This is a genomic window from Wolbachia endosymbiont (group A) of Cydia splendana, assembly GCF_947179475.1.
GTDB classification, from domain to species: domain Bacteria; phylum Pseudomonadota; class Alphaproteobacteria; order Rickettsiales; family Anaplasmataceae; genus Wolbachia; species Wolbachia pipientis.
In genome coordinates, this window is the sequence record NZ_CAMXBP010000001.1 from 230,687 (window position 1) to 346,029 (window position 115,343).

Here is a 115,343-nt window from a genome sequence, read left to right on the forward strand (position 1 = left end):
TTAACACTATTAAATTGCTGTAAGATTTTGCAATCAACTTGCAAGATATTTTTAAAGAGAATCACAGATTCATTATACATCCTTTTCATAAATTCCACTGCTTCTTCAGTAAATCTAAAATCCAAACCTTGTTTTGTTATATCTATCGAGTCCTCGTTTAGTAATTGACACATTGTTTCTACGCTACAATTATCAACTCCTATATTACCCAAGACCATGGCTTTTACGAATGATGAACCTTTTAGCTTTCTCTTTCTTTTTATAAACCTTGTTGTAATTGAGATTTTCTCTGCTTTTTCATTAAAAAATTCTTTGAGCTTTTTTGATAAGCAAGTTATTTTATTCATTGGTTCTCTCACTAAAAGTATATCTGGGAGAACTTATACCTTATTATTCTATCTCTTTCATACCTTTATTTCCTTAACTTGACGCGTATGGTGGTGATGATAATGTTGGTCATTATGATACAGATTGTGGTGAACGCTACAGTCATCTAAGTTTTCATGATGAAAACACAAACATAATAAGAAAAAAAGATTCTTTTTTTTTAGCCCAAATAGAACTGAATAAAGCAGAAAGGGAGAAGTATGAAAATATTTGGCAAGAAATGGACAAAATCCTTAGTAGTTCACATGAAGTTGGTCTATGTGAAGATGATATTGAGGAGTTGAAAGGCTTACTATTACCCACAAATATAAATGTTTGTTGCATAGCTCTTAATGGCATAACTTTTGCTTGAAATAACTGTTTATATGGTGCAATTTACAGCTTTTAGTTGCTAAAATTATAACTCTTAGTTTAATAATTTTAATCTAATAAGCTTTCAGGTTAATAAAATTAAATTATTTGAGTAAATACAATACTATGTTTTTATTTGTGGGTAATAGTAAGGTTGAAAGGGAGACTTGATGAAGTTATAAGCCAAGCACTGGAACAAAGAATTATGTTCACTTTTCCATATAGAGACGGCGAGTCCTTTGTAGACTGTATAATTAATACAACACAAGAACTATATTGGGTCGATTCTACTGAGAATTCTAGACTTCTAGAGGAGAAAAAGATATTACAAGTAATATCGGAGGGTGCAACTTTAAATAAATTTACTAAAGAAAGGTACGATGATTATGTAAATTGTATTTACAGAGAAAAAGAGATTTTAAGTCAAAGGAATAAAAATATTTTAGGACTTAATAATTTAGCATATGAAAGTATTGTAAACAAAAGCAAGCAGACTCAAAATGTATTAGGACTAGACAAGGATAATGGATATTTTTGTATAGAATATTCGCAAGATAGTATTGTTGAAGTTGCAGAAATCCTAAACAATGAAAAAGCCAAAGACTTAAATTTAAGAGTTGGCATACTCAAAATTGGAGAAAGTATAGTAAGAGTTGAAAATGTAGAAGAAATAGGGGGAAAAAGAAATTACATGGATGTCTCAAAAGGTGGTATTGAAATGTCTTTTACTACTGAGGTAGGAGAGATAAGTATTTATCTAAGTCCTAGTGAGAAAGGCAGCAATAAAATAAAAGTGGAGATTGATGGGGAAAACAGAGCAAGGCTTAATGAGTTAAAAAATAGGGGAAAAAGTTTAGGGGAAAACTGTCTTTTAGGAGGAAAAAGTGTTGAGGAAGCTATAGAGCATGAAAGTTTTGAAAGATATGGCAGTGTACCTAACACTGCTATGAAGGAACCTAGCTTAGGTTGCGTTGCTAACATAGCAAGGGGGGGATAAGCTTGCAGAGATAAAATGATGGGCCAAATTGGCAGTATTTCGCTTTTGTAATGTACTTCAAAATGGTAGTATGCAAGCTAGATAGAACTTAATTGACAGACAAGAATTAACTGATGGAAAAATTGACATAATCAAACAATCACAGAATAAACTAGTGAATTTTTTGAAAAGTATATAAAATTCAAGTTTAAGTAAATAGCATGGCACTTAGACTCATTCCAGATAACCTCAATATCAAGTTTAGTAAATATAGAAATTTGACAGCACTCGTTAGCATTATTCTTATCATCTTTTCAATGCTCATTGTTGTACTGCGTGGAGTGAACTTAGGCATAGACTTTGCAGGCGGAATTTTGATAGAGATAAAATCTTCAGATGAGAATCACTCTATTCTCGATGCATTAAAAGAAAATGGTTTTACAGTGCAGAGTTCAAAAGCGGGTGATAATTTAGTCATGCGTTTTAAAGATGAAGGAGATGAAGATAAAATCAAAAAGATAAAAAGCATACTAGAAGAAAAGCTAGGTAGCTCAATAAGCTATCGTAAAATAGACTATGTTGGCCCACAAATAAGCTCAACACAAATATTTGAAGGAATGTTATCCATGTTGATCGCGATTGTTGGAATATTTTTTTACGTTTGGTTTAGATTTAATTGGCAATGTGGATTCAGTGGAATAACAGCACTGATTCATGACGTGATTTTAACTGTTGGTTTTATTAGCCTAACTGGCATTGAGTTTAATATTTCATCAGTTGCAGCTCTCCTCACTGTCATTGGTTATTCAATCAATAACTCAGTAATTATATATGATCGGATTCGAGAGTATCGCAGGAGTGGTAAAAGTGGGCGGATGAGTGAGGTAGTAGATGCAAGTATCAACGCTACATTATTTCGCACTATATTAACTTCTGGTACAACCCTTCTTGCTGCTCTTCCTTTGGTATTAATCTGCACAGATGCAGTGAGAGACTTCAGCTTGATCATTTTTTTTGGTATTTTGATTGGCACTTGTTCTGCAATATTTATTTCTGCTCCTATATTGACCTACAGAGCTTTGATAAGTAGATTGTAGAAGTGTTTAGTCGCGGTATAATATCAACTTATTATCTCTTATAGTGAAATGAAAATACCTTAAAAAGCTCATTCCAAGTAGTGAATGAGACATAGAATGAGTGTTAACGCTTGCCTGTACATCATTAATCAAAAAATTTCCTATTTTAACTTGAGGTATTTGAACCACTCCAGCTTTTATTTGACCTTTCGCAGTTTCATATATTTTAAAATCCTGAACATTTTGTAAGTTAATACCAACATGTAATGCGTCTTTTTGTGATAGAACAATATCGGTTGCTCCAGTATCAAGCAAAAACGTTATATTGCGATCATTGACTTGAGCCTGAATATAAAAGTGTCCATCATATGACTTCGTAAATTCAATACTTCCACTATTCTGACCGCTATTTTGAATTCTTCCTTTATATGGTAAAAAAGTACTGAGAAATCTGTCGCTTAGTTTCTCCCTTTGTGAATCAATAAGCATTGCAGTAGTGGCTATTATTAGCAACCAAATAACTAGATTTTTCACCGCGTTCATATTGTTAAAATTTGAAGCTATTAAAATAAATTTTAAAGATCAGCGTTAAAAGTTATTATTAAAAATAAGTAAATTTCATTGTTTTAGTACAATATTTAGTATACACTTTAAGAAGATATGTTTGATTTAATTTCATGTCAGAAGCAAAAAGTTTAATTTTGGCAGCTATCCTTTCCATGTTAATCATGGTGTCTTGGCGTATTATTTATGATAATTTTTTTAGTACAAACCAAAATCAGCCATTGATTGAAAATATTGAACATATCGAATCTTTTAACGACCTTGCTCCTATAATACACCAAAATCGTTCTGAAATTATTAATTCTACTCGAGAACAGAGGGTTAGTTTAACCAATAACATGATTAAAGGATCAATTTCTCTGAAAGGTGCAAGGTTTGATGACTTAATTTTAACTAATTACCACTTAGAACCGAGTTCTTCTTCTCCACAAGTGGTGTTACTGTCACCTGCAGAATCAAAAGATGTATATTTTGCAGAATTTGGGTGGCTCGATCCGAGTAACAAGATTAAAGTTCCAGATTCTAAAGCAGTCTGGCGAGCAGATAAACTTAATCAAAAAGAGGTCAATTTATCTTGGGACAATGAGAATGGCATTTTATTTAGAATGAAAATTAACCTCGACGATAATTACATGTTTAAAGTTGAGCAAGTTGTTGAAAATAATACAAAGGATAATGTAGTTTTGGTTCCTTATGGTAAAATTAACCGTAAACGTGACAATATCAACGAATCTTATTGGATATCCCATGAAGGAGTACTGGGTGCATTTGATAATAAACTAGAGGAGTGGACATATAAGGATATTTCCAAAAAACATTTAATAAAAGCAAGCACGAGTGAAAAAAATTGGTTTGGTTTTGCTGATAAATACTGGCTCACAGCCATCATACCTGAAAAATCTGATAAAATAAATGTAAGCATTAAACACACAAACGTTAATAATACTGATAAATTCCAAGTAGATTTTGTCAAACCTTACAAGAGCATACTTCCTGGTGCAAGCGTTTCTAATGTGAATTATTTTTTTGCTGGAGCAAAAAAGTTGAATTTACTGGATTCTTATAAGGACACTCTCAATATACCCCTGTTTGATAAAGCTGTAGATTTTGGTGTTCTTTACTTTATAACTAAACCAGTGTTTTTACTGCTTGAATATTTTAACTTCGCTTTAAAAAATTTTGGCTTAGCAATATTATTGCTGACTTTAGTAATCAAACTTTTGATGCTTTCCTTATCTAATAGATCATATATTTCGATGTTTAAGGTAAAAAGCCTGCATCCTGAATTAACTCGTATAAAAGAGTTGTATAAAAATGACAGCTTAAAGCAGCATAAAGAGACAATTGCATTGTTTAAGAGAAACAACGTAAATCCAATGTCGAGCATTTTTCCCATGCTAATACAAATACCGGTATTTTTTGCTCTATATAAAGTATTATTTGTTACTATAGAGATGAGGCATGCTCCTTTTTTTTTATGGATTAAGGATCTTTCAGCTCCTGACCCAACGAACATCTTTACATTATTTGGGTTGTTTAATTATAACTTTCCTATTTCTATAGGCATTTTACCTATAATTTTCGGTGCCACCATGATAATTCAGCAGAAGCTAAGTGAGAAAGATCAAACCAGTAAAGATGATATTCAAGTAAATGTTATGAAGTTTTTACCTTACATTTCTGTCTTTATTTTTTCTTCTTTTCCTGCCGGCCTGGTAATATATTGGATATTTAGTAATATTATAACTCTAATTCAACAGTCATTAATAAAGTTGTTTTTAACAAAAAAAGTGGTAGTAAATGTCGAGAATACTAATAGTTAATTCGATTTATTATACTGAAATAGCGAACCTTTTGCTTGAAGGTGCAATTGATAAATTAAAAGGCAGTAATGCCAGTTACGATGTAGTCGAGGTTCCTGGTACATTTGAGATACCAGCTACAATTCTTTTTGCAGTCAAGAGTGGGCATACTAATTATGATGGTTATTTAGCTCTTGGGTGCGTAATTCGCGGTGAAACCGATCATTATCAATATGTTTGTAAAGGAGTAATTGAAGGCTTAAATGAGGTTGTTATGCATTATGCAATACCCCTTGGTATGGGTGTAATTACCGCTGACAGCAAAGATAAAGCACTAGTTAGAGCTGATAAAAACAAAAAGAACGTTGGTGGCCATGCAGCCTCAACTGTTTTGCGTATGATAGATTTACACAATAAATTAAAATAATGGAGGAAAAACCAGTAGATAAAAAGTGGCGCATAAAAAGAAGCACGGCAAGATTTCTTGCTGTACAAATTGCTTATTCAAATATTTTCGTAGGTTACAACAAAAGCACTTTTAAACTGGAAAATTGTGAGCTTAAGGACTACATAAATAAGTTGAAAGATATATTTGAATGTGAAGAATTTGAACATCAGTTCTTAGAAAACTTGTTATATAAGGTTATAAAAAGCAGTGAAGAATATGATAAAATAATAGAGTCTTATTTACACCCAAGTTGGTCCCTTTCACGGTTAAATCTTATAAGCTTATCTATTTTGCGTGTTGCAATATGTGAGTTAGCTAATTGTGATACGCCAGTTCCAGTTGTCATTAATGAATATACTAACATTGCATCTGATTTACTTGATAAACCAAGCGAAATAGGTTTTATTAATGGGTTATTGGATAAGGCAAAAGATGCAGTTAAATTAAATAAAAATCCTTAGCAATTATAGCCAGCAAGCACAAGGTGTCATCCGAGTAGCTGCTGTATGAACATTGTCTACCAGATCCCAGTGCTTGACACTGGAATGGCTTTGTTGCATAGCAACTGAAAAAATCTGGTGGCTACTGACAAAATTCATTATAAAATAGCCATTTAACCTTGAAAGAAAAAATATGCCACAAAAAATGAGGGTCAGTAACCATAGCGAATATAACAAATTTCTAGAAAAAAGAGGAAATATTTTTCATTATATCAACGAAGCCATAGAAAAGTGGTACGAGAATGGTCCAAAAATACCAGGTGGCAACAATATTTATAGCGATAAAGTTGTAATTTTGGTGCACATAATAACTTGTTTATTTAGAATAGGCCTGAGGCAAACAGTTGGGTTTATAGCAGGATACCTTGAGCAAATTGGGAAAAATTTGCAAGTTATCAGCTATTCACAATCATCAAGAAGGTTTAAGAAACTCAATATTAAGATCAATGATTGCAGAAAATAATATGGAAGATATCGAAATTGCTATAGACAGTACAGGAATTAGTATATACAACAACACTCCTGGTCATAGCAAAGAAAATAGCGAAGATAGAAAGTATCGCAGCTATGAACAGACAAGAAAATTGCATGTAATGTTGAATACAAACAGCAAAAAAGCCATAGCTGTAAAATACAGTAACGGCTGATCACTATGGAGCTTGTGATTTGCTAAAAGAAGTCGATTTTCAGTATGTCATAAAAGTACTATATGCAGATAGGGCATATGACAGAGAAAAGCTCTATAAGCTGTGTAATCAATATGGTATAAAAACGAAAATTCCTCCGAAAAACAACGCAGCAGAGCATCCAAAGTTAGACTATATGGCTGAGAGAAATGCTGCAATTAGACTAATAAAATCATGCAGCGAAGATGGAATGAAGAGGTGGAAAAGGCAAACAAACTACGGAAAAAGATCTTATATAGAAAGTTTTTTCTCGCGACTGAAACAAACATTCGGGTTTAGTTTTAGGAATAAATCTGAGACAAATAGAGAGAAGGAACTACTTGTTAAATGCTATTTGCTCAATAAGTTCACTGATATTGGTATGGCTAAATTTGAGATAGCTTCATAAATTTATTGTGCGTTACCTACTATCCGAAGAGCGATGCAACAAAGCCCACTGGAATCCAGAAAAATTGATTGTGCACTATACAACATTTTCGATCAAAAGCTGGATCCCAGTGGGCTTTGTTGCATCGCTCAAGTGAAAAGAACTGGCAGTTACTGACAAAATTCATTATAAATAGCCATTTAACTGTTGAAGAAAAAATATGCCACAAAAAATGAGAGTCAGTAACTGCCATGAATATAACAAATTTCTCCAAGAAAGAGGAAGCATTTTTTGTTATATCAATGACGCCATAGAAAATTGGTACGAGAATTGTCCAAAAATGCAGGGCGGCAACTATATTTATAGTGATAAAGTTGTGATTTTGGTGCATATAATCGTCAGTTTCTTTAGAATTGGTTTAAGACAAACAGTCGGGTTTATAAAAGGGTATTTGTAACAAATAGGAAGAGATTTGGCAGTTATCAGCTATTCACAAGCATCAAGAAGGTTTAAGAAACTTAATATTAAGATAAATGATTGCAGAAAATAATATGGAAGATATCGAAATTGCTATAGACAGTACAGGAATTAGTATATACAACAACACACAGCAAGGAAAATAGCACTGACAGAAAATATCGTGGCTATGAGCAAACGAGAAAATTGCACGTAATGTTGAATATAAACAACAAAAAAGCCATAGCTGTAAAATACAGTAACGGTGTCTACTCTGATCACTATGGAGCTTGTGATTTGCTAAAAGAAGTTGATTTTCAGCATGCCATAAAAGCACTATATGCAGATAGAGCATGTGATAGGCACAAGTTTTATAAGTTGTGTAACGAATATGATATAAAGACAAAAATTCCACCAATAAACAATGCGGCAGAACATCCAGAAATAGATTATATGTCTGACAGGAATGCTGCTATTAGGTTAATAAAATTATACGGTGAAGATGGCATGAAAGAATGGAAAAAAGAAGTAAATTATGGGAAAAGATCTTATATTGAAGGGTTTTTCTCAAGATTAAAGCAAATATTCGGATTTAGTTTTAGGAATAAATCTGAGATAAATCGAGAAAAAGAACTAAATGCTATTTGCTTAATAAATTCACTGATATTGGTATGGCTAAATTTGAGATAGTTACATGAATTTACCATAAATCACCATCTCATAAAGTGTGATGCAACAAAGCCATCCCAGTGTCAGCTACTTGGATGACAAGAAAGGGAACACTGGAATTTTTGTTTCAGCATTAGCCATGCATCTAAACAGATACGTTGCCTTGAGAATCGCAACATCCATGCAGTTATGCGCGTAACACTGAAAATCAAAAAAACAAAGAGGCAGACTTAATCTACCTCTTTTATACTTAGCTGTCTAGTCTGGTACTTTTCCTTTAGCAGCTTGTTCAACAATAGGTGAGCCTAAATAAGTGTTAACCTCTTTAGCACCATCTTTGTCTAAACCTAATGTTTTATTCCACTTTGTTTCATTTACTGCCTCGAACTTACCTTCATCGTTTTTCTCTTTTAGTGAACCTATCTTGAAGAGTAAAGTATTGCCTAGTATACTGGTAAGCTGATTAATATCAACAATAATACGGTAGTTCTTGCCTTCTAAGCTGAAGTCTATATAATATTTATCCTTTTCTACCTTACCTTCTTCATCTTTAACTTGGTTATTCCTTGCAATTTCCCTAAATGCGTCTTTTGTTACTAGCAACCCATCCTTAATAACCTTCAGAGCTTTCAACTCAGATATTTCGTTATTTTTGCTGATAGCATATATTGCTAAATAAGTCAGCGCAGCAGCAACAAATGCTAAAACGCCCATTCCAAGTGGTGTAGCTGCAAAAGCTGCTAGCTTGCAAGTTGAAGGCCTCCAAAGCGGTGTTGAAAGTATTGCTAATCCACCTATAACGTATATAGCAGTAAATGCAACAAATACAGTGTTTGCTTTGTGGAGCTGGCCACAATGATTTTTGAAAGTTAGCATAAACGACTTCATTTAATAAAATATTAATATGCTTAAATTGTGTATAAAAGAACTGTCATAGTTAAGCTTTTTCGTAAGCTACCTGCCGCTTGAGCCAAAGCCCCCTGCATTGCGACCGGTTTCTTCTGCGCAGAATTCTTCTCTGTCATCCCAAATTACCTGAGATACAGGAGAAATAAGGATTTGTGCGATTCTATCTCCTCTTTTTATTTCGTATGGCTGATTACTTAGATTAATTAGACAAATTTTAACTTCACCTCGATAATCAGAGTCTATAGTACCCGGAGAATTTAAGACAGTGATTCCATGTTTTGCAGCAAGACCAGAACGTGGGCGGATTTGCCCCTCAAAACCGTTTGGTATTGCAATCACAATTCCAGTTGGAACAAGTAATCTTTCAAGTGGATTTAAAACAGCAGAATCATTCAATGCAGCATAAAGATCCATGCCAGCACTCTGCGTAGTTGCATAACATGGAAGAGACAAGTCTTCTCCGTGTGATAACCTTTTTATTTCTACTTTAATTTTACTTCTTTGCACTCCAATTTACCATCTATGAAGACTCAATTATAGCATGTAAATTGTATCTGCAAAAGTGATAAATGTAAATGATGTCATTCCAGCGCGTGACGCTAGGCCATAAAATTCCTTGACAAGTTCAGTGCTCCTTTTTTTGTCATCCCAGTGCCTCTATGATGTCATTCCAGTCTGGAATCTAGTCCTTATTATGCAGCCACTTGGTTGAAATTAAGTCTTCTGGATCCCAGTGTCTGGGCACTGGGATGACATCATAAGGGCGCTGGGATGACACCCTGACAACCGTCATCCAGCTACTTGTTAGCGGGATCTAGAGATACCGCGAATGAATCGCGGTATGACGTAGATTGCTGTCATTCCAGTGTCAGCTACTTGAATGACACCCTCTTGGTATTCGTGTAGTTGCAAGCAGTATAGCTATAAATCACTCACAATCGATATGCTTGAATTACTCTCAGTAAATAAATCAAGCATAATGTTAGGTATTCTACCATCAACTATGTGAACAACTCCAGCACATTCCTCCGCCATTTTAACGTATGCCATAAGCCTTTCAATAAATTTTTCCCCTTTAATTTTCCCACAATCAATCGATGCATTTAAATTTTTAACAGATATCTTCCTGCCACCAATTTTATCTATTTCTTCATCTGTGTCACTCAAGATTATCATTTTAGATGCAGAAACTGCGATTGCGATTGCGCTTGCAGTGCTATCGGCATCAATATGATATGTTTCCCCATCTTTTCCATGACCAATTGGTGCAATAACTGGTATAAAATCTGATTCTTCAATAAAAAATAATATATCAGGATTGATTTCAGTGGGTCTACCGATGAACCCCATGTCTAATATCTTTTCGATATTATTTGATCTATCTTCTCTAAGCGTAGCGGTTATTTTTTCGGCTTTAATTAAGTTACCATCTTTTCCACATAATCCAATAGCTGAACCACCAGCAGAATTTATATGCTGAACAATTTTTTTATTAACTGAGCCACACAGTGCCATTTCAATGATTTTCATAGTGTCTCTGTCTGTAAGTCTGATACCATTCACAAATTTACTGTCCATACCCAGCACTTTTAACACCGAGTTAATTTCATATTCTCCGTCATGAATTATTACCGGATTTATACCAAGCTGCTTCAACAAGACAACATTATGCACAAAAGTGTTAAATAGTGTTTCATCTAAGATTATTGTACCACCGCATTTAATGACAAAAGTCTCGCCTACAAAGCTAGGTATATTAGATAGCACTTCAAATAATATTTCTGCTTTTTGTTCAAATGATACCTCACCCTTTAAGAATTCACTACTCTTCATTTTTTTATCTTGTAAACTTGAAAAACTCATCTCTTACCTTGGTTATTTTATGCTTAACACGGATGCTCATTTGATGAATTGACACATTCTCATTATTAATCCATCTTTGAATATCTTCTATAACAGCACCTAAGCTTTTTTGACTTACTTTATCTATTTTTGTTAGCACAACGTTAAAGTTAATGTTATTATATATTAACCAATAAATGAAGTCTTTGTCTATTTCTTTTAATCCTACCTTGCTATCTATCAACACAAACACTCTTCTTAGATTTCTTCTTTGAATTAGATAATACTCAATTAAGTTTAAATATTGTATAATTTCCTCCTTACCTGCATGAGAATAACCATACCCTGGTAGGTCAACAAGCCTGAACTTATCATTGTACATAGAGTAAAAATTTATTTGTCTAGTGCATCCAGGTTTAGAGGAAACTCTGGCAGCTTTTTTGCTGTTTATCAGTAAGTTAATCAGACTGGATTTTCCTACATTTGATCTACCAGCAAACGCAATCTCTGGAGCCGACTCATTTGGTAATGATTTTATGTCCGAAGCTCCAAATATGAAATTGCAGTTTGATGTTATCTGTTTTGCCATTATATTCAACTAGAAGGTAGTAGGTATATTATAGTGTTATTGCTTGATATAAGAAATTTTTTATTTCAGTATATATTACTTAGCTAGATCTGTGCTATATGGATATGGAAAATAATTTACAAGACTTAAAGAAAAAATTTAATGATATAGAGAGGAATTTGGAAAATCCTACCAATTTAAGTCAAAAAGAATTCATTACCCTTTCAAAGGAATACTCTGAGCTCAGGCCAATAATCAAGATAATTGATGAATATAACACGCTGAAAGAGGAAATTTCAGACTTAGAAGAAATAATGAAAGATGAAAACAGCGAAGGTGATATAAAAGAGTTAGCAAAAGAAGAATTTTTCGAAAAGCACAAGGTATTATTACCAAAAATAAAAGCAAAATTAAAGTTAGCATTATTGCCCAAAGATGAAGATGACTCAAGAAATGCAATATTAGAAATTAGAGCAGGTACAGGCGGAGAAGAAGCAGCATTATTTGCAGCAATGTTATTTCGTATGTATCAAAAATATGCAGAAAGAAGAAATTGGAAGTTCGAGCCAATAAGCATTTCTAATACAGGTATAGGTGGCTATAAGGAAGCTTCTGCACTCATTAATGGAACAGAAGTTTTTGCAAGGTTGAAATTTGAATCAGGGGTGCACAGAGTACAGAGAGTGCCAGAAACTGAATCCTCAGGAAGGTTGCATACCTCTGCCGCTACTGTTGCGATATTACCTGAAGTAGAAGAAGTTGACTTTAAAATAGAAGAAAAAGACTTACGAATAGATGTTTATAGATCCAGTGGTCCTGGAGGGCAATCAGTGAATACAACTGACAGCGCAGTAAGGGTCACCCACTTGCCAACAGGGATAGTTGTGATACAGCAAGATGAAAAATCGCAGCATAAAAATAAAGCTAAAGCGCTCAAAGTATTGAGGGCAAGGCTATACGAAATTGAAAGACAAAAAAAAGAAATGGAAAGGTCAACAATGAGGAAAAGTCAGATTGGCTCTGGTGATCGTTCCGAGCGCATAAGAACATATAATTTCCCACAATCAAGAATAACAGACCACAGAATTAATCTAACTTCACATCGGCTAGAGCAGATTATCAAAGAAGGCGAACTAGATGAATTTATTGAGGCATTAATCTCACGTAGTGAAGCAGAAAGATTGGCAGGGGAAAGTTAGCAGCCTACAATGGAATATCTTTATTAATTACATAGGATCTTTTAAACGCAATAGATAGACAGTAAAAACAAGTTCTAGTACTATCGCGGATAAAACAAGAACAGCTACACTAATTGTTTGACCATTGTAAATGTAGCTTGTTAAGCCGATAAAAATAGCCATGATAAAAGCTCTAATGAACGAGACTGCAGAAGAAGCTGTGCCTTTAATTTCAGGGAAAACATTTATTGATGCATTAAAAATCACTGGCTGGAAAATTGCACAACCGATAGAAAAAATAATCATAGACAGTGTTACTAAGTAGAAAGAGTGGGGTACAATTATACTGAATATTACAAGCAATAGAGACCCAATAGCACCCACGCTCGTACCAGAAATTACACACTTTATTGCTCCAAGTTTCTGCAAGATTTTGCCAGCAAATAGACTGATGAGTGAGAAGCACCCAACTATTGCACCTTGATGTAGTGCATAAATAGTGCTAGATAAACCAAAAGTCTTCATATACAGAAAAGGTCCACAAGTGATGAATGACATATAAGCAGCAGAAAAGAGGCTTGACATCAAAGACAACGTAACAAACCTCGGATTAGATAGTAGTTTTCTGTAATCTTTCATCGTTTTTTTCAAACTGAAAATATCGCGGTCCTTTTTTGTTTCTGGTAACGCTAAAAGCAGCAAAACCCAAGAGATCAAACAAAGTATTGCAACAGTTGCATAATTACCACGCCATCCTACAATTTCATTGATGAAACTGCCTAACACTGGCGCAATTGCCATGACAACTGTAAGAACAGAATTCATGATTCCAATAAATTTCACCGCTTCGTCACCTTTATAGCTGTCTGCAACGATTGCAAACACAACTACAGATGTGCTGACACCAATGCCCTGAACAAAGCGAGAGATTAAAAGCCAAAAAATCGACGGTGCAAAAACACAACCAACAGCGCCGATTAATAACAAAGTGTTACCTATGATCATAATTCTCCTTCTGCCGTAGCATTCAGACAATGGACCGAAAAACAACCCTCCTATGCAAAAGCCTAAAAAATTATAAGCAATAGTTAATTGAATTGTTCCTTCTGATACGTTAAAATAGCGCACCATATCAGGAAAACTAGGTACGGAAATGTCAATTTCAATGAACTTGGCAATTAGAGACAGGATTAATAGAAATGGTAGTAACATTTGAGATTTTCAATTAATGAATAAAAATATCACATTTAAAGCGTTGAAAGAAGAACATTTTTTACTGTTATTAAAATGGTTAGAAACACCTCACGTAAAGAGGTGGTGGATAAATTGGACACCAGAGTTAATTGAGAAAAATATGACAACTATGTTAAAGCTCTTACTCTCTGTCCTAACTTTACTTATTTCCTCTTACTTTTTCAACAGTTCGTCTAAATTACTACAAGCAGTTTAATTTTTAGTAAATATGTCATTATTTAAAAATATGCAAGAAGCTTTATAGAAACTTAACATAATTTTATCATAAAAATGTCATTCTTAAGTCCTATGTAAAAACAAATTTTGGCACTAATTTAATTAACTATGAGCTGGATAAATTGGAAAATAAATTTTGTTTACTTTTACAATACCTTAAGATCTAATATTACTTTATCAGTCAAAAGTATCACAATAGGCTAGTATGTTCTTTACTCTTTTCCTAAAAATATTACCTATTTATATTACGATATTTATTGGTTATTTAGCAGGAAAATGTCTTAAAATTGATAGAAACACTATATCTCAAATACTCTTTTATATAGCTAATCCAATAGTGATTTTATATGGAGTTTCTCATACAGAAGTTAATTTAAAAGTAATTTCTCTGCCGATTTTGATATGGTTTATAGGTAGCACTATGTCCTTATCAGTGTATTATCTTTCTTCTTTTTTATTTAAGGATAACACGAGAAACATATTAGCATTTAGCTCGGGTAGCACAAGTATGGGTTATTTTGGCCTGCCGATTGCCATGGCTTTATTTGATGAAGATTCAGTATCTGTATATGTTGTTTGTTATATAGGAATGGCGCTATTTGAAAACAGCTTAGGATTTTACATAGCTGCAAATGGTATTTATACCGCAAAAGAATGCATATTAAAGTTGTTCAAACTTCCTTCGCTTTATGCGATGGTTCTGGGCTTCTTTTTAAGTATATACGATATACAAATACCTACTTTTTTAACAGATGTTATGATGAACATTAGAAGTACTTTTGTCACATTAGGAATGGTGCTACTTGGAGTGAGCATTGCGAATATTGCAAGCTTTAAAATAGATTGGAAGCTTGCTTTGATCACTATTACAGCAAAGTACGTATTCTGGCCACTGTTTGTTTTAGGAATTGTCCTTTTAGACAAGCATGTTATAGGTATATACGATGAGAGCATATATAAAGCACTGATGTTGCTGGCTATTATTCCAGTTTCTGGGTCCAGTATAATACTTGCTAATATTTTGAATTATCAACCAGATAAAGCTACTCTGTTGCTTCTAATCAGTACTGCAGTGGGACTGTTTTATGTTCCACTAATAATATCATTATTTTTTACTAAACTTGTTCCTTTTTGATCAAAAAATTAAGCGCTTGCACAACCATTATTTGGGTAACAACACAAGACATTGATAAAACTTGAATTTATAGCTAAAGCAACTTCTACAATTTGGTAACCCGTCATCCCGCTACTAGTTAGCGCCGCGGCGGTAAATTGACCTTACCCAGAAAAAGTAGAGAGAAAGTTAAAACGTTTTTGGAGTAAAATAAAACGTTTTTTCAAAATATGACAAATAGAAGAGAATATACAGCAGAATTCAAATTAGAAGCTGTTAAGCTGGTTAAAGAAACAGGTCAAGCAAGTACAAAAATAGCAAAAGATCTAGGTATAGATGGCAGTATGTTAAGTAAGAAAATATGATGGAAAAATGTCTGGAGCATACGCATTTCCAGGCAAAGGCTCCTTATGACAAAGAAAGATTTGATCTAAAAAAAGAACTAACAAGAGAAAGAGACATTTTAAAAAAAGCCCTGGGCAAAGAAAAAGAGTAAAGTATTCTTTTATATAGAAATTGCTATAAAACACAGGAACTATGTAGGGTTTTGTACTGGTGGTATGGGTTGCTAAGGAAAAAAGCAGTAAAGAATTAGCAAAAGAAGGGCTTCTAGCAGATATTCAAAAAATACATCAAGCTTCTAAATGCAGATATGGAGCCCCTAAAATTCACGCTGAATTAAAAGCTTTAGGCAAAAATTAAAACAGTACAAAGTGTTATGCAAGAAAATGGCATTAAAGCCAAGTTTAGACGAAGGTTCAAAAATAAAAAACAGCAAATAAGCAACCGAGTTGTGGCTCCGAACACATTGGATCAAAATTTTACTACTGATCAGCCAAATAAAGTTTGGGATTACCTACATAAAAACTAAAGAAGGTTGTTGGCGGCAATAATTGACCTATATTCACGCATGGTGGTTAATGAGTAACATGATAATTAGTTATAGATTCTTTATTGATGGCCGTTGATAAACGCAAACCCGATAAAAATCTGCTGTTACATAGCGATCAAGGGTCACAGTATACCTCTCAAAATTACCAATTTCTATTGAATACAAAAAACATCATTTCCAGCATGAGCCATAAGGGCTGTTGTTACGATAACTCTGTTGCAGAAAAGTTCACTTAAAAGGGAGCTGCTTATTGATACTTCTCGCTCAACAAACCAGAACTGCCATATTTGAATACATAGAAATCTTTTATAACAAATAACGTAGACATTCTACTATTAACTATTGCATTCCTGCACAATTTATTCTCATGATAAAAACGTCTTAACTTTCTCTCTACTTTTTCTGGGTAAGGTCACCTCTTTAGGTGCTCCTTTTTTCTTTCTTATACACACAAAAATCATATAGAATTGTAAATACAGCTTTTTTATTCTGATGCTTTTCAATTCTATAGCTCTGGTTGTCTCTCTATTACTATTTTTCTACATTATCGTAAAAAAACTGAGCGAAAAGAAAGCAAACCTTGAGGGTAATTTATGTAAATTAGAGCAAGAACTTCAAGAAACAAAGCAAACTTTGCTTACGAAGAATGAAGAAATAGTTGATTTAAGGGTCAAAAAAGCAGAACTTGAAGTAACTCTGCAAAAAGAACGTGAGGAAAAGAAAAAGGAAATAGAATTACTAACAAAAGCAGAGGAGAGATTAACAAACACTTTTAAAGCGCTCTCTCTTGATGCTTTGCAAACAAATAACAATAATTTTCTGAACTTAGCAAAGGAAGTAATCGATAGTAAATTAAAAGAAACGGAAAGCGATTTCAAAAAAAGACAAGCAACGATCAACGAAGTTGTAACTCCAATAAAAGAAAAATTAGAAAAATTCGATAATGAAATACGTGAGCTAGAAAAGGAGAGGGTAGGGGCCTATGAAGGTTTAAAGGAGCAAATTGGAGCGCTGATGAACCAAACTTCCAACCTTGCTAATGCCCTGAGGAAACCTCACATTAGGGGCAAATGGGGTGAAATGCAACTCAAAAGAGTGGTAGAAATGGCAGGAATGATTGAGTATTGCGATTTTTTTACTCAGCCGTCAGTGATTGATAAAAACGAGGATAATTTATTGCGTCCTGATTTAATAATCAAAATGCCATCTGGAAAGCAAATAATAATAGATGCTAAAGTGCCGCTTGATTCTTACATGGATGCTATATCACAAAATGATTTGCAAATACAAAAGGAGAAATTAAAGAACCATTCCCTGGCAATAAAAAAACACATAAATGATTTGGGTAAAAAAGAGTATTGGAATCAATTTGAAAATACGCCAGAACTTGTGGTGCTTTTCTTAACAGGGGAGGGGGTTTTTAGCGCAGCACTGGAATATGAGCCTGCTTTGATAGAGATTGGAGTGGAAAAAAAAGTGATCATTGCAACACCGATCACTCTAATTGCGTTGCTGAGAGCAATAGCGTATGGATGGAAGCAAGAGATGATAGCTGAAAACGCAAAGAAAATCAGTGAACTAGGTCATATTTTATATGAGCGCATTTGCACAATGGGTGAAAACTTTGATAATTTGCGCAGGAGCTTAAAAAGTGCTGTTGATCATTATAATAAAACTGCTGGCTCTCTTGAAGCAAGGGTGTTTCCTGCTGCTCGAGAATTCAATAAGCTTGGTATACATGCAAAAAATAAAAGTTTAAGTGCTGCAAAGGAATTAGAGTCTTTACCACGCAGTTTACATACTGAGGAGCTGAAAGTAGATTAGGCATCTTAACAGGGAGTGTTAAATAAACCATACGCGTCAAGTTAAGGAATGTAGAGAGCTTAAAGTAGATACCCTGGTCTTCCTATATCTGTCTTTCAAAGAAAACTTTGACCAGATTATAGTAAGCTTTTTTAGAAAAATTTTTAAATTATTGACAATATTGTTTAATATCAAAAAGAGCTCTCTAACCCGCCTTTTCAATTCAATAAATGCCTTTGTTAAACTGAGCTCCGTGTTCTTTTTTAGTTTTACACAGCCAACCATTTCGTGAAATACGAGAATAGCACATAATTTTGCGTATAGCTCGCACAATACTCTAAATGGATTTGTCTTTCCTTTTAGTTTATCAAGATTGATATGACTTTTATATAGTTTAAATAGTAATTCGATTTGCCATCTTACTCTATAAACCGTCAATATTTGTTCAGCATTAATTTTACTCTCTGGAACATTAGTTATAAATATTGACCAATCTAATAACTTTTGATTCTTTTGAGAAGATGTATATCCATGTGACTTTGCTAATTTATTAGCCTTTCTTCTTCTAGCCATAGACTGTTCTTCAGTTAGCTTTTGACATATAATTCTTACCTTAATTTTTACTTCCTTTCCTAATAATACTTCTTTTTCTGAAGATAATTGACCTTCTAAATACTCCAATAGCTCTATTTTTTGATTTGTTTCTATATCATATATATTGGTATCAGACTTATAACGACTAACAAAATATGCACCTGCTTCATCAATCTGTTTAAAAGAACTAGGCACAAAGTAGCCCAAGTCAAATATTAGCAAATCATTGGCTGATAAACCGTTCAGATAATCCCTATAACCTTGATCCGACCTTATTCCTTCCATAAAATTTAACTTATCTAGCGCTTGATTCAGGTAATCAAAGACTAACTGTAGCTTTATTCCTGATTTAGTATTATTCTCACAATCTCTATAGCTACTGCCATATCCTTTGTACATATCTTCCATGCTACTGGGCAGGCTAATGTAGCTGCTATCCAATAATTTAACGCTTCCAAATTGCTGTAAAATTTTGCAATCAATCTGTAGACTTTTTTTAAATAAACACAAAGCTTCGTTATACATTTTTTTCATGAACTCAACTGCTTCTTCACTAAACCTAAAATCTAAACCCTGTTTTGTAATTTCTATCGAGTCTTCATTTAGCAATTGGCACATTGTTTCTATGCTGCAATCATCAACTCCTATGTTACCAAAAACCATAGCTTTTATGAATGATGAGCCATTAAGTTTTCTCTTTCTTTTTATAAAACCTACTGCAATTGATATTTCGTCTGCTTTTTCATTAAAGAATTCATTGAGGTCTTTTGATAAGCAAGCTATTCTGTCCATTGTAAGTTCTCTCATTCATATATCCAAGAGAATTTATACCTTATTATTTTCCTTCACTCTATCAACTTTACTTACACTTTTCCTTAACTTGACGCGTATGGTTTATTTAACACTCCCTCACTTCATTATAGAAAACGGCCTACTGTTTCTTCAAGACTTGAAGCTTTTCTCATTTTTTCGCGCTTTGTCCAAGAGTCCACTTTTGTTGCATCAGATTGATTAATTGTTTCAGAACGAATCAACTCTCCAGATCTAGTAAAAAAACCTCGTTCAATAGCATCACGTACTGAACACCCACCAAGCAAACATTTTTCCCCTATTCGTTCCTCACAATTCTGTAATTTTTTCCACTTTTCTTGATCTTCTACTTCTACCTTTATTAGATTTTGCTTATCAGGGTATAATCTCACTTCCAACTCTCCCAAGCCAGTATCGAAAGTCAATACTATATTACTACCATCTGCTAGGCCTACATAATTCCTTATAGCGTTTTCCGTTATAATTTCTACCTCACTCTTACCTATCTTTATTATATTTCTTCCGTATTGTACACCTTCCTGAGTGATACCTAAACCCCTTGCTCCATTTGTAATCTTTGCAACATCTACTTTACTATCCTGTGAATATTCAAGACAGAGAGTAGAGTTGTCGATTTTTACGTCTCTTACCTTACCACTTGTTGCGCTTTGAACGATTGTTATGAAATCTAAAGCACGATTCTCATAATCTGCATAAGCGTTTTTCATATTAGCTTTGTGGCTTTCAAACTCTTCCAGTTCGTCAATTACATATATACTGCTTATGTTGTACAAAATTGCCCCTTTTGATATCAATTGACATACTATACCACTAGCAACCTCTATATTCCTTGAACCTTCGGAACTCTTTCTTAATTCACTAATCTTTCTTATCACAAAATCTGTAAAACTATATTCCTTTTCATATACCTTTCCGTATATACTACCCTGGTTAGGAAAGTTCAGCCTTACCCCAAGTTCTATAGCTTCGTTTACAACGCGTTTTAACTCATCTATATCTTTGGATTTATTTACCCTACCCAAAAATATTTTCAACTTTTCCGACTGATCTAATATTAAATCATCCCATAGAGTTCTAAGCTTAGGCAAACGTTTTTTGTCCTTCCACTCTTCGTAATCAATCGCTCCTGCTTCTAGCAGCAACTTTTTTGCTTCTTTGAAATGAGTTTCATTACCATAACAAGCCTCCCTAATCTTTTGAAAAACTCGAGACTTTCCTTCGCAATCACGAAGATTGAGAATCTCTTTAAGACCTTCATTTCCTTTGTGCTGATTGAAAAACTTTCTTAGTCGATTAGTGTTAAAGCTATGACCGCAAATACCTTCTAAATCATTTTTTGCTTCCAATTGCTCCTGAGTTAAAAAGATCTGTTCTAAAAGATTCACTTCAAAAGGTTTTTTGTTAATAATTACAATGTCTAGAGGAGTTTTTCCTTGTCTGTCAGTTTGACCACGTGCTCCTTTTTTCAGAAGCAAAGGTATATTTAAAGTATTATAATAAGCAGCATAGTGCAAAGGTGTTTGCCCTTCACTGTTAACTATGTTAGGATCAGCACCAGATTTTAAAAGTAAAGTCATAAATGCACTAACTGCACAACCTATGTCTTTTTCCACTGCTAAATACTCCATACCTTGTATTACATGTAGTATTGTCAATTTGGATTCTCCCCTTTGAAGATTGAGAACAGCTTTTAGATCATCACCTTTGTTATCGTGTAAAAAGTCCTCAAACCTTGTAATGTCACAAAATGGAAAGTCTGTAAGAAGATTTAACAGTGCCTTATTCAAATTTTTTTGGTTATCTTTTAAATCAGGTACGTTGAAAGACCAATCAGATATTAAATTTTTGAATTTTTCCCTTTTAATAATAGAGGTCAAAGAGCTGTTATCACTAAGCAGCAACGAGTATTTAATTGACTCATACTTATCATCTACCCGCCCCTCCTTCTGTTCTACCTTTACCTCCTTTAAATACTCTGTATCATCATCTTTAATGCGTTTAGCTAGATCCTTTAAAAATTCAATATCTCTGTTTTCCAGTAAAGGTAATGCCCCCTTCTTCATGAGAATCGAGACCATTTTTGTACTTCGTCCAGCTAAGTATAATGGAGTGCGCCGTTTTTCATCTAACGCATTAACATCAGCTCCATTGTTTATAAGATACTCTACTATTTTTATTTTTTGGCTCAAGACAGCATGATGTAGAGGAGTGCTTCCGTCATTATACTTCTTATTAACACTTGCTCCATTTTTTATTAGGATCTCTACCATTCTTGTGTTCCCTTGTGAGATAGCATAATATAATGGATCACGATTGTACGCATCAATTGTGTTAACATCAGCTCCTCCTTTTATAAGGGTTTCTACCATTTGTTTGTTGTTTTTTAAAACAGCAAAACTTAATTGGCACAATGTACCTGGATCTACTTGCTTTAATCTCTCTTCTATTTTACTAACTACATTACTCTTACTGAAACCAACATCAGCGTTAGCAGAATTTAATACTTCCTGCAATTTATTCAATTCCATAACTCCACCTCGGTTAAAAATACTACACACCATTTTCACACGCATGACATAAAATGCAAGAACTAATATGACATGCAACATTCGTCCTTAGGCATTTGAGGTAAGCTTTGCCTATTCACTTCACATTCATTTAGCCTACTATTAGGCTTTAATACTGCATATGTAATGCCACCAGCAATGGCCCCAACAATCAATGCAGCAGTAGCTGATATTGATAAACTAAGATGAATAGCAGTACATCCAATAGCCACACTTGTCAACATGGTCATTATCCCTACACAGAAACTGGTCTTTATTGCTCTATTAGTTATAGTTAGGTGTTTATTTTCTGTCACTTTTTGATACTGTATCACATTTTTATCATCAGCCAGACTTCCCGAGGTTTTGGGACACTCCCTTACTCGAAGACTAAGATACTTAACTATATCTTTGTAACCATTAGAATCTGCCAAATCGGAAGGAGTCTCACCTCTAAAGTTTTTTACATCAATAGTAGCCTTTTCTTCCTCTACAAGATATTCAACTATATCGTAGCAATTCATTCTAGCAGATTCATGTAATGGAGTATCGCCATTTTTTTCGCTTACTACATTAACATCAGATCCCTTTTCTAACAGAGCTTTAACTATGCCTAAACAGCCCACCTCACAAGCAATATGCAAAGCAGTGCATCCTTCTTCGTTTCGTGCTTCAAAACTAGCTCCTTTTTCTAACAGAAATTGAACTACTTCCAAATGACTACATCCAGCAGCTTCATTTAAAGCAGTATCGCCTTCATAGTTTGTTGCATTAATATCAGTACCTTTGTCTAATAGAGCTTTAACGATTTTTAAGTAACCCTCTCGAGCAGCAATATGCAATACACATTTGAAACTATTCTTTCGTATGTCAGCATTATTCATTTGGCCCAATAGAGCTTTAACTATTTCTAAGTGGTCCTCGCTAGCAGCAATATGCAAAGCAGTACAGTCTTCGTTGTTTCGTGCCTCAACACTGGCTCCTTTTTCTAACAGAAATTGAACTACATCTAAGTGACACATTTCAGCGGCAATATGCAAAGGAGTGTCATTATCATAGGTTGCTTGGTTAATATTGATTTTTTCTTCACTTATAAAGTACTCAACCACTTTTAATTTACCCATTTCAGTAGCAGAATGAAGAGCAGTGCATCCTTCTTTGTTTCGTGCCTCAACACTAGCCCCTTTTCCTAATAGAACTTGAACTACTTCTAAGTGGCCTGCTTTAGCAGCAATATGTAAGGCAGTGTCACCATTATCTTTTTGCGCATCAACATCAGCACCATTATCTAGTAGAACTTGAATTACGTTTAAGTGACCCATCTGAACAGCGATATGCAGCGGAGTAGCTTCTTCATTGTTTATTACCTCAACAGTAGCTCCTTTTTTTAACAGGGTTCCAACGATTACGAAGTGGCCCCTGCCAGCAGCAAGATGCAAAGGCGTGTTACCATTGTTGTCTTTTATCTCAACACTAGCTCCTTTGTTTAATAGATCTTGAACTTTCTCTAAGGAACCATGAAAAGCAAAATTAAGTAAGTCAGTATGTATATTACTTTCGTGTACACAATGCTCATCTGTTTTTAAGTGACTATCGAGCGTAGCTAAATATGAATACGTAATATTTTGATTAACTTGATAAATTGGTATGGTCTGTGTTGCATAAAAACCTTGTTCTTTTGACCGCTTTTCTATTCCATCAACCATACTGTTCTCTTCTAAATCTGCTTGAATATTTATTGGACTAGATACTTCTTCCAATTGATTACCCACGACACTACCTTAACTTAAAAACTTATGTTTTAATTATTACACAATTATTATAATTAGCAATAGTTTTATATTTTTTTCAGAATTACAAATTTATTGTATTCAGATATAGGAAAATACCTTTTGTCTCTAAAAAACATTGCAACCAAGTATTACAAAGATTTCAATTATTTACTTCTTCAAAGATCCCAAAAAGATCGTATCTTTGTGAGAACAAGCTACGTAAAAGTAGGGTTATGAAAATAGGAACTTGCAATCTTTGCAACAAAGTTAGGTAAGTTAGTTCGTATGTAAATGTAGTAAAAGTAGGCTAATATAGCTGGTTTTAGGATATAGTAGAATCACTATAAAGAAAAGTTCGAACGGTACACTTGGTAGACCACGCGATTCCAAGAAAAAATCTTCTCACGCTAGCTGATTTTTGTTGCTGGAAATGGTTGCATCATTTAAATTTATTAATGTTATACACTACCAAATTAATAACTGCTCATTTCAGAACCTCCTTCAACTTTACCCAACTCGACACATATACTTTTTGAAACATTGCTGCAAGTAGAAAAAAACAGGTTACCCACCTTAACTTCTTTAAAATTGCTCACATCTCTACTTGATGCATAAGGTTTTTATTACACTCCTTTCATCTACCGATTAGCTCTACCTACCGCCTTTACCTTTGCTAAGGTCAGAAACACGACTAGCTTCAGGACCTTCTAAACTAGACTGTGGCAGGTCACCAAAATTACTGGGATCACTAACACCAAGCGATATAGGTGCTTCTACTAATCCATACCCTCCTCCTACTCTGTGATATCCTAATTCTAGATAAGTACGTAGTAATGGATCAATTTGTTCTCTATTTTGAATGTATGCTTGCAATTGCACATCTTGAAATCCCGGATCATTCCTGAATAATTGTGAAATGCCCACTCTTATGTTCTGAAAGTAATTTCTATCTCTTTTTGGGTGACCTCTTTCAAGAAAATCGCGTATTATATTTATGATATTCTGCACTTTCCCAACAGGATTTTCGTTTAGAACTCGATTAATACTATTAGCATTTTCTAATGCCCATAAACCACAATTCCAGCCATCTGTTTGCTGACTAACAGAAACATTATTAATCCTGATATTATTTCCTAAGTTATTTTGAATGATATCAGTAATATCACCTGGAACAGCAGTAGCAGTTGAATCAGCATAGTATCCAACATAGTTCCCATTTTGACGTTCAATCACTAGTGTAACCCAATGAGCATTATTTAAAGTAATGATTAAGGTTAAACGCTGTTGTTCTTCATTTTCCCTAAATTGATTTAATACTCCAACAATGGGCTCGTTACCGTCATTCCCCTCCAAATTAGCTACTTCAAAAGTGTGATTACCTTCAGTACGAAACTGATATAGCAATCTTGCAGCACGGGCTATATCAATTTGTTGAAGCCAGTAATCATAATAGCCAGCACTTGTTGCAAATTCCAGTGTAAGCAGATCATTTACTTCTATCTGTTGGTTATCAAGAATCCCTCTTATTTGTGTTAATATGTCTTGCACAGTTTGAGTAGTAGGTATAGTTTTATGCTCTAATGAAGACCTTCTCTCTATCACTTTCTCATTAGGTAGCCCTTTCACCTCTACCAACTTAATTAAGGATTTTCTATCGAAACTACTTGGTAGATATTTTACTATCATTTCACCTATTTCTAGAGGTAAATTTTTCACTACAAAAAGATTGAAGATTGCTTCCAAAGCTCGATTGAATAGGTGTAAATTCTCCTTTCCTATTTCATATTGACTTTCCATTATCTTGGAATACGTAGGAAATTTACTTTTATATTCACCTTTCTCCAATACTGTTACTATATCTTTATTAAGCATCAAAGATGCTAATTTATCACCTTTGCTTGTCAAAAGATCGTAAAATGTAACATTACCATTAATTATTTCTTTTTTTATCCCTTCTATTTCATTCACACATCTATCAATATATTCTGACGCTTCTATTTCAAGATCGGGATTATGTTGCACGATATCTCGTGGCTTTCTTACATTGCAACCCTTTAACTTAACTTCATGTTCCATTAAAAGCTTTGCTATATCTTGAAACTCATAACCTACAGCCCAATCTAAAGGATAGTCAACATCCTTAATTTCAGCTCCTTGTTCTATTAGGGTATTTACTGCCTGTATATTATTACTTTTAACAGCCCAATGTAAGACAGTATGTCCACTTCTACTCACCCTATTAACATCAGCCCCTCGTTCTATTAGAGCATTTACTACCTGTATATTGTTCTCCCTGATAGCCCAATGTAAAGCAGTATGTCCACGTCTACCCACCCTATTAACATCAGCCCCTCGTTCTATTAGAGCATTTACTACCTGTATATTGTTCTCCCTGATAGCCCAATGTAAAGCAGTATGTCCACGTCTACCCACCCTATTAACATCAGCCCCTCGTTTTATTAGAGTATCTACTACCTCAAAATTGCCTCTTTCAACAGCAAAATGTAAAGGAGTAAATCCATACCTATCTGCTTTATTAACATCAGCCCCCCGTTCTATTAGGGCATTTACTACCTGTATATTGTTGCTTTCAATAGCCAAATGCAAAACAGTATGCCCATGTTTATCCACCTTATTAATATTGGCACTTCCTTTTATTAGAGCATTGATCAGCTCAACATTACCTACTTGAACAGCTAAGTGCAAAGGAGTATACCTATCCCTATTTATCCGATTAACATTAGCACCTCGTTTTATTAGAGTATCTACCATCTGTATATTGTTGCTTCTAACAGCAAAATGTAAAGGAGTAAATCCATACCTATTTGCTTTATTAACATCAACCCCCCGTTCTATTAGGGCATTTACTACCTGTATATTGTTGCTTTTAATAGCCAAATGCAAAACAGTATGCCCATGTCTATCCACCTTATTAATATTGGCACTTCCTTTTATTAGAGCATTGATCAGCTCAACATTACCTACTTGAACAGCTAAGTGCAAAGGAGTATACCCATCCCTATTTATCCGATTAACATTAGCACCTCGTTTTATTAGAGTATCTACCATCTGTATATTGTTGCTTCTAACAGCTAAATGTAAAGGAGTGTATCTATCTCTGCTTACTTCATCAACATCAGCCCCTTGTTCTATTAGACTATTTACTAACCCTATATCGTTCTTCCTTAGAACAGCTAAATGTAAAGGTGTGTATCTATCATCATCACCCACTTGATGTGATATTAGAGCATTCACTGCATCGAAATTGCCTCTCTCAATAGCAAAATGTAAAGGAGTAAATCCATACTTATTTGCTTTATTAACATCAACCCCTCGTTCTATTAGACTATTTACTAACTCCATATCGTTTCTTAGAACAGCTAAATGTAAAGGTGTACATATATCATCACCCACTTCATGTGCTATTAGAGCATTTATTATCTCAGCATTACCTAATTGAACAGCTAAGTTTAAAGGAGTACGTTCATATTTATCTGCTTTATTAATATCAGCACCTCTTCCTACTAAAGCATTTACCATCTCAAGATTACCTAGTTGAACAGCTAAGTATAAAGGAGTACGTTCATATCTATCTGCTTTATTAACATCAGCACCTCTTCCTACTAAAGCATTCACTGCCTCGAAATTGCCTTCCTCAATAGCTAAATGTAAAGGAGTACGTCCATATCCATCCGTTTGATTAATATCAGCACCTTCTTCTAATAAACAATTCACTGCCTCGAAATTGCCTTTCTCAATAGCTAAATGTAAAGGAGTGCTTCCGTAAGCATATCTGTCACTACTTCCGAAAACAGATTCGTCACTATTCATTTGATTAACGCCAGCCCCTCTTTCTATCAGAGCTCTTATCACCTCTGCATTGCTTACTTGAGCAGCAAAATGCAAAGGAGTAAATCCATACTTACCTACTTCATTAACATTAGCACTTCTTGCTAATAAAGCATTTACTACATCAACATCACCTACTTGTACAGCAAAATGTAAAGGAGTAAATCTATCATTATTCATTTGATTAATCTTAGCACCTTGTTCTATTAGAGCATTTATCATCTCAACATTACCTGCTCGAGCAGCTAAATGTAAAGGTATATATCTGCCCCTACTCTCTTGACAAACATTAGCCCCTTGTTTTATTAGACTATTTACTAACTCCATATCGTTCCTTAGAACAGCTAAATGTAAAGGTGTACATATATCATCACCCACTTCATGTGCTACTAGAGCATTTATTATCTCAGCATTACCTATTTGAGCAGCAAAATTTAAAGGAGTAGATCCATACTTATCTGCTTTATTAACATCAGCACCTCTTCCTACTAAAGCATTTATTATCTCAAGATTACCTGATTGAACAGCTAAGTGTAAAGGAGTATGTCCATATCTATCTACTTTATTAACATTAGCACTTCTTGCTAATAAAGCATTTACTACATTAACATCACCTACTTGTACAGCTAAGTGTAAAGGAGCACGTTCATATTTATCTGCTTTATTAATATCAGCACCTCTTCCTACTAAAGCATTTATTATCTCAAGATTACCTGATTGAACAGCTAAGTGTAAAGGAGTATATCCATATTTATCTGCTTTATTAACATCAGCCCCCCGTTCTATTAGGGTATTTACTATCTCAAGATTACCTGATTGAACAGCTAAGTGTAAAGGAGTATGTCCATCCGTTTGATTAACGTCAGCACCTCTTCCTACTAAAGCATTTATTATCTCAAGATTACCTGATTGAACAGCTAAGTGCAAAGGAGTATGTCCATATCTATCTACTTTATTAACATTAGCACCTCTTCCTACTAAAGCATTTATTATCTCAAGATTACCTGATTGAACAGCTAAGTGTAAAGGAGTAGATCCATATCTATCTGCTTTATTAATATCATACCATAGCAAAATAGCTAAGGATGAAAGAAAAGGAATGTGTCTATCTTCCATTTTGCCTCGTTAAATACCTTACTATAACACTTAAAGTAAAATTTGCAACCAATATAAGTTGTTTAAAAATGTCTTACTTGGAAATATCTGTTACACTTGTTTTGGCTGCGTTAACTTTCCTTAGAACCTGTTAAGAATCTTGGAAATATGAGTTAAAATAGGCATAGATTTAAGAAAGAGGTATATATCTATGCAAAAAAGTTATCCAAGTGATATAAGTTGTGTGATTCATAGAGGTTATTACAGCAAAAATGTAAGATAAAATAAAAACTTTGACTTGTGATAGTTTAAATACCTTATTACAATAATATGAATAAATTCATCAACAAGAGGCAATCAGTAAATGGATACCAAAGTTAAGTTGCGTTTGAATTGGATAGAATTATACAAAAAATTAGGTCATGCAGGCAAAGTGTGTCAACACTATAACATTTCACGCTTTACCTTACGAAAATGGTACAAACGTTATGAAAAGCTAGGTGCACAGGGATTGTCAAACCTTAGTAGCAGGCCTAAAACTTTACCCTTACAAAAAATCAACGAGTCAAATGAGCAGCTCATTCTTCATCTGAGAAAAGCTAGAAAATTAGGAGCAAGACGTATTCAAGCTGAATTGAAGCGTTTACATGATATCTCTTTTGCATTGGCTACTATACACAAAGTTTTGAAGAAACACGATATAAGTCTTTTACGTATTAAACGCCACTATCGCAAGCAGATTAAGCGTTATAACTGCAAAGTGCCAGGAGAGCGTGTACAAATGGATGTTTGCAAAATATCCTCGGGGCTTTATCAATATACTGCTATAGATGATTGTACGCGTTATAAAGTTATCGCATTATACTCAAGGCGTACTTCAAAAAATACTCTGGATTTCTTAAAACAATTAAGGGAAAGGGCTCCATTTCATTGTCAAAGGATTCAAACCGATAGAGGACAAGAATTTTTTGCTTACGAAGTGCAAGAGTGTCTAAAAGAATGGAAAATAAAATTCCGTCCAATTAGGCCGTTTTCACCACATTTAAATGGTAAAGTAGAAAGAGCGCAGCGTACAGATTTAGATGAATTTTATAGTAGCGTTAACATTAAGGATCATGAACTGCAAGTCAAGCTTAGGGATTGGGAAGAATATTATAATAAACAACGTCCTCATAGCTCTCTTCAGGGAAAGACTCCTTGGGAAAAATATAAAGAACTGGAAAAAACAATTCCTTGTCTAAGTGAAATACAAAAAAATTATATTTCATCAAAAGAAACGTTTGTCATGCAAAATTACAAACATGACCAAGAGTTAAAGTCACTTCAAAAATACAAAACCTCTTAACAGGTATTTCAAGTTCAGACTTGATCTGACAAATTAGTTGCAATAACTTCTATGAATCACACATATAAGTCGAGAAAAGTTTGAGATTATTGTAGCAGATCTGGAGTCTTGCAGGAAGAGGACAAAGCCAAGAACACTTGATTTATATGATGTATTTTGTGGAGTGTTATACGTCTTAAAAAGTGGCTGCCAGTGGAGAATGTTACCAAAAGAGTTTCCAAAATGGCGGAATTGTTACGACTATTTTAAGAAATGGAGTGAAAAAGCAGATGCAAATAAAGAAAGTGTTCTGGAGCTGGTATTAAAAAAAAATAGTTGGCATGGTCCGACAAAACAATGGTCGGAAAGAAAAAAACAGCTTCTGCATAATTGATGCACAAAGCGTAAAAAATGCAGATACTGCTGAAGAAAAAGGCTATGATGCAGGCAAAAAGGTTTCAGGAATAAAACGCCATATTGCGGTAGATACGCAAGGTTTACCCCACACAATTTATATAACAACGGCAGAAATAACTGATCGTAGTAGCGCTGTGAGAATGGTTAAAAATGCTAAAGAAAACCTATCTGAAGTTAAAAATATACTAGTTGATGCTGGCTACACAGGAGAAAATTTTGCAACACAAATAAAAGCAACTATTGGCGCTACCGTTGAAGTAATAAAGCGAAACGAATTACACACCTTTGTCGTATTGCCGAAAAGATGGGTTGTTGAGAGATCTTTTGCTTGGTTGCAAAAATGTAGGCGATTGTGGAAAAATTGCGAGCGGAAACTCAACACTAGCCTACAAATGGTCGTTCTTGCTTTCGCTGCTTTGCTTCTGAAAAGATTATGAACAGGCTCTAAGAAAGAAATTGAGCAATTAAAGAATGAAAGTGAAATATCAGAAAGAAGAGCAGAAGAAGCAGAAGTGAGAGCAGAAGAAGAAAGAAGAGCTAAAGAGGAAGAAAGAAGAGCTAGAGAAAAAGCAGAAGCAAAAGTTGAAATGGAAATAGCAGAGAAGAAAGCTCTTGATTTACTATACGATGAAGCAGGCGATCAAGATATATCAAGAAAAAGAATAAAACAAAATAAGGAAGTGCAGAAGTTTTTAGAGTGCCAATATACTTTTCTGGTTTTAAATGAAGGTTATACAACAAAATTTAAGAACCTATGTAAAGAGTATAGGGAGTTGAAGAGGGAAGTGAAAGAGCCTGACTTTGAAAGATTATCAAAGCTTGCGAATGAGTTTGAGAAGCTAAGCAGAAGTTTTATTGAAGGAGAGAAAAGAGAGAATGTACCAGAATGTAGTGATCTTAATATTGATAGATTAAAGCTAAGTATAGTAACGAGAGTAGTACAAGCAAGGGATGTAGCAGAGAAAGAAAAGAGGAAAGTAGAAAAAGAAAAAGTAGAGGTAGAAGAGATAGTAAAACAACTGCAAATACCAAATTCTGCATTTAGTAGTGTAAGTCATGAATCAGTTGCAGGACCTTCTTGGTGGATATGAAAGACTGAAAATTTTTGAAAGGTTTGAACTAATATAGAAAAGATTTTATAAAAATATCAGTCTATTAGTGTCACGGCAAATTGAATTATTTACTCCTTCAAAAAAGGTCGTATATTTTTGAGAACAAGTTGCGTAAAAATAGGATTGTAAAAATAGAAGCTTGCAACCTTTGCAACGAAGTTAGGCAAACCAGTTCATATGTAAATGTGGCTCAATCAGGCTAATATAGCTGGTTTTAGCGTATAGTAAAATTATTATAAATAAAAGTTCGTATGGTACACGTGGCAGACCAATCCATTCCAAAACAAACTCTTCTCACGTTCCTTGGTTTTGAGTGCTGGAAATAGTTATTTTGCTTGAGATCTTAATAATATATTTTGTTAAATTAATATTGATTTATTTGCGGAAGAATAATTAAGACAAGCTCATGACGAAACAAAATTCAAAATAAATAAAATGTCATGTATTGAGTCTATTAAGGGTCTTTTGCCTAAAACTACTTTGGGTTAGAAAATTTTTCTATACATAATAGTAATTGACAAGTTTTAAAGGTGGGATAATATACCTAGAATATATTGGACTTATTCATTATGGTACGTGAAGAATACAATGTTCTTTCATTGTTCAAAAGGAGGTAATTATGGACCGTCGGGATATTTCAGAAGTTTTGTTTCATCTATTAAGGAAGATGATCCTTATAGGGCATCTAAGCTCCTTCAGATTGAACGTTGGTGCTATGCACATTGGATGATACATGAGGGGTATGGTGAAATAAGAAATAATTTTCTTGCACGAGTGTTATCTAGTAAAGATTGCTGGGAAGAAGTCAATAATTTGCATGGAGTGAAGCTTAATAGACAAGTGGTAGGCAGAAAATTAATTGCACCCAGTTCAGATAGTAATCCAAATCCTTTTGGTACTGTTAGATACCAAATTGCATGTGAGTGTTGTTTGGAAGATGAAATACGAGCTATATTTGAGGAAAGAAAAGAGAAATTGTCTGCTAAAGGTGGTGGCAGTTTGCTTGAGTATCGCCGCTTAGTTAAGTGCTATGGAGAAGGTCCTTTAGCTCAATTTTGGTCACATTTCATTAGTGGGTATCTTGATAAACTGGATTTGAGGGGCCGTCATCAATATGAGTATGGGCTTGATTGTGCAGTAGATTGGCAAAGAGTAGAAGCAGTGGAATTCTTTTGGAATAAGATAAAATCTTTGCCTGAAGATGAAATAAGTGCACAAAAGAAGGATGAGATCTTGATGAAAAATGCAGCTTATACGGCAAGACCTAGTTTTCGCATTTGTCCTGATATATTTGAGTTTTTCCTGAGTCAGGTAAGTCCTAATAGATATCCAGAGCTTTTAAGAAGAGATTTAGAGAAAAATGGTCATTATGGATCTTTGAATAAAATGAAAGACATGCCCAATTTTGGTAAATTTCAGGAATTGTTTGATTGTTTAAAATCAAGTGAAATTTCAGAAGATGATTACTCTCTTTGGTTGAAATTCATGATAAAGGACTGTCCAGGGCATTATTTAGGTGCTGGTGTGGAAGTTTTTATGCATATGTGGAAAAAAGAAGGATTTGATAATCATCGTACTTTCACATTGGACGAGGAAATGATGGAAGATTCTTCTTTTCAAGGAAAATTTTCAGTGCATTTGGTTGAAAAAGGTTTTACGGAGCCGGTATGGGCAATGTTAGATAAGGCTAGTTCTAGACAAATCAAGGAGTTCATGTCTTCCGAAAAAGCAAATGATATACGTTCTATATTAGAGCAAGGAGATAATGAATCATTAAGTAAGTTTTTAGCCTATGGTAAGTCTGCTGATAAAGGGCTTGATAAAAAGAACAAACCTGGTCCAAGTGGTGATTTAGTTGAAGTAGAAGTTAGAAAAACGTATGGTAAGTCCAATGTAAGACTAGGCAAGTAAAAAACATTATATATTGTTGGAGGATTTTGTGCCAAATCAAGAGAAACCACAAGGTTTTGAATTAATAGAGTTGTTGATTCGAGAAGCAGGTTCAAATGCAGGAGCTAGCCCAAGTACTTCAACTCAACAAGGAAGTGATTTTGAATCTTTCAAAGCAAGGTTTCAGTCATATATCGATCAAATTCCATCATATTTACATTCAGTAGGTAAAGAAGGGTTTTTTCCGCATTTCTTTTTAGGAAGCTTTTCTACTTTGATAGATACAGAGATTGCGAAAAAGCTAGATATTGAAAAAATATATTTTAGTTTTGATGGTTCGAAAACTCTGAAAGTGGCTGTTATAAGAAAAGGTGGTATTACAAATCAGAAAAGCGCGATTGAGAAGGTAAATCTTTTTGTGATTTCAGAGTGTGGTAAGAATGATAGTAAGAGTAAAAAATTTACCTATGGTGAGCTAGAAGAGATACTGGGTCAATCAAATTTACCTGCACAGAATGAACATGTGAGAAGTGCTAAAGATGATCTTAAAGTTAAATTAGTAAAAATTGTTAAAGCCACAGGGGAAATATCTGTTGAAGTAAAAGATGACAAGTTGGATAAGAATACTTCTGCAACACATGAGTTTAAGGAAATAAAAAAGGGGTTATGGAATAATCCAGAAAGTGATATAGCTAAGCTGACTAATCCTGATGTGGAAAAAGTGAAAAAGCCTGTTGAAAATATTCTAAAAAAAGTTAGTAAAATTCACTCTGAATATAAGAATTCACTTGCCTATGCTCAAGGAACAAGAGAAGCAGCACATCATGGGTTTGTAGCGGGTGCTTTAGTGAATTTCCGCTACAGACACAATCTTAGGGTTTATCTAGAGCAGTTTGCAGGAAGAGGTTACGCTGATATTGTTCTAGTGCATCGTGGTAAGGATAGGTCATTGAATGCCGTTCCTATTATTATAGAGATGAAGGCTGCTACTAAAGCAGAGTTAAAAGAAGGTAAAATAGGAGAAAAGAGTAGAACTACACCAACTGCTGCTTTAAAGCAAGCTGAGGATTATACAAAAGGTTTTCAACCGAATGTAATGAGAGTTTTAACTACTGCAAATGATATTCTGTGTGTTGGTGTAAATCTTGACCATCCATCTCCTATTTCAGATATTTTGGATAAGTCACGCAATCAAAAAATAATTCCTCTTTTTAACCAAATATTGATATCTATTGATGGACGAAATAATGGTGAGATTACACAAGAACAATTAGAAACACGAATTCAAGAAAATATAGAGCGTATCTATCATACATTTCCTGGTACGGGAGAGAAGGGAGATAATCATTATTTCAGTAGGTTTTTATTAGGCCAATCATTACTGTTAAAAGAAGTTAAAGCTTTGGAAAGCGATTTCGAAAAGCATGTTTTTATTTATGGTGAAAATATACCTACCGAAACTCGTTCTGAAGGTAGTGGAAGGGGTGTTCCTCAACGTCAAGCAGCTAAGGAAGCCGGTAAAAAATTAGCTGAGTCGAACAAGCTTGATGAAAGCCATGCAGTTGTAACAATGGTATTTGTTCCGGAAAATGATGAGAGATTAGTTTATGTAATGAATATTGTTGAATCAGATGGAAGAGCTGAAATATTAAAAAAAGGCATTCCTCTTAATAAACTTGAACAAAAGATAGGAAATAGAAAGGTAGTAGAATTAAATCTTAATTTTAATATAAAAGAACAAAAATCAGATTTTAAAAAATATTTTAGTGTTGAAGTTAATGAGCCTATTTCTCTAGGAGAGTATAATGGTAAAAAATCTGATAAGTTTAAAGGTGATTTTAAGAATGTTCCTTACCCTAAGGATTTTAAGAAAACATTTGATGAAGTACTAGTATCTCAGCTTGCTTCTTTACAAGATCAATCTTCATCAATAGGTAAGTACAAGAAGTTATTTGGCAAAGTAGGCGAGGCAATATTACCTTTTAAAGATTTAATAAAAAAAGAAGCACATACTCAAGCTGTGTTTCATGGAGCATTTAGCCACTATAGTGATATAAATCTAGGAGGATCACAAGAAAACAGGGCGTTAGTATTAACAGAGTTTCAAACTGGAAGGGGAAAACGTATTGATATGCTAGTTCATGGTATTAAGTTCGCAGGTGATGATAGCAATGCTAAGGAATATACTCCTGTAGGGTTAGAGCTTAAAGGACCAAGGGAAGGCAAGACAGCTGATGCGTTAAAAGATGAGGCAAATAGACAAATCGCTGATGAGTATACGAAGGGTGTTACTTATAAAACGCTTACAGATGGGAATGAAGTGGATTTTATGGGTGTTGTATTCGATAAAGGAGCAAATAGTGCAAATTCTCTTATTCTGGGAAGCAAAGATGAGTTCACTCCTGTTATAGTAGTGCACAGTTCTGTACATGTGATTCCTACTGATCAAGTAGCACAATCTATTGATATATCTAAGGGAGAACATTTAAGAGGAGGACAAGAAGTAATCCAGAAGTTGAAAAATCTTGGTATACAAGAGGAGAATCTACGTACATTAGAATCTGCAACAGCAGAAAAAGATTATCATTATTGGCTTCAACAACATGATATAGCTGATATTGCAAGAATAAAATACGATTATGGAATTGACACATTGTTTGAAATAGTGGGATCACCAGAACATATAGTTAACCAATTGCAACAGTTTCAGAATAGCGTAAGAGGTGGTGAAAAAAGGCCATTAACTTTAATTGTTAATTTGAATAATAATCACTGGGTTACGTTAGTCATTTCCCATCAAAATGGGCAATATAATGGATATTATGTAGACTCATTGGGTAGTAATGTTCCAGATAATATTCGTCAAGTTTTACAGAAGGTTCAAATTACTGTTCATGATGTTTCTGTTATTCAACAAAGAGATGGTTATAATTGCGGCTTATGGGCGTTAGAAAACGCTAGAGATATTAATACCGTGTTGCAAGGAAATAGATTAAGTAATATTCCTGATGAAATACGTAACCATTTGCGAATTCAAAGAAGAGAAAATAATTTTATACGTATGAGAGAAGATATTTCAAACATATTAAGTATAGATCCACAACGTATAGCTAACTTAGAGGCTGTACTTGCTGGGACACAAGCACCTAGAAAGAAATTTGACCTGAATAATTGTGTAAAACAAGGTAGTAGAAAAAGAAGAAGTATTAATCCTTGTTTATTTTCATTGGATGATGTAAAAAAGTTTATTAAGGGAAGGGTAGATGAAAATAATATAGATAAGATTATAATTGATAGTGAAAAGTTCCTAACTTATGTCAAAAGTAGTCAAGGTGAAAAGAAAAATGCTCAGCTAGTAGAGTTTGTTGGAGACAAAAATATCGAAGGTAATCATAAGTACTTATTTGATAAGGTAGTTGAAGATCAAGGGTACGGACGTTATATTGAAAATGAACGTATTAAGAATTTGCACGGTGACATTTCACAGCAAAATAGTGGTTTAATAAAAAGCCCGAAATTAAAAAGCAGATTAATGAATGCTGCAGGTGGGATACAATTAATAAGAGGAATCCATGGTGCCATTGTGTCTTGTAAGGATGGAACAGCAACAGATTGTGGATTAAATTTAGGTGGGATAGGATGGTCTTTTGCGTCTCAACCAATTGAGAATGTAATGGTTAAAATTACTCCAAAAGTTGTAGCATCAGCTGAAAAGGTTGCAGGAAAAATTGTATCAGGCACTCTGGGTAAACAGACAAAATTTGCTATTCGGATTGCAGGTGTAAAGTTTGGAAGTACAATAGCAAAAGGTACGGCAGGAGCTATAGCTGGTGTTTTTGATATTGTTGATATAGGTATGTAAGCAAGTAATCTTGTTGATTGTAAAAAAAGAGAGGATAGTGATAATCCATGTGGAGAAAAGGAAATAAGAGATAATATAGCATCTATATCTTTTTCTGGTGTGTCATTTGTTTCTGGTGTTGCTCTTACAGCAGCAAGTATGCCGGTAGTTGGTATTGCAGTTGGGTTTGGGCTCATGGTAGGTTATGGAATTTATAGTGGTGTTAGCAATATCGTGGAGTACGAGAAAAAGTATGATACAACCCATGATGAAAATTGGCGTATTTTTTGGCATACATTTGTTTTTCAACCTGTACCACAAGATGTACAACATCTTGCAGCAAGAAAGGAAATGGTTAATAGTCTAGCTAAAGGAGCTTGGAAAGCTTTAAATAATGACCCTAGTAATGTTGTTGCTTATGGTATTGGTCTTGGAAAAATAAACGGTAATACTCTTCGTCCAGATTATGCAACGATTATGATGAATAGGAAAAATGCCAATACACAAGATCTTTCGCGTGTTATACCTGATTATATTGAAGGTGCTAGCATGATTTGTTTGCCACACAGTACTAGTCAAGATTACGAAAAGGGTATTAAAAGCTCAGTTCCATCGGCTAAGTACTATTGTGATAATGCAATGGTTATTAGCCATGATAAGAGAGTAAATATGATGCAAAAGGACAAAACAATTATTTATGATTTAAGCAATGTGGACAGAGGTACCGTCGTTGGAAGTAACGAGTGGAACAATAATTTTCTAATTGGCTCAGGTACAGCAAACATAACTGGTGGTAGTAATAAGGTAGTAAATAGGTTTGTTGTAAATAACGTTGACTTCTCAGGTAAAATTATTGGTGAAAGTAACTCTGTTAATATACTTGATTTGAGCCAATTGAAAGATACAGTTATAGGAGTGAATGTTAACTATCGTTTTAAGCCTAGTGCCTCTGGGTCATTAAAGGCAAGAGTAAATGGTCGTTGGCTAATCAATGATCAAATTGATAATAATGGCATCTTTAATTACTACTATGTTGGAAGAAAGAACAAGGTGGATGAGATTTCGTGCATGGGTTACTCTGAACACTTTACAGGAATCGATGATCGTGACGTTATCATAGATAGTAGTGGTGGTTCTAATAAAAATGAGAAAGATGTAGTTGAAAATTGTAAAAAAGTAATTATTTCGCCGTATACTACAGTTAAGGGTGGAAAGAGCAATTATACTTTTTACGTAAAAGCTGCAGACTACAAAGGTAAGGGTTTATATTCAGAAATTGATGTAGATGGAACAGGAACTGTAATTTTTCCGGAAATTGATTTATTAGGTGATTGTGATCAAATAACTTACTCTACAAATAGTAATACTTTATCTTTAAAAATAAATTTTAGTCAAAACAATCAATTTACTCTTGATGTAAAAAATTATGTCGAGCAAAGCAGTAATAAACCTCACTTTGCACTAATAGACAAAAATGGTAGTAATATTGTTCCTAAGATTGAAAGATCAGACTCATCAACTATAAAAATTACTTCATTTGAATTACATTCAGAACATTCCTTAGATAATTTTGACGATGTTGCAAGTTATTATAAGAAAATTCTAAACAATAACAAGGATTACAAAGTCTTTAGTGTTATCAGAGATAGAGTACAGAATCAGGGTAATAGTGCAGTTCTACATATGGTTTTTGGTTCTCTGGAAGATGATGTAATAAACTTCGATCAAGGAACTATGTTTGCTAGGGGAGGAGGAGGAAGTGATGTGTATTTTATTAGCAATGATATAAATAGTAGAGAAGTTAAAATTGATAATAACTCAAGTGATAAAAAACTAGATACACTATTTATGTCGGCAGTTGAGAAAGATTTTTCAATCCAGCAATGTGATCTGTATTTAAAATACAATAATAGTAACATTCGAGTGAAAAATTACTTTCAAGATCCTAATTATAGGCATCTTATAGTTATGAACAAAAAAGGAGAAACTTTTATCCCCAATATACAATCAATGTTTTGTTCTCCCTCTTCTTCGGGAAAGGGTAAATTAGTTCCTTTTTTCCACTCTACACAAGCTCAAAACATGTTTGTGTTACCTAAAGATTTTCAAGATGATCATGTAGTGATAGATTCCCGTCTTGAAGATATTGAAAAATATAAAGATAAAGATGACCTCTTATTAATAAGAGAAAGTGAAATTCCTTTTATTATTAGAATAGAAGGGTTTTATACTAACCGAAATAAATGGAAAAATATTTCTTATTCTTTATGGAATAATAATGACCTTTTCCTATCTTCTGGCTTATTAGAAAATGTTGATAATGTAGTGGAGTATAAGGATAAACTTAGAGGTGATTATGAAAGAATTGTAAAAGAATATATTGAAGACTTTAGTGATTCTACTAGTATCATTCAGCACAATCAAAAATTAGAAAAAAATATCTCTATTTCTGTAGGACAAGATGAGGAACGAATAGGAGTAATGGTACTAAAAAATATTACTCCGGATCAGGTTGAAGTTTCTAGTAGTGGTACAGATCTGATATTTCGTGATAAGAAGTCTAATCATACGATCAACATGAACAATTGGAATAATTCTGAATCTTATAGAATTTCTACGTTGGAGTTTGATCTAGGTTTAGAACCAATAACGCTCCGTAGATTAGATAGGTTTAGTTTATCTGAGGTAAGAAAAATACAAGCTTTAATTGATAAAGCTTCAGAAAATTACCAAAATAGAAGTAAATATACTCCTAAAGTAGAAAATGACTTTAAATGTTTAATATCAGTTGACGATTTTGAAAGAGAAAATAGAGACCCAGCACATCAATGTCTTGGTTTTCCTTCACTGCAAGACCGGGTTAGCTTTACAGAAAGTTCCTGTAATTTAGAACAAATTGAGGAATTAAAAAATAAAACGCCAAGTAGTAATCAGATTTTAACATTGCTTGAAAAGTTAGAAAATGATCTTTTGCTGAATGGTTATGATTCAGACATAATAGATCAGTGCAATAAGCGGATGATAACTTCAGGATTGGGGGTATTAAAACCATTGGTAAGCACAGCAGTTTATGAAGGTAAAGAGGATGAAGTTAAAGTTCTTCTTGATAAAGCTGCTAAAAAAAGTACTGCTGATGTTGAACATAAAAATCAGTGTTCACAGAACTGGACAGCTTTGAATTATGCTGTTTACAACGGTAATGTGAAATTAAGCAAAAGTGTATTTAAATCATTTTTAGAGAAGAAAGGTGACATTAATGCCTTAACTAGTTGCAACGATGATAATTGGGCACTTTTACACTATGCTGTTCATTACAGCAACTTTGATATGGTTAGTTTTCTTGTAGATAAAGGTGCTAACATTGAAATTAGAAGTAAGGAGGGTCAGACACCCCTGCATTTGGCTGTTGAAGAAGCCAAGCAAAATATAATTAATCTTCTTCTTGATAGAGGTGCTGATATCGAGGCTAAAAACAACGATGGTAGAACACCTCTGTACTTAGCTGCTTACAATAATGACTCAGGTGTAATTGAACTTCTTTGTAACAGGATCAAGACTAAAAGTAATGACGCATCTAAAATGATAAAACAGGTTGGATTTTTAAAGAAGGAAGTTGTTAACCAAGCAAATATTCCATCTAATGCAAAAAGATTGGTAGAGTCTTGTATAAGTAGTTTAAGAGATTCAATAAAAAGTGCAGCCAAAAAGGTGCTAAAGGAGGGTATACTGCATAGTCGTAGTGCTTCGACTATTGAACTCATAGATAAGGTTTATAATTTCGATGAAAGGTTGTTTAATGAAGCAATTAAGGAAGCTGTAAATGACACATACGCGGGTGTAGGTATAGAAGGAATATTAAGGTTTATACGCAGTCACCATTATATTGGTCAGTTTATTCCAGGTTATATAGCTGCGTTTGACAAAATACCAAAGAATGATGGTGCAATGTTCAAATTAGCTTACTCTATTAGAGAGACCATGACAACGCCTAGCGTCAATTCAGAAGAGAAATCTGATCTTGAAAAGCTAAAAAACAAATTACCAGAATCAGTGAGAAATGCAGTATTTTCTTCAGAGATATGTATTAAAAATGTTGAGTATGGAAGGTACTTGTACTCACCTAATAATGATTGCATGTACCACTTAAACAAGTGTGACAGGGATAGGCGGTATGTGTTCACTTGGCCTTCAAATGGAAATAGTGATCAATTTAAGTGGAAGGTTGAGCTCAATGGCGATAATGTGTATTTAAAGAATGTTGAGTATGGAAGGTATTTGTATTCGCCTAATGATGATTGTACATACCACTTAAACGATTGTGACAGGGGTAGGCGGTATGCGTTTACCTGGCCTTCAAATAGCAATAGTGATAAATTTAAGTGGAAGGTTGAGCCTAATGGTGATAATGTGTATCTCAAGAATGTTGAGTATGGAAGGTACTTATATTCACCTAATAGTGCTTCTACTTTCCAAGTTGACAATAACAGGCGGTATGTGTTTACCTGGCCTTCAAATGAAGAGGGTGGTCAATTTAAGTGGAAAATTGAAAATTGTGGATCTACTCGCAAGAGACGTAGCATACGAGAATTAAATGGTTATAATCAAACTGCAGTGGACTATCAGTTAATATTAACTGAAGAAAATAGTCAGCAAATAGCAAGTAGAATATCTGCTATAGTGGAAGATGTTGAAAGGCATACCTTTTTAAATCAGTCAAAAAATAAGTTATATTTAGATAGTTATTTAAATAATAGAGGGAGAAGCAATGCTGCGGATTCTATGAGGAGAGATGTATGTAATGAACTCAATGCAAGTGAGAGAAGAAATATTGTTCTAAGCGGAAACGATGTATGTGCAATTACTTCAGGTTATGAAACACTTGATATTGAAAACTTCCCTATTCAAGAAGTAGTGATTAATGATGATGTCAATGGAAAGAAAAGTTTAAGAAGTACATTAGACCTACATCAGTTGGTGCAGCAGATAAATAGGGATTTGAGTATAAAACCGATACCAACAGTTATTAAAGGCAAAAGTGATTTATTAATTAAGTTATCTATATCAGCTACCGGCTTGCAGCAAAATGTAATAACAGTCAAGCTGAAAGATGCACTTATAAATAAGTGGTGTAAAAAATTACAAATTATTTTTGATAATGCCCCTGTGGAAATAGATGATAAATTAGATTTAAAGTCTTCATTCTTTATTTCTGATGAGAAAATTATTGTAGTAACACCTCAAGACGTGGAAGAAAAGAATAAACTAATCATATCTAAAAAAGCAGGGCAGTATACCTATCTTCATGATAAATATGATTTGATAGTTACCAATGCCTTTAATGCTGATATAGAGGCAAGTGAGTTGTGTATTATACGTTTTAAAGATTTCTATAAAGAACCTAAAATGGAAACATTATCTATAAAATTTGCTGACAAAGAAATATTATTAAGTAACGAAATAGATAAAATACGTAATTCAGATAGTATTGATGAATTAAATAATGTGAGTTCTATTATTAATTCACAAAAGAATTCTATACCTTTAGAGGCTCCAAACAGTGGAGACATAAATGCTCAAGGTAAACTTGGTAGGACATCTTTGCATCTTGCTTCTGGAGCTGGTGAATGGGATAAGGCCAAACTTCTTCTTGACAGAGGTGCTAATACCGAAGTTCAAGACGAGTTTGGTTACACACCAATATTTCTTGCTACTCAGTCAGGTAAATGTAGTATAGTAAAACTACTCCTTGATAGAGGTGCTAATATTGATGCTCAAGATAAGGAAAGTAAAACACTTTTACACTTTGCTGCATCAGGAAATAATTTGGATATGGTTCAATTCCTTCTTGACAGAGGTGCAAGTATCGAAGTTCAAGACGGGCGTGATTGGACACCGATACTTTATGCTGCTCAGTCAAGTAAATGGAATGTGGTAAAACTTCTTGTTAGTAACGGTGCTAAATTTAATAATGAAATAACATATCAGGGAACACCTTTACATTTTGCTGTTCAAGAGGGTAATTTAGATATGGTCAGATTTCTTCTTGATGAAGGTGCTGACATTGAATCTCAAGACAAAGATAATAAAAAGCCTTTGCATCTTGCAGTTGAAGCAGGAAGGTTGAACGTAGTAAAACTCCTTCTTGATAGAGGTGCTAGTGTTAATGCTAAAGATAAGAATAACAAAACGCCTTTAGAATTGGCTGCTAAAGGAAATATGATAGAAATTTTGAAGAAGGCAGAGTTGGATCAAGGGTTATTAATTAATGCAAGGGGTGGTAATCTTGATAAAGTAAAAGATCTTATCGCTCAAGGTGCCAATTTAGAGACTAAAGATAATACTGCTCTACATAATGCTTGTAGTAATGGTCGCTTGAAAGTAGTGGAATATCTTATCGAAAAGGGAGCTAGTTTAAAGGCTAAAAACAAAGATGGAAAAACACCTTTAGAGTTGGCTGAGCAAAAGGGTTACACAGATATAGTAGAAATTTTAAAACAAACACAATTAAATCTGGACAAGGAGTTATTGATTGCTGTAGAAAAAGAAGATCTTGGCAAAGTTAAAGACAATCTCAGACGAGGTGCTAATGTTAATGCTCAAAGTAGGCTGGGTTGGGCCTCTGTGTTCTGGGCAATTCAAAAGAATAATTCAAATATAGTTAAACTTCTCGTAAATAATGGTGCTGATATTAATGCCAAAGATAATGAAAGTTGGATGCCTCTTCATTGGGCTGTTCAATTGGGTTCATTAGATGTAGTTAAGTATCTTGTTGAGAGAGGTGCTAATGTTAATGCTTTAACTGCCGACGGTAGAACACCTTTAGACTTAGCTGCTCAAAAGAATCGCGTAAATGTAATAGAATTTTTGAAAAAAGCACAGTTAGATTTGGATAAAGAATTATTGACTGCAGTGCAAGATGGAGATCTCAATAAAGTTGAAGGCCTTGCAAATCAAGGTGCTGGATTGAATACTAAAGGTAGTAATGATTGGACACTTTTACACTTTGCTGTTTTTAGCAACAAGTTCGACATAGTTAAGTTTCTTCTTGATAAGAACGCTAATATTAAAGCTAAAGATGTGTATGGTAATACACCTTTACATGTGGCTGTTCAGTATGATAGTAAGCTTGAAATAGTTGAATTTCTTTTAGATAGAAATGCTAGTGGCATTAATGATGTAAATAATAACGGTTCAACACCTTTACATTTAGCTATACAAGGAAATAAACCAAGTACAGTCAAACTTCTTCTCAATAAAGGTGCTAATATTAACGCTAAAGACAAGGATGGTAAAACACCTTTGGATTTGGCTGTGCAAGAAGGTTATACAGATATAATACAAATAATAGAACAAGTACAGTCAGATTTAGATAAAGAATTGCTGACTGCAGTACAAAATGGCGATCTCAATAAAGTGAAGAGTCTTATTAGTCGAAATGCTAATGTTAATACTAGAGATAAGTACAGCTGGACACCACTACATTGGGCTGCATACAAAGGTCATTTAGAAGTTGCAGAGTTTTTGGTAAAGAAAGGCGCTGATATTAATGCTGCAGATAAAGGCCCTTATGGTAAAAAGTCTATACATGTTGCTGCTGAGAATAATAGTAAAGATATCATAGAGTTTTTTCTTAGCAAGGGAGTAAGTATTAATGATACTGATAAACAAGGTTACACACCACTGCACTATGCTGCATGGAGAGGACGTTTAGAGGTTGCAAAGTTTTTGATAGAAGAATACGCTAATTCAATATTTAAATACAATAATGGTAGCACTCTTCCATGTAATGCTTCTTTAGGTAATCATTTAGATATAATTAAATGTTCTATGGGTGAGAAAAATATTTTAGAAATCAGAGATAATAGTGGCAGAGTTCCCCTGCACTGTGCTGCTTCCAACGGTAAATTAGATATAGTAAAATATTTTATAGATGAAGAGAAAGTCGATGTTAATGTTAAAGATAACAATGATGATACCCCTCTGCACCTTGCTACTGGTTATTTGGATGTAGTAAAGTACCTTATAAGTAAGGGAGCCAATATTAATGCTAAGTGCAAGGCTGGTAAAACACCGCTAGATATTGCTGCCTATCAAAAACTTAGTGATGTTGTAGAATATTTGAAGCAAACGCAATTAGACTTAGATAAAAAATTGTTGATCGCAGCAAAAGGTGGTGATCTTAATAAGGCTATAGATCTGATAAGCAAGGGAGCTAATGTTAATGTTAAAGATAACAATGATGATACCCCTCTGCACCTTGCTGTTGGTTATTTAGATGTAGTAAAATACCTTATAAGTAAGGGAGCCAACATTAATGCTAAGTGCAAGGCTGGTGCAACACCGCTAGATATTGCTGCCTATCAAAAACTTAGTGATGTTGTAGAGTATTTGAAACAAACACAATTAGATTTAGATAAAAAATTGTTGATCGCAGTAAAAAGTGGTGGTCTTAATAAAATTATAGATCTTTTTAATCGAGGTGCCAATATTAATGCTGAGAATGAATATGGCAAAAATCCTATACATATTGCTGCTGAAAGCGATTACAAGAATATTATAGAATTTCTTCTTAGCAAAGAGGGAGTAGGTGTTAATGATACTGATGAGCAAGGTCATACACCACTGCACTGGGCTTCTTGGAGTGGTCATTTAGGTATGTTGGAGTACCTAATAGGTAAGGGGGCCAACATTAATGCTAAGTGCAAGGCTGGTAAAACAACGCTAGATATTGCTAGAGATAAAGGATATAATAATATTGTGGAATACTTAGAGGGAAAACTCAAGGAAGAAAGAGAAAAACCTGCACAACGTAAACGCCGTCATCACCATGGAGATCATGATCATCATCGTAGTCACTTATCACGTAATCTTCTTGCTATAGATTCAAGTGGTCAACCTGAAATAGCAGCAAGTAGTAGCACAAGACCACCTTCATGGATAAATGATTTGTTTAGTTGGGTGAAAAGTTCTGTAGGTGGGTTTAGAGCTGCTTTACCTGAGGAAACATTAAGTACTACAAGTTCAATCTCACAAGTTGATGCACCAATAGATGTAAATGGTACAATAATGTTGCTTGACTTATTAATTAGAAAGGTTACAGGTCAGAAGTACATTTTTACAGTAGACCAGTCTATATCTCCACTAGAAGCACAGGGCTATGCATTGAACATTAAAAAGGGATTTAGGAAAGTAGTAGAACAAGCTGCAAGGGATAGCAAAATATCAATACATCGATTAGATATTGACTTTATAAAAGTACAAGAAGAAATTACTAGAAAAGTCATGGATGGTAAATTTAATGAGATTTCAGGGATTTTAAACTCACATCTAGAGAAAGCATGTCCTGGTAGGGAAGCAGGGTGCCCTGGTAAATTAAGTCCGAAGAAATTTGAAAAGTTTATAGCTCAATTTAATAAGGGTCTGCTAAATCAATCAATAGAGCAGATATTACACAACAGAGATAGTACATTAGAAGTTGATGGTACAAAAAAACAGCAGATGAGTTTAGAGCCTCAAAGTTATTTAAGTAATGCTTCAGTTCACAGCCATTCAGAAGTATCAACTTGTCTTTCTGAGATAGGAGTAACCAAACTTGGAGGTAATCTCAATAGGTAAGTTATAATATAAGGGGTGGAGCTATAATATGCCAAGTAGTGGAAAATTTAAAGTGAGGGTAGCCAAAATAATTAGGGAAACCAGTAGCAAGTTTGATGATCCTAATACTAAAATGGATGAAGTAGACATTAAATGCTAAATGTTTGATGTGTTTTCCATATTGAGCTTACAGCACGTAGCTTTGATGTAGAAGTTTGGGTAACGTTATGATAGTAATTTATATAATTCTGTGTGCTATCTTTATAGCTGTTTTAGACAGTTCATTAGACTCTTAATTATGGGGTATGTTTAACTTAAGAAAGGTTTTCATAAATGTTGAAGTGAATAAGTAGGAATATTATGTTTTTTCTTTGAGTTGTGAAATTTCAGAATGAGAAAAACCTGTAGTTTGTGATATGATATCAGTAGAGACACCAGCTTTAAGTAGGTTTTTTGCCACAGCTATTTTAGCTTGTTTTTCTCCCTCTTCCCTACCTTTTTGATGGCCGATTTGGATGCCTTCTTGTCTACCTTCTTGTCTACCTTCTTGTCTACCTTCTTGTCTACCTTCTTGTTTAGCATCATCGAGTTTTTGAGCAAGGACAGCCTGTTCATCACGAATACGTTTGATCTCTTGTTCATAGGCAATAAATTCTTTTTCTGACCAGTTGAATCTATTTAGTTCTTCATAAGCTCTTTTAATTATTAGATCACTTCCTATTATTCTCTCTAGCTCTTCTTCACTAGTTTCGTCTGCATATCTAAAGAAGTAGATCCATTTCTCGACTATACTTGAAAGCTGATCTTCCTTGGTTTTTGTAAATTTAGGTAACTCAATAAATATAAAGTAAAAATCTTTTAGATCATGTTCATTAGTATCTTCATCACGAATAGTATGCTTTGATTTGTACTCAGACTTATCAGGAAATAAAATACAATCTGCTATAGCAATAAAGATAATTTCCTTAAGGTCATGATATTGATCACCCTTACTAGCTTGTCTTGAGTAAGCTTTAGCTGCGTAATATTGGGCACGTTTTTCAAAGCCCTTAGTTTTAGCGACCTGCATTTCGACTATGACTTGCAGCCCATTTTCATCCCTACAAAGAACATCAACAATGCTTTGTTTTTTAGAAGCAATATCAGGGTCTTGAATAGTACTTAAGAACTCTATATCCTTTATTGTACTTTTGCCAGTGAAGCCAAGGATATCATTAAGGAAGTGAATAAGAATGTCCTTGTTTTTTTCAGTGCCAAAGATGCGCTTGAACGATATATCATTTTTTGGATCGAGAAACTTCGAAAGAGCCATGACGGGTTAACCTAGAAAACATTAATAATTATACACAATTTTGAAGAAATGTTCAACAATTTTGATTTATGTTAACTTGTATAATATCTATGACAAATATCTCGATAAGGTACAAAATAGCGCAAAAAGTAAGGAGCTGGAGGTTAAAGCGAGGTTATACTCAAAAAGATTTAGCGGGAAAAATTGGCGTAACGTATCAAATAGTACTACAATATGAAAAAGGAACACGTAAAATTTCGATTGAAAAATTGTATGCTATAGCAGAGATATTGTCGATTGGTATTGTAGACCTAATTCCTGTATCAAATGAAAAAATCTGTTTTGAAGATGAGGGAGAGAAAATATTAAATCTAGTAAGAAAATATAAAACGATTAATGATCAAGAGTTGCGCAAGGTGTTTTACTTGCTAACAAAATTTACCCGAGTTGGTGAGAAAAGTAGTAAAAAAGCAGAGAAAGTAAAAATTGCAAAGGGCCTGGTTAAAGCAGGGATTTCTGTTGATATTGTTTCACAAGTAATTGGCCTCTCTGCTGATGAATGTGTTGAAGAAAAAATAGGTTCTATATACTGCAAAATAGGAAAGAAGATAAAAGAATGGAGACTAGTGCGGGAATATACTCAGAAGGATTTAGCAAAGAAAATGAGTACAACACGTGATGAAATAAGCAACTATGAACAAGGAAGAACTGCTGTTCCACTGGGAAGATTATATGAGATAGCAAAGGCGTTATCGATTAATATCATGGACCTACTTGAACTAACAGAGGATGCAGATGATAAAGTGGTACCTAATTTAATTGAAGAATACAAAAAAATTGAAAGCCAAGAACTACGTCATGCACTAATGAAATCTCTGTTTGAAAGCATACAAATTTGCGAAGAGAAAGTGAAAAGAGCAGAAAAGATAAAGGATTTAGTGAAAGGAGGAATTTCTACCGATATTATTTTGCAAATAACAGGCCTCTCTTTAGGCGAAATTCAACAGATTTAAAATAAAAAATCAGTATATATTAATATCTTTACTCTTAGATGAAAAAATAAGTAAAAAAGATTGAGAAATTGATTTGACTTCACTCGAAAGCTATGGCTTTATGCCAATGCTGATAAAAAACAGCAGTAAATATCTAAAAAAAGTTTGTTGTTAGTGAAGGGTAAATTATATGAATAAAAGTAAAGAAGAAATCGAATTCAGAATATTAGAAAGCAAAGGCAAAGCACTACTTGATCGTGAAATAATGGAAACATTTTTAAGTGCAGTACATGAAAGGCCACAAGCTCAAGAAATTGCTAAAAATCTGGTGAATACTTATGCAGGAGTAGGAAGGATTTTAGGTCGAGAAATGGATGACCTGAAAGTCATAGAAGGAGTAACTGATTCTGCAGTAGCAATGATTATGTGCGTTAAGGAAACACTAGAAAGGGTACTGAGAGAAAAGCTCAAGGGAGAACCAATCATGGACTTACAAGGGCTAGTAGAATACTTGAACGTAAGTATAGGTCATGCAGAGAGGGAATGTGTAAAAATACTGTACTTGAATAAGAGGCGCCAACTAATTGGAGAAGAATCCTATATTGGTGAAATGGAAAAAGCACCGGTATACATAAAGGAGATTATAAAAAAAGCATTAATAAAAAATGCAACATTAATAATAATGTCACATAACCATCCTGGAGGAAGCTTAGAGCCGTCAGAAGAAGATCAAGAAGTAACGAAGAGCTTAGCAGCAGCATGTAGTACTGTAAGCGTAAAATTGTTTGACCATATTATCATCACAAGTGGAGGCTATTTCAGCTTTCGAGAAAACGGATTGTTATAGTAGAAAGTATTTGCAAATCTACTCACTATAATTTATAATGAGTAATAAAATGTATAATAATAAAGTTTATTGTACGCTTAAAAAGTATTTTTAATAGTGAGGATAATATGGGTAATAAAATAATTGTACCTTTTGATGATCAAGAAGGAGGTACTTACGAGTTAAACATTGATCTTGATAGATTATCGAAGGGTGAAATATCAAATTCTATTAGAGGTATTGGTCGTACTAGCCAGCAGCCTACCTTTGTGAGCAAAATTAATAAGGCTAAAAAGCTTGGAGAAGTGCCCTCCCCTGATAGAGACGTTCAAATCAACTACGGAAAAGGGCTCGACTACATATATGGTACAAAACCTTTAAATGATCAAGAAGATAAAAATCCATTTGCTTCAGCTTTGCAAAAAATAAAGCCAAGTATAAGCGAAAGCGAAAAGTTGAGCTGGTTTAAAAGTGAAGTGGTAGAGGCAAAAAACGTAAATGAATTGCACAAAACTATAGACCAAGTACTAGCCTCTGGAGCAAGAATAAATGCATATAACGATGGGGAATGGAGCATTGCAGAGTATGTAGTATTGGGTACACATTTTCATAAATTTGATAAGACTGATCGAAAAAAGATAATGCGTAAATTAATGCTAAGTGGTGCAGATTTTCATGATACTTTATTGCAGAATAAACTAATAGGTGAAATCTATAATGAGCTACAGCCAGAAGTTCAGCCACAGATAGATAAGCAACTAGAAGAGCTAGAGGAAGCTGGCGAAAATGCTGTGCAAGAAGGAGAATTAATAGATGTTGAGATAGATAATACAACATCGTATATAGAATTTTCTGGGAATAGTAAGGTAGAGGTAGCCAAAATACTGGAAGCAAACAGAAAGTTAGGAAGTAATATCTTAAAAATTGGTAATGATGCAGTTGAAGTTAAAAGTGAGAAGGGAGGTATAAGAAACTATACCGATATTTCAGATGGCAGCTCTATCATGTTAGAATTTCCTACAAGCATTGGTAAGCTAAATATTATATTGTACCACGATGTAAAAAAATATGATCAAGTACAAGTCAGAGTAGAAAACAAGGAAATGTGGGCTGAGTTACAAAAAAGAGGCGAAGAAATAGGAAAAAACTGCCTTTTTGGAGGAGTGAAACTTCAAGAAGCAGTAGAGAAAGGTAATTTCACTAGATGTGGCATATGGAGTGAAAAGTATGCTATAAAAGAGATTAGCAATGATGAAGTATTGTCTTCATGGGCAGACAAAGTACGTGAAAATAGTAAAGAAACTTGTAGGGCACTTTAATTTAAAGGTTCCAGAGTCTGGCTATTATATCTGGAGCCTTTGAGCTATAGTAGAAAATATTATATATGGTTCTTTGCGTGGAAAGAAGTCTAGACTATGAAGTAGGGCAAAAAGTAAAAAGTTGGAGGTTAGAGCGAGGGTATACTCAGAAGGATTTAGCTAAGAAAATTGGTGTAAAGTATTGGGTAATACTGCAATATGAGAAAGGGAATCGTAGAGTTCCAATTGAAAGGTTATATGCTATAGCTGAGGCACTATCAATCAGTATTACGGATCTCATTCCTGTATCAAATGAAAAAATCTGTTTTGAAGATAAGGGAGAGGAAATATTAGATCTAGTAAGAGAATATAAAAAGATTAATGATCAAGAGTTACGTAAGATATTTTGTTTACTAACCAAGTTTGTTCAAATTAGTGAGAAAAGTAGTAAAAAAGCAGAGAAAATAAAAATTGCAAAGGGTCTGGTTAAAGCAGGAGTTTCTGTTGATATTGTTTCACAAGCAATTGGTCTCTCTGCTGATGAATGTGTTGAAGAAAAAATAGGTTCTATCTACTACAAAATAGGGAAAAAGATAAAGGAATGGAGACTGGTAAGAGAGTGCACTCAAAAGGATTTAGCAGAGAAAATGACTACAACACGTGATGAAATAAGTAACTATGAGCAAGGAAGGGTTGCTGTTCCACTTGATAAATTATATGAAATGGCAGAGGCGTTATCGATTAATATCGTGGATCTACTTGAACCAGCAGAAGATGCAGATGAAAGAGTAGGAAATGAATTACCGAATTTAATTGAAGAATACAAAAAGATTGAAAATCAAGAACTACGTAATGCACTAATAAAATCTATGTTTGAGGGAATACGTATTTATGAGGAGAAAGTGAGAGAGATAGAAAGGATTAAAGTTGCAAAGGATCTAGTAAAAGGTGGAATTTCTATTGATATTATTTTGCAAGCGGTAGGTTTACCTGTTGATGTAGTTTTAGATGGATAGCTCGTAAAAAAATTACAGCAATAAAGTTTTTTTCTTAAATGGAGGATAAATGTTTGTTTCTGCAAGCAATGTTAGTTACGGAATAGGGCAAAGAATAGAAAATTGTAGGTTAATGCGAGGGCATACTCAAATAGGATTAGCAAGTCAAATAGGTTTAACATACCAAGAAGTAAACAGCTATGAAGATGGGTATATTCCTATTCCAATTGAAGTACTATATATAATAGCAAGAGTATTATCAGTTGACGTTGTAGATTTATTACCTGAACCAGTAATAGTAAGGGAAGACAGCTATGAAGACGAGGAAATACTCTATCTAACGAAAATATACGAGAATCAAAAGTTAGGCAAAATAGTACCTTCATTAATCAGGTTTGTTCATATTAGCGAGAAAATCAATCAAGAGGAGGCAAGATTAGAAGTAGCAAAAAATCTAGTTAAAGAAGGAGTTTCAGTTGACATAATTTCCCAAGCAACCGGCTTATCTATTTACGAGTATGATAATACAGAGAAAGAAGTCTGCACTGATTCTATATACTACAGAGTAGGGCAAAGAATAAGAGAATGGAGATTGATAAGGAGATACACTCAAAAAGATTTGGCGGATAAAGTTGGTTTAACACTCAAGGAAATACACGACTATGAAAGAGGGTATACTGCTATAACATTTGATAAATTATATGAAATATCAGATGCATTATCAGTGAATATTAAAGTTCTGCTACCTAAAACAAGAGAAAGCAAAAAGCTATTGAGTTTAATGGATGAGTACGGAGAACAAGAATCATTAGTCAAATCTCTATCTGAAGATATGAAAAGTGGCAAGGAAAAAGTTAAAAAAACAGAAAGGATCAAGGTTGCAAAAAATCTAGCAAAGGAAGGTGTTGCTATTGATATTATTGTGCGAGCAAGTGGCCTAACTGCCGATGAGTGTGAAAATTGAATTGTGTTTAAGATATAAGTAAAAATGGTTAATATATTATCTATTCTAAACCCTTATTTAGCTCTGCAGAATTTTTTTGGCATTTCTACGTATCAAGATAAAACATCACAGAATTTATCGACTACTTTTTGATTTTCCTCTATCATTGCATTTGCTTCTTGCTGAAGAGATTTGATATTTTTTGATGTAATATTATCCATGTCAGGTGATGCTATTTTTAATTGCGATTGTATACGTATATATTTATCAGCTATAACTTGATCAAGTTGGTAATTTACTGCATCTAAACTTGAGGCAAACATTACGTTCAACAGAGGTTTTATCCAACCTATCTTTCCAAATCTCCTTGAATTAGCTATGCTTCTATCTCTTCTTCCAGTACCTATTGATAACAGTAGAATATCATCATTTGGAAATAACCTCTTACCACTTGCATATGCACAAGCCGCTGGATTATTGGCAAACACCCCACCATCCACTAATACTCTTTTTATCTGGTTAATTTTGAGATGTTTTGGCATGAAATAAGTAGGTGCAGCCGTTGCAGCTCTGAGTGCATCTTTCAGCTTAATATTACCTTCTTTCCAGCTTTTAAAGAAAAATGGACGATTATTGTGAATATCATAACTTGTTATCAGTACCTTACTTAATGTGTTTTTTAGAATATCCTCTCCAAAATATTTATCCAGTACAGATTCAATATTTTTATGTGGGTATTGTGCGCAGTTAAACCAAGATAATATTGATCTCCTAAAAAATGAAGACTTAAAAATATATGCTCCGTACTCTTGGTAAAGCTCAACTAAATCATTGGCTGAATATTGGGGATTTCCTCGTTCATCTTTTCTACATAATCCCGCTACAACAATTCCACCGGTTGAAGTACCTGCTATAAGATCAAAGATTTCAGCTATAGTTCTTCTTGTTCTTTTCTCTATTTCTGCTAGTATAATGGCTGGTATGATGCCCCTTATGCCTCCACCTTCAACTGAAAGAATATATTTGGCCATGTTTAGATATTTATTGATTTTTTTGACTTGTTTGCTTTTATCAGGTTGTGTTTCTTGTCCAAGTACTACTGTATGTTTCACTCCTAGAGAAAATTGCACCAACCTAATAATTGATTCCGTGGGTCATGCTAAAAAATCCGTGTTGGTTCAGGCATACCAATTTACCTCAAAGCCTATTGCTGAATCCTTGGTTCAAGCTAAAAAGCGTGGAGTTGATATTAAGGTTATTCTAGATGAATCACAAACTAGTTCAAAACATAGTGTAATTAACGAATTATTTGAGCACAAAATCCCGATATGGATTGACTTTAAACCCGCTATTGCTCATAGCAAGGTAATTATTATTGATGAGCAAAAAATCATAACCGGATCATTTAACTTTTCAGATGCCGCTCAGCAAAGAAATGCTGAAAACCTACTGATCATAACAGGAGATTCTCCACTAGTTGAACAATACGTCAAAAATTGGAAAAATCGCCAATCGCAGTCTAAGCATTATACACCAGACTTTAAGTTATCTTTGAATTCATCTAATTCCTCAGAAAGATTTTTTACCCTTTCCTCAAGTACTAACACTTTTTCCATTAAACCATATTCAATGAGTTTATCGTGAAATTGTACCCTTGAGTCTAGCTTGGATAACCACCATATGATTGCTACGGTTTGGATTAATAACGTGATAATTACTGTAACTGGAACTTTTTGCTTTTTCATGTGAAAGTATTAATCTGTTATGGATAGTTTTGGAAGTTTATATAGAGATCATAGAAAACTTATAGCTTTAATGATTACTTTTTGTTGATTCGTATCGGTCCTCTGCTTCTGCAAGTAGCTTTATTATTTCTCTGTAAGGTTTATCTTTGTTGTGCCTTGATGCCATTACAGCTATTCTTCTAGGGCTTTTTCCATTGCTATCCTTTATGTTAGGATTCGCTCCTTTTTCTAATAGAAACTCAACGATTTCTAAATAGCCTTGATCTGCAGCAGAATGTAGCGCTGTCCATTTAAATTTATTAGTAGCATTAATATCAATACCATCTTCTACTAAAAACCTTACGATTTCTAAACATCCTTCTCCTGCAACATAACGTAATGATTTTTCACCAATACTTATATTATCTTTTATCAAGGATTTCACAGTTTCCAAGTCACAGTTCTTAGCTGCGATTTCTAATGTGGCGCTGTAACTCTCATCTCCTTTTTTAAACAAGGAAAAATATATAACCACAATACACACCGTTAGCACTATAAGAAAAATTAATCCATCAAATTCTCCTTGACGTATAATTGAATTTTTATGAAAAAGCCTTCTTACATTTCTGCTCATGTAGTACTGCAATAATTATACCCATCTAGAATTAAATAATCATTTGCTTAAGTTTCACTTAAACAGCTTTGCTCACTGTTGCCTCTACTATAGTTTGATATCCCCTATTATTGAGAATATGTTCTGCCTTGCTAATTATCCATTCACCTTCAATTTCCTGACAAAATCCTGAAAGGCTGATCTTAGCTTCTGCAAATAATTCTGGATTACCAGGAACAGTTACATTTAAGTTTGATGTACTACGTTTTAGTTGTCTTAACTTAGCTGCTGCTGCACTAATTGCTGATTCTGCGGTAGAGTAAAGCGTTTGCAGGGTATAACTTGGACCCTCATTTCCCACTTTCTCTTCTATAGTTTCTCCCTTTTCATAACTGTGCCATTTTGCAATAACAGATCCATATTTGTTACGCACATTAAAATTTACCTCCCAATTTATAACATCTTTAGGTGTAAGTACTGTTGTGCCTAACATCTTTCCAGTTGCTGATCTTGCTTCTCCCTTTGGAATAAAAATTATATATCCTCCTGCTGGTTTTACTAGTGCATCATATTTTTTCCCTAACCCTTCCAAAAAACTCATGTCGCTTTCATCTGCTTGAATGATATGTGGTATAAATATATTTTCAAATCTTTCAGCGACTTTACCTTCATACCCATGCTTTTGTGCTATTTCTTTAATTAAATCTCCTAAGGTAATGTCCTTCCATTCCTTTGATTTTCTTTCCTTTAATGATCCTCTTAAACTTGCAGCATCACATTTTATTCTTAAAGTTTGCGGTGGACTTTGTATTGTAATTTGATTTGCCTTATATACTCCCATAGGCAATAAACCTGTTTCTTTGTATCCGAGAAAAATTTGTAAATTACCCTTAAGTTCTAAAGCGCTAGAGTTATAACTAATATATATCTCAGCTTCGTCACTTGTAGTACCGGATCCATCAGTAACACGTAATAATATTAAACTCTTTTTTAAAACCTCTGTTACTGGGTTATTTTTTGCTACTATATCAAAGTCTGGCGTCATTCATCTAAAATATTTATGACAGATTCTTTCGATATTTTCTGAATTTTAGGAAGCTTAATTCTTAATCCAGCGGGCAAAAAGCTTGCGTATTCTGCAAGGCCTGGATTTTCAAGCAATACTTCCTCCACTGCTCCACTACTGTATCCATAATGTTTCCAGCAAATGTAATCCAACATTTCGTTTTCTTTCGTGTAATAATAAATCACTTACTGTAACTTTTTAACTTCAAAATAAACTCAACTTTTCTCGGTTTTCCATCAGGAAAAAATAATATCTGCTTTTCTTCTACATTAGTAATGACAAAATTTCCAAATACACTTCCTGAATTATCAACTAGAACGTGTGGTTCTTGAGCTTACTATTACCCATAAGTATATAAATAGTAAAAAAGCTGATATTTTACTAATTCAACTTTCTATTATAAATGGATCTATGGTCTAAAAATGGAATATATGATGAAAAGAACTATAAATACTTCAACTGGCGAATGGGCAGAAAGTGAATTTGGAATTGTTAATTTTGGTGATATAAGATTAAGTAAAAGGCTTCTAAAAATAGTTAATAGTTTTGCTGAATCGCCTGAGCGTTCAATAAATCAAGCTTGTGAAGATTGGCATCAAAGTAAAGCAGCTTATAGATTTTTCCAAAACGATGCCATTTCTGAGAGAAAGATATTAGAAAGTCATATAATTAAAACTGTTGAAAGAGCTAAAGAATACTCAACTATCTTAGCTATCCAAGACACGAGTTATATCTCATATAAAAATCATAAAAAGACCGAAGGATTAGGGATTATAGCAGCAAGATTAACATCTAAAACAACTAATTTTAAAACACATGGATTAGTGATGCATACAACGTTTGCAGTTACAACAGAAGGACTGCCTATAGGATTATTGGATCAAAAAATTAGTACTAGACCCTCCTTAGCTGAAGACCTAAAAGAGTTGAAAAGAAGAAGCCATAATACTGCTGTTCCCATAGAAGAGAAAGAAAGCATACGGTGGATAGAATCACTTAAATATTCTACTAATCATCCTGGATTAAAGGATATCAAGGTAGTTACCGTCTGTGACAGAGAAGCAGATATGTATGATTTATTTGAAGTTGCTTCCACTAATCAATCTCTTTTTGTAGTAAGAGGAAATCAAAACAGAACAATAAATAAGAAGTCGACTTATTCTGAAAAAGGTGGTGAAAGGTTGTGGGATCTGATGAATCGCATGTCTTATCAAGGAGAAATACAAGTGAATATTCCTGCTCGCAATGATAAACCTCAAAGAACAACAGTTTTAGAAGTAAAGTTTAGCAACTTTGTGATGAATGCATCAAAAAATAACGCTAGACGTAAAACCCAAAAACTTCCTAATTTAAGTTTAAATGCTGTCTATGCTATAGAAAAATACCCCCCATTTGGCGAAGAGCCTGTGAACTGGATTTTGTTGACAAATATAAATATTAATAATTTTGAAGAAGCAGTAGAAAAAATACAATGGTATTGCTTAAGATGGAGAATAGAGGTTTTTCATAAAATTTTGAAATCTGGTCTTAAAGTTGAAGAATGTAGGCTCCAAGCAGCAGATAGATTAATCCGCTTTCTTACAATAATGAGTATAATTGCATGGAGAATATTTTTTATCACACTAGTAGCTAGAACAAATCCAAATCTTTCTTGCACTTTCATACTGACTGACGACGAATGGAAGGTTTTATATACCAAAATGCTTAAGACAAAAAACTATCCTGAGACACCACCACCTATAAGAGAAATTGTGAGGTGGGTGGCCAAGTTAGGAGGGTTTTTAGCTCGCAAAAATGACTTAGAACCAGGCCCTATAGCTTTGTGGAAGGGATGGAAACGTCTCTTTGATTTAGCAGAAGGATGGAAACTTGCTCATGAATTTTATACTTGTGGGTAATAGTAAGGTTTTGAAGCTTACTATTACCCACAAATAAAAACATAATATTGTATTTACTCAAATAATTTAATTTTATTAACCTGAAAGCTTATTAGATTAAAATTATTAAACTAAGAGTTATAATTTTAGCAACTAAAAGCTGTAAATTGCACCATATAAACAGTTATTTCAAGCAAAAGTTATGCCATTAAGAGCTATGCAACAAACATTTATATTTGTGGGTAATAGTAAGGTTCTTGAGTGTTACGTATATTTTTTAGCTGTTCTAAGCCATTACTCTGATAACGTGAATAAATCACTCCTGTTAAATCAATACATTCAATTCCTGAACCAATGTTTTGTAGCGACGTTTTTTCAATACATTCAATTGTATACCACCTTTCTTCTTTACTGTATCTTAGGCTTGTTGGTTCAAGCTTACATTTTCCAAACAACATTAATGCAACTCTTCAACTATATCAAAAAGTGCTCCACGTGCTTGTTCTCTAAATCTTTCTATTACTGCATCAGCAACGCTGCGCACATCTTCAGACTTAATATTGATATTAAACGTTTGATAGAATGCTTGGTTATATACTTTCGATTCCCTATTTTCACATCTACTTTTCTTGAATGCTTTCTCAACTTCTTCTTGCTCCATAGCTCTTTTTTCTTCTATAACACTTTTAACTTTAAAACTTTCAAAATTGCTTTTGCTATTTTCTGAAAATTGTTTAATAGCACTATTATTTGTCAATGGGTTTCCATTACTGAAAATACTATTTTTAGAAAGCTTATTAACAGAATTTCTATTATTTTCAAATTTTCTAATCGGGCTATTCTCAGCAAATATGCTACTAACTGTATTTCCCATCCATGAAAAGGTTTCTCCTATAGGTTTAATGAGTGATTTCCAAAAGCTAGAGAAAAAGTCTTTCATTTTTTGCCAGTTAGTGATAACAAGAGCTGCACCAGTGACAAGACTTGCTACTAAAAGTCCAATCGGGTTACTCATTACAGCAAACGTTATTGCTCTTAGTCCTGTTACTACTGCAGGAAAAACTGTAGCTGATAAAAATGAAAATACTCCAAGTAGGTTTGCTTTCAGACCAAAAATCGTACTTCCTAGCAATGTAAATCCGTATCCTAGTCCTACTGCTGCAATTTTTAAACTTATCAAAGCTGCTAAAGTACTCATGATTGCCGTAGTTAAAGTTGGATGTTTTTCTGCAAAAGAAGCTATACGCTCTGTTATTGTTTTCAAACTTCCAGCTACATAATTTAAAGTAGGTAACATTACTGACCCTAGATTCATTCCAGCTTCAAATACTGCATTTTTAAGTAATTGTAATTTATTAGCTGTAGTATTTGCCCGATTGTTAAATTCGTCCTGCATTGAAGCGTTATATTTTTCTTTATCAGCTAAATGTTCAATAGCTTTCTTGTAAATGTCTAAGCTTCCTACTAAAAGAGCAATGTCATCTTGAAACCCAGCACCAAATAGATTCATAAGAATACCGGCACGCTCTTGATCATCTATTTCTTTTAAAGTTTCAAGAAATTGTAATATTGCCTCTTGAGGATTTTTTTTAATGGTTTGTTCAAGCTCTTCTATACTTGTTCCCATCTCATCTAATGCATCATGAAATTCAGGACTTTGCTCTCTTGCAGTCTGTAGTTTACTAAGAAAGTTATTTATAGCAGTTGCTGCTTTTTCAGGTTGTTTACCTAAGCTTATGAACGCACTTGCTAAGCTACTTGCTTGATCAATTTCTAAACCAAACTGTTTAGCATTACCACCAATTCTATTCAGTGTAAGAACCATTTCCTTAGCTTTGGCAGCAGTATTATCTGAAAGATGGTTTATTATGTTACCTACATTTTCCATACCACCAACTTTAATTCCATAGACATTGGATATTTTCGCAATAGCATTACCAGCTTCTTCTGAAGACATGTCAAACGCTGTGGTCATTTTAGCAACTACTGTTGTAAACTTCATAAGATCATCTTTGTCAATACCAAGTTGACCACCACTTGCAGCTATTTGTGCTAATTCTGCAGCTGACAAGGGTATTTCACGAGATAATTTCTTTAATTCTTTAGCAAACTTTGATGCTTCATCTTTAGTGTCATTTTGCACAAATTTTACTACTTTTTTTACATCAGCCATAGCACTTTCAAAATCAATCGCAACCTTGATCGGAGCTGCAAGCGAAAGACCTAGTCCAATAGTCTCTATAATTTGTGACTTAAAATGTGCCTTACTTGCTAAAAAACTTTGGTGACTACGTATTGCAGACCCAAGCTTACCATACTTGCCTTTCAGCGCTTCAATGGACGAGCCAAGTTTATATTGGTCACTTACTAATGACTTAATATTTCTTCCACTTTTTCTTACTTCTTCATTAAATGAATGTAAAGCATCTCTCTTTTTCAAATATGCTTCTTTTGCTTTTGTTGCGGAGGTTTTGGCCTTGTCAAACTCTGCTTTTAAAGTTTTGCTTGGTTTCTCCACCGCTTTCATTTGTTTAGCTAAAGATTTTACTTGATCTTCAAAGCCCTTCCACGACCTCCTGCTGGTCAAAACATCATGACCTAACTGTTTAAACTTTGATACTGACTTTAAAGATGAATCAAGCTTTCTTATATTCTCACCAAGATTAGAGAGTTGACTACTACTTCCCTTTATTACAGTATTAAAACTGCCATCTAAAACTGCTCTGATTTTTATAGATAATGTTGACATTGTACCTTCCTCGCTGCTTTATGCCATAAGATAAATTCATTAATCTCCATATCAAGTATTTGTTCAACCCCGCCTCCTACAACAGAGCTGAACATTAATACTTCTAATCTCAAGTTTTTTGGATAATCGGTGAAAAAAAATCCTTTAATACCTCTTGAACTTTCACATAATCAGCAATATCTAACTCTTCAATCGCTTCTTTTGCAACTGATGTCAAATTGGCAGTCAAAGTTACTTCCTTACTCAGATCACTACCATTAAGGCGTTCTATTGCCAAATAGTCTCTAACTTTTGGACGTCTAACAGTAAGTTCTGAGACAGAAATACCATCAACTGTTATTGGGTTATTAAGTGTTATAGCTTGCATGTTCCTCCTTAAAAAGTTAATTAAATAAAAGTCTATATCGGCTTTTACATAACTAATTTCTTTGTATGGTGCTATAAATAGGATTAGCTTTGATAAGAATCTTTTCTGTGTTCAATTGAAGTAATAACTACTGTATGTTCTGGTACATCTATATAATAAAGTATACGATAGGTACTCACCCGTAGACTACGTTGTCCACTTAAGTTATGCTTTAATGGCTTTCCAAGTCCAATTGGATCAACTGTTAGACGCTCCATTATTGCCTTCTTAATCATTAACTTTACTTTTGCTGGAAGAGCCGGAATGTCTTTCTTTATAACAGATTCTGAATAGTCTATATTGTAAGGCTTAATCCCAGAAGGCATCTTGATGTTTAACCCTCTTTTCTTTATAGCGTTCGTCAGCAATCTTAGATAATTCCATATCTTCAATTTCTTCTTCCATTAATTCAGTTAATAACTTTAAAACGGACTTGTCTTGAGATTGTGCTACACTAACAAGTAAACCAGTTAGCTGCTCTATGGAATTTGTATGAGCTTTAGAATCCATATTAACTATATACCTACAACTTCTTATATTTTAACATTTTTATGTAATTTTGTCAACCATATTAGATCCCTAGAATCGTTTGTAGCAAGGCCATCTGATCAACACCATTTATCTTTCTAATCATATTTTCAGCATCGATCTCTATCAGCTCATTGCCACCTATCGTAAGTTTATAATAATGAGCAGCTACAGTACACTTTAGCGTTGCTTTTTCAGCAGGTTTCCAGCTACCAAAGTCAAATTCTTTGAATATTCCCCTGAGATTGATTACTACACCTTCAATATCGTTACTACCACTCCCTTGCATTCCACCACGGAGCGTCAAAGATACTGAGTTTCCATCTATCAAGCCAAAAAGTCTAAATAGTTCTGAATCATACTCAGCAAAAGTAAAGTCTGCTTCAAGCTTTTCCATGCCCATGTCAATATTTATTGGAATATCCATACCACCAGCTCTGTACTCTTCGGTTTTTATGGTAAGCTTCGGCAAGGTTATTTCATCTATTTTTCCTGCATAACCACGACCATCTACAAATACGTTAAAATTTCTCAGTATTTTCGGTAACACTTTGCTTTCTCCTAACTTATTACACTATTATTTACGAGATGAGATTTGAATGTTATTTGCTCAGCCGGATATGGTAGTGTAAATTCGAAATCAAAATATACTTTCCCGCTTGCAATATTTGTTGGTGTATTGAGCTCTGGAGTTGCATAACATTTTCCGCTAATAATCGCTCCTTGTACTTTTAAATTGGCCAAATAAGAATTCACCCCCTCAATCACATCATCTATATAAGTTTTGGTGATATTGCGATCAACTGCCCATAAATGAGCTCGAAGTAGACTATCATTGATTAAATCTGCAGTCCTTCTCACTGACAGAAAAGCCCATTTTGAGTCATTTGAACATGTTCTATTTCCCCAAAGCATATAGCCGTTTTGATGAATTATCGTTGTTACTTCATTTTCATTTAAGTGGTTTGCTCTGCAATTTGCATAACCTAAGCTAAAATCAATAGGCCTGCTTGTGCCAACAATACCATTTATCTCTTTATTTGAAGGTGAATGCCAGAAGCCTTGTTCGCTGTCTATTTTAGCTATTAAACCAGCTACAAATGGACTCGATGGCAAGATTTCTTCTTCAATAAATACCTTAACCCATGGATCAACTACGTAAATTCTTGAGCTGCCTACACTTTTTCTCCATTTTATTGCTTCTTCATCATTAGTATTTGGTCCATCTGCAACAATAATTGCTCTTAATTTTTCTGCTATGGAAATTAAAGCACTCACTACTGGATTTACTCCATCTATTTCAGGTAACTGATGAGTAAACTGAGGTGCAATTAATATTCTTGGAGCAATATGAACTATGCTTTCACTACTGAGGAATGCCTCTATCCCTTGATACTCTCCAGTCTCTTTATCAACACCGCCAATTATATTTTGGATAGTTTCACTTTCTTTGAGCTTTGAATCGCTGTTTTCACTTTCTTTAACTCGAATAACTACTACTGTTGCACCAATTTGGGAAAATATTCCATTTATTGCAGAAGGTAAACTGCCACTCTTTCCAAGCTTTGCTGCTTCTTTTAAGCTTCCTGCAATTAACACTGGTTTATTTAGCGGAAATTTTTGCTCATCAGCTTCAGGGGCAGTACCAATTACACCTATCACTGATGATTTAGCTGTGCGTACTGTTCTTGACCCTGAGGTTATCTCAATAACATTTACACCATGTAAAAATTCTTCAGCCATTTCTTTGTATTTTTTTCCTGAAATCATCGAGCAAAGTCTGTAGCTCATTTTCACTCTTGGCTTCTTCAATCTTTCTCTTGGCTAAATCTTCAAGCTCTTCACATTTCATTATTTCTTTTACTGCTTTTTTCACTTTTTCCTCAATTATTCTTGCCATTTCAATAACCGTAATACCACGTACTTTTGCTAAAGGTTCTATAATTTCTTTATCCTTTTTATCTATAGATTCTGGTGCTGCTAGAATGCTTTTTGCGGCTTTCGCTTGAATTTCATAAGATTTAGCTTTTTGGTGAGAATGACCTGCGTATTGGTGAGTATGATTATCATAATAAAAACGCATACTATCAAGTGCAGAAAGCTTCGCATTTTCAAGTAACTCCAACTCAATATCTTCTTGATTTCGCTGAGCAATTTCTCCTCCCTCTGTTAAACAATAACTTTTTTGCCAATCAAAATCTTTTGGCGCTTCATACCAATCATTTCCAGTTGGCTTGTTTTCAAGTGTTGTTGTTTCAATCTGCTTGTGGTTTTCAAAACGTATATAAATAGTCACAAATTCCTCCTCATTGCCATATTTGATCAGTTCGTTCTAATCCTGGACATTGCCAAGCTTTTAGCGTTCTCTCTACGTCCACTTCAAGCCCTTACTATTACCCACAAATATAAATGTTTGTTGCATAGCTCTTAATGGCATAACTTTTGCTTGAAATAACTGTTTATATGGTGCAATTTACAGCTTTTAGTTGCTAAAATTATAACTCTTAGTTTAATAATTTTAATCTAATAAGCTTTCAGGTTAATAAAATTAAATTATTTGAGTAAATACAATACTATGTTTTTATTTGTGGGTAATAGTAAGCTTCAAGCCCTGTAGTTAGAACATTGCTACGTATGTTATAAATCCCCCACTGAATAAATTGACCATAGTTGTGTACATAATTTGATGCAAGCATACCTTGACTAACTTGTGTTCTGGAATACAGATAAGATGATGTGTAAAGTAATATTGCAACTGTTTTTCCTGCTGGAATCTCCACATTACCAGATCCGGCTAACTTGCTATCAGAACTCGTGTATTGGTAAACATTTTTCCATACTATTTTTGAAATACTTGATTTATTAGAATTAGTGTTATCAGGAGTTCCCACAAATAATCCTGCTCCCCCATACTCCGTACTCGAATACGATGATCCAACAAATTCCATTGTCTTATTTATGTTCACATTGGTTATATTTTTTACAAATACTACTCCAAGTGCAGCATACGGGTAATAGTATATCTCATCATAACTACCAGAAAAACTTTTTGTGCATAACTCTCCGTAAATAAATGTTCCTTTACTTCCCTCTATAAAACTTAGTTGTCTTGGCCGATAAAAACTAACGTAATCTGTATCGTATGTATGGCTACCTGCTAGTAGTTGTAACATATAGTCAGTTTTTGTTATATCACTACTCCACTTTCCAAGCTCTGTCGTAAAAGTTCCGTGGCCAAAATAATTATTTTTTCTTCCAAGTACACCAAATAAGAAAGGTAATGACCCTGGTTCAACCATGTTGCGCTTTCTTATTTCATTTATAAGAGACACTTTTAACTGTTCATCCCGAGTTTTTACCTCATTAGAGATGTTTTCAATTCGAGTTTCTATTTCCCTAATAATTGATGAGCCACTTGGCACATCCATACGCGTCAAGTTAAGGAAATAAAGGTATGAAAGAGATAGAATAATAAGGTATAAGTTCTCCCAGATATACTTTTAGTGAGAGAACCAATGAATAAAATAACTTGCTTATCAAAAAAGCTCAAAGAATTTTTTAATGAAAAAGCAGAGAAAATCTCAATTACAACAAGGTTTATAAAAAGAAAGAGAAAGCTAAAAGGTTCATCATTCGTAAAAGCCATGGTCTTGGGTAATATAGGAGTTGATAATTGTAGCGTAGAAACAATGTGTCAATTACTAAACGAGGACTCGATAGATATAACAAAACAAGGTTTGGATTTTAGATTTACTGAAGAAGCAGTGGAATTTATGAAAAGGATGTATAATGAATCTGTGATTCTCTTTAAAAATATCTTGCAAGTTGATTGCAAAATCTTACAGCAATTTAATAGTGTTAAATTATTGGACAGTAGCTATATTACTCTACCTAACAGTATGGAAGAGATGTATAAAGGTTATGGTACTAGCTACAGTGGCTATGAAAGCAATACTAAGTCTGGAATAAAGTTACAATTAGTTTTCGACTACATGAATCAGATAATAGACCAACTTAATTTAACGGAGGGGGTAAGATCAGACCAGGGATATAGGAAACATTTAAGTAATATATTAAGCAATGATTTGCTAATATCTGATCTCGGTTATTTTGTGCCAAGTTCTTTTAAACAAATCAATGAAATAGGAGCTTATTTCATAAGTCGTTATAAATCCGATACCAACATATATGATGTAGAAACAAATCAAAAAATGGAGTTATTAGAATGTTTAGAGGATAAGTTATTTTTAGAAAACGAGGTATTGTTAGGAAAAGAAGCAAAAATTAGAGTAAGAATTATATGTCAGAAACTAACTGAAGAACAGTCTATGGCCAGAAGAAGGAAAGCTAATAGATTAGCAAGATCGCAGGGATATACATCCTCTAAAAGAAATCAAAAATTGTTGAACTGGTCAATATTTATAACTAATGTTCCAGAAAATAAAATTAGTGCTGAGCAAGTATTAACGATTTACAGAGTAAGGTGGCAAATTGAGTTATTATTTAAATTGTATAAAAGCCATATCAGGCTTGATAAGCTAAAAGGAAAGCCATGCAGAGTATTATGTGAACTATATGCTAAATTGTGCGCAATTCTTATATTTCGCGGCATAGTTGGTTGCACAGAAGTGAAAAAGAATACAGAACTTAGCTTAACAAAGGCATTTATTGAGCTAAAAAGGCGGGTTAGAGAGTTATTTTTAGTATTAACCAAAATTAATAGTTTAAAAGCATTTCTTAAAAAACTCACTATAACTTGGTCGCGATTTTCATTAAAAGACAAACGTAGAAGGGCTAGAGTATCCACTTTAACCTCTCTAAATTTGCTCACAATCTCTTAACTTGACGCGTATGGCTGTACGAACATTGCAATATGGTACATAGTAAACGATGTCATTCCAGTGCTTGACACTGGAATCCAGCTTTTTCATAATCATCAAAATGTTGTATTTTAACATAAAACGGCTACTTTTATGCTTACCAACTTAATAAAATTCCTGGATCCCAGTGGGCTTTGTTGCATCGCTCTTCGGATAGTAGGTAACGCACAATAAATTTATGAAGCTATCTCAAATTTAGCCATACCAATATCAGTGAACTTATTGAGCAAATAGCATTTAACAAGTAGTTCCTTCTCTCTATTTGTCTCAGATTTATTCCTAAAACTAAACCCGAATGTTTGTTTCAGTCGCGAGAAAAAACTTTCTATATAAGATCTTTTTCCGTAGTTTGTTTGCCTTTTCCACCTCTTCATTCCATCTTCGCTGCATGATTTTATTAGTCTAATTGCAGCATTTCTCTCAGCCATATAGTCTAACTTTGGATGCTCTGCTGCGTTGTTTTTCGGAGGAATTTTCGTTTTTATACCATATTGATTACACAGCTTATAGAGCTTTTCTCTGTCATATGCCCTATCTGCATATAGTACTTTTATGACATACTGAAAATCGACTTCTTTTAGCAAATCACAAGCTCCATAGTGATCAGCCGTTACTGTATTTTACAGCTATGGCTTTTTTGCTGTTTGTATTCAACATTACATGCAATTTTCTTGTCTGTTCATAGCTGCGATACTTTCTATCTTCGCTATTTTCTTTGCTATGACCAGGAGTGTTGTTGTATATACTAATTCCTGTACTGTCTATAGCAATTTCGATATCTTCCATATTATTTTCTGCAATCATTGATCTTAATATTGAGTTTCTTAAACCTTCTTGATGATTGTGAATAGCTGATAACTTGCAAATTTTTCCCAATTTGCTCAAGGTATCCTGCTATAAACCCAACTGTTTGCCTCAGGCCTATTCTAAATAAACAAGTTATTATGTGCACCAAAATTACAACTTTATCGCTATAAATATTGTTGCCACCTGGTATTTTTGGACCATTCTCGTACCACTTTTCTATGGCTTCGTTGATATAATGAAAAATATTTCCTCTTTTTTCTAGAAATTTGTTATATTCGCTATGGTTACTGACCCTCATTTTTTGTGGCATATTTTTTCTTTCAAGGTTAAATGGCTATTTTATAATGAATTTTGTCAGTAGCCACCAGATTTTTTCAGTTGCTATGCAACAAAGCCATCCCAGTGTCAAGCACTGGGATGACACCATTTGTTGTAAACTCACTTTTACTCTATGGTCTTGCCGCTATCCTGAACGGATACAAACTAGCAGTTACTATATAAGATACAATGCAACAAAACTGATCTAGTTGTTATAAATAAGTTTTGAGCTATATGGTATCTAAAATAATAAATGCAATACAGAACAACTTGTTAGTGTGTTTTCCAACAGAAACAGTGTATGCTCTTGCTTGTAATGCACTAGATAATGAATCTATAGGAAAAATATATCAGATAAAGAAACGCTCTCAAAATAAACCACTGTCTATATTTGTTAGTGATATTTACAATTTGACAAAAATAGCAAAGGTAAAGGAAAGATATATTGATTTAATAAACCACTTTTCTCCTGGACCAATTACCTATATTTTACCACTTAAAAACAACAATATATTGCCAAACGAATTCTTTAAAGATAGTATAGGCATCAGAATCCCTAAGCATCCTATTGCAATTTCAATATTAAATAAACTGAAAGTTCCAATAGTTGCAACTAGTATAAATATTTCAGGAGAAAAAAGTGTATGTAAGGCAGACGATATACCACAATCCATTAAGCAACATTTATCTGTAGTGATTGAAGATGATGAACTAGTTTCTGGTACAGAATCTACTATTATTGACTTAACCGAAGATAAGATTAAGGTTTTAAGGGAAGGTGCAATTTCATTACAAACAGTAAACAACGCATTTTCAAACTAAGATCTATAGGAGAAAAAATGAAAAGAGTAATAGGTCACAACCAGGCCAAAAAAAAATTAATGAACAACTTATCTGTTCAGTCTTGGCTGATCTGTGGTAAAAAAGGTATAGGAAAAGCAACGCTTGCAAAATCCTTCTCCAATTGGTTACTCATAAAAAGCTATAATGAAGTAGCATTGGACTTACACATTGTTGAAGGTGATACTATCGGAATAGAAAAAGTCAGAGAAATGAAAAACTTTCTACACTTAAGTCCCATTCAATCAGAACACAAAATAGCTATAATAGATAGCTTAGAGGCAATGACTAATAACGCTAAAAACGCAATATTGAAAATATTAGAAGAGCCGCCAAAAAATTCTAAGATATTTATAATTAGCCATAAGCCATATGATATACAAACCACTATCTTGTGTAGGTGCTTTCAGCTAAATTTACTTCCATTAACTTATGATGAAACAAAGCAAGTTGCTTCATCTCAATGTAAATTTGATTATCAAACGTTTGACGAAATGATTACTTTATTTCCTGGAATGCCAGGAATGATAATAAATGCAATAAGTAGTGATGCTTATGAAGCATACAAATGCTTTTATAAATTTCTTCATGATTTAAAGAATCCCAATATGATTAATAAAGTAATTAATAGCGAAATCGAACTAGAACTAGCATCATATATAATTCAGGCCTTCATTTTAGAAAGCATAAAGAGAGAGGTAAATGATGTTGAAATTCTGCTAAGTCAGTGGAAAAAAATAGATGAACTTTTCGTTGCCGCAAAGCAACTCCACTTAGATAAAAAGCATGTTTTAGCTAATGTAGTTAATATCATGACATAAGTTTACAAAGTATAATACTTTTAACATAAATTCATGATAAAATTCTGTTAATTTAATACTCGAAGTATATAATTCGACTGATAATAAATTAACTGTATGGCAATCAATAGAAGTTTTGACGAAAGCCATATTGAACATGCAGAAAAAATTAAGCTTAATTAAGAATATAGCTTCAGATCAAGACATAACCCTAGAAAAAGGAAAGGAGTTGTTAAGTGGCATTTATGAAGCAAATTTTAAGCTAAACAAGGCAATCAATATAGCCACTTTGCCAAAAATTGGCTATCATATGCTAAATGGCGAGCTTGTTGTACGTAATCATATTACAGAAGAGGAAGTAAAGATTCCTAGAGATTTTCATTACCTTAAAGTCGTTAAATCTGATCATGATGATTATAAATTAACGTTTTGTAATTTTTTAGGTAACGAGTTTTTTGAATATAAAAAGTATGATCCACAATATTCTGGTATTTCAGATGAATATAAATTTGTGAATTTTGGTAGTGTAAAAAAGACTCATAATCTAAAATTTAAGGAATACGTTGGTCATGCACCTAAATTTTTTGCTGCAGAAGGGCCTATTGAGCCTGGATCCCAAAACCATGCAATTGATCTATTTGAGCTAGTCAAAAGTGGTAAAGGTAGAAAAGTGGGAGCCTTTGCTGATGAATTTGGTTATTTTGATGATCAAAATAAATTGCATTATTATAATTATCACAAAAGTGCAGAAAGTAATACTTATGATCCTGAAAATTTCAGTGTAAAAATGATAAATATAGATGTGAGCAAAATCGATAAATTCTACCTCATTGCAGAACCATACGCGTCAAGTTAAGAGATTGTGAGCAAATTTAGAGAGGTTAAAGTGGATACTCTAGCCCTTCTACGTTTGTCTTTTAATGAAAATCGCGACCAAGTTATAGTGAGTTTTTTAAGAAATGCTTTTAAACTATTAATTTTGGTTAATACTAAAAATAACTCTCTAACCCGCCTTTTTAGCTCAATAAATGCCTTTGTTAAGCTAAGTTCTGTATTCTTTTTCACTTCTGTGCAACCAACTATGCCGTGAAATATAAGAATTGCGCACAATTTAGCATATAGTTCACATAATACTCTGCATGGCTTTCCTTTTAGCTTATCAAGCCTGATATGGCTTTTATACAATTTAAATAATAACTCAATTTGCCACCTTACTCTGTAAATCGTTAATACTTGCTCAGCACTAATTTTATTTTCTGGAACATTAGTTATAAATATTGACCAGTTCAACAATTTTTGATTTCTTTTAGAGGATGTATATCCCTGCGATCTTGCTAATCTATTAGCTTTCCTTCTTCTGGCCATAGACTGTTCTTCAGTTAGTTTCTGACATATAATTCTTACTCTAATTTTTGCTTCTTTTCCTAACAATACCTCGTTTTCTAAAAATAACTTATCCTCTAAACATTCTAATAACTCCATTTTTTGATTTGTTTCTACATCATATATGTTGGTATCGGATTTATAACGACTTATGAAATAAGCTCCTATTTCATTGATTTGTTTAAAAGAACTTGGCACAAAATAACCGAGATCAGATATTAGCAAATCATTGCTTAATATATTACTTAAATGTTTCCTATATCCCTGGTCTGATCTTACCCCCTCCGTTAAATTAAGTTGGTCTATTATCTGATTCATGTAGTCGAAAACTAATTGTAACTTTATTCCAGACTTAGTATTGCTTTCATAGCCACTGTAGCTAGTACCATAACCTTTATACATCTCTTCCATACTGTTAGGTAGAGTAATATAGCTACTGTCCAATAATTTAACACTATTAAATTGCTGTAAGATTTTGCAATCAACTTGCAAGATATTTTTAAAGAGAATCACAGATTCATTATACATCCTTTTCATAAATTCCACTGCTTCTTCAGTAAATCTAAAATCCAAACCTTGTTTTGTTATATCTATCGAGTCCTCGTTTAGTAATTGACACATTGTTTCTACGCTACAATTATCAACTCCTATATTACCCAAGACCATGGCTTTTACGAATGATGAACCTTTTAGCTTTCTCTTTCTTTTTATAAACCTTGTTGTAATTGAGATTTTCTCTGCTTTTTCATTAAAAAATTCTTTGAGCTTTTTTGATAAGCAAGTTATTTTATTCATTGGTTCTCTCACTAAAAGTATATCTGGGAGAACTTATACCTTATTATTCTATCTCTTTCATACCTTTATTTCCTTAACTTGACGCGTATGGTATCTGAATCATTCTCTGTAGGTTGCCTTAATAATAGGAGATCTAATCTATGCTCTGCAACTCTTGTATTTGCTCGCTCCACTATTCCTCCTACCATTCTTATATCGGAACTATATGTTTGACCTACCTTGTACCCAGCAATCACTTTATCAGGATTGTCACAAGTATAAAATACACCATGCAATATAGACCGAAACTTGTCCTCGCTATCTACATCTATTATTGCATTACCATTCATATCTTCTGGCATTAATACTCTGGAAATAGCCGTAAATAGTTCTCCGTGCTGAGCACCATCTTGCCAGTCATCATTCATAACTCCCTCTAAAATACCATGTACATTTTCAGCATTGGGAATTTCTACAAGCTGATCACCAAGCAAATCACCTCTATTCCCCAGCAGGTAATCTTCCGGTGTATTAAATCTAACTGCATTAGAATTTATTCCAGATCGATCATTAAGTGTGTATGTCACTACACCCACAGCAGCAATATTATCTTGTGGTAAACGGATTGCCTCTAGTTGTATATCATTGCTGGCTCTAATATGAAGTATAACTACATCAGAATCTTGAGCATGCAAGACCATAGTTAAAACGCTTCTTCTTAAATTCTGATTATTGTATCTAAATATGTATTTTGTTACATATGCTTCATCATCTTCTTCTAGTCGTACAGGGTGTATATCAAAAGCACTACTCCCAAAAGCAAAACCAGTCATATAATCAAATCTCCTATCGCGATTACCTTCATCTATTGGTATTTCGCGTGGAAGATGATGTAGTAAAAAATTTCTAGTTTCCTCTTGAATTTGTCTGTCTTGTCTATTTCGTACACGCTCAAATAATTTTTCTACTAAAGGAAATCTATCCTGTTGAAGTTCTACTGTATCAACACTAAAAGGATCTAGATCTATATATGGATTAAAATTTAATCCAACACAAACAGCATATCCTGATTCAGTATGAACAGGTATAAATGAAGAAGTATGTAATCTCTTAGCATTACCTCTAGCGCGATTTAATGCAGCACCAGAAGGCGTCCTCCATCCAATAACATTAATAACGATAGGAATGTTTTCTCTCTCTTCTTGACGATGTACAAGGAAAACAACACATGAATTTTCAGTAGACAAGTCAAGGTCAATATCTATCGTGTGGAGATGACTAAAATTTGCTAAAAACCCTAATAAAAATCCGTGACCCTCAAATTCTTGATTGCGATTTCTAATATCACTTTCTAGTCTGTCTGCGTAACGACGATAGATTCGAGTTATGTATGGCAAAATTTCTTCGTACATTCTATCTCTTACATCTTGCCTTTCGTTTCCTGCTATCATCTCTATAAAATTGTCAATTCGTTGTTGACCTGGTGCTACTTGTGCAAAAGTAATGATTCTATCAAGTCCTTGCCTTATTCTGGCGCGTCTAAGTCCTGCCGCAACTCTGTCATGTCTATCAAGTCTTCTTATTTCTCGTCTTAAGTGACGAATGTTCACTCTATGATCATGTAAAATTTCTCGTCTAATATAATTAACCTCAGATGCTGAATATTCGCCAAATTCACTTCTACCTTCATGATCTTCTTCACGAATCACTTCAAATACTGTTGAAATTCTCTCTCCCTGACCCTTGCCCTTTCCATGCATGCATACTTTGTATTGCTCAAAGCTTAGGTGTTCTTCCATTAAATTTGGATTTTGCCGTCTAATCTCTCGCACTAGAGCATCTCTTTCCCTTGTACTGAACCTTAACCCATCACTATTAGGGACGTCAGAAATGCTGTAACATCTTACAACCTGCTGTCCGTCAAGATTACGAGTCAAAACAGCAACTTTTAGGTTTCCTGTATTTCTATTTCTGCCTGTACGCGGATTAACACCATGATTATCAAAACGAAAATATACTTTTTCATCTGTTCTTAAAATTCCAGCATCATGTGCAGTAGCAAACATACTAAAAAAGAATATAGGAAGGAAACGACCTACACCCACATGATGCAAGAAAAATGGACAACGATCTAGAAAAGACTCAAATTCTCGTCTAAAACCCTCAAGATCTCTATCTACTAAACTTCTCACTAAAGACGCAAAACACCTCTCTATTTACTAGGACCAGAAAAACCACTTACATTGATGAAAGACTACTTATTACCACTAGGCGTAAAGGGCTTTTTCCTCTCAGGAGAACCAGAAGGACTCACATCAGGAGATTCAAGCTCGGACCCTGGCCCATCACCAGAAGCATCATGTCTTATGGGAGAACGAGAAAAACTGGGATCTTCAGCTTCTACTATTACTCTGGAACCACCATTCCTAGCAGGTAAGGGTTCTCTCTCTAACTTAGAAAACAATAACTCTTCTGCTAACTTGACGTAGTCCATACCTTCCTTCTTTCCTTCTCTGCCACATAATCTAAGATTTTCTATCATGACTTCTTTAAAAAGTGAAAACTTTTCAGGAAAGGAATCTCGAGCAAATAAGATTATATTTTTTATTTCTTCTTTCCCATCAGGCTTACAAACATCTTCTCGTTTCCAATTGACTATTAATCCTGCAAGCATACCACTTATGTGAACTGTATAATTAGAAGTATTAACAGCAGCCTTTTTGTATTCACTCAGTCTATCACACTCCCAAATCTTCATAATAAGAGATCTTGCTTGAACACTTGACTCAGGATTTTTCAACATTACATTTGAAATTGATGAAAGAAGAACTTCATATTCTCGCTGTGAGAATATCTTGTCCGAATGATCTCCTTGTTCTAAAAGTCCTCTATAACACCAGCACTGCATCAAATCATGAACTGTATCAAAAAAACATGAGTCTATTAATTCAGCAAGAAGAGCATACACTCCCTTATCTTTTCGTAGCAATCTTTGTAAAAGAACGCCTTTATCAGTTATGTTATTTACACAAAAATCTAAAATAGGAGCATCTTTCTCAACAGATTGAACGCGGGACAGAGCAAGAATAGCTTCTGTGAGCTTCTTTTCTTTATCTTCTTCTTTCAACAGATTATAAAAATACTCTACTCCTTCACTCCACTTAAGTTTTACAGCACTGTCAAAACCCTCTTCTGCATTACTAGGTTGCTTTAATTCCCCAGATTCTTTATCGATCCAGAAGTTAAATACATCACCATTTCTCTTCATACTACCTAACAGGGATTTTCGTACGTATTCGTTAATTTCAGTTTCAGTTTTGCCTTTAAATGCACCAGAAGGAACCCTTTTTTTATAAGCTTTAAATCTTTCTTCAAAGAGCTGATGGATTTTATCTACCACACAGTAACTACAAGCCATCTCGTATCTGCGGAGTGGATTATCTATTCTTATGCGAAGCGAATTATCTCTTTCATCTATTTTTTCTTCAGTAACCCTTTCACGCAAAAAAGTATTATTTAACCTTGTACCTGGCTTGTCTTTATCTAACTTTACCCAGCAACCTTCATCTTTGAATATGAGGCACAAAAACTCCAGCTTATCATCCTTAAAGCATTTTATGTGATCTACATAGGTCTCGACCCACCTTTTAATAGCTAACTTCCTTCCAGCCACAATGTCAGGATTTTCGTGTTTTATCACATCTTGTAGTTTTTTAAGTACCGCAGCGTGACGCTCTGTTTCTATTGGCATTTAAACCTCCCTATATCATGAAAACAACGCTATGGTACTAAATTTGTAACTAAGTTACAATACCTAACTACTCCAAAAAGACCTATTTTATATACAAATAGGCCTGGAGAGATATGTCTGGAATTATTGGGTATCTTCTGGAAATCTTGATTTAACAGCTACCACTAAGTTTTTTTTGGAGACCATAGGTGATGCACTTTTTGACATTGCGCTATTTATATTCCCAAGAATAAGGTCAATAGATATGTTGTTTTCAGAAGTATATTGATACAATTAACCGGAGAAGTGCTGGTGGCTTTAACTAAGTGGGTTTTAACCTCGCTCTTAAGTTCTGTTCAGCAGTATCTGCTCTGTTACGTTAATGTTAGGTAAGGTTATGGTTGTAAATACAAAATCCGATCAGCAGAGTGGTGAAGAAGATCTATATACTGTTTTGGGGTTTAAAGGAAAAGGAGATTTTCAAGACAAGATGAACAATATATTTAGTAATGATAATAAGGAACTTAAAAAACTACGGGACAAACTCTTTGGTAAATTAAAAAAGAAAATAATGACTGATGAAAAGAACAACCAGGCAGCTAAGAACGTTAATGATCAAATCACAAAGTCTAAAACTACTGAAAGTAAATTAAGTAATTTACTGGAATTTAAAAAACAGCTAGAAGCTTTCCTGAAGGATCAAGATAATCACGGTATTGTGTTTAATGAGATTGACTCTGTAAGTGTTGCCCCAGTTGTTGAAGTTAATGGTATAAATCCAAAATGGAGTAAGATTAAAAAGTTAAAAAAAGCTCAACCTCTCACCTCTAACAGGCAAGACTTTGAAAACGCTCTAGGGTACATAAAATCAAAAGAAGAAGTTATGGGGATTACATTAGAGGAGCTTAGTGAATACAAACAAAACTCTGTTAAGATTTTTCTACTGAACCATGTTAATTCATGCAAGAATAAAAGTTCTCAATTGCATTCTGGGGTAGAAGAAGCTACGGCAATACTATCAAGTGATAAGCTGAGGATTTTCTACGATGAGGCAGTAGAGAATAAGGTGCTACAACCGATATTATCTTACGGAGGATATAAACAAATATATGACGAAACGAACTATGCAAAAAATGAATCTCATGTTATAACCGAAAGGGAAGAACTTGGAAAGAACGTTAGAACAGTAATGGAGGTGAATCGCTTTATGAATGAAAGCAGTAGAAAAGATCAGAAAAATGGTACTAGTTCAACAGAAACTTCTACAAATTATAGACAAGAGCAAGTTGCCTCTAGTGATGATAGAACACTTTATAATAGTGATATACCTTCACTAGGTAGATCGATTGAGAGCAGCCGAAGTCGCCTGTTCATGCCATTTGGAGCTTCTGTTGATACGAGTACCCCGATTAAACCCCCTGCCAATCCATCTAACCTAGTTACCACTGGTGAGGATTATACTAGTAATGCAGGTCTGAGTAATGAGTTCGGCGTAAGTGGCATGAGTAAAATTGTTGCGCCTATGGAGGTAGTAGTAAGTAATTTGGTAAAAATCAAAGAAATCGCAGAACAGCAGAGTAATACTTCACTAAGTAAAGAAGCAATAGATCTTGAAATAAATATGCGAGTTTTGATAGATGTTGTAGAAGGAGTTTTCAGAGATTGTAATAACGGATCAGCACAAAATTATCCTAAAAACATGCCTATTGAATCAGGATTGAAGGTATTGGAGCAGATGAATGAATCTTTAGATGAAAAGGTTCAAGAGTTACAGAAAAAAGTAGATGAGCTTGAAGAGGAGAATAAGGGTTTTCTAGACAAAAATGATAAACTTAAGGAAAAACTTGCTACAGCGAAAGAAGAAAAGCAATTGCTATTTGATGAAAAAGAAAAGATGCAGGAAGTTATAAATGGTCTGAATGAGAACAATCAACGATTAAGGCAAAAAATAAATGGGTTAGAAGATGATTATGAGTATGTGCTCAGAGCGGAAAAGACAAAAGGAGAAACCAAAGATTCGTGTATACAAGTGGAGAATGCAGATATACCGGAAGGAAAAGCTGAGTTACGTGAAGACTATGAAATTAAAATATTAAAGCTGCAACAAGAGATAGATGCAAAAGGGACACAATGTAAGAGATTGCTATTAGCAAATAGTATATTACGAAGAAATATAGAACGATTAGAAGTCATTGAAGAATGCTTGAGTATCGATCCCTCACATTTTTGCTCTGGAGAAAATTTGTATAATGAGCTTATTCTAACTAATGAACAGCAGGAAAATCCTGATATATTAATCCGGGATGAGATGGATTCAAAAGTTGTCACTGAGTCTGTGGGTGTTAATGTAAAACAAGGTTATAGTAAAAGGACTAGTAACCTATCTCGAGTCTCTGAACAAAGTTCAGCAGTAAAATCTCAATTCTCAGAAGCAAGAGCTCAGAGTAGAAAGCAAATAATTTATGCTGCTTCTTCTTTTATATTATCTGGAGCATTTGCTGTTGGTATAAGTTTAACAACGTCTCATTTAGGAGTATCTATTACACTTGCTTTTACTGCATTGACTCTCCTTACATTGGGATGTTATTGTTCGTATAAGGCAAGTACGACGCTTAGGAATATTCAACTTGATCAAACTTTTAAAATGGCTGATCATGAAGCTGTTTTTATGTTTCCCAGCTTATAACTATGTGGAAAAATATATTGTTTTACTCACCTCAAGAAAAGAGATAAGGGGGAAGATAAAAAGGTCTATCAGTTATCGGTGCGGCAGATTAATCTCTGACGGTGATATAGAACATTACTTATTTCTCTAGAGAATAGGGGATTAGTGAATAAATTCTAGGTGTAGAAGGAGATATAGATGAAGAAAAGACCAAATTTAGTAGAAAAATTAGCAAGATTTCTTTGTGCATGATAGTGAGAGAACAGCAAAGTAGTCGTATCAAGGGATTAGTTTATGTTCTGAACTAAGCTTTTCGGTAGGTTATAAAAGAGGTAATATCGAGACCTTCCTTTGAAGTTCCAGATTATCAGAGTACTTTGCTCTTCTGAAGTTAGTGATGTTGGAGTACCTCTGGGTCGCAGTACTGATAACCAGAATTATGGACTAGGATAAAAAAAGAGCAATCAGCATGTGCCTAGATTTGAGCAGCAGACATAAACTTGAAATTACTATCAATTGGGTAAAATTGGAGAGTTTTAAATGGCTTGGCCATGTAAGGTATTCAATAAACTCCCATCTTTAAATTTGATCAAGCTTAGTTGAAAGAGTGGGGATTTTAATAATTTACCTCAAATCTAATTAAGAGTTAAAGTGAGAAGATGTTTTAGTTTTTATGCACCTTCCTCTCTACTAATTAAGGCGTTCTTTTTATTTGCGGCTTTTCAGCCGTACTATTCTTCTTAGCAACCAATCCGGTACTTCTCTACCCTTTTCCCACTTAGCAAACCTCATCTTTTCTTTTAGGTAGTACTCTCTGTAAGCTTTTACTGAATGACTAGACTTATATTGATCTGGTAACGCCTGTACAAAAGGCTTTATATCGGTTGATTGAAAAACAAGCAAATTCTTATTACTATCACACCAATCTATAACTTCTTCTGATTTATGTTTTCTTTTATATCGCCAAGTATACTCTTTGCACAGCTCCCTTCCGTATTTTATTAACCAGAAAAAGTTCCCTTTTGACTGTCTAGCCCATAAAGAGCAAGGATGGTTTTTGTGAGTAAGTTTATATGGAACTTCTATATTTTGGTTTGTGATACTGACAAAAGGGTTTGGTGCTTTTAACGCTGTTGAAAAAACATTACTGAGTAATTGAGCAGTTTCTAATGGCATTTTCACTATATGCTTATCGCATAACATTCGTGCTGCAATTACTGGGTTTTCATCTAGTACAAAGATGTTCATCTAGGTGTCAAAAGATAAAATCAAATTAAGTCTTTGACTTCGTTAACTGTAAGACCAGTAGTTTGAGCTATAATATCAATGGAAACAACTGCTTTTAGTAGATTCTTTGCGACCTCAATTTTCTCTGCTTTTCTGCCTTTTTTATGTCCGATAAGGATGCCTTCTTCTCTACCTTTTTCAGTAGCATCATCGAGTTTTTGTTCCAAGATAGCAGCTTCTTTCTGTAGATCCATTACCCTTTCTTCATAAGCTAATAGGTCCTTCTCATTCCAATGGAACTTACCTAACTCATCATATGCTAGCTTTATTATTGGTGATTTTTCTGCTATTTTCCTTAAATCTTCATCAGTTGTTTCTTCTGCATATTTAAAGAAAAATAGCCAACGATCTACTACATTTTCTAGCTGCTCTTCTTTACTCTTAGGAAACTTTGGCAGCTCAATAAAGATAAATTGAAAATCTTTTAAGTCATGCTCGTTAGTTTTTTCATCTCTTATGGTATGGCTAGATATATAATCAAGCTTATCAGGAAATAAATTACAATTGGAAATAGCAATAAAGAAAACCTTCTTTAAATCAATGTACTTACCACCTTTATCAGCCTGCCTTGAGTAAGCCTTAGCAGCATATAATTGACTGTTTTTCAAAGCCTTTATCACGAGCGAGTTGCATTTCCGCAATATACCTATTTCCATATGAATCCTTACAAAGAACATCAACAATGCTTTGTTTATCAGAAGCAATCTCAGGATCCATAATAGTGCTAAGGAACTCAACATCTTGAATAGCGTTAACCCCAGTAAAACCTAAGATGTCATTTAAGAAGTGAATAAGGATATTCTTATTTTTCTCAGTGCCAAACACTCGTTTAAAGGACAGGTCGAATTTTGGATCAAGAAACTTAGAAAGAGCCATGAGAAAGTAAGTTAAAAAGCATTGATAATTATACACAATTATGAAGAAATATTCAACTAAAATGCAAACATTTTGTATATCTTTATTTTGTAGTATTAACCTATATAATATTTATGGCAAATATCTCGATAAGGTACCAAATAGCGCAAAAAGTAAGGAGCTGGAGGTTAAAGCGAGGTTATACTCAAAAAGATTTAGCGGAGAAAATCGGCGTAACGTATCAAATAGTACTACAATATGAAAAAGGAACACGTAAAATTTCGATTGAGAAGTTATACGCTATGGCAGAGATATTATCAATTAATATTAAGGATCTTATTCCTGTATCAAATGAAAAAATCTGTCTTGAAGATGAGGGGGAAGAAATATTAAATTTAGTAAGAGAATATAAAAAGATTAATGATCAAGAGTTACGTAAGATATTTTGTTTACTAACCAAGTTTGTTCAAATTAGTGAGAAAAGTAGTAAAAAAACGGAGAGAATAAAAATTGCAAAGGGTTTGGTTAAAGAAGGAATTTCTGTTGATATTGTTGCAAAAACAATAGGTCTCTCTGCTGATGAATGTGTTGAAGAAAAAGTTGGTTCTATCTACTGCCAAATAGGAAAAAAGAAATATCTATTACAAGGTCTAGTTGTGTGTCAAAACTGTGGATATGCGTATAGTGGTGCACAATGTGGAGTTGAAGGAAAAAAGTTTAGCTATTATCGCTGTAGTAGTACTATACGTATTACTGATGGTAGGGAGAAGTGTACTAATAAATTGGTCCGTACAGATATGTTAGAAACAGCTATATGGGAAAAGGTGAAAAATTTACTAAAAAACCCAGAGATAATAAAAAATGAGTATCACCGTAGAATTGCAGAAAATAAAAATGATGAATCATCAGATAAGAAGTTTGCAAGAAGGGAAAATCAAATAAAACAAGGCATCGAAAAGTTAATGGAAGACTATTATAGTCAAGAAAATGTAGGAGATAAAGGATATATAAGTGAGGAAGAATTTAAACAGACGATGAAAGGAATGAGGGAACGCTTAAGAGGGATAGAAGAAGAGAAGAAAAAGGTAGTTGATCAAAAAGCAATAGAGAAGGGAATGAACCTTATCATCAACAGTATAAAGAGTCTTTATTCCAGTGTAAAATCTAATTTGGAACAGCTAGATTGGCAAACTAAGCGTGGCATCATTAAAGCATTAGTAGAACGAATTCAGATTGGTTATGACCAGGTAGAAGTGGCGTTTAGAATCGAAGAACCAGCACAGGATGGAGAGATTTTTAATTTGCAACATTGTACTGGACGTCATGATAAGGGGGCTGGCGAAGGGTGTCAAGGAAGTTTTTCGTTTCATCCAATGCGCTGCCAAAAGTTTGTTATGCAAGAGATCCCATAAATTGGGTGTCATAATAACTACACCCACATTAATTTTGGTGTACGTGACCTTGAAAGATCGTGATTCAATACTTAAATTATTAGGGTAGTAGGAAAATAATGGAGCTCAAAATGCATAATGTACAAGAAACTGAAAATTTAAAATTTGACGCTGAGGTAGGGAAAGTACTGAATATAGTGATTCATTCACTTTACACCAATAAAGACATTTTTCTGCGTGAATTAATATCAAATGCATCAGATGCATGTGATAAGTTGCGCTATGAATCTCAACTAAACCCTAATTTGCTAGATTTGAGTGACGAATTAAAAATCACTATCAGCTCCAATAAAGATAAGAACGAGCTATATATCACTGATAATGGCATTGGAATGAATAGACAGGATTTAATAGACAATCTTGGTACAATTGCAAGCTCTGGTACGCAAAAGTTCTTGGATGCGATTAAGAATAGCAAGGATTCAAGCCAAACTGTGGAGCTGATTGGGAAGTTTGGTGTTGGTTTTTACTCAAGCTTTATGGTTGCATCAGAAGTAATAGTAGAATCGAGAAAAGCTGGAGAAGAGGAGTCTTGGATCTGGCAATCCAAAGGAGATGGGGAATATTCAATCAGCAAGTCAGATAATCAAGTCCCTCGCGGAACCAAAATTACGCTCATTATGCATCCTGAAGAAAACGAGTTTTTAGATAAATTTCGTGTTGAAAATATTGTCACTACTTACTCTGATCACATAAATTTTCCTGTTGAATTTATAGACGAAGAAGGAAAAAGTGAAAAGTTAAACAGTAAGGCTGCAATTTGGACTAAGCCAAAAAATGACGTTACTCAAGAGGAGCACAACGATTTTTTCCGCAGTGTTGCTCACGTTGGCGGGGAGCCCTGGATGATATTGCATAATAAAAATGAAGGTGCAATAGAATATACAAATTTGCTTTATGTTCCTTCTATAAAACCTTTTGATTTATTCCATCCAGATAGACGTTGCTCTGTGAAGTTATATGTAAATAAAGTATTTATCACTGAAGATAACGTACAGATTATACCACAATACTTGCGTTTTCTGAAAGGCGTGGTTGATTCACCGGACTTGCCTCTTAATATCAGCAGAGAAACGCTGCAGAATAATCGTGTTGTTGAGCAGATCAGAAAATCTCTCACTAAGCGTGTGATATCAGAGCTCGGTAAAAAAGCAAAAGAGAATTTAGAGGAATATACAAAATTCTGGACCAATTTTGGTGCAGTTTTAAAGGAAGGTCTTTGTGAAGCTATGCCAACTGATGAGAGAGAAGCACTACTCTCAATTTGCAGATTTCATAGTACTGGTGATGAGAAATTAGTCAGCATTGATGACTATATAAGCAGAATGAAGCCTGAGCAGGAACATATCTATTATCTCACCGGAAATAGCCTCGATTCAGTGAAAAACAGTCCGCAACTTGAGGGGTTCGTCAGTAAAGGGCTGGAGGTTCTTCTGTTCGTTGATCCAGTGGATGATTTCTGGACTAGTGTAATTCATGAATATAAAGATCAAAAGTTTAAGTCTGTGACTCGCGCTGATGTTGATTTGGAAAAATTCTCTTCAGAAGAAGATAAGAAAAATGAAGAAAACAAATCGAATGAAGAAAAAACTGAGGAAACTATATTGCAATATTTTACCACAGTGCTTGGAGATTCAGTAAAAAGCGTAAAAATTTCCAAAAAATTGACTGATAGTCCCGTATGCCTAGCGGTTGATGAAGGTGCTATGGATCTTCGCATGGAGCGTTTTTTGCGTGAACAAAAGCAGCTAAATTACCGCACGCCAAAGGTGCTTGAAATTAACACTAAGCATCCTGTAATAAAGAGTATAATGAAATCTTATGCTGAAAGTGGTGAAAACCCAACATTGGAGGACATGGTTCACTTATTGTTTTACCAAGCTTGCATCGTGGAAGGCGAAGAGATGGATGACGCGAGCAGCTTTGCTAAGAGACTGAATAATTTGCTTGGCAAGATTTCTGTTTAATGCTATACTTAGCTTAGCTGCTAGTTAGGAGGTAAAACATGTTTGGTTCCAATTTTAGAGACTTTGTATCACAAGATACAACTTCACAGGGCCAATCAAATTCTGAAAGATTAATCAAAAGTTGGCATGGTTTTGAAAAACCAGATTCTGAAGATTCAGGTATTGAAGAAGAGTTTGAAGTTTTAGATAGCGAAAGTCAAGAGATACCAGCTACTCCATGTAGCACACCCCCTGAAGATCTAAGTTTAGAGAATGCAATACTTGCAAACTTTCCTGATGGTTGTGATAGGTCGTTTACTGTAGAGTTAAAAGATGAAGATTCATATGGTATCATTCCTAAAAACTTAACTTTTGCTGAGATTATAAATATCTTAAATCAAGCTATACAAGAAGATAATTGTGAAGAATTAGACAAGGTTGTACAAAATATTGAAGATTATGAAGGCAGGTCTATTACGCTGGATAATGAAAATCTCAAAGATTTCTGTTCAAATCAACTTAATTTGGAGTTACAAAACGGAAGCAACCATCAACATATATATTCAAATGTACTATCACAATATAAATTTGATCAAGAGGGTTTCAAGTATGATTATTCAGTAAAAGAATTGGTACTATTGGCAATTGCAGCTAATGACAAGCTAGTAGAGCAATATCAGGATTTTCTTTTTGCTGAAGGAAATTTAAGTCTTTTACCTCTCCTTGTTGGTGGTCAAAAATATATTGAAGCTTTTATAGAAAAATTCCATGGTACCGATGGAGTTTATGGAAGATTAAAAGATCAAACTATACAACTTGTCGAACCTAATAAGATTGGTTTTTTCTCAGTTATAGCATTAAGAAAAGAGCAAGAATTATTAAATGCAGTTTTTGTCGAATACGTTTTAAGAGATTTTGGACAGGTGTTAAAAACAAGTAATCCTGATTCTTTGTATGGTGTGCTTGAAACAGCGTCTCTGATCAAAAATGAAGAATTCATCACGATAGTGCTGGGTGCATTTGAAAGATATATTAATAAGCTAACTAAAAAAGCCTCAACAGAAGAGTTATTAAAAAAGAGTTTTGTTACTTTATTAGAAACTGCGATAAGCCAGGAACACACATCTGTCATTGAATACCTGTGCAAACGATACACTAATAGTGCAGATCATGCCATTTATGATGTATATGAACAAGCATTTGCGGATGATAAAGTTATTACAATACTAGGGCAACAAATCCTGAAAAACATAGGAGCTCGTGGCAGAAAAGAAATTTATGATTTAATTCTGAAAACTGCATTGGATGCTGGTAATATTGCATTTATCGAGCACTTGTGTGAAAAATGTGCTAAATGCAGCAATGATGTTATCGGCTATCTCAATCAAAAATTTAAAAATAACGAATTTGATAACATACACGAATCAATCCTCATTGCATTGTCTAATGTTGAATACACAAACACAGACGTTATAGTCGAGGTGCTTTTTTACACTAAAGAAATCCATCAAAACGTATCACATAATGAGCAAGTGATTAGGCCGGTCATACAGAATATACTGAAAAATGCAACACACTACTCAATAGGCCAAGAAGATTACTCCTTAGTCAAGGAAGTATGTTACTTATACACAGAAGAGGGTGCAATTAACGTAATTTTTCAAGAGGAGTGTAAGATTTTTAAATCTAGCATAGAAAAGCGCATAGAAGATCTGGAAAAGGAAAACAAATTATTGCAATCTGAAGCTTTACGTGAATATAACAGCCGTCTTCCAGGTATTGTAAATGGATTAGTTCAGACTGCTTGCATAGTGTATGATGAATACACTAAAGATCCAAAAGACAATAAACGTCAAAAGAATATTGATCTAATATTCAGTTTAATGCAAATTAGAAATATTCTGCAATTTTCTATTGATGTGCAAAAATATTCCTGTCATGAACGTCAAGATTTGTGGGATGAAATGTGCCAAACTCCTGGAACTTTTATAATACGAAAAAGAAGTAATAACGTTGCAGATGAATTAGAAATTCCAGTTATAACAAGTGACATTCTATCAGAAAATCCAGGACTTGAAAGTACTGGCAGTCAACAACCACAAGAAAATGTGGACAGACGAGAAAATATTATGAACAATGAAGAGGCTTCAATAGAAGAAGCTATAGATAATGATTATAGGGGGGGTAAAATGTCTAGAGATAAAAAAAGTACAAAGCAGAAAATGTCTAGAAATAAAAACAGCACAGAGCAGAAATTGTTGAATGCTATCTACATTCCTAAGACGATGGAGAGTTACTTAAAAAGGAATAATATAAAAGATGAACCTATTTTGAAGAGTATCATAGACAAAGTAAATGCTGAAATTCAAAAGAAGAAGGAGGAGGAGGAGAACATTATCAATCCAGGTCCTACTAAGAAGCAAAGATGCATTGATCAGAGAAACACACTCTTAAAAACTAGAGATTTTCTTGAAAAAAAGATCAAAAGCATTGGAACTGATGCTAAGGCTGCTGTATCATCAGTAACTGATGTTAGCGCTACTACAAGTAGTCACGAAGCTCCTGTTAATATTGATGATGAGAAAAAACAAGCTCATGCTCAACCTGCTGAACATGTACCAGAAGAAAGTGCAAAACTTAAGGCACAGCCTTCTAATACTCAAGAGCAACAAGAAGTTTCTGAGACTCCAGTTCCAGAACAAACGGATGATATTGAAAGTTTAAGTACACAGGACGCTCTTGTTCCTCAAAGTAAAAGTGCTACCGTGTTATCAGTTGATAGCGATGAGGAAAAACAAGCTTCTCTAAGTGATGAAGTTTTTTATGATGCAGAAGAATCTATGTTAGGTACAACAAATAGTAAGGATGGTTCTACGCTTGAAGGTGATAGTGATAAACAAGAGCCACAACCAAAATCAGTGCCAACACCTTTAGTAGCTAAAGAAAATTCTGGACAAGTGAATAATGTTCAAAGTAATGGTAGACAGTCTGATAATCAAAACAATAAAGATATACAAGATGTTAGCGCTACTATAAGTGATCAGGTAACTCCTGTGAGTAGTGATACTGAAAACAATAAAGTGGAAAAAAGTGGTGTGAGTTTACAAAGCAGCGGCTATGTGGACAATAGCACAGTATTATCCTTTGTGGATAGAGAGCGTGTTATTCATGTTGATGCGCAGGTTTCAGGGGATGTGAGTTGTCTGGTTGAAACTATTAGTGAAGATACTGATGAAGTTGCAAGTAATCAAAATGGTGTACTTTTGCTGGAAGCTCAACCTATGGTACAGAGTTATGATTCAAGTGAAAAAGGTAATACTAATTTGCAAAGTGCAGGTGATAGTAGTGTAGGTGTAGTGTCAAAGAATGGTAGTGATCAACTACCTGCCGATAATCTAGAGCAGAATAGCAAAGGGGTGGATGATAGTAGTGTATCTGTGCAGTCTATAGGTATGGTGATAAGTCAATCTAATAGTGCTTCCACTATAACTCTGGATGATCACAAGCCTCTCATGAAAGATATAGAAAATGATAATGATCCAAGTGAAGAAGATAATGATTCTCCACAGAATATCAAAAAAAGCACATTGTCTACTATAGTTGTTTCAACACTAGTCGTGGCTGCAGTAGCTTCGATAGCTATCTCTGTTTACTTAGAAATGTTAGCAGTGGGGATAGCAGTTGGAGCTTGTTGTCTTATTGTAGCTATAGTTACCTACTGCTATAGGCCTAAAACCTTAATTGAAAACGATAAGGTCGAAAGGGTTAATGATGATATGCAAAAAATTACACCTTGCTGTAGCTGACGATGAATAAATATAGTAGTCTATCGTTTAATAATTTATTATAATTGTATTAATTATTAGTGAATAAAAACTTGGTAAACTACGAAGAAATATTCTTAAACAAAATCAAAGATATAAAAGATGAGGGGCGCTACCGTGAATTTACGCACTTTGCGTCATTGCCAGGTAGGCTCCCCCACATTATGGACTATGAAAGAAATAGGGAAGTAATCGTCTGGTGCAGTAATAATTATCTGGGAATGTCGCAGAACGAGAAAGTTATTGCTGCTATTCAAAATTCATCAATTGGTGCGGGGGGAACAAGAAATATATCTGGTACAACAAAAGAGGTTGTCGAACTGGAAAAATCCTTAGCTTGTTTGCATAAAAAAGAGGCTGCTTTAACTTTTGCTTGTGGCTACCTCGCTAACCAGACAACACTTAGCACTTTATCGTCTGTTATTCCTGGTGTAGTAATTTTTTCAGACGAGAAGAACCATTCTTCGATGATAGAAGGCATAAAATCAGGAAAAAGGCCAAAACATATATTTAGACATAATGATGTTGATCGCTTAGAGCAGTTGTTAAAGTCCGTAGACACAAAAACACCAAAGATAATAGCACTTGAATCCGTATATTCAATGGATGGCGATATAGCGCCGCTTAAAGCAATATGCGATCTTGCAGATCAACATAATGCAATTACCTATTTGGATGAGGTGCACGCAGTTGGCATGTATGGTTCACATGGTGGCGGAATTGCAGAAAGAGAAGGCCTGATGGATAGAATAACCGTTATTCAAGGTACACTATCAAAGGCTTTTGGAGTGATGGGTGGGTATATAGCGTCTTCAAAGAGCTTGGTAGATGTAATAAGAAGTTCCGCTCCAGGATTTATTTTTACCACTGCTATGTCGCCTGTTTTAGCAGCGGCAGCAAAGGCAAGCGTTGAACACCTAAAATCAAGCAACATTGAAAGGGAAAAGCAAAAGCAAGTCGTTGAAAAAGTAAAAAACTCACTGAGAAATGCAGGAATTAACTTCATTTTAACAGAAACTCATATAATTCCAATAATAATTGGCGACCCAGAGTTATCCAAAAAAGCATCAAAATTATTATTTGATGAGTATGGAATATACGTTCAACATATAAATTACCCGACAGTTCCAAGAGGAACTGAGCGTTTCCGTATTACCCCTACACCTTATCATACAGATGAAATGATAGAGCATTTAACAGAATCTCTTGTAAAAGTTTTTGAGAAGTTGTCTATCTCTTTAGCCTGTTTATGCTATAGCTAGTACAGCCCTACGTCATACCGCGATTTATTCGCGGTATCTCAGCATGGATTCCGCTAACAAGTAGCGGAATGACGAGTTTTACGCTTATCAAATTGTAGGTAAACATAAATTACTTTAGCTATAGTTTTATATCTCCAGCAATAATCAATCCGTTGTCTTCTGTTAGCCTTCCACCGCTTTCTTGCAGAAAAAGTCTACCGAGCAAGGTTTTATATTTGTTAACTCCAGAATAAACTGTTCCTCTGTGCCTTCCTGCCGCAAGGTATGCAAAGCCTAAAATTGTTGAACCGATGGAGCGTACACTACTATTGCCAGGCAGCAATTTATTTAACAAATTACCACTTACATCTATTAGACCCCCTTCACGGCTTTTCACCCGCATTTTTATATGACGAGATCTAAAATCCTCAAGAAAAGCACCTTTCTTTTCTTCTGCCCAAAAAGTTTCTCTAAGAGCCGGAGCATCAATTACAGCTGCCACAACTTTATTTTTATGAATGAGACAGACTGATACTGCAAAATAAACCATGCAACTAGAAAAATTCTCCCTGCCCTCTATAGGCATAATAAACCAGGTATAAGTGTCATCTTTTACTTCTTGATCAGTATCATCTTCAAAAATAAAATCATAGTCTCGTTTGTAATCGTGCAAGCAATCGTATATGGTTTGCTTGGATTTTGAATAAGTTTTATTGATAAAGTCTGCTGATTTAACATTAGAGATTTGTAATTCATTAAAATCGCGCATAAGCTGCCTGGAAGCACTACGCACAGAATCAAGCATCACATTAATTCGTGGTGATGAGATGGACATTCTTCTTTTTACTCTTTCACTCTTTCATAATAGCTGTCATCTGGAGTATATACTACAATTTTATCCTCTTCTTTTATAAACTGAGGCACGTTAACGCGCATTCCGTTTTCCAAAATTGCAGGCTTATAAGAAGCAGTAGCAGTTTGTCCTTTAATAACAGACTCTGTTTCTTTCACAGCAAGTGTAACATAATCAGGCACATGCGCAGAAATTATTTTGTCTTGATAAGCTACAACTTTAATTTTCATGTTATCCTGTAGATAAATCTTTTTTTCTCCCAATAAATCCAAATTTATAGTGATTTGCTCGTAATTACTTGGATGCATAAGATTTACAATGTTTCCTTCAGTGAAAAGGTAAACATACTCCTCTTCATCTAAAATTGCCCTTCTGATTGTTGCATCAGAGCGAAATCTTTCATAGTGTTTTGCTCCGGTCTTGATATTTTTCATTTCAGCTTGTATGTATGCACCACCTTTACCAGGTTGAGTATGCATAATACCTACAACCAAAAATAATCCGCCGTTATGTTCCAACACCTGACCTGGTCTGATATCGTTAGCTCTTTCTGCCATAATTACATTTTCAGTTTGATCTTACAATTATAAATAGCTTTATATAAATATCAAAGTCTTTATTAGTCAATAAATTCTGGCATATTTAATACTATATACTTCCCCTTTATATTTATATGTGAAAATATCTCTTTAGTGAAAGATAGCATAATACGTTTTTTTGTGCTGATAACTAAAATTTCTAATATATCCCCTGAGCCGAAATTATACACAGATTTTACATAGCCATATAATTCATTACTTTTCAGCCTTACTTCCATATCTACAAGGTCACTTTGATAAAATTCATCCTCATCATTTAGCTCTGGTAACTTGCTTCTTTCTATATATAGCTTCTTATTCCTTAAAAGCTCTGCTTCATTACGGGAATTTACTCCGCTCATTGTAGCTATTACTAAATTATCACCTATGACAGATACTGAGTCTATTTTATAATTCTCATCACCATTTATTAGCTCACCATATAAGGATATATTTTCAGGTTTTTCGGTAAAAGTTTTTAATTTAACAGCTCCTTTAATTCCGTGAGGAGAGGTAATAATTCCTAAGCATACCAGATTGTCGTTCATATTAATATCAAGCATCTAATCAGAAGATTTCTCAGATAAATATTGAGCCAGAATCTCAATTCCTTCATCAATCTCTTTTTCAGTGATAATTAGTGGAGGTAAAATTCTCACAACGTTATCTGATGTTACTCCAACAGTGAGTAAACCACGATGACTTAACTCTTCTGCAAACTTTTGATTGTCTGCTTTCACTTTTATTCCAAGCATTAACCCTTTCCCTCTCACTTCTTCTATTATTGAAAATTTACTTGCTAAGTTTTCTAGTTTATTTTTTAAGTATTTACCTCTAATTTCAACATTTTTCAAAAAGCCGGGGCTGAGCAATTCTTCGAGCACAGCATTACCTACTGAGGTTGCAAGCGGATTGCCACCAAAAGTGGAACCGTGCATACCAACTGCCATATATTTAGCAGCCTTTTCAGTTGCAAGACAAGCCCCCAGCGGAAACCCCCCGCCTATTCCCTTTGCAAGAGCACATATATCAGGTTCCACTCCTATATGTTCGTATGCGAATAATTTTCCTGTCCTACCAGCACCGCATTGTACGCAATCAAAAAATAACAATATGTCATTTTCATCACACAGCCTTCTTAGTTCTTTCATAAAGACTTCATTCATTACTTTGATACCACCTTGCCCTTGTATTGGTTCTATTAATATAACGCCTATACCACTTGAAATTGCTTTCTTTACGCTCTCAATATTGGGCTCGATGTTATCACACCAATCAATGTAGGGATTTAGTAATTCAGAAAATTTCTGTTTATCGTTTGTAGCACAAGTTAAAAAGGTTCTTCCATGAAATGCACCATGAAATGTTAAAATTCTGTGACGATTTTTATTGCCTTTTCCATTTTGATAGATCCTAGCAATCTTAAGTCCACATTCTACTGCCTCTGATCCAGAATTTGAGAAAAATACAGTGTCAGCGAAACTATTGTTTATTAATTTTTCTGCAAAATTATTGGCAGCAGGTATATTATAGGTATTTGATATATGCCATAATTTTTCTCCTTGCAATTTAAGAGCACTAATTAATCTTGAATTGGTGTGACCTAAGCTACTAACGGCTATTCCGGAGTGAAAATCTACGTAGCGCTCACCATCAACATCATATAGGTAGATACCTTTGCCATGAGAAAAATTTATATTAACAGGAGAATAAACTGGCAAAATAGGAGAAATTGTCATAAAATATTATATGCTAAATTTTATTATTAATAACATAAAAGCCGTTGTTTCGCAATGAGTAAGGATATGTATAAGATAGGTAAATTAATGTTTTCTGCACTGGGGAAAAACAAATACACAAAAGTTATCGCATTATTCTCATCAATTTTTATGATTTTATTCAGTGTGATATATTGTAATTATTTACTAAGGAGTAATTTCCTTTCTTCTTACCGTGATTCAAGTGTAAACTTAAAAAGCGTACTGGAAAATGGCATAATAAAAAAATACCATTATTTACTAATAGAAAAGCATCACATTAAATACAAAAATTTTGACTACATAAACCAACTAGTAAAACTACGTGCTGAATTATTACAATCAGTGAGCAAAGTAAAGGATTTCAGCTTAATACTGTATGATCAAAACGGCAGAATAATATTCAGTAATTTTAACACTCAAGATTATGATTATGAACAGTTACTTACAAACGATGAAATTGATAAACTATTAAGTAACCAAGAAATATTTTATACTACAGGAAATACATTAACTTCTATTTTCCCTATATTCCATGAAAATAGCGTTAAACCGTCGTTTTTTTTGAAGATTCTTCGAAACTACAATAATTCTTATGTTATAGCATATGGCCTGTTTTTAACATTTTTGGGCCTATTATTAATAATCTTAATATTAATAATGTTCTATTTGCACTTTTCTAATACCCAAATGCTAGCCAAGCAACATAAAACTAACATTGAATTACAGCAGATAAAAGAGACATTAGAGCAAGAAAATGCAAACAAGCTAAAGTTTTTTGCAAGCGTTACACATGAATTACGCACACCTCTTAATGCTATTATTGGATTTGCGGAGTTGATCAAAAATAAAACTTTAGGTTCAATGGATAATTCTCAATACAAGGAGTATGCAGACGATATATATAATGCAGGAACACACTTACTTACCTTAATTAATGATGTGCTCGATTTTTCTAAAGCTGAATCAAGTAGTTTAACAGTAGAAAAAGTGAAGTTTAAACTGAACAAAATAATGGATTCATGCGTAAATATGCTATTACCTAAATTAAAAGAAGCCGGGATTAATTTAAAAAAAGAGATGACTAGTAAACAATTATTAGTCATTGCAGATCCCAAGAGAATGAAACAAGTTATAATAAATTTATTATCAAACTCAATCAAGTTTACTCCCAAAGATGGTTTAATAAGAATGGTGATAAAAGAAAATATAGAAAAAAACTTATTAACTATTGAGTTTCATGACAATGGAATAGGAATAATGCAGCAGGACATATATAAAGTTATGTCTGTTTTTGGCCAAGCAGATTCGGGGTATAGAAACGAAGGTACGGGCATCGGATTGCCGCTAAGCAAGAAATTAGTAGAGTTAATGGGTGGAACTTTTGACATTAAAAGTGAAGCAAAACTTGGTACTACGATAACATTGAACTTCTTTTATGAAGAACAAACATGTGAAGATTCGATTGATTTTTAATAGGATCTATTTGATATGGCCTTACATCAGACGAAAACCACACTTTATCAAAAGCGGCAAGCCGAGAAGGTAGGCAGAAATTCATCAATAAGCCCCCATCAAGAATCTTATCTGTTAGCTATATATAAAATTTGATACTCTGACTACAATATACTACTATAGATAGAAGTGTTATTAATGGAGCAAGGTATGGAATTAGCAGTAGGAAATAATGCACCCGATTTTAGCTTACTAACAGATTCTGGTGAAAATTTATCACTGAGTGAATTTTTTGATAAAAAAAATGTAGTTCTTTATTTTTATCCTAAAGACGATACTCCGGGTTGTACAATGGAGGCAAAAGGCTTTAGAGATAAAATAGATGATTTTTCTTTCCTTGACACAGTGATAATTGGTGTATCAAAAGATAGTGTTAGATGTCACACTAACTTCAAAGCAAAATATTCTCTGCCGTTTTCTTTAGTTTCTGATGAGAATGCTGAAATGTTGGGAAAATATGGTGTTTGGGTAGAGAAAAGTATGTTTGGCAAAAAGTATATGGGAATAGAACGCACTACTTTTTTAATAGATAAAAAAGGTAAAATAGTGAAGATCTGGAAAAATGTAAAAGTTAGTGGACATGTTGATGAGGTTCTGGAAGAAGTAAAGAGAATATAAACTAAAGAATAGGTTAATGGCTACCCATTGCTACATAAAAAAGCTGAAATTACATAATTTTCGTAGCCACTCAAACTTTGAACTGGATTCAGATGATAGCTCAGTTGTAATAACTGGCAAAAACGGTATTGGTAAAACTAATATACTTGAAGCAATCTCGTTGCTTGCTAAAAGCAATGGAATGAAAAAAGCAAAAGCCAGTGAGATACAAAATAGATTCAGTAATGAAGATTGGGCAGTGCACTATGATTTTTTTAATGGAATGGATTTTAATTCAATTGGTATCGCAAAGAGTTTTGATAAGAAACTAATACAAATTGATGGAAAAACGCAATCAAGTTATTCATCTCTGTATAAGATATCCAATGTAATATGGCTGATTCCACAAATGGACTATGTTCTTCTTAATTCTCCAAGTGACAGATTAAAATTTTTAGACCGTATAGTCTCACTGTTTGAGGAAAATTACACTTGCTGCTACATGAAACACAGAAAAGCTAAACGTGAGCGAAGTAAACTGTTGAGAGAGAACACCTTGGACGAAAATTGGCTCTCTAGTCTTGAAAACATAATGGCCGTTAATGCAGTTAGTATTTTACGTATGCGATCGTCTGTTTTAAAGACACTACAAGACACAATTGATAACCATTCCAGTGAGTTTTTTCCGAAGGCAAGTTTGAAATTCAGCAGCCAGCTAACTTTGGACGATACTGCAGAATATTTTCAGAATCGTCTAAAGGAAAACAGAGAAAAAGATTCATTGACTGGTAGAGTAACCTTTGGTGTGCATAACGATAATTTTCGGGTTTTTTGTCAAAAAAGAAACGTACCAATAAATCTGTGCTCCACTGGAGAACAAAAGTTATTACTGCTTTCTATTATTTTATCCAGTGTAAAAGCAAGGTGTATTCATTACAATAAGGCACCACTTCTTCTGCTTGACGATATAATGTCTCATCTGGATAAACATTACAGAAAGGCGTTAATAGAGGAAATGTTAAGTATTCAATGTCAAACTTGGATAACTGATGTAAATCAAGATAATTTTAATAACTATCTTTATTCTTTCAAGTTTTTTGAATTATCAAATGAATTAAATGCAAAACTTCCTTGACAAACCTCGCCAGCCCCCTTATCATGATACTGAAGGTATTCAGTTATCTTCATCTGTGCAGATTAAACAGCAAGAAAACAACGTAGTTGGCGTCTTATTTTTAATTTTTTACACTATGTGCACCTTATGTCTTCACAACATTTCTGGGTTTTTACCTATATAAGCTGAAACGCGCTTATAAGTCGTTTAAGACAGTATAGTACGCCGATTTTGCAGGATTAGAGAGTGACAACTAGCTAACACGGGGTTTCTTTTGCCTTTTTTTCTGCTTAGTAAATTTCTTAAACATTCAAACTAAGGTGAGTTGCATTCAAAAGCAGCTAAATTGCAGTGTTTAAGACTTAAAAAACGCCAATACTGAAAATAGACAATGACCAGGGCTTCTTTTGCCTTTTTTTTCATTTGGTAAATTTCTTAATATTCATAGCTAAACGACAACCGTTATTCCGCTACTTGTTAGCGGCTGAGATACCGCGAATGAATCGCGGTATGACGGTTCGCGGTGACATGACGATAAGCCTTGTCATTCTAGCGCGTGGCGCTGGAATCCAGACTTTAACTGATATGATTACAGAAAGAGAATTTATTAGGTATTCATAGACACTGAAAGTGGTCAGCTTGACCACTTTCAAGTAAAGAAAACTACGTTTATGCCTCCAATAATTTCTATGGATGATTCTTTACTGCACCGTCTTCACAAATCACACCTCCTGGTGTTATTTTTGAAACGACTACAGGAGCGCCAAAAAACACAGCAGTAAATGCACCGAGTGCAAAAAGCGCTGGCCACGGCATTCTACCGAATATTGCAAGCAACGCTGCACCAATTATCACTATTGTGATCATTGGCCCACCTATGCCGTGAGTATAGCCTATTATCTTGCATATCACTGATGATGTTGTATCACTTTCATCAACAAAAACGGTGTTGGTGGTGCCACCACTAGTATTAGCATTTGCATCAAACGCAAAGGAGAGAATTAACGCCACAAGTAGAAGAAAATTTTTCATTACGCCTCCTATAATTTCTGTTTCATGTTTGATTATCTATCGCTTTGATTAAATTTAAGTAAATGGTGAGGGTTCTAGTAAATTTGTCATCCTATCAGTTTATAAAAATTCCCGGATCTCAGTGTTATTCACTTGGACAACATTTATACAATTGTGGAATAATGGTGCTCCTTTAAGAAGCACCGTTTAGCTAATGCTTTTCTAAATCTGCAGCGCCTATTTTTTACACGCTCCTGTACTTGTATCCCAGTTGGTACCATCAGGGCAAGCAGTTGCACCATTTTTACAAATCACACCGCCTGGTACTATTTTTGAAACAACTACAGGTGCACCAAAAAACACAGCAGTAAATGCACCGAGTGCAAAAAGCGCTGGCCACGGCATTCTGCCAAATATTGCAAGCAATGCTGCACCAATTATTACTATTGTGATCATCGGTCCACCTATGCCGTGAGTATAGCCTACTATTTTGCATATTGTGTTTGACGTTGCGTCATCAGTAACACTGCTAGCAAAAACATTATCAAATGCAAAGAAGAGAATTAACGCCACTAGTAGAAGAAAATTTTTCATTATGCCTCCTATAATTTCTATGGATTCTTCGCTACTGCACCGTCTTTACAAATCACACCTCCTGGTGTTATTTTTGAAACGACTACAGGAGCGCCAAAAAACACAGCAGTAAATGCACCGAGTGCAAAAAGCGCTGGCCACGGCATTCTGCCGAATATTGCAAGCAACGCTGCACCAATTATCACTATTGTGATCATTGGGCCACCTATGCCGTGAGTATAGCCTATTATCTTGCATATCACCGATGATGTTGTATCATTTGTATCAACAAAAGTAGTAGGAGGAGCATTTGCATCAAATGCAAAGGAGAGAATTAATGCCACAAGTAGAAGAAAATTTTTCATTATGCCTCCGATAATTTCTATTTAATGCTGGATTATCTACCATTTTGATTAAATTTAAGTAAATGGTGAGGATTTTTTTGCTTAAAAGTATCCTTTATTTCATTTAGAATACTTTTCTTGGTTCGTTTATATTACAGTGCTACAGAAATTTTACAGCATCGTTTATTGTCTTTATCGTGCTTTGATTGACACAATTTATAATGATGGAGTGGAGCATGCAGGGTATTTATCATTTTTAATTCTGTTATCAATATTTCCTTTTCTCATCGTTTTAATGGCTGTGGCGTCAACATTCGCAAATTTTTTAGACCAGTACAACATTGGCTGGGTATTTATCATTGATAACATGCCACAGGATATTTTATCATCTTTGATGCCGCGTATTAGGGAGATAATATCAGGCCCGCCGCAAAGCTTACTAACTTTAGCAATTGTAGGTGCTGTTTGGACCGCTTCATCGACAATTGAAGGGCTTAGAACAATACTCAATAAGGCCTATAAAGTTCCGGTTTCGCCGCCTTATATATTAAGAAGAGTACTAAGTATATTACAATTTTTAGTAATCACGCTTATTATAACTCTAACTATAGTGTTTTCTACACTAGTACCAATGCTAATTGATTTTTCCTATCAGGGGCTAAGTTATACTAGGTATTTACTTATTGAATTTGTACTTTTCACAGTAGTCTCTTGGCTATATTTTATGTTACCAAACATAAAACAAAATTTATCAGACGTATTTCCTGGATCTTGTGTAGCTGTTATTCTTTGGACGATTTCTGCTTCAGCTTTTAAGCAATATTTAAAAGCTTCCTTTGACCAACTGGATTTGATATATGGAAGTTTAGGTGGTGTGGTAGTGTCATTACTATTTTTTTATATGCTAAGTTTGATTTTTATATATGGAGCAAAATTCAATTTTCAGCTAAAATATTTCAATGGATCTCGCTAAGGAGAAAGAAATGGGTAAGTTAGAAGGTAAAGTAGCTTTAATCACCGGAGCTTCAGGTGGAGTAGGCTCTGCTGTTGCAAAAAGGTTTATAAGAGAAGGTGCATGTGTGATTCTGATTTCAAGATCTCTTGATAATCTCAAGCCACTATATAATGAAATTGAAGAGCTTGAAGAATTTAAAGAAGGCTCTGTGAAACTAATTCAGCTTGATCTTTTAGACTTTGAGAATGTAAAGATACTGACAAACATGATAGAAAGCCTGAAATTATCAGAATCTGGAGCACTTGATATATTAGTTGCGTGTGCTGGAATTTTAGGCAAACTGAACCCCATTCATGACTGTGAGATTGAAGAGCTACAGAACGTAATGAATACAAATTTTACTGCCAATTGGTACTTACTAAAAAACTTAGATCCAATGCTAAAAAAGTCTAATGCTGGAAGAGCGATATTCATGACCTCAGAAGTGACACTTTCTCCTTCCTCTTATCCATATTGGATGCCGTATGCTGCAAGTAAAGTTGCACTAGAAATAATGGTGCAGATATATGCATCTGAGACAAAACATACAAAATTATGTGTAAATGCTGTATACACGGAAGGACCTGTGGGTAGTGAGCAGGCATTTCCTGGATCTGAATTGGTGTCACCTGATAAACTGACAGATAAATTTGTGGAATTAGCTTCTGAAGACTGCAGCATATCAGGAAAAATCTTACCGCTCAGCAAATCTCCCGAATAAATTACCATAGTATCTGCAAAGATACCGTTAAGCCCACAACTGTATGAACATTGTGATTTGAGAGTAATCTCCACTAGGAAGGATGTCATCCCAGTGCCTCTATGGTGTCATTCCAGTGCTTGACACTGGAATCTAGTCTTTATTATGCAGCCACTTATTTAAAGTTAAGTTTTCTGGATCCCAGATGGCTTTGTTGCATCGCTAGCTATGATGGATTAAAGATAAAAAAGGTGGAGAATATCAGTAGCTTATTATTCTGGTATTTATAACAAGAACGGTCAGTGAATACCTAAATTTGAGTAAAAGAAATTTCACTACCACTCACTAATCCGGCTAAAATTCAAGAATTTCAATGCTTTAGCTATTTTCAATAGAATTAAATTTATTAATATAAATAACAAGTTACTATTCTTAAATTTGATCAGATTGATTGCAAAAAAAACAAGATTTTCAATAAGTTGCTTATAATCCTAATTATAGTTAGCCTTTCATAAGTAGCGATGCAACAAAGCCATCCCAGACTGGGATGACACCTCTGGGCACTGCCGTCATAAAGGAACCAGTGTCAGCTACTTGAATGACATCATTTGCTGTGCAATTTACCTTCAAAAATGAATGTTTGTACAGCTGTGTGTCAAGCACTGGAATCTGCCACGCAAATTGCAATGTTCGTACAGTTATGCGTCAAGCCTAAAAGTAATTAGCTAATAGGTTTAATAAAAATTCACATATACAGGAAAGATTGGTAACATTACTTGAATAGAGACCGTTATTGTAATTATGCCGAAACGCACAGATATAGAATCTATATTAGTAATAGGAGCAGGCCCAATAGTTATAGGTCAGGCATGCGAGTTTGATTATTCCGGAACGCAAAGCTGTAAAGTATTAAAAAGCGAAGGTTATAAAGTCATTTTGGTTAACTCCAACCCCGCAACTATAATGACAGATCCTGAGTTTTCTGATGCGACGTATATTGAGCCGGTACTGCCTGAAATCATAGAGAAAATTATAATTAAGGAGAGGCCAGACGCAATATTGCCAACAATGGGCGGGCAAACAGCGCTCAATTGTGCAATAAAACTTGCAGATGATGGAGTGTTAGACAAATACAACGTAGAATTAATAGGGGTAAATAGAGAAGCAATAAAAAAAGCAGAGGATAGAGAGTTATTCCGCCAGTCCATGGATAGAATAGGACTGAAATACCCCAAAAGTATCATTATAAAAAATCAAGAACAAATAAAAAAGGCTTTGGACTACGTTGGATTACCAGCAATCATCCGTTCATCATTCACTCTTGGTGGCGCAGGTAGTGGTATAGCATATAATAAAGAGGAGTTTTTCAATATCGCAGAAAGTGCTCTCAAAATTTCGCCAATAAATGAAGTTCAGATAGATGAATCAATTATTGGCTGGAAAGAATATGAAATGGAAGTTATCCGCGATTGTAAAGATAACTGCATAATAGTCTGTTCGATAGAAAATGTTGATCCGATGGGAGTGCACACTGGGGATAGCATAACTGTTGCTCCTGCTTTGACTCTGCGTGACGTAGAATACCAACAGATGAGAAATGCATCTATAGCGGTGCTGAGAGAAATTGATGTTAGTGCCGGTGGTGCAAATGTTCAATTTGCAGTGAATCCTAAAGAAGATGGAAGCCTCGTTGTGATTGAGATGAATCCAAGGGTTTCTCGCTCTTCTGCACTTGCTTCGAAAGCAACAGGCTATCCTATTGCAAAAGTTGTAACTAAACTTGCTATTGGCTATTCGCTCGACGAAATACGTAACGACTGTGCTCCAATAATACCAGCAGCATTCGAACCAGTGATTGATTATATCGTCACTAAAATTCCTCGATTTGAGTTTGAGAAATTTAAAGGAACGAATTGTGAACTATCAACCTCCATGAAATCAGTGGGAGAAGTAATGTCTATAGGCCGCACTTTTAATGAGTCACTGCAGAAAGCTTTTCGTTCACTTGAAACTGATCTTACAGGACTTGATGAAGTGTTTCCTGAGAACATTGATATTGATCACGTAAAATCTCAATTAGCAAAATTGCTACCAAACAGATTACTGATTGCTGCTGACGCAATGCGCCACGGAATTAGCATAGAAGAAATAAATTCGATTACAGGATATGACTTATGGTTTCTGCAAAATATACAGCAAATTATATTAACTGAACAAAAAATCAAGGAAAATGGATTTCCTGGAACTGCGTACGAAATGTTAGAGCTGAAAAAAATGGGATTTTCAGATGCAAGATTAGCAAAGTTAAGTAATAGACCTACCTCTGTCATTCCAGTACCCTCTAATGTCATCCCAGTGCGTGACACTGGGATCCAGCCAGCGTTACACGCTGGAGATCGAGTAAAACAAATCGAAGAAATAAGAAAAAAATTTGGCATTAAACAAGTTTATAAACGCGTAGACACCTGTGCAGCTGAATTTGAATCAAGCACTGCTTATATGTATGGCTGCTATGAGGGTGATGTTGAAAATAAAACGGAATGTGAGGCGAATATTTCTGACCGAGAAAAGGTTGTCATTTTAGGAAGTGGTCCAAACCGCATTGGTCAAGGTATTGAGTTTGATTATGCATGCGTACATGCAGCTTCTGCCGCCAAAGAAATGGGGTATGAAACAATAATGATCAACTGTAATCCAGAAACTGTTTCAACTGACTACGATACCGCTGATCGTTTATATTTCGCCCCACTGATTGCAGAGGATGTGCTTGAAATACTAAGTAAAGAGCAAGAAAATGGCACACTGGTTGGTGTGATAGTTCAAATAGGTGGTCAAACACCTTTAAAGTTAGCCAAAGTGCTTAACGAGAGAGGTTTCAAAATTCTGGGAACTTCGTTTGATTCTATTGACCTTGCAGAAGATCGCATGAGATTTAAAAACCTTGCTTTGCAACTTAATTTAAAACAACCTGAAAGTTCTATCTGCCATTCAGTAGAAGAAGCGTTAACCAACGCAGAAAAGGTGGGGTTTCCACTAGTAGTCAGGCCATCATATGTCCTCGGCGGTCAGTCTATGTCGATTAGACACGATACTCAGAGCTTTAAAGAGTACGTCTTAGATCAAACTAAAATCTTTGAGCATGGTTCGCTGCTTCTTGATAAATTTTTAGTCAATGCAGTTGAGGTTGACGTTGATGCTGTATGTGATGGGGAAAAAGTTTTCATTGCAGCGGTCATGGAGCATATTGAAGAAGCTGGTATCCACTCTGGTGATTCAACATGCTCAATACCGACAAATACATTGAGTGACGAAGTAATAAAAGAGATCGAGCTCCAAACTGAGAGAATAGCATTAGCATTAAAAGTGAAAGGTCTGATAAACATTCAGTTTGCTGTTCAAGAGAATAGACCTCTTGCAGAACCTGTTTGTGATGAGAAATCTTTAGGAAAAGTGCAGATGAGCACCACAGAATACTCGAATGTATTTGAGGAGCGCAGACAAGCTTTGACGACAAAATTGCCTTCAGAAATCGAGTTATGCAAGAGGTCTAGTGATGTATACATACTTGAAGTGAATTTAAGGGCTAGTCGAACCGTTCCTTTTATTTCCAAGGTAATCAATATTCCTATTGCAAAGCTTGCCACTCAGGTTATTTTGGGTAAAAAATTGAATCAGGAAAACAAGCCTTTCAATCATTTTGCAGTTAAAGCTGCTGTTTTTCCATTCACGCGTTTTTCGGGAATTGATACTCTACTTGGTCCTGAAATGAAATCAACAGGAGAAGTGATGGGAATTGACTCATCATTTGAAGCTGCACTTGCAAAAACGCACATGGCTGCAGGATACAAGTTACCAACAGAAGGAACAGCTCTGGTTTCAGTAAAAGATGATGATAAAGAGTATATATTGCCTGTTGTACGAATGTTGAAAGAACTGAGTTTTGAAATATATGCAACCAAAGGTACAGCTTCTTATCTGAATAATAATGGCATTGCTGCACAAACTGTAAATAAAGTGAGAGAAGGCAGACCCCACATAGTTGATATGCTCAAAGATGGAAAAATAAATCTAGTGATCAATACCTCAAAAGGTGTGAAATCAGTTTCAGATAGCAAAGATATCAGGAGAACTGCTATTTTGCAAAATATAGCTTACAGTACCACAGCTTCTGGGAGTAAAGCGTTAGTGCTTGCAATTCAATATGTAAAGAATAGCAAATTGGAAGTGAAATCATTACAGCAGATACAAAACGGTTAAATATCAAAACTAGAATAATTCACTCTCAAAATGCTAAAGAGAACATAATAAAAAGATGGAAATTTTGAAGGAAATAGTATACCTAAAGAATCAACTAGCGTAATTGAACAGCCAAATGCTGCAACGAATACTCCACAATCTTACCTAGAGGACACTTCCCTTATATGTTAAGAACAAGTCTTTATAAATATCAAAGTAGTGATATTAAAGACACACAGAGAAGAGGAACCGTCACGCCCCTTGATTATAAGAATCGTTGTTCAGCAAGGTTCTCTTCTCTGGTTTATTATACTGAAAGTTCCGAACAACTGATTGAGCTTTTAGGCTCGTATATAAGGCTGGAAAATGCAGTATATGTTATTATTACGGAGGAATTATGAATTCATCAAACATTATTGCTGGCATTGATGTTAGCAAAAGTAAATTAGATCTCCACATTCACCCACTTGAGCATTATAAAATATTTGAAAACAATGTACAATCCATTGATGAAATGCTGGACTTTTTACGTTTGCATAATGTAACCAAAATTGGTCTTGAGGCAACTGGTGGATACGAAAAATTATGTGCCTATACTTTACTAAGCAATGGTTTTGAGGTGTACGTCATTCAACCAAGGTGGGAGAGACTATGCTAAAAGCCTTGGTATTACTACAAAAACTGATAAATAGACTGCAGTATCATCTCACGTTATATTAATAATACAGATATGCGTGTTACTCCTTTAACAGTTAGTAATGGTAATATTGATTGCTTGAAACAAAAATTATCTCGTAGAAACCAACTTGTAGAAATAGCAAAAATACAAAAAACCCAAATCCAACAGGTAACTGATACATCTATAATCAAACAAATAGAGGAACTTCTTGCAATTTTACGTAATCAAATTAAAACTTTAGAAGATGAAATGATTACATTTATCGATCAAAACCAAGAGCTTAAAAGAAAATATATATCAATAACTATATAGTAGCGGGATGACGGTTTTTCAAATTATCGGTAAATCTAAGTCAGTTTAGCTATAGGCAGCAATTTTCTGTATTTATTTTAAATTGAAGAAAGCTCAAATGAAAGATCGTGTTTTGCTAAAAATCACAGAATGCAGTCTGGTTACTATTTAAAAGGATATGTTCAAAAAACTGTGTCAAATCAACTCATACACTTCATTACCAACTTCATGATGAAGTTCCGCAGTTGGATGGAAATAATCCTTTAGTGTTTCTTTGCTACACCCAGGGTTATAGTGAACGTCAAGTTCCCCTTTAAATATCAACTTTAAGAGTATTTTTATATTTTCTTTAAATCTCCCAACTTGGTCTGCAATGTTCGATGTGCATGCATCTTGACAATTTAAACCTTTGCTCTTGTATTCGCTAAACATACTTCTCATTTTAGAGTTAAGATCAAATGCTTTTATTTCAAGATTTGTACTTTTCTTCATATAATCTAAGCCTTTAGCCAGTTTTGCATTGAAACTCTCCGTGAGCTTTGTAGCTAGTTCCCTTGCTTCTTCATCTCTATTAAAAGCTGGTATTGAGCCAACTTCAGGTGCATTTGCAACAACTACATGCTTAACACCATGTTCATTTAGAACCTTAAGTGCATTACATATTTCACTCACTGCTTGTTCCAACACTTCTTCCGCTTTAGTATCGTCATAAGCAGTGGCAACCATAACATCATTTCCGCCGATTATGATGCAAAATAAATCTTCTTTACCTATATCTGGATGATGTTTAATTACCGCATCTAGCTGGTTAGCTAAACGAAATTTATTGAAGAAATAAGAAAAAATAGGGTCAAAAATTTCAGATGCTGTTGCATATGAAACTGCGTAATTCTGACCTTGCTGTTCGTGGCATCTCCCAAAAAATGAATAACTCCACCCAGGTTTAAATTCATCTAAATCTAAATATTTTGCTATATATTCAACAGCAGTAGGGCCATTGCTAAAAGATCTTCCTTGATAAAAAGGATCATCAAATTTTACGCTTTTTGCAAAGGATAAATTATTTAAAATTCCAATGATTGCGCCATTATCGGATAAGCTATCACCCAGAACATAAAAATTTCTATACTTTGAATTAGAATTGTCATTTTTGTTTGTCATAATATTTACCGTAGATTAGCATGTTGTTTCATTAGATTCATAGAAAAAGAAAAATAGCGGTGAAATTATACAACTTTGGCCTAACTTGCTCTCCACTTTTTCCGGGCAAAATCAGCTTCTTCTTAACTTGACACGTATACTTAAAAGAACCCTCTAAGTTTTCTAGCACGGCTTGGATGTTTCAACTTGCGCAGTGCTTTTGCCTCTATTTGCCTAATTCTCTCACGTGTTACATTAAAAATTTTTCCTACTTCTTCTAAGGTATGTTCCTTCCCATCTTTACCAAGGCCAAAACGCATTCTTAAAATTCTTTCTTCCTTTGGTGTTAAAGTTGCAAGAACATTGGTTGTAATGCCACGCAAGTCAGCAAGTATTGCAGCATCCTCTGGCCTGGAGACTCGCTTGTCTTCTATACAATCACCAAAGGTACTACTATCATCTTTTCCTGTTGGAGCTTCAAGACTTACTGGATCCCTTGCTATTTTCATAACTTTGCGTATTCTTTCCAGTGGCATTGTCAGTTCTACACTCAATTCCTCTAACGTCGGCTCTCTTCCCATCTCATGAGTCATCTTTCTTAATGCTCTGTTGATTTTACTGATAATTTCCACCATATGAACTGGTATTCTAACTACTTTAGACTGCTCAGGTATTGCTCTAGTGATTGATTGTCTTACCCACCAAGTGCCATAAGTTGAAAATTTATATCCACGTTTGTAATCAAACTTATCCACGGCCTTCATAAGACCAATATTGCCTTCTTGTATCAAATCAAGCAGATCAAGGCCTCTTTTTGAATACTTCTTAGCAATGGAAACTACTAGCCTTAAGTTAGCCTTAATCATTTCTTGCTTTGCTTCAGAGACTTCTCGTTCGTGTTTTTGTATTCTCTTGATTAGCTCCTTAAATTCTTGTACGTTATCTTCCTGTATATGCTGCTTAATACCGTTCAAGGTACTAGCTATATGTTCAGAGTTATTGTCTATAAACCTTAAAAATTTGTTTTTTAATTCACCTGTAAAAGAGGACTGATTTTCATTGATCTTTAAAAGACTTATCTTTTTCAATTCGTGCTTTAAAAGCACGTCATCATAAACTTTATAGAAACTTTCTCTATCGATATCGTATTTTCTAGCCTCAGCAATAAGATTAGCCTCTTCAAGCGTAATGGATCTATTTATCTTATAAAGTTCTTGTGTAATTCTGGCAACAGCAGCATCACTTAACTTAATTTGTAATGCTATAGACCATATTTGATTATACAAATTTTCTAGCTCATTAGAGAAATTTTTAGAATTTTTTCTTAATATCAACGCTTCATTTGTTAAAGTAATTATCTCATCCAATGCAACTATGACCTTTGGCAATAAGTCACTTTCCATTTCAAGAATAGAAACATTTAAATTGACTGAACTTATATCTTCATTATTACCGTCTTTCTCATCATCACTTTTTTTACTATCTTTCTCATCATCACTACAGTACTCAGCATCTTCAGAAACATCCTCAGAATCCTCAACATCTTCAGCACTTTCTTCACTCTCTTCACTTTCTTCTTTGGGTACCACATTAAAATCAGAGTTATAAATTGCATCCAGATCTATAATTTCTCTCAGTAAGAGAGCTCCATTACTTAAATCATCACGCCATACTTTTATCACCTTTAATGTTACTGATGTTTCAATTATTGCACGTAACATGTTATGCTTTTCAGATTCAATTTTTTTTGCTATCTCGATTTCATCTGCCCTTGATAAAAGCTTTACGGAGCTCATGTCTTGTAAATAAATCCTCACTGGATCATCATTTTGTACTAAAGTTGCAGTAACATTTGGCGATGTGTCATCATCATCAAGTTTACTATCATCACTGTTGGAAGGAATATCTTCTTCATCTTCGCTACTTTCAAGCACATTAATTCCGGAATCCTGCAATAAAGATATAGCATCATCTATAAAGTCAGACGAAAAATTTTCATCTGATAATTTATCATTTATATCATCAAAGGTGATAAAACCACCCTTTTTTATACTCTTAGTTACCAGATCTTTGATAATTTTTTTCTTATCTTCTGCATCATTAATAGTTGACATCATTACCTTTATAGTTTATAATTTTATTTCTTATTAACAAACAAACTTACAACGAGCAAGTCTATAATTTTACTTTTAACTTGTGGCTATTTGTTACTTCATATAGTTTAAGATACTGTTAATTTATGTACACTTGTCTTAATCGATTGTTCCATACTTTTCTTCCATTTTTACTGCTATGGATAATCCAACTGAAAATGTTGCAATTCCAACCACTATAGCAGTAAGCATTAAAACATGGGGTATAGGATTGCTATATGAATAAAAATTTGAAACCAATATAGGAGGCAAGGAACTTTTTATATATCCTAGAGATATGTAAAATAACAAAACAGATGCTTGGAAGACGCTTACCCCTATCATTTTCTTGATTAAATTTTTATCGTTTATAATAATATATAAACCTAGCACCATTAATACAATAATAATCGTATAATTATATAAAGTCATTGTTTTTTCCTACGAGCAAAATTTATATATATAATTAACATAGAGGAGCAGACAGTAAATGCTACACCTAATTCCACCAAAAAAATACCTAATTTTTGACCGGTTCTATTATTGGTTAACAAGATATCATAAGATAAAAAATTTTGGCCAAGTAAAGTTGTTGCAACGCCCGTTCCTCCATAAATTAAAATACCTAACACGTTAGTCAATCTAATCACAGAATAAGGTATTGCTTTTAGAGTTGTAGATACACCAAATAGCATTGAATATAATATTATCCCGGAGGCAATAATTATTCCTGCTTGAAAACCTCCACCCGGAGTGTAATCACCGTGAAATTGTATGTATAAACCAAATAAAATGATAAAAGGTATCATCAAAAATGTTACTGCATTTAATATCGGATCTTTAATCATTTTCTTTTTCTTCTTTTAATATCAACGTTATACAAAGCGCAGCAGTAAAAACTACTATAGTTTCTCCAAACGTGTCATAACCACGAAAGCTTGCCAAAATAGCTGTCACTATATTAGGAATACCGGTAGCTTTTTCGGTATTTTCCACATAATAAGGAGCAACATGCAAGTGGATCGGAGCATTGTGGCTGCCAAAATCTGGCAATTGAATCATAAAATATGACAAACATACAGCCAGAAATAACATAAAAAAAAGCGTTATAGGGTTATGAGATAGATTTACTTTATGATTCTTTATCAAGGAGAGTGCTGCAAACGTAAAAACTGTACTGAGCCCCGCACCAACAGAAGCTTCAGTAATTGCAACATCAGGTGCATTCATAATTAAGTATATAAGCGCAATCAGTGAACTAAATACACACATTAGAACAGCACTTACGACTAAATGTCGCGAGAAAACTATAAAAACCGTGACTGTTAGTAACAACAAAAGTAACACTACATTTAATATTTCTAACACCTTAGCCTCCTTTAACAGTTTTTTTCTTAACTTTATAATGAGTGCGCGCTAAAATATAGCTATTAGTTGAGTTAGCTACCCATATTATAAAAATTAATAATACTATTTTAACAGTATTGATTGAAAATCCATTCTGCAAAGCAAAACCAATTAACAATAACGTTGCACCGCTAGAATCTGTAATACCTGCTGCATTTAACCTAGTATAGAAATCAGGAAATCTGATCACCCCTATATTTGAAATAATTATCAAACAAATACCTAAAAATATGAAAATGGATCCTATCATAAATTATCAAAACAACATTAATCTCATTAGTGCTATAGTTGATATAAAGCTAACGCTAGCATACAACAATGCTATATCAATTAAAAAAAAATTATTCAGAATGATTGATATTGCTGTTATAAGTACAACTACTTGCGTTGAGAAATTATTGAACGCTAAAACCTTATTGTACACATCATTTGACTTAGACACTATGCAACACAACATTACACTCATACAGAACAACAGTGTATAGATAGCAATGCAAATCATTTAAAGACTATGTGACTTCAGTAGATTTCTAAACGGATACTTCTTCATCGCCATCTTGATCATTTATTTCATCATCCACTTCATAATCTTGGCTTTCTTGACTTGCATCAAGATCTGTGTTATCAGAAAAATTTAATAAATTCGCTAGCTTACTTGTATTACTGCTGTAAACATTATTCATATTTCCTTTCATGTATTCCTTGCATCTACCTACCAAAAGGCTAAACAGCTCATGAGTATCCACCTGTTTTCCTGCTATTTCATGTAAGGAAACTATGGTATTTTTATGACCTTTAAACTTAGCTGCTTGAATTGGATTACTTGCCCCTGTATTTAAATCATGTGTTCTTTGACTTGCCAACAGAACCAATTTGAAACGGTTACTTACCCGTTCTATACACTTTTCTACAATAGACTCAGCCATAAGATACTACCTTAATAAGTTTTATACTATATCACAAAAAACAAGTTGTCAACTTTGTATCTATTGCGATTCAACTTCATGTTTTACTTTTTCTGCCTCAGATTTTATTTCTTGGCTTTCTGTCATCGTGATTGTTATCTCATGATCAAGTTTTTTTAGAAATCCTAACAATCGCTCTAAAGAAAAACCATCTATTTTACCATTTTTAATTTGCGATACCTTTGGCTGATCAATACCAAGTTTCTCAGCTGCAAAAGCCTGAGTCCAAGCATTTTTTTCTATAATTTTATTTATTATATAAAGCAACTTTGTTTTTATTCCTGCACTGTCTAAGTTATTTAACGATATTATTTCCATAATTCTTACACTCACATATCAATTAACTTTATTAAATATTATAACATAATATTTAATATACCAAGATATTAATATCATGTAACTTGTCAATAATTATATGATATCAATATTTAAAACTTTAAGTTGATTGTATATTAATATTTTTATCAAATTTCTAGTAATTTTAAATTACCATTCTACCATCAGTCTATCTGAAAAAACCATTTATAGAAAGAACAAGCTAAGATTACAAAGCTTGAAATACAAAAATAATTATTTTATAAATTTATCTTACATAAGAAGTTTATATCTCTATATCTTAATATAAATATTTATTTAAATTTTTAAAATTTCTATTTTAACGAGAATTCTATATATTATATTTATAATATAATTTAAATATTTGTTGCTTTTTAGCTGGAACATTATTTAGTTAGTAAGTAAAATTGTGTTGAATATGACAAAAATAAAAAAAGATATTGCTGTTATTATGGGAAGTGAGTCAGATTACACCACTATGGTCCATACCGTTGATATGTTAAAAGCATTAGAAGCTTCACATGACATATTCATAATATCTGCACATAGAACGCCAGAAAGGCTCTTCAATTTTGCTAAATCTGCACAAGAAGAAGGTTTTAAGGTTATTATAGCTGGTGCAGGAGGTGCAGCTCATTTACCTGGTATGGTTGCGTCACTAACTTGTTTACCAGTTATCGGTGTTCCTGTGCATAGTAAACAATTAAATGGGCTGGACAGTCTACTCTCTATAGTTCAAATGCCAAAGGGTGTTCCAGTTGCAACCATGTCTATAGGAGAAAATGGAGCATATAATGCTGCCATTACTGCCGTATCTATATTGTCAATTTCCAACAGTGAAATTGCAGGTAGGTTAAAAAAGTGGAGAGAGAAACAGACCAAAGAAGTAAAAGAAAAACCAGTTTCATAATAAATCTATGGCAATAATTCTTTTAGACACAAAAACCATAAACCGTATAGCAGCGGGGGAGGTGATAGAAAGGCCAGCAAGTGTAGTAAAGGAATTAGTGGAAAATGCAATAGATGCTGGAAGTTTAGAAATAGAGATTAAAATAGAAAGTGGTGGGCGTAACCTTATTATTGTGACAGATGATGGTAACGGAGTAGAAAAAAACGATTTAGAACTTGCGTTTATGCGCCATGCTACTTCAAAATTGAGCGACAATGAGTTGATAGAAATCAAGCATCTTGGCTTTAGAGGAGAAGCTCTGCCTTCAATAGCAGCAGTAAGTAGGATAAAATTATCGTCTAAGGCAAGAGAAGCAAGTGAAGCATGGTCTATAAGTTATGAGGGTGGAGAGAAAATAGGGGAGCAAACTCCTTACTCTTTATCACAAGGGACACATATTGAAGTACGAGATTTGTTTTTCGCTACCCCAAATAGACTAAAATTTCTAAAAACCGAAAGAGCAGAAACTCAAAGCATTGTTGATATTGTAAACAACCTAGCAATGATTAACTATCATATAGGGTTTACTCTCACTTCAGGTAATAAAAAGCTCTTAAAATACGCTAAGCAGACTTCGTTATTTCATAGATTGTGTGAAGTAGAAGAAGAATTTCAGGGCAATTCTTTGGAGGTCAATGAAGAAGAAGACGACATTAAACTTACGGGACACATCTGTAAGCCGACCGTCAATCGTGGTAAGTCCACTCAGATCTATACGTTTGTTAATGGAAGGCCAATTAAAGATAATTTACTTATTGGTGCAGTTAGGTATGCATATCATGATTTTATTCCAAGCGATAGGTATCCTTTTGCAGCGTTACATTTAGAGATACCTTATGATCAAGTAGATGTAAACGTGCATCCAAATAAGTCAGAAGTAAGGTTTCAGAATAAGAAGCTCATATATGAGATAATGACAAGAGGATTAATTAAAGCATTGTCAAGAAGGATAGGCACCTTTCCAGCGCATGACCAGAAAATGGATTCAACATTGCCAGATCCTTTTGATAAACCTAATGTTCAAAATGAAAGAAGGCCAAGTCCTTTTGAAAATCAACTAATAAAAGAATTTGCTTCTCCAAATGAAAAAGCAAAAGGCTTATCAGAACAGTCAAAATCGTTTGATTATACCGGCATACAGAAATTCCCAGCACAAGCGGAGGCTATGGTTCTAGAAAAAAAGGTGTTAGAGCAAGTTGATTTGATAGAGAGCCACCCGCTCGGGTTTGCACGCTGTCAGGTCTATAATACTTACATTATTGCCGAGGTAAGAGACAAATTGATTATAGTCGACCAGCATGCAGCCCACGAAAGGCTAGTATATGAATGCTTAAAACAAAAATCAAGTGTAAAAAGACAAAAACTACTTCTTCCTGAAACGGTTGAAATCAAAAATCAAGCCGGAATGGAGATGATTGAAGTCTATAAAGATAAGTTATTTGAAATGGGTTTTGATATTGAGATCAAACCAGAAAATAAAGTGATAGTAAAAGAAATCCCTGCAATTTTGGGAGCAATAGATGTGAAAGAGATGCTAATTAACATAATTGATAGATTAACGGAAATAGAAGATACATTGCCAGTAGAAGATAAAGTGAACAAAATATTGGCCACTATCGCTTGTTATGGATCAATTAGAGCGGGTAGAAAAATGAGATTAGAAGAAATGAATGTGCTGCTTAGACAAATGGAAAAAACCCCATATTCCGGGCAATGCAACCACGGAAGACCAACTTATATAGAAATGAAACTCAGTGATATTGAAAAACTTTTTGAGCGTAGGTAATGAGGTTGCCATAAATATGTAAGTGCTCCTTTCTCGTCATCCAAGTAGCTCATAGAAACGAAAAAACTTCCTTGACAAACTCCGTCAGCCCCCTTATCATGGAAGTGAAGCTATTTATTTATCTTCGCAATCTGTGCAGGTTAATGACAAAAAACTTAGGGTATTTGGCGTCTCATGTTTAATTTTTCGCACTACGTGCATCGCATGTCTTTAAAAATTTCTGGGTTTTTACCTATATAAGCCGAAACGCGCTTACAAAGCGTTTAAGACAGCAAAAAACGTCAAATTGACAAGGGAGAATTTGAATACTAGCTACCCTAGGGTTTCTTTGCCTTTTTTCCTGCTTGGTAAATTTCTTAAACACTTGCGGTGTAGGTTAGTTGCAAGTTAAAAGCAGCTAAATCGCTCTTAATCAAGCGTTTTAGAATAAAAAAAACGCCGATATTTTAGTACATGGTAAATAGCCAACCACCACGGGGCTTCTTTTGCCTTTTTTTTCGCTTAGTAAATTTCTTAATGTTTATAGCTAAACGACAACCGTCATCCCGCTACGTGTTAGCGGGATCTCTTGTTAGCGCCGCGGCGGTATGATGTCTCGCTTGCAACCTATAGCTTTGTCATTCCAGTGCTCCTTTTTTTGTCATCCCAGTGCCTTGACTATTTGGATCCAGAAAACTTAGCTTCGAGTCAAGTAGGCTGCAAATAAAAACTGGATTCCAGCGTCACGCGCTGGAATGACACCCTGACAATCGTCATCCCGCTACGTGTTAGCGGGATCTATGTTAAGAGATACCGCGAATGAATCGCGGTATGACGTATAGAAACTAAAAAAGTTCTTTTTTAAAAAACTTAAGTTATACTTATAAGTATTTGATACTTTTTATAGTAATTATGTCGAGTTTAAGCTGCCTTTATGGTGATAATGCAGAATTTGTGGAAGAAATGTATAGCCGTTATCTGCAGGGCGATAAATCAATCGGGAAGGATTGGCACAGAGTTTTTTCAAGCAATTTAGAAGTTAATAAAGCAGAGACTTGCGGTGCACAACATGCAACTAAGGTGGATGATTCGGCTTCTGATTTGGCAAATTTCTTCAGATCTTATGGTCATCTTTTTGCAGACCTTGATCCATTATCGCCAAGTGGAAATAAAGAAATAGATTATCAGAAATATTCGAATCTATCTCCTACGGATGATACTAGAATCTATAGAGATATTTACTGCAAGAATATTGGCTTTGAATTTATGCATATCTCCTCTTATGAAGAGAAAATGTGGCTGCAGGAAAAGATCGAAAATCAAACCTATACGCTGAGCTCACAAGACAAAAAAGAAATACTGAGGCACTTGATCGAATCTGAGATGTTCGAACAATTTCTCCATATGAAATTTCCTGGGTATAAGCGTTTCTCTATCGAAGGTGGAGAGTCAGCTATCGTTGCAATTGAAAAAATCATTAGTGATTCTACGGTTTTTGGTATTGAAGAAATAGTCCTTGGCATGGCTCACCGCGGACGACTCAATGTTCTAACCAAAGTGATGGGGAAAGAATATGCGGCAATGCTGTCTGAATTTCAAGGCAATCTTGCATACCCAAGTGGTCTTGAGGTGTCCGGTGATGTTAAATATCACCTTGGTTACTCTTCTGATCGAGCACTTTCAGGTGGCAAAAAAATACATTTAAGTTTATGCCCTAATCCATCTCACCTTGAAGCGGTAAATCCGGTTTTGGCTGGAAGAATAAGAGCAAAACAGAATATAAGATCTGTGCTTGGCATATCAATTCATGGTGATGCGGCTTTCATCGGTCAAGGAGTGGTTGCTGAAACTTTAACCTTAAGCAATATTGAAGGCTATAAAGTGGATGGCATTGTGCACATTGTCATTAATAACCAAGTTGGTTTTACTGCTAACCCATGTTGCGCACGATCCTCTTTTTATTGCACTGATATAGCAAAATCAATAGAAGCTCCAGTGTTTCACGTCAATGGAGATAACCCGGAAGCTGTGAGTTTTGCTACAAGTCTGGCGATGGAATATAGGCAGAAATTTAAAAAGGACGTAGTAATTGACATAATGTGCTACCGCAAATATGGCCATAATGAAGGTGATGAACCGAATTTCACTCAGCCACTTATGTATAAGGCGATATCAAAGCATAAAACTCCTGGAACATTGTATGAAGAAAAATTGACTGCAGAGAAAGTATTAGATGGCGATGAAGTAAATAAATTGCGCAGTGAATTCAGGGCAAAATTAGATAAAAGTCTTGCTGAATCAGCGGCTTACACTCCAAAAAAAGCTGACTGGTTCGGTGGAGTGTGGTCAAAATTAAGAAGAGCAAAGCTGAACGA

The 115,343-nt window shown here is 34.3% G+C and carries 87 protein-coding genes and 11 pseudogenes (2 of these 98 running past the window's edge); 48 read left to right on the top strand and 50 right to left on the bottom strand.

The window, feature by feature from the left end:
- Window positions 1-347, bottom strand: the beginning of a protein-coding gene (locus OM961_RS01090; RefSeq protein WP_264339118.1) for an IS4 family transposase. It extends 979 nt beyond the left edge of the window; the window shows 347 of its 1,326 coding nt (coding positions 1-347); its start codon is at window positions 345-347; its stop codon lies beyond the left edge, outside the window.
- A gap of 527 nt (window positions 348-874) precedes the next feature.
- On the opposite strand from OM961_RS01090, the gene OM961_RS01095 reads away from it, so the two are divergent.
- Window positions 875-1,735, top strand: coding sequence for a hypothetical protein (locus OM961_RS01095; protein ID WP_264339179.1), 861 nt, complete (start codon window positions 875-877; stop codon window positions 1,733-1,735).
- A 200-nt stretch (window positions 1,736-1,935) separates the two neighbouring features.
- Window positions 1,936-2,811, top strand: coding sequence for a protein translocase subunit SecF (gene secF / locus OM961_RS01100; RefSeq protein ID WP_264339180.1), 876 nt, complete (start codon window positions 1,936-1,938; stop codon window positions 2,809-2,811).
- 6 nt (window positions 2,812-2,817) lie between these two features.
- On the opposite strand, the gene OM961_RS01105 is transcribed toward secF, so the two are convergent.
- The gene (locus OM961_RS01105) at window positions 2,818-3,333 is read right to left on the bottom strand and encodes a TIGR02281 family clan AA aspartic protease (RefSeq protein WP_264339181.1); all 516 of its coding nucleotides are present in this window, start codon (window positions 3,331-3,333) and stop codon (window positions 2,818-2,820) included.
- A 134-nt stretch (window positions 3,334-3,467) separates the two neighbouring features.
- Between OM961_RS01105 and yidC the strand changes: the two genes are divergently transcribed.
- The 6 genes and pseudogenes from yidC to OM961_RS07515 all read left to right on the top strand — a co-directional run bounded on the left by yidC (window position 3,468) and on the right by OM961_RS07515 (window position 8,311).
- Window positions 3,468-5,177, top strand: coding sequence for a membrane protein insertase YidC (gene yidC / locus OM961_RS01110; protein WP_264339182.1), 1,710 nt, complete (start codon window positions 3,468-3,470; stop codon window positions 5,175-5,177).
- Window positions 5,155-5,583: a 6,7-dimethyl-8-ribityllumazine synthase gene (locus OM961_RS01115; RefSeq protein ID WP_006279647.1), complete on the top strand. Its 429-nt coding sequence runs from the start codon at window positions 5,155-5,157 to the stop codon at window positions 5,581-5,583. The genes yidC and OM961_RS01115 overlap by 23 nt, the downstream gene beginning before the upstream one ends.
- Entirely contained in the window at window positions 5,583-6,065 is a 483-nt protein-coding gene (gene nusB, locus OM961_RS01120) for a transcription antitermination factor NusB (RefSeq protein ID WP_007549265.1), read from the top strand. The genes OM961_RS01115 and nusB overlap by 1 nt, the downstream gene beginning before the upstream one ends.
- Before the next feature lie 172 nt (window positions 6,066-6,237).
- Window positions 6,238-7,178, top strand: a pseudogene (locus OM961_RS07510) (IS5 family transposase).
- 7 nt (window positions 7,179-7,185) lie between these two features.
- Window positions 7,186-7,314 (top strand): hypothetical protein, encoded by a 129-nt coding sequence (locus OM961_RS01140; protein ID WP_264339183.1) that lies wholly within the window; start codon window positions 7,186-7,188, stop codon window positions 7,312-7,314.
- Between the two features lie 63 nt (window positions 7,315-7,377).
- Window positions 7,378-8,311: pseudogene (locus OM961_RS07515) on the top strand (IS5 family transposase).
- Window positions 8,312-8,540: 229 nt separating this feature from the next.
- On the opposite strand, the gene OM961_RS01155 reads toward OM961_RS07515, so the two are convergent.
- The 4 genes from OM961_RS01155 to yihA all read right to left on the bottom strand — a co-directional run bounded on the left by OM961_RS01155 (window position 8,541) and on the right by yihA (window position 11,622).
- A complete protein-coding gene (locus OM961_RS01155) occupies window positions 8,541-9,158 on the bottom strand; it encodes a hypothetical protein (RefSeq protein ID WP_231115830.1) in 618 nt (205 codons plus the stop codon).
- Between the two features lie 78 nt (window positions 9,159-9,236).
- On the bottom strand, window positions 9,237-9,698 hold the full coding sequence (gene dut, locus OM961_RS01160; protein ID WP_006279458.1) for a dUTP diphosphatase: 462 nt from the start codon (window positions 9,696-9,698) through the stop codon (window positions 9,237-9,239).
- Between the two features lie 414 nt (window positions 9,699-10,112).
- Window positions 10,113-11,024, bottom strand: a complete 912-nt coding sequence (gene argB, locus OM961_RS01165; protein WP_182309211.1) for an acetylglutamate kinase — start codon at window positions 11,022-11,024, stop codon at window positions 10,113-10,115.
- Between the two features lie 4 nt (window positions 11,025-11,028).
- Window positions 11,029-11,622 (bottom strand): ribosome biogenesis GTP-binding protein YihA/YsxC, encoded by a 594-nt coding sequence (gene yihA, locus OM961_RS01170; RefSeq protein ID WP_151807719.1) that lies wholly within the window; start codon window positions 11,620-11,622, stop codon window positions 11,029-11,031.
- Between the two features lie 98 nt (window positions 11,623-11,720).
- Here yihA and prfA point away from each other — a divergent pair, with 98 nt between their 5' ends.
- Window positions 11,721-12,800, top strand: a complete 1,080-nt coding sequence (prfA, locus tag OM961_RS01175) for a peptide chain release factor 1 (RefSeq protein WP_264339184.1) — start codon at window positions 11,721-11,723, stop codon at window positions 12,798-12,800.
- Between the two features lie 27 nt (window positions 12,801-12,827).
- Here prfA and OM961_RS01180 read toward each other — a convergent pair whose 3' ends face one another.
- Window positions 12,828-13,991 carry a multidrug effflux MFS transporter gene (locus OM961_RS01180; RefSeq protein ID WP_264339185.1) on the bottom strand — a complete coding sequence of 388 codons (1,164 nt, stop codon included), beginning with the start codon at window positions 13,989-13,991 and terminating at the stop codon, window positions 12,828-12,830.
- Window positions 13,992-14,007: 16 nt separating this feature from the next.
- Between OM961_RS01180 and OM961_RS07520 the strand changes: the two are divergent.
- From OM961_RS07520 to OM961_RS01210, 4 genes and pseudogenes are all read left to right on the top strand, one after another.
- Window positions 14,008-14,150 (top strand): annotated as a pseudogene (locus tag OM961_RS07520) (N-acetyltransferase); the annotation flags it as partial.
- A 304-nt stretch (window positions 14,151-14,454) separates the two neighbouring features.
- The gene (locus tag OM961_RS01190; RefSeq protein ID WP_141456821.1) at window positions 14,455-15,384 is read left to right on the top strand and encodes an AEC family transporter; all 930 of its coding nucleotides are present in this window, start codon (window positions 14,455-14,457) and stop codon (window positions 15,382-15,384) included.
- A gap of 209 nt (window positions 15,385-15,593) precedes the next feature.
- Window positions 15,594-16,574, top strand: a pseudogene (locus OM961_RS07525) (IS3 family transposase).
- A gap of 173 nt (window positions 16,575-16,747) precedes the next feature.
- Window positions 16,748-18,079 (top strand): DNA recombination protein RmuC, encoded by a 1,332-nt coding sequence (locus OM961_RS01210; RefSeq protein WP_151807714.1) that lies wholly within the window; start codon window positions 16,748-16,750, stop codon window positions 18,077-18,079.
- Window positions 18,080-18,115: 36 nt separating this feature from the next.
- Here the strand turns inward: OM961_RS01210 and OM961_RS01215 are convergent, their stop codons facing one another.
- From OM961_RS01215 to OM961_RS01230, 4 genes are all read right to left on the bottom strand, one after another.
- Window positions 18,116-19,444 carry an IS4-like element ISWosp9 family transposase gene (locus tag OM961_RS01215; protein WP_155969615.1) on the bottom strand — a complete coding sequence of 443 codons (1,329 nt, stop codon included), beginning with the start codon at window positions 19,442-19,444 and terminating at the stop codon, window positions 18,116-18,118.
- 125 nt (window positions 19,445-19,569) lie between these two features.
- Window positions 19,570-22,011 (bottom strand): ankyrin repeat domain-containing protein, encoded by a 2,442-nt coding sequence (locus OM961_RS01220; protein WP_264339187.1) that lies wholly within the window; start codon window positions 22,009-22,011, stop codon window positions 19,570-19,572.
- A gap of 62 nt (window positions 22,012-22,073) precedes the next feature.
- Window positions 22,074-23,801, bottom strand: coding sequence for an ankyrin repeat domain-containing protein (locus OM961_RS01225; protein WP_236515005.1), 1,728 nt, complete (start codon window positions 23,799-23,801; stop codon window positions 22,074-22,076).
- A gap of 651 nt (window positions 23,802-24,452) precedes the next feature.
- Window positions 24,453-28,766 carry an ankyrin repeat domain-containing protein gene (locus OM961_RS01230; RefSeq protein ID WP_264339188.1) on the bottom strand — a complete coding sequence of 1,438 codons (4,314 nt, stop codon included), beginning with the start codon at window positions 28,764-28,766 and terminating at the stop codon, window positions 24,453-24,455.
- A 343-nt stretch (window positions 28,767-29,109) separates the two neighbouring features.
- Here OM961_RS01230 and OM961_RS01235 point away from each other — a divergent pair, with 343 nt between their 5' ends.
- From OM961_RS01235 to OM961_RS01260, 6 genes are all read left to right on the top strand, one after another.
- Complete coding sequence (locus OM961_RS01235; RefSeq protein WP_264339189.1) at window positions 29,110-30,090, top strand: IS481 family transposase; 981 nt, start codon at window positions 29,110-29,112, stop codon at window positions 30,088-30,090.
- A 55-nt stretch (window positions 30,091-30,145) separates the two neighbouring features.
- A protein-coding gene (locus tag OM961_RS01240; protein WP_264339577.1) for an IS5 family transposase occupies window positions 30,146-30,923 on the top strand; the annotation gives its coding sequence in 2 pieces (ribosomal slippage) (window positions 30,146-30,394 and window positions 30,396-30,923; 777 coding nt in all).
- A gap of 75 nt (window positions 30,924-30,998) precedes the next feature.
- On the top strand, window positions 30,999-31,577 hold the full coding sequence (locus tag OM961_RS01245) for a hypothetical protein (RefSeq protein WP_264339190.1): 579 nt from the start codon (window positions 30,999-31,001) through the stop codon (window positions 31,575-31,577).
- 609 nt (window positions 31,578-32,186) lie between these two features.
- Complete coding sequence (locus OM961_RS01250) at window positions 32,187-33,509, top strand: hypothetical protein (RefSeq protein ID WP_264339191.1); 1,323 nt, start codon at window positions 32,187-32,189, stop codon at window positions 33,507-33,509.
- A gap of 28 nt (window positions 33,510-33,537) precedes the next feature.
- Window positions 33,538-37,350, top strand: a complete 3,813-nt coding sequence (locus OM961_RS01255; protein WP_264339192.1) for a Ulp1 family isopeptidase — start codon at window positions 33,538-33,540, stop codon at window positions 37,348-37,350.
- Window positions 37,351-37,449: 99 nt separating this feature from the next.
- The gene (locus OM961_RS01260; RefSeq protein ID WP_264339193.1) at window positions 37,450-46,944 is read left to right on the top strand and encodes an ankyrin repeat domain-containing protein; all 9,495 of its coding nucleotides are present in this window, start codon (window positions 37,450-37,452) and stop codon (window positions 46,942-46,944) included.
- A gap of 337 nt (window positions 46,945-47,281) precedes the next feature.
- Here the strand turns inward: OM961_RS01260 and OM961_RS01265 are convergent, their stop codons facing one another.
- The gene (locus OM961_RS01265; protein ID WP_264339194.1) at window positions 47,282-48,235 is read right to left on the bottom strand and encodes an Rpn family recombination-promoting nuclease/putative transposase; all 954 of its coding nucleotides are present in this window, start codon (window positions 48,233-48,235) and stop codon (window positions 47,282-47,284) included.
- A gap of 89 nt (window positions 48,236-48,324) precedes the next feature.
- Between OM961_RS01265 and wmk (OM961_RS01270) the strand changes: the two genes are divergently transcribed.
- The 5 genes from wmk (OM961_RS01270) (at window position 48,325) to wmk (OM961_RS01290) (ending at window position 53,289) form a co-directional block, all read left to right on the top strand.
- Complete coding sequence (gene wmk, locus OM961_RS01270) at window positions 48,325-49,227, top strand: WO male-killing family protein Wmk (protein ID WP_264339195.1); 903 nt, start codon at window positions 48,325-48,327, stop codon at window positions 49,225-49,227.
- Window positions 49,228-49,396: 169 nt separating this feature from the next.
- Complete coding sequence (locus OM961_RS01275) at window positions 49,397-50,053, top strand: JAB domain-containing protein (protein ID WP_264339196.1); 657 nt, start codon at window positions 49,397-49,399, stop codon at window positions 50,051-50,053.
- A 107-nt stretch (window positions 50,054-50,160) separates the two neighbouring features.
- Window positions 50,161-51,351, top strand: a complete 1,191-nt coding sequence (locus OM961_RS01280) for a hypothetical protein (RefSeq protein WP_264339197.1) — start codon at window positions 50,161-50,163, stop codon at window positions 51,349-51,351.
- 65 nt (window positions 51,352-51,416) lie between these two features.
- On the top strand, window positions 51,417-52,346 hold the full coding sequence (gene wmk / locus OM961_RS01285; RefSeq protein WP_264339198.1) for a WO male-killing family protein Wmk: 930 nt from the start codon (window positions 51,417-51,419) through the stop codon (window positions 52,344-52,346).
- 49 nt (window positions 52,347-52,395) lie between these two features.
- Window positions 52,396-53,289 (top strand): WO male-killing family protein Wmk, encoded by an 894-nt coding sequence (wmk, locus tag OM961_RS01290; protein WP_264339199.1) that lies wholly within the window; start codon window positions 52,396-52,398, stop codon window positions 53,287-53,289.
- A gap of 92 nt (window positions 53,290-53,381) precedes the next feature.
- Here wmk (OM961_RS01290) and OM961_RS01295 read toward each other — a convergent pair whose 3' ends face one another.
- Entirely contained in the window at window positions 53,382-54,299 is a 918-nt protein-coding gene (locus tag OM961_RS01295) for a patatin-like phospholipase family protein (protein WP_264339200.1), read from the bottom strand.
- Between OM961_RS01295 and OM961_RS01300 the strand changes: the two are divergent.
- Window positions 54,298-54,804, top strand: a pseudogene (locus OM961_RS01300) (phospholipase D family nuclease); the annotation flags it as partial. The gene OM961_RS01295 and the pseudogene OM961_RS01300 sit on opposite strands and share 2 nt — an antisense overlap.
- Here OM961_RS01300 and OM961_RS01305 read toward each other — a convergent pair.
- From OM961_RS01305 to OM961_RS01325, 5 genes and pseudogenes are all read right to left on the bottom strand, one after another.
- Window positions 54,795-55,013: a hypothetical protein gene (locus OM961_RS01305; protein WP_264339201.1), complete on the bottom strand. Its 219-nt coding sequence runs from the start codon at window positions 55,011-55,013 to the stop codon at window positions 54,795-54,797. The pseudogene OM961_RS01300 and the gene OM961_RS01305 overlap by 10 nt on opposite strands.
- Before the next feature lie 67 nt (window positions 55,014-55,080).
- Window positions 55,081-55,626, bottom strand: coding sequence for an ankyrin repeat domain-containing protein (locus OM961_RS01310; protein WP_264339202.1), 546 nt, complete (start codon window positions 55,624-55,626; stop codon window positions 55,081-55,083).
- Window positions 55,627-55,684: 58 nt separating this feature from the next.
- A complete protein-coding gene (locus tag OM961_RS01315) occupies window positions 55,685-56,650 on the bottom strand; it encodes a phage late control D family protein (protein ID WP_264339203.1) in 966 nt (321 codons plus the stop codon).
- Entirely contained in the window at window positions 56,647-56,856 is a 210-nt protein-coding gene (locus OM961_RS01320) for a tail protein X (RefSeq protein ID WP_343327296.1), read from the bottom strand. Before OM961_RS01320 ends, OM961_RS01315 begins: the two co-directional genes overlap by 4 nt.
- Window positions 56,853-56,993: pseudogene (locus tag OM961_RS01325) on the bottom strand (phage tail protein); the annotation flags it as partial. The pseudogene OM961_RS01325 and the gene OM961_RS01320, both read right to left, overlap by 4 nt.
- A gap of 109 nt (window positions 56,994-57,102) precedes the next feature.
- Between OM961_RS01325 and OM961_RS01330 the strand changes: the two are divergent.
- On the top strand, window positions 57,103-58,569 hold the full coding sequence (locus tag OM961_RS01330) for an IS4 family transposase (RefSeq protein WP_264339580.1): 1,467 nt from the start codon (window positions 57,103-57,105) through the stop codon (window positions 58,567-58,569).
- Window positions 58,570-59,005: 436 nt separating this feature from the next.
- On the opposite strand, the gene OM961_RS01335 is transcribed toward OM961_RS01330, so the two are convergent.
- From OM961_RS01335 to OM961_RS01370, 8 genes and pseudogenes are all read right to left on the bottom strand, one after another.
- Window positions 59,006-61,297, bottom strand: a complete 2,292-nt coding sequence (locus OM961_RS01335; RefSeq protein ID WP_264339204.1) for a phage tail tape measure protein — start codon at window positions 61,295-61,297, stop codon at window positions 59,006-59,008.
- A gap of 109 nt (window positions 61,298-61,406) precedes the next feature.
- Window positions 61,407-61,664 (bottom strand): phage tail assembly protein, encoded by a 258-nt coding sequence (locus OM961_RS01340; RefSeq protein ID WP_007303022.1) that lies wholly within the window; start codon window positions 61,662-61,664, stop codon window positions 61,407-61,409.
- An 83-nt stretch (window positions 61,665-61,747) separates the two neighbouring features.
- Window positions 61,748-62,029 carry a type II toxin-antitoxin system RelE family toxin gene (locus tag OM961_RS01345; protein WP_010082215.1) on the bottom strand — a complete coding sequence of 94 codons (282 nt, stop codon included), beginning with the start codon at window positions 62,027-62,029 and terminating at the stop codon, window positions 61,748-61,750.
- Window positions 62,013-62,213, bottom strand: coding sequence for a hypothetical protein (locus OM961_RS01350; RefSeq protein ID WP_007303020.1), 201 nt, complete (start codon window positions 62,211-62,213; stop codon window positions 62,013-62,015). The genes OM961_RS01345 and OM961_RS01350 overlap by 17 nt, the downstream gene beginning before the upstream one ends.
- Window positions 62,214-62,274: 61 nt before the next feature.
- Window positions 62,275-62,781, bottom strand: a complete 507-nt coding sequence (locus OM961_RS01355) for a phage major tail tube protein (protein ID WP_264339105.1) — start codon at window positions 62,779-62,781, stop codon at window positions 62,275-62,277.
- Window positions 62,782-62,792: 11 nt separating this feature from the next.
- Complete coding sequence (locus tag OM961_RS01360; RefSeq protein WP_264339571.1) at window positions 62,793-63,974, bottom strand: phage tail sheath subtilisin-like domain-containing protein; 1,182 nt, start codon at window positions 63,972-63,974, stop codon at window positions 62,793-62,795.
- The gene (locus OM961_RS01365) at window positions 63,967-64,527 is read right to left on the bottom strand and encodes a hypothetical protein (RefSeq protein ID WP_264339106.1); all 561 of its coding nucleotides are present in this window, start codon (window positions 64,525-64,527) and stop codon (window positions 63,967-63,969) included. The genes OM961_RS01360 and OM961_RS01365 overlap by 8 nt, the downstream gene beginning before the upstream one ends.
- A 307-nt stretch (window positions 64,528-64,834) precedes the next feature.
- A pseudogene (locus OM961_RS01370) lies at window positions 64,835-65,656 on the bottom strand (hypothetical protein); the annotation flags it as partial.
- A 90-nt stretch (window positions 65,657-65,746) separates the two neighbouring features.
- Between OM961_RS01370 and OM961_RS01375 the strand changes: the two are divergent.
- On the top strand, window positions 65,747-67,072 hold the full coding sequence (locus OM961_RS01375) for an IS4 family transposase (RefSeq protein WP_264339205.1): 1,326 nt from the start codon (window positions 65,747-65,749) through the stop codon (window positions 67,070-67,072).
- On the opposite strand, the gene OM961_RS01380 is transcribed toward OM961_RS01375, so the two are convergent.
- Both OM961_RS01380 and OM961_RS07530 read right to left on the bottom strand, forming a co-directional pair.
- Complete coding sequence (locus tag OM961_RS01380; RefSeq protein ID WP_264339206.1) at window positions 67,049-67,189, bottom strand: hypothetical protein; 141 nt, start codon at window positions 67,187-67,189, stop codon at window positions 67,049-67,051. The two genes, OM961_RS01375 and OM961_RS01380, sit on opposite strands and share 24 nt — an antisense overlap.
- Before the next feature lie 98 nt (window positions 67,190-67,287).
- Window positions 67,288-68,228, bottom strand: a pseudogene (locus OM961_RS07530) (IS5 family transposase).
- A 41-nt stretch (window positions 68,229-68,269) separates the two neighbouring features.
- Between OM961_RS07530 and OM961_RS01400 the strand changes: the two are divergent.
- The 4 genes from OM961_RS01400 (at window position 68,270) to OM961_RS01415 (ending at window position 70,732) form a co-directional block, all read left to right on the top strand.
- Complete coding sequence (locus OM961_RS01400) at window positions 68,270-68,419, top strand: hypothetical protein (RefSeq protein ID WP_264339207.1); 150 nt, start codon at window positions 68,270-68,272, stop codon at window positions 68,417-68,419.
- Between the two features lie 51 nt (window positions 68,420-68,470).
- Complete coding sequence (locus tag OM961_RS01405; protein ID WP_182309570.1) at window positions 68,471-69,058, top strand: L-threonylcarbamoyladenylate synthase; 588 nt, start codon at window positions 68,471-68,473, stop codon at window positions 69,056-69,058.
- A gap of 17 nt (window positions 69,059-69,075) precedes the next feature.
- Complete coding sequence (locus OM961_RS01410) at window positions 69,076-69,897, top strand: AAA family ATPase (protein WP_264339208.1); 822 nt, start codon at window positions 69,076-69,078, stop codon at window positions 69,895-69,897.
- Window positions 69,898-70,033: 136 nt separating this feature from the next.
- Window positions 70,034-70,732: a hypothetical protein gene (locus tag OM961_RS01415; protein WP_265023986.1), complete on the top strand. Its 699-nt coding sequence runs from the start codon at window positions 70,034-70,036 to the stop codon at window positions 70,730-70,732.
- Here OM961_RS01415 and OM961_RS01420 read toward each other — a convergent pair.
- From OM961_RS01420 to OM961_RS01430, 3 genes are all read right to left on the bottom strand, one after another.
- On the bottom strand, window positions 70,729-72,054 hold the full coding sequence (locus OM961_RS01420; protein ID WP_264339118.1) for an IS4 family transposase: 1,326 nt from the start codon (window positions 72,052-72,054) through the stop codon (window positions 70,729-70,731). The genes OM961_RS01415 and OM961_RS01420 overlap by 4 nt on opposite strands.
- 65 nt (window positions 72,055-72,119) lie before the next feature.
- The gene (locus OM961_RS01425) at window positions 72,120-74,225 is read right to left on the bottom strand and encodes a hypothetical protein (protein ID WP_319606712.1); all 2,106 of its coding nucleotides are present in this window, start codon (window positions 74,223-74,225) and stop codon (window positions 72,120-72,122) included.
- 62 nt (window positions 74,226-74,287) lie between these two features.
- Window positions 74,288-75,784, bottom strand: a complete 1,497-nt coding sequence (locus OM961_RS01430; protein ID WP_264339210.1) for a cytoplasmic incompatibility factor CifA — start codon at window positions 75,782-75,784, stop codon at window positions 74,288-74,290.
- Window positions 75,785-76,160: 376 nt separating this feature from the next.
- Here OM961_RS01430 and OM961_RS01435 point away from each other — a divergent pair, with 376 nt between their 5' ends.
- Entirely contained in the window at window positions 76,161-78,449 is a 2,289-nt protein-coding gene (locus tag OM961_RS01435) for a TomO hydrophobic C-terminal domain-containing protein (RefSeq protein WP_264339211.1), read from the top strand.
- Between the two features lie 687 nt (window positions 78,450-79,136).
- On the opposite strand, the gene OM961_RS01440 is transcribed toward OM961_RS01435, so the two are convergent.
- Window positions 79,137-79,676: a pyrimidine dimer DNA glycosylase/endonuclease V gene (locus OM961_RS01440; protein WP_182309724.1), complete on the bottom strand. Its 540-nt coding sequence runs from the start codon at window positions 79,674-79,676 to the stop codon at window positions 79,137-79,139.
- Between the two features lie 20 nt (window positions 79,677-79,696).
- Window positions 79,697-80,591 (bottom strand): annotated as a pseudogene (locus OM961_RS01445) (Rpn family recombination-promoting nuclease/putative transposase).
- Between the two features lie 113 nt (window positions 80,592-80,704).
- Between OM961_RS01445 and OM961_RS01450 the strand changes: the two are divergent.
- From OM961_RS01450 to hemA, 5 genes and pseudogenes are all read left to right on the top strand, one after another.
- Window positions 80,705-81,202: pseudogene (locus OM961_RS01450) on the top strand (helix-turn-helix domain-containing protein); the annotation flags it as partial.
- Window positions 81,203-81,220: 18 nt separating this feature from the next.
- Window positions 81,221-81,982 (top strand): annotated as a pseudogene (locus OM961_RS01455) (recombinase zinc beta ribbon domain-containing protein); the annotation flags it as partial.
- Window positions 81,983-82,092: 110 nt separating this feature from the next.
- The gene (gene htpG, locus OM961_RS01460) at window positions 82,093-83,988 is read left to right on the top strand and encodes a molecular chaperone HtpG (protein ID WP_182309722.1); all 1,896 of its coding nucleotides are present in this window, start codon (window positions 82,093-82,095) and stop codon (window positions 83,986-83,988) included.
- Window positions 83,989-84,026: 38 nt separating this feature from the next.
- The gene (locus tag OM961_RS01465; protein WP_264339212.1) at window positions 84,027-87,773 is read left to right on the top strand and encodes a host RNA manipulator TomO; all 3,747 of its coding nucleotides are present in this window, start codon (window positions 84,027-84,029) and stop codon (window positions 87,771-87,773) included.
- 71 nt (window positions 87,774-87,844) lie between these two features.
- Entirely contained in the window at window positions 87,845-89,053 is a 1,209-nt protein-coding gene (gene hemA, locus OM961_RS01470; protein WP_264339582.1) for a 5-aminolevulinate synthase, read from the top strand.
- 118 nt (window positions 89,054-89,171) lie between these two features.
- Here the strand turns inward: hemA and OM961_RS01475 are convergent, their stop codons facing one another.
- From OM961_RS01475 to OM961_RS01490, 4 genes are all read right to left on the bottom strand, one after another.
- Window positions 89,172-89,867 (bottom strand): inositol monophosphatase family protein, encoded by a 696-nt coding sequence (locus OM961_RS01475; RefSeq protein WP_012673414.1) that lies wholly within the window; start codon window positions 89,865-89,867, stop codon window positions 89,172-89,174.
- An 8-nt stretch (window positions 89,868-89,875) separates the two neighbouring features.
- Window positions 89,876-90,442: an elongation factor P gene (efp, locus tag OM961_RS01480; protein ID WP_012673415.1), complete on the bottom strand. Its 567-nt coding sequence runs from the start codon at window positions 90,440-90,442 to the stop codon at window positions 89,876-89,878.
- Window positions 90,443-90,504: 62 nt separating this feature from the next.
- Entirely contained in the window at window positions 90,505-91,011 is a 507-nt protein-coding gene (gene rimM / locus OM961_RS01485) for a ribosome maturation factor RimM (RefSeq protein WP_182309759.1), read from the bottom strand.
- A gap of 15 nt (window positions 91,012-91,026) precedes the next feature.
- On the bottom strand, window positions 91,027-92,202 hold the full coding sequence (locus tag OM961_RS01490) for an aspartate aminotransferase family protein (protein WP_264339213.1): 1,176 nt from the start codon (window positions 92,200-92,202) through the stop codon (window positions 91,027-91,029).
- Between the two features lie 66 nt (window positions 92,203-92,268).
- On the opposite strand from OM961_RS01490, the gene OM961_RS01495 reads away from it, so the two are divergent.
- From OM961_RS01495 to recF, 3 genes are all read left to right on the top strand, one after another.
- A complete protein-coding gene (locus OM961_RS01495) occupies window positions 92,269-93,696 on the top strand; it encodes a sensor histidine kinase (RefSeq protein WP_264339214.1) in 1,428 nt (475 codons plus the stop codon).
- Between the two features lie 189 nt (window positions 93,697-93,885).
- Window positions 93,886-94,353: a thioredoxin-dependent thiol peroxidase gene (gene bcp, locus OM961_RS01500; RefSeq protein ID WP_264339215.1), complete on the top strand. Its 468-nt coding sequence runs from the start codon at window positions 93,886-93,888 to the stop codon at window positions 94,351-94,353.
- A gap of 16 nt (window positions 94,354-94,369) precedes the next feature.
- Window positions 94,370-95,467 carry a DNA replication/repair protein RecF gene (gene recF / locus OM961_RS01505; RefSeq protein ID WP_182309709.1) on the top strand — a complete coding sequence of 366 codons (1,098 nt, stop codon included), beginning with the start codon at window positions 94,370-94,372 and terminating at the stop codon, window positions 95,465-95,467.
- Window positions 95,468-96,133: 666 nt separating this feature from the next.
- Here the strand turns inward: recF and OM961_RS01510 are convergent.
- The 3 genes from OM961_RS01510 to OM961_RS01520 form a co-directional block, all read right to left on the bottom strand.
- Window positions 96,134-96,478, bottom strand: a complete 345-nt coding sequence (locus OM961_RS01510; protein ID WP_264339216.1) for a TrbC/VirB2 family protein — start codon at window positions 96,476-96,478, stop codon at window positions 96,134-96,136.
- Window positions 96,479-96,694: 216 nt separating this feature from the next.
- Entirely contained in the window at window positions 96,695-97,051 is a 357-nt protein-coding gene (locus OM961_RS01515) for a TrbC/VirB2 family protein (RefSeq protein WP_250295293.1), read from the bottom strand.
- A 17-nt stretch (window positions 97,052-97,068) separates the two neighbouring features.
- Window positions 97,069-97,395, bottom strand: coding sequence for a TrbC/VirB2 family protein (locus OM961_RS01520; RefSeq protein ID WP_264339217.1), 327 nt, complete (start codon window positions 97,393-97,395; stop codon window positions 97,069-97,071).
- 136 nt (window positions 97,396-97,531) lie between these two features.
- On the opposite strand from OM961_RS01520, the gene OM961_RS01525 reads away from it, so the two are divergent.
- Both OM961_RS01525 and OM961_RS01530 read left to right on the top strand, forming a co-directional pair.
- Window positions 97,532-98,347, top strand: coding sequence for a YihY/virulence factor BrkB family protein (locus OM961_RS01525; RefSeq protein WP_155969484.1), 816 nt, complete (start codon window positions 97,532-97,534; stop codon window positions 98,345-98,347).
- Complete coding sequence (locus OM961_RS01530) at window positions 98,334-99,089, top strand: SDR family oxidoreductase (protein ID WP_012673418.1); 756 nt, start codon at window positions 98,334-98,336, stop codon at window positions 99,087-99,089. The genes OM961_RS01525 and OM961_RS01530 overlap by 14 nt, the downstream gene beginning before the upstream one ends.
- Window positions 99,090-99,569: 480 nt before the next feature.
- On the opposite strand, the gene OM961_RS01535 is transcribed toward OM961_RS01530, so the two are convergent.
- The gene (locus tag OM961_RS01535; protein ID WP_238514577.1) at window positions 99,570-99,731 is read right to left on the bottom strand and encodes a hypothetical protein; all 162 of its coding nucleotides are present in this window, start codon (window positions 99,729-99,731) and stop codon (window positions 99,570-99,572) included.
- 138 nt (window positions 99,732-99,869) lie between these two features.
- On the opposite strand from OM961_RS01535, the gene carB reads away from it, so the two are divergent.
- The 3 genes from carB to OM961_RS01550 all read left to right on the top strand — a co-directional run bounded on the left by carB (window position 99,870) and on the right by OM961_RS01550 (window position 104,295).
- Entirely contained in the window at window positions 99,870-103,325 is a 3,456-nt protein-coding gene (gene carB, locus OM961_RS01540; protein ID WP_264339218.1) for a carbamoyl-phosphate synthase large subunit, read from the top strand.
- 376 nt (window positions 103,326-103,701) lie between these two features.
- Window positions 103,702-103,962 (top strand): IS110 family transposase, encoded by a 261-nt coding sequence (locus OM961_RS01545; protein ID WP_010082049.1) that lies wholly within the window; start codon window positions 103,702-103,704, stop codon window positions 103,960-103,962.
- 72 nt (window positions 103,963-104,034) lie between these two features.
- The gene (locus tag OM961_RS01550; RefSeq protein WP_007548520.1) at window positions 104,035-104,295 is read left to right on the top strand and encodes a hypothetical protein; all 261 of its coding nucleotides are present in this window, start codon (window positions 104,035-104,037) and stop codon (window positions 104,293-104,295) included.
- Window positions 104,296-104,469: 174 nt separating this feature from the next.
- Here the strand turns inward: OM961_RS01550 and OM961_RS01555 are convergent, their stop codons facing one another.
- The 9 genes from OM961_RS01555 to OM961_RS01595 all read right to left on the bottom strand — a co-directional run bounded on the left by OM961_RS01555 (window position 104,470) and on the right by OM961_RS01595 (window position 110,236).
- The gene (locus OM961_RS01555; RefSeq protein WP_264339219.1) at window positions 104,470-105,435 is read right to left on the bottom strand and encodes an SGNH/GDSL hydrolase family protein; all 966 of its coding nucleotides are present in this window, start codon (window positions 105,433-105,435) and stop codon (window positions 104,470-104,472) included.
- Between the two features lie 140 nt (window positions 105,436-105,575).
- Window positions 105,576-107,528, bottom strand: coding sequence for an RNA polymerase sigma factor RpoD (rpoD, locus tag OM961_RS01560; RefSeq protein ID WP_264339220.1), 1,953 nt, complete (start codon window positions 107,526-107,528; stop codon window positions 105,576-105,578).
- A gap of 138 nt (window positions 107,529-107,666) precedes the next feature.
- On the bottom strand, window positions 107,667-107,978 hold the full coding sequence (locus OM961_RS01565) for a cation:proton antiporter subunit C (RefSeq protein ID WP_006279706.1): 312 nt from the start codon (window positions 107,976-107,978) through the stop codon (window positions 107,667-107,669).
- On the bottom strand, window positions 107,975-108,394 hold the full coding sequence (locus OM961_RS01570; RefSeq protein ID WP_006279705.1) for a Na(+)/H(+) antiporter subunit B: 420 nt from the start codon (window positions 108,392-108,394) through the stop codon (window positions 107,975-107,977). Before OM961_RS01570 ends, OM961_RS01565 begins: the two co-directional genes overlap by 4 nt.
- Window positions 108,387-108,914: a DUF4040 domain-containing protein gene (locus OM961_RS01575; RefSeq protein WP_015589497.1), complete on the bottom strand. Its 528-nt coding sequence runs from the start codon at window positions 108,912-108,914 to the stop codon at window positions 108,387-108,389. Before OM961_RS01575 ends, OM961_RS01570 begins: the two co-directional genes overlap by 8 nt.
- A 1-nt stretch (window position 108,915) precedes the next feature.
- On the bottom strand, window positions 108,916-109,203 hold the full coding sequence (locus tag OM961_RS01580) for a monovalent cation/H(+) antiporter subunit G (protein ID WP_264339221.1): 288 nt from the start codon (window positions 109,201-109,203) through the stop codon (window positions 108,916-108,918).
- Between the two features lie 6 nt (window positions 109,204-109,209).
- Window positions 109,210-109,455 (bottom strand): monovalent cation/H+ antiporter complex subunit F, encoded by a 246-nt coding sequence (locus tag OM961_RS01585; protein ID WP_007548527.1) that lies wholly within the window; start codon window positions 109,453-109,455, stop codon window positions 109,210-109,212.
- A gap of 28 nt (window positions 109,456-109,483) precedes the next feature.
- Window positions 109,484-109,879 carry a DNA-directed RNA polymerase subunit omega gene (gene rpoZ, locus OM961_RS01590; RefSeq protein WP_151807669.1) on the bottom strand — a complete coding sequence of 132 codons (396 nt, stop codon included), beginning with the start codon at window positions 109,877-109,879 and terminating at the stop codon, window positions 109,484-109,486.
- A 60-nt stretch (window positions 109,880-109,939) separates the two neighbouring features.
- Complete coding sequence (locus OM961_RS01595; RefSeq protein ID WP_010081926.1) at window positions 109,940-110,236, bottom strand: helix-turn-helix domain-containing protein; 297 nt, start codon at window positions 110,234-110,236, stop codon at window positions 109,940-109,942.
- A gap of 436 nt (window positions 110,237-110,672) precedes the next feature.
- Between OM961_RS01595 and purE the strand changes: the two genes are divergently transcribed.
- From purE to OM961_RS01610, 3 genes are all read left to right on the top strand, one after another.
- The gene (gene purE, locus OM961_RS01600; protein ID WP_174515715.1) at window positions 110,673-111,164 is read left to right on the top strand and encodes a 5-(carboxyamino)imidazole ribonucleotide mutase; all 492 of its coding nucleotides are present in this window, start codon (window positions 110,673-110,675) and stop codon (window positions 111,162-111,164) included.
- 7 nt (window positions 111,165-111,171) lie between these two features.
- Complete coding sequence (gene mutL / locus OM961_RS01605) at window positions 111,172-112,989, top strand: DNA mismatch repair endonuclease MutL (protein WP_264339222.1); 1,818 nt, start codon at window positions 111,172-111,174, stop codon at window positions 112,987-112,989.
- 891 nt (window positions 112,990-113,880) lie between these two features.
- A protein-coding gene (locus tag OM961_RS01610) for a 2-oxoglutarate dehydrogenase E1 component (protein WP_264339223.1) crosses the window boundary here: on the top strand, window positions 113,881-115,343 show its 5' portion. 1,192 nt of this gene lie beyond the right edge of the window; only the first 1,463 of its 2,655 coding nucleotides appear in the window; it begins with the start codon at window positions 113,881-113,883; the stop codon falls past the right edge of the window.

Excerpts from the sequence above, each read along its gene's own strand:
- OM961_RS01340 (WP_007303022.1), bottom strand. The coding sequence starts at position 61,664 with ATGCAAGCTATAACACTTAATAACCCAATAACAGTTGATGGTATTTCT.
- carB (WP_264339218.1), top strand. The coding sequence starts at position 99,870 with ATGCCGAAACGCACAGATATAGAATCTATATTAGTAATAGGAGCAGGC.
- OM961_RS01495 (WP_264339214.1), top strand. The coding sequence starts at position 92,269 with ATGTATAAGATAGGTAAATTAATGTTTTCTGCACTGGGGAAAAACAAA.
- OM961_RS01545 (WP_010082049.1), top strand. The coding sequence starts at position 103,702 with ATGAATTCATCAAACATTATTGCTGGCATTGATGTTAGCAAAAGTAAA.
- OM961_RS01315 (WP_264339203.1), bottom strand. The coding sequence starts at position 56,650 with ATGACGCCAGACTTTGATATAGTAGCAAAAAATAACCCAGTAACAGAG.
- OM961_RS01430 (WP_264339210.1), bottom strand. The coding sequence starts at position 75,784 with ATGCCAATAGAAACAGAGCGTCACGCTGCGGTACTTAAAAAACTACAA.
- OM961_RS01180 (WP_264339185.1), bottom strand. The coding sequence starts at position 13,991 with ATGTTACTACCATTTCTATTAATCCTGTCTCTAATTGCCAAGTTCATT.
- OM961_RS01105 (WP_264339181.1), bottom strand. The coding sequence starts at position 3,333 with ATGAACGCGGTGAAAAATCTAGTTATTTGGTTGCTAATAATAGCCACT.
- OM961_RS01155 (WP_231115830.1), bottom strand. The coding sequence starts at position 9,158 with ATGCTAACTTTCAAAAATCATTGTGGCCAGCTCCACAAAGCAAACACT.
- OM961_RS01405 (WP_182309570.1), top strand. The coding sequence starts at position 68,471 with ATGGTATCTAAAATAATAAATGCAATACAGAACAACTTGTTAGTGTGT.
- htpG (WP_182309722.1), top strand. The coding sequence starts at position 82,093 with ATGCATAATGTACAAGAAACTGAAAATTTAAAATTTGACGCTGAGGTA.
- recF (WP_182309709.1), top strand. The coding sequence starts at position 94,370 with ATGGCTACCCATTGCTACATAAAAAAGCTGAAATTACATAATTTTCGT.
- OM961_RS01380 (WP_264339206.1), bottom strand. The coding sequence starts at position 67,189 with ATGTTAAAATACAACATTTTGATGATTATGAAAAAGCTGGATTCCAGT.
- OM961_RS01580 (WP_264339221.1), bottom strand. The coding sequence starts at position 109,203 with ATGATAGGATCCATTTTCATATTTTTAGGTATTTGTTTGATAATTATT.
- yihA (WP_151807719.1), bottom strand. The coding sequence starts at position 11,622 with ATGGCAAAACAGATAACATCAAACTGCAATTTCATATTTGGAGCTTCG.
- OM961_RS01335 (WP_264339204.1), bottom strand. The coding sequence starts at position 61,297 with ATGTCAACATTATCTATAAAAATCAGAGCAGTTTTAGATGGCAGTTTT.
- OM961_RS01530 (WP_012673418.1), top strand. The coding sequence starts at position 98,334 with ATGGATCTCGCTAAGGAGAAAGAAATGGGTAAGTTAGAAGGTAAAGTA.
- OM961_RS01275 (WP_264339196.1), top strand. The coding sequence starts at position 49,397 with ATGAATAAAAGTAAAGAAGAAATCGAATTCAGAATATTAGAAAGCAAA.
- OM961_RS01230 (WP_264339188.1), bottom strand. The coding sequence starts at position 28,766 with ATGGAAGATAGACACATTCCTTTTCTTTCATCCTTAGCTATTTTGCTA.
- wmk (WP_264339199.1), top strand. The coding sequence starts at position 52,396 with ATGTTTGTTTCTGCAAGCAATGTTAGTTACGGAATAGGGCAAAGAATA.
- OM961_RS01250 (WP_264339191.1), top strand. The coding sequence starts at position 32,187 with ATGTTCTTTCATTGTTCAAAAGGAGGTAATTATGGACCGTCGGGATAT.
- OM961_RS01265 (WP_264339194.1), bottom strand. The coding sequence starts at position 48,235 with ATGGCTCTTTCGAAGTTTCTCGATCCAAAAAATGATATATCGTTCAAG.
- OM961_RS01490 (WP_264339213.1), bottom strand. The coding sequence starts at position 92,202 with ATGACAATTTCTCCTATTTTGCCAGTTTATTCTCCTGTTAATATAAAT.
- OM961_RS01235 (WP_264339189.1), top strand. The coding sequence starts at position 29,110 with ATGGATACCAAAGTTAAGTTGCGTTTGAATTGGATAGAATTATACAAA.
- OM961_RS01305 (WP_264339201.1), bottom strand. The coding sequence starts at position 55,013 with ATGAAAAAGCAAAAAGTTCCAGTTACAGTAATTATCACGTTATTAATC.
- bcp (WP_264339215.1), top strand. The coding sequence starts at position 93,886 with ATGGAATTAGCAGTAGGAAATAATGCACCCGATTTTAGCTTACTAACA.
- OM961_RS01210 (WP_151807714.1), top strand. The coding sequence starts at position 16,748 with ATGCTTTTCAATTCTATAGCTCTGGTTGTCTCTCTATTACTATTTTTC.
- OM961_RS01555 (WP_264339219.1), bottom strand. The coding sequence starts at position 105,435 with ATGACAAACAAAAATGACAATTCTAATTCAAAGTATAGAAATTTTTAT.
- OM961_RS01330 (WP_264339580.1), top strand. The coding sequence starts at position 57,103 with ATGATGAAAAGAACTATAAATACTTCAACTGGCGAATGGGCAGAAAGT.
- nusB (WP_007549265.1), top strand. The coding sequence starts at position 5,583 with ATGGAGGAAAAACCAGTAGATAAAAAGTGGCGCATAAAAAGAAGCACG.
- prfA (WP_264339184.1), top strand. The coding sequence starts at position 11,721 with ATGGATATGGAAAATAATTTACAAGACTTAAAGAAAAAATTTAATGAT.
- OM961_RS01585 (WP_007548527.1), bottom strand. The coding sequence starts at position 109,455 with ATGATTTGCATTGCTATCTATACACTGTTGTTCTGTATGAGTGTAATG.
- OM961_RS01550 (WP_007548520.1), top strand. The coding sequence starts at position 104,035 with ATGCGTGTTACTCCTTTAACAGTTAGTAATGGTAATATTGATTGCTTG.
- mutL (WP_264339222.1), top strand. The coding sequence starts at position 111,172 with ATGGCAATAATTCTTTTAGACACAAAAACCATAAACCGTATAGCAGCG.
- OM961_RS01360 (WP_264339571.1), bottom strand. The coding sequence starts at position 63,974 with ATGGCTGAAGAATTTTTACATGGTGTAAATGTTATTGAGATAACCTCA.
- OM961_RS01410 (WP_264339208.1), top strand. The coding sequence starts at position 69,076 with ATGAAAAGAGTAATAGGTCACAACCAGGCCAAAAAAAAATTAATGAAC.
- OM961_RS01115 (WP_006279647.1), top strand. The coding sequence starts at position 5,155 with ATGTCGAGAATACTAATAGTTAATTCGATTTATTATACTGAAATAGCG.
- rpoZ (WP_151807669.1), bottom strand. The coding sequence starts at position 109,879 with ATGGCTGAGTCTATTGTAGAAAAGTGTATAGAACGGGTAAGTAACCGT.
- yidC (WP_264339182.1), top strand. The coding sequence starts at position 3,468 with ATGTCAGAAGCAAAAAGTTTAATTTTGGCAGCTATCCTTTCCATGTTA.
- rpoD (WP_264339220.1), bottom strand. The coding sequence starts at position 107,528 with ATGTCAACTATTAATGATGCAGAAGATAAGAAAAAAATTATCAAAGAT.
- OM961_RS01280 (WP_264339197.1), top strand. The coding sequence starts at position 50,161 with ATGGGTAATAAAATAATTGTACCTTTTGATGATCAAGAAGGAGGTACT.
- secF (WP_264339180.1), top strand. The coding sequence starts at position 1,936 with ATGGCACTTAGACTCATTCCAGATAACCTCAATATCAAGTTTAGTAAA.
- OM961_RS01440 (WP_182309724.1), bottom strand. The coding sequence starts at position 79,676 with ATGAACATCTTTGTACTAGATGAAAACCCAGTAATTGCAGCACGAATG.
- OM961_RS01520 (WP_264339217.1), bottom strand. The coding sequence starts at position 97,395 with ATGAAAAATTTTCTTCTACTTGTGGCATTAATTCTCTCCTTTGCATTT.
- OM961_RS01190 (WP_141456821.1), top strand. The coding sequence starts at position 14,455 with ATGTTCTTTACTCTTTTCCTAAAAATATTACCTATTTATATTACGATA.
- argB (WP_182309211.1), bottom strand. The coding sequence starts at position 11,024 with ATGAAGAGTAGTGAATTCTTAAAGGGTGAGGTATCATTTGAACAAAAA.
- OM961_RS01510 (WP_264339216.1), bottom strand. The coding sequence starts at position 96,478 with ATGAAAAATTTTCTTCTACTTGTGGCGTTAATTCTCTCCTTTGCGTTT.
- rimM (WP_182309759.1), bottom strand. The coding sequence starts at position 91,011 with ATGAACGACAATCTGGTATGCTTAGGAATTATTACCTCTCCTCACGGA.
- wmk (WP_264339198.1), top strand. The coding sequence starts at position 51,417 with ATGGTTCTTTGCGTGGAAAGAAGTCTAGACTATGAAGTAGGGCAAAAA.
- OM961_RS01595 (WP_010081926.1), bottom strand. The coding sequence starts at position 110,236 with ATGGAAATAATATCGTTAAATAACTTAGACAGTGCAGGAATAAAAACA.
- purE (WP_174515715.1), top strand. The coding sequence starts at position 110,673 with ATGACAAAAATAAAAAAAGATATTGCTGTTATTATGGGAAGTGAGTCA.
- wmk (WP_264339195.1), top strand. The coding sequence starts at position 48,325 with ATGACAAATATCTCGATAAGGTACAAAATAGCGCAAAAAGTAAGGAGC.
- OM961_RS01465 (WP_264339212.1), top strand. The coding sequence starts at position 84,027 with ATGTTTGGTTCCAATTTTAGAGACTTTGTATCACAAGATACAACTTCA.
- OM961_RS01220 (WP_264339187.1), bottom strand. The coding sequence starts at position 22,011 with ATGGAATTGAATAAATTGCAGGAAGTATTAAATTCTGCTAACGCTGAT.
- OM961_RS01515 (WP_250295293.1), bottom strand. The coding sequence starts at position 97,051 with ATGAAAAATTTTCTTCTACTAGTGGCGTTAATTCTCTTCTTTGCATTT.
- OM961_RS01475 (WP_012673414.1), bottom strand. The coding sequence starts at position 89,867 with ATGTCCATCTCATCACCACGAATTAATGTGATGCTTGATTCTGTGCGT.
- OM961_RS01565 (WP_006279706.1), bottom strand. The coding sequence starts at position 107,978 with ATGACTTTATATAATTATACGATTATTATTGTATTAATGGTGCTAGGT.
- OM961_RS01310 (WP_264339202.1), bottom strand. The coding sequence starts at position 55,626 with ATGAGCAGAAATGTAAGAAGGCTTTTTCATAAAAATTCAATTATACGT.
- OM961_RS01215 (WP_155969615.1), bottom strand. The coding sequence starts at position 19,444 with ATGGACAGAATAGCTTGCTTATCAAAAGACCTCAATGAATTCTTTAAT.
- OM961_RS01295 (WP_264339200.1), bottom strand. The coding sequence starts at position 54,299 with ATGGCCAAATATATTCTTTCAGTTGAAGGTGGAGGCATAAGGGGCATC.
- OM961_RS01375 (WP_264339205.1), top strand. The coding sequence starts at position 65,747 with ATGAATAAAATAACTTGCTTATCAAAAAAGCTCAAAGAATTTTTTAAT.
- OM961_RS01570 (WP_006279705.1), bottom strand. The coding sequence starts at position 108,394 with ATGATTAAAGATCCGATATTAAATGCAGTAACATTTTTGATGATACCT.
- OM961_RS01415 (WP_265023986.1), top strand. The coding sequence starts at position 70,034 with ATGCAGAAAAAATTAAGCTTAATTAAGAATATAGCTTCAGATCAAGAC.
- OM961_RS01420 (WP_264339118.1), bottom strand. The coding sequence starts at position 72,054 with ATGAATAAAATAACTTGCTTATCAAAAAAGCTCAAAGAATTTTTTAAT.
- OM961_RS01435 (WP_264339211.1), top strand. The coding sequence starts at position 76,161 with ATGGTTGTAAATACAAAATCCGATCAGCAGAGTGGTGAAGAAGATCTA.
- OM961_RS01350 (WP_007303020.1), bottom strand. The coding sequence starts at position 62,213 with ATGGATTCTAAAGCTCATACAAATTCCATAGAGCAGCTAACTGGTTTA.
- OM961_RS01345 (WP_010082215.1), bottom strand. The coding sequence starts at position 62,029 with ATGCCTTCTGGGATTAAGCCTTACAATATAGACTATTCAGAATCTGTT.
- efp (WP_012673415.1), bottom strand. The coding sequence starts at position 90,442 with ATGGCAGAAAGAGCTAACGATATCAGACCAGGTCAGGTGTTGGAACAT.